The following is a 110,029-nucleotide window of genomic DNA, read 5'->3' on the forward strand; positions in this document are numbered from 1 at the left end:
GCTATCCTGCATTAAGTGGATACCTTAGGGAGCTATATCAAGTTAAAGGAGTGGCTGAAACAGTTGATTTTCATCATATTAAGCGTCACTACTATTTTAGTCACACAATGATCAACCCAACACAAGTTGTGCCAAGTGGTCCAAGTATTGATTACTTATCTGATCACGGTAGAAATGTTTAGCGCTTAAGCTATCAAGTTCACTAGCCAGCCGTATTTTCTTACGAAGCTGGTTTCGCTTTTACCCGCTTGTACTGCTGCACCTGCGATAAAGGCACTTGAAAGCCCAACTTTGGTTACGGCAAAACGCTTTAGTCTATATTGGAACGCTGCATGATGTTGGCGTTTCAATTCACTGCGCGTATCCATTTGCTTACTTAGAGCATCAACGTTTTCATTAGGTGCTTTAATTAAGTAGTTAACTAACATACTAATTTCCTTGTAAGTTAAATAGCTGCTTTAAACTTTTAAGTGTTTTACTAAAGCCAATTTTATTGCTTAAGTAAACTGTATTTTTCCAAAGCCATATTAAACAAGCAACTTGTAGTAAAGTAGCTGTTGCTATACTTAGCCATACCGACCCAAAAACATCGTATACACCGTATCCAACAGCACCTAGAAATCCTGCCCACAACAAAACCAAACCACTGGCAAAGCATCCTAAAAATATAGTGATCAATGCAAGCGATCTAAGCGATAACCGCCATTCAGCTTTAGCAAGCTGGTGGGTGATCTTTCCTTGAGTTTGGTAATCATCCTTGAGCTGCTTAGAATACTCTAAAAGCTTTGCAATATGATCTTGCCAATCGTCCTTTTGGCTATGTTGCTCAGTAGTTTGGTCTTGCGCATTACCATCCTTGGTTGCTGTTGTTTGTGGGTTATTCATCACTAATTACTTACGACGAAGTAGTGATGTGATTAACATACCCGCAGCAAAAGCAATACCCGCAGTTGCTAATGGATTTTCAGAAGCAAAAGCACGAGTTTTTGCAGTACATTCGCTTAGTTTTTCACGTGCAATAAGTTGTTTTTCGCTCAATGCATCTGCTGAGCTAGAAGCTCCTTTACGCACACTGCTTTCAGCTGTTGCAGCTTTGCTAGAAAGTGCATCTACAGCATCGTGCGCCGCTGATGTTGCTTTCTCTGTAAGAGGAGACTCAGTATTTGTTAGTTTAACGTCAGGCTTAACATCTGAAGTTGTATTTGGTTTCGTATTCGTTGCAGTAGCCATAATCAATCCTTAATAAGTTAAAAATTTAAATAGTGATTTAGATGATGCAATGATTAAACCAAACTTGTTATTTATTTTAACTGCCTGAATTTGAAGGTTTTTGTTTGTATTTTTTAATTTTTGATAATTAGTATTTTAAAATAAACAGTAACTATTACTACACGGCTAGGTAAATTTTACAAAGAGGATAAAAACGCCTTAAAAATTGTAAATATTCATTGGTTATTCAGTAAGCAATGCATGTAAACAGAAAGTTATAAAAGCAATGCTGATATTTTTCTTTACCTCAATCCCACTTTTTCCCACGTAATTCAAACGCTTCGCTTGAGCCCTTATTTTTTCTAGCTTTGAGACTCACTAAAGCTGGTCAGCTTACTTGACAAAATGGCTTGTCAAGCCCTAAACTGGAGCACTGTGGTAAAAAGTGGTTTTTAGTGGATCTCATTGGATAAAATAAACAAAAAATTGAATAAAACAATTTCAAAGTAGGTTTTTTATGTTTCGTGGCGCGAGTTCACTGAGTTTGGATGATAAGGGGCGTTTTGCGGTACCGACAAAGTACCGAGAATCTCTGTTGTCTGAAGATCAGGGGACAGTTATTTGTACCGTCGCATTAAATGAACCGTGTTTATGGTTATATCCATTGGCTGAGTGGCTCGAAATAGAAAGCCGTTTAGCGAAAATATCTAATATGAATCCACGAGCTCGACGAATGCAACGTATGTTGCTAGGTAACGCTACAGAGTATCAACTTGATAAAAATGGTCGAATTTTGCTTGCGCCGTCATTACGTGCCCATGCATCTCTTGGCAAAAAAATCATGCTGGTTGGTTTGATGAATAAGTTTGAAATTTGGGACGAGGCGCGTTGGCACGAGCAAATGCAGCAAGATACTGAGCTTGAAAGGCTTGGTGATTTTGAACCTAACCAAGATTTAGATAATTTTACACTCTAACGGCACAAAAAAAGGCACACAATAGCTAATGACAGCGCAATTTGAACACGTATCCGTATTAATGGATGAGACCATCGATGCCCTTGCAATTAAGCCAGACGGTATATACATGGATGGTACATTTGGACGTGGTGGCCACTCTGGGCAAATTTTAGCACGCCTTGGTGATGAAGGTCGCCTGCAAGCAATTGACCAAGATCCACAAGCAATACAATCAGCTGAAAAATTTGCTGATGACCCACGTTTTGCAATTGCACATACTCGCTTTTCAAACCTATACGAAGTAGCACAGCAAAACGATCTAATTGGTAAAGTCGATGGCATTTTATTAGACATTGGTGTTTCGTCACCACAATTAGATGACGCTGAGCGTGGCTTTAGTTTTATGAAAGACGGCCCACTCGATATGCGTATGGACCCTACAACAGGTCGCAGTGCAGCACAGTGGTTAGCAGAGGCTGAGTTGGATGATATTACCCACGTAATTAAAAAATTGGGCGAAGAAAAGTTTGGTAAACGCATTGCACACAAAGTACTTGAAGTTCGTGAGCACACGCCAATCACAACTACCAAGCAGCTTGCTGACCTTGTTGATGAAGCTGTACCGGTAAAAGATAAGTTTAAGCACCCTGCAACACGTACTTTTCAGGCGATTCGTATTTATATCAATAGCGAGCTTGAAGAGATTCAAACAGCGCTACAGTCTGCAGTTAAAGTGCTAAAGCCAGGCGGACGTTTAGTGGTGATTTCGTTTCATTCTTTAGAAGACCGTATTGTAAAACAGTTTATTAGAAAACAGAGTAAGGGAGAAGCATTACCCAGAGGTCTGCCTTTAACTGACGCACAAATAAATAAAAATCTGACGTTAAAAGCAGTGGGTAAAGCTATTAAGCCAAGTGCTGCAGAAGTAGAGCGTAATCCACGTTCTCGTAGTTCTGTACTTAGGATTGCACAGAGGTTGGGATGAGTAAAAAAGCGAGCTATCGGCAACCTAATTTATTCTTTGAAATATTAAAAGGCCTAGGAGCTAATAAGCTAACCTCGGCCTTGTTGGTTGTGATATTCGCTTCTAGTTTAGCTGTTGTGCAAACAACCCACTTAGCTCGTGGCCAACTTATACAGCAAGATCAATTATTACAAGAACGCGATGAGCTCGATTTAGAGTGGCGCTACTTACTTGTTGAAGAAGAATTTTATTCGCAACATGCACGCATTGAAGAAGTAGCTACATCACAATTGAAAATGAAAAGACCTACGAGTCAAGATGAGCAGGTAATAATAGTACAATGAGAAATAGAGGCAAAAAACCAGTCACTAATTTAATCACATGGCGCTTTATGCTGGTGTGTTCAGTTGTGTTTATGGTGTTTGTAACACTCGTATCTCGCGCTGCTTATTTACAAGTAATAGAACCTGATAAAGCACGTTCAGAAAGTGACAAACGTACCGTGCGCGTTGAAAAACTACATGTGCAACGCGGGATGATTTTTGACCGTAATGGTAAAGAGTTAGCGGTAAGTGTGCCTGTTGTAAGTGTATATGCTGATCCTAAAGCATTGCACAAGTCGCTTGTCTCTAAAGTAATTAAACAAGCACGTAAAAGCGGCGAAGATCATTTATCTTTAGCTGAAAATACCGCCGAGCTTGATAAGCGTACTGCACTTTATTATAAAAACGATTTACGCTGGCGTGAGCTTGCAGATGTATTGCGCATTGATCCTAAAAAGATTAATTCTCGACTTTTAAACGATCCTTCGCGTCGCTTTGTGTATTTAAAGCGCCAAGTTACTCCTGCTGTAGCAAATTATATTGGTGATTTACGCCTCCCTGGTATCCATTTACTAGATGAATCTAAACGCTATTACCCTGCCGGTGAGGTTACCGCGCATGTTATTGGTTTTACTAATATAGACGGTAAAGGCATTGAAGGCATTGAAAAGCTATACGAAAACGCTTTAACGGGCGAGGAAGGCCGCCGCACTATACGTAAAGACGCACAAGGGCGTGAAGTAGAAGTGCTTGACGAGCGTGAGCGCGTAGAGCCAGAAAGTATAGAACTAAGTATTGACCAGCGAATTCAAGCTATTGCCTACAAAGCTGTAAAATCAGCTGTACTGACTTACAAAGCCACATCGGGCTCAGCTATGGTAGTTGATGTTAAAACCGGTGAAGTCCTGGCAATGGTAAATAGTCCTTCATTTAATCCAAATAACTTAAGCGATGCTGCACCTCATAAGCGTCGTAATCGCGCAATTACAGATTTGTTTGAACCAGGCTCAACTGTTAAGCCTCTAGCCATTTTAGCTGGGCTAGACTACGGCGCCATTCAGGCAGATGACACGATTGATACCTACCCAGGTTGGATGCGTTTAGGTGGTAGTTTAGTTAGAGATACTCGTAATCACGGCGAACTAACACTGCGCGAAATACTAAAGTACTCCTCAAATATGGGGGTTGCGAAGGTTACTCAGTTAGTGCCTAAAGATTACCTTGTTGGCTTATATCAAAAAGTAGGCTTTGGCAGTGACACCGGTACTGGAATGGTAGGTGAAAGCAGCGGTTTGTTTTATCCAAATCGTCGTTGGTCTGACTTTGAAATTGCCACTTTATCATTTGGTTATGCAATTTCGGTAAGTACTGCGCAAATGGCGCGCTTTTATACCATGTTAGGCGCTGGTGGAGTTAATCGACCACTGACTATTTTAAAGCAAGATAATATACCTGAAGGCGAACGTATTTTTAAACAAAAAGACGTAGAAGCCGTAGTCCACATGATGGAAAGTGTATTTGAAAAAGACGGTACTGCTCGCAACATAAAAGTTGATGGGTATCGTGCTGCCGGTAAAACAGGTACATCTAAAAAAGCCGTAGCAGGTGGTTATGGTGATGAATATGTAGGTTACTTTGCAGGTGTAGCACCGGCAAGTAATCCTCGTTTAGCCGTGGTAGTTATGATTAATGAACCAGGTGGTGATGTGTACTATGGAGGTGCCACCGCTGGCCCTGCATTTGCAGAAATCATCTCTAACGCATTAAGAATATTAAACGTAGCGCCTGACAAGGAAGAGGTTGCGTACGTACAAGGTAAAGATAACGATGCGTGATTTAAAGGATATTTTAAAATACATCGAAATAGATGCGCCCTCGCAACTGGTAAAGCATTTACGCCTTGATAGCCGTGAAGTAACGCCAGGTGATGTATTTGTTGCTATTAAAGGCCATACACTTGATGGCGGACAATTTATTGCTAAAGCAATTGAAAATGGCGCAATAGCTATCATTGCTGACAGATTATGTGAATTTGAAAGCAGTTTTGAGCCACTGTATTTAGTCTCAGAGCTTGATAAAAAGCTTCCAGAATTAGCTAGTCGCTTTTATAGCCAACCAAGTCAGACTCTTGATTTAATTGGTGTAACAGGTACAAATGGTAAATCGACTACCACAGCAATGATTGCCCACTTAGCGCAATTTTGTAGTACTGATTCGGCTATTATAGGCACTTTAGGTTATGGCCATCCTGATAACTTAATTCCACTGATAAACACTACGCCTTCAACAGTTGATTTACAGCATATTTTGAGCGATTTAAATTCGCAGCATAAAAAGCTGGTAGCCATGGAAGTATCATCTCATGGGTTAGTGCAACAACGCGTTGCTAAATGTCAGTTTAAAGCGGCTGTGTTTACTAATCTTTCGCGCGATCACTTAGATTACCATGGTGATATGGCAAGTTACGGTGATGCGAAATTAATGCTTTTCCGTGATTTTGAGCCGCAAGTTGTAGTGCTCAATCAAGATGACTTTCAAGCTGAGCAATGGCTTGAAAAGTATGATTTTAATAACCTAATTTGTTATGGCCGCAAAAACTTAGCTCCTAAGAATGCCCGATACGTTTATTTTTCTGATGTTGAATATTCAAGTGAAGGTATTTCGGCGCAGTTGTCGACAAGTTGGGGTGATATTTCAATTAAATCACCTCTGTTTGGCGAATTCAACTTATATAACTTAACGGCAGCGCTCGCTACATTACTAGGGCTAGGTTATCCGCTTGAACAACTAGTTGCTGGTTGTGCGCAGTTACAACCAGTCGCTGGTCGAATGCAAGCTTTTAGTCAAGCTGGCATGCCAACGTGTGTTGTTGATTACGCCCATACACCCGATGCACTTGCACTTGCATTACAAGCATTGCAGTTGCATGTGCCAGGTGGTGTAAGTTGTGTATTTGGTTGCGGTGGCGACAGAGACAAAGGTAAGCGCGCATTAATGGCGCAAGCTGCAGAGCAAAACGCTAATAAAGTGATTATTACCAGCGATAACCCTCGAACAGAAAATCCTGATGACATTATTGCAGATGTAGCAGGCGGTCTAACCCATCCTCAAAATGCACATCTAGAGGCTGATAGAGCAACTGCAATTCGTTTTGCTATAGAAAGCGCTACAGCTGATGATGTTATTTTGATTGCAGGTAAAGGCCACGAAGATTATCAAATTATAGGCGATAAGCGCATCGACTTTTGCGATCGCCGTTATGTACAAGAACAACTAAAAAAAGCAGTAAGAGGGATAACACAATGATCCCAATGGATTTTGATTGGTTAGCTAATGTGCTAACAGCCGATTATCAAGGTGATAATCAACACGTGCTAAATATAAATACTGATACTCGCACAGTGTGCGATGGCGAAGTGTTTTTAGCACTTAAAGGGCCAAATTTTGATGGCCATAAATTTATAGCTGAGGCTAAACAAAAAGGCGCTATAGGCGTTATTGTTCAGCACAAAGTTGATGTAGATATTCCACAACTTATAGTAAGCGATACACGTATTGCACTAGGTACAATTGGCACCGCTGTTATGGCCCAAGTGGCGCCTAAAACAATTGCAATTACAGGTAGTGTAGGCAAAACCACCGTAAAAGAAATGTGTGCGGCAATTTTGTCGGTTCACGGTGATGTATTAGCTACTAAAGGTAATTTTAACAACGATATTGGCGTCCCTCTTACGTTATTGCGCTTAGAGCCTCAACATCGTTTTGCTGTTATTGAGCTAGGTGCAAATCACTTAGGTGAAATTGCTTACACAACGGCAATGACAAAACCAGATGTGGCCGTTGTATGTAATGTTGCAGCAGCTCACTTGGAAGGTTTTGGTAGCTTAATGGGCGTTGCAAAAGCTAAAGGTGAGATTTTTGATGGCCTAAAAGATGACGGCGTTGCCATTGTTAATTGCGATAGTGAATTTAGCCAGTATTGGTTAGATAAACTTGAAGGGCGTAATGTTAAGCGCTTTTCTACAACCGAAAAACTCGATATTTGGGCAGAGAACATCACGCTTGATGCCAATGCACGTGCAAGCTTTACGCTTTGCACTAAAAACAAGCAAGTGCCTGTTACTTTGGCACTACCTGGTAAGCATAATATTAGTAATGCACTTATCGCTGCGGCGCTGACCAGTGAATTTGATGTAACCCTTGAAGAAATAGCCAATGCACTTGCCACAATGGGTGATGTAAAAGGGCGCGTTAATTTAATTGAAGTGTCTGATTTACTTACCGTGGTTGATGACACCTATAATGCCAATGTTAAGTCGGTAAAGGCTGCGATTGACTTGTTAAGTGATATGCAAGGTCACCGCATTTTAGCACTCGGAGATATGGGTGAGCTTGGTGAAGATGCACGTAAGTACCATCAAGAAGTTGGCGAGTATGCACTTGAACAAGGGATTGATGAGTTATTTACATTAGGCGTGTTAAGTAAATACGCAAGTGATGTGTTTGAACTCCCTAATCGTCACTTTTCGAGCCGCGAACAGATGCAGCAAAAAATTCAAGAAAGCATTAATAAAGTGAATAAAAAAACAACAATAGTAGTGAAAGGATCGCGCAGTTCTCGCATGGAATTATTAGTAACCGATTTAGTTAATGGCCAGCAACAAGCCATCAATGGAGTATCATAATGTTAGTTTGGCTGGCAGAGTATTTAACACAGTATTTTAGTGGTTTTCATGTTTTTTCGTATTTAACGCTACGTGCCATTTTAGGTATTTTAACTGCGCTAATTATGTCTCTTTATTTAGGGCCTAAGTTAATTCGTGGTTTGCAACGTATGCAAATAGGTCAAACAGTTCGCGACGATGGTCCGCAATCGCATTTGTCTAAGTCGGGTACACCGACTATGGGTGGCTTACTTATTTTAGCGGCTATTTTTACCAGCACGCTACTTTGGGCCGATTTATCAAATAAATATGTGTGGGCAACACTGTTTGTAATTGGCTCATTAGGTATTGTTGGCTTTGTTGATGATTACCGTAAAGTTATTCGCAAAGACCCAAAAGGTTTAATTGCTAAGTGGAAGTACTTTTGGCAATCGGTCATTGCATTAGTTGTAGCTACTGCTTTGTACTTTACCAGTGCACAAGCATCTGAGACATCACTTGTTGTTCCATTTTTTAAAGACGTATTACCGCAATTAGGTTTGTTTTATATTGTGCTTACGTACTTTGCGATAGTAGGTACATCAAACGCAGTAAACCTGACCGATGGTTTAGATGGCTTGGCGATTGTGCCAATTATTTTGGTGGCTGCAGCATTGGCAATTATTGCTTACTTAACAGGTAATATTAACTTTTCGGCTTACTTACATATTCCACATTTACCGCTAGCGAGTGAGCTTGTAGTTGTGTGTACTGCCATTGTGGGCGCAGGGCTTGGCTTTTTATGGTTTAACACTTACCCAGCACAAGTATTTATGGGTGATGTTGGCTCATTAGCACTTGGTGGCGCATTAGGTATTATTGCTGTTTTAGTACGCCAAGAGTTACTACTTATTATTATGGGCGGTGTATTTGTAATGGAAGCACTATCGGTAATATTACAAGTGGGGTCGTATAAATTGCGCGGACAACGCATTTTTAGAATGGCGCCGATTCATCATCATTATGAATTAAAAGGTTGGCCAGAGCCTCGCGTTATTGTGCGCTTTTGGATTATTTCTGTTGTGCTAGTGCTTGCTGGCTTAGCTACTTTAAAGATTCGATAAATGCAGTATTTAAACGAGATAAAAAACAAACAAATAACAGTGCTCGGACTCGGTGTAACCGGTCTGGGCATTGTGCGTTTTCTATTATCTCATGGCCTCGCCCCCAAGGTCGTTGATAGCCGAGCAACCCCGCCGGGGATTGATTGGTTAAAAGAGCATGCGCCAAATCTAGATACCCACTTTGGTAATTTAGATGACGCTGAGCTTTGTTCAAGCAATATGATTATTATAAGCCCTGGGCTTAGCTTAAAAATACCAGCTGTTGCAAATGCAATTAACGCAGGTGTTGAAGTGATTGGCGACGTTGAGTTATTTGCACGTATTAATACAAAACCGGTTGTTGCTGTTACGGGCTCTAACGGTAAATCAACCGTGGTTACCCTCGCTTATGAAGTATTAAAAGAAGCCGGCTATAAAGTTGCTTTGGGTGGGAATATTGGCACAGCGGTGCTTGATTTACTCAACGATGATTTTGATGTGTATGTACTTGAGTTATCTAGTTTTCAGCTAGATACCACAACGAGTTTAAAACCTGTGAGTGCAACGGTATTAAATGTGTCAGAAGATCACCTTGACCGATACGACAGTTACCAAGCTTATATAGACTCAAAGCTAAGTATTTATGACGGTGCAGAGCTTATTGTTGTCAATGCCGACGATATTCAAACACATCCAGTTGAGCGTGGTACAACCCCCCTAATCAGCTTTGGTGCTCAACAAGGTGATTACCATTTAGCGCAGCATAATGGCGAAACTCATTTTATGCTTAAAGGCGATGCCTTTTTACCTGTTGATACGCTTGCGGTAGTGGGTAAGCACAATTATTTAAATACGCTTGCAGTAATGGCGCTTTTAAGTCCGTTTGAAGTAAGTAAAGATCAATATAAGAACGCGTTAGGTCAATTTAATGGGTTGGCTCATCGCTGCCAATTTGTAGCTGAGCTTAACGGTGTAAAGTATTTTAACGATTCAAAGGCAACGAATGTTGGAGCGACCATTGCTGCAATAGATAGCTTGGCTAGTGATGGTGAAAACCTGATTGTTATTGCAGGTGGCGATGCTAAAGGCGCTGATTTAAACGCACTTAAACCCTACATAGAACAGCATGTAAAAGCATTAATTTGTTTTGGTAAAGATGCAAGTGACTTAGCTTCGATTACCAATAAAAGCTATTTAACTAATAATATGGAAGAAGCCGTTGCTTTGGCCAACGTACTTAGTAGTACAGGCAATATTGTTTTGTTAGCACCTGCATGTGCCAGCATTGATATGTATAACAACTATATGCAGCGCGGTGATGACTTTATTCAATGTGTTATGGCAGGGCAACTATGATTGCTTTTGCCGATATAAGAGATGCATTAACACCAAAACCTTCAGGTCAGTTGTATGATGTACCGCTGCTGTACTGCGTAATTATGTTAATTGGTGTTGGTTTTATCATGGTAACCAGCGCTTCAATGCCGACCGCTGAGCGGTTATTTGATGACCCATACCATATTACTATTCGCCACAGCATGTTTTTGGCAATGTCTTTTGTGCTTTTTTGGATAAGTGTTTGTGTGCCAATGGATTGGTGGAAACGTTCCAACCCTTATTTATTAATACTAGGCATGGTGTTGTTAATAGCGGTATTGATTGTTGGGCGTGAAGTGAATGGTGCTAAACGATGGATACCTATTGGCCCTGTTGGTTTTCAGGTTGCTGAGGCCGCTAAATTATACTTTTTTAGTTATATTGCGGGTTATTTGGTAAGAAAACGCGAAGAAGTACAAGAAAATATTAAAGGCTTTGCAAAGCCAATAGCTGTATTTGCAGTGTATGCGCTGCTTATTTTGCTGCAACCTGATTTAGGCACAGTGGTTGTTATGTTTGTAACAACGGTTGGTTTACTGTTTTTAGCTGGCGCTAAATTATGGCAGTTCTTTGTACTTATTCTAACTGGCGTCGGTTTGGTTGTATTACTGATTATTGTTGAACCATATCGAATGGCGCGTGTTGTCGGCTTTTTAGACCCTTGGGATGATCCTTTTGGTAAAGGTTATCAGTTGGTTCAATCGCTAATGGCTTATAGTCAAGGTGGTTGGTTTGGCCAAGGCTTAGGTAATAGTGTACAAAAATTGCAATATTTACCTGAAGCGCATAACGATTTTATTTTTGCTGTAATAGGTGAAGAACTTGGTTTAATAGGCGTTGTAAGTATTTTAATGGTATTAGCTACTTTAGTATTTAGAGCGTTATTAATAGGCCAACAAGCGCTTAAGTGTGGCAAAGAATACGAAGGCTATTTTTCGTTTGCCATTGGTATTTGGTTTGCATTTCAAACCATGGTGAATGTAGGTGCGAGCGCAGGTATTTTGCCAACTAAGGGTTTAACCCTGCCATTTATTTCTTATGGTGGTTCAAGCTTGTTAATTATGACCATTGCCACGGGCATTTTATTGCGCGTTGATTTTGAAACCAAAATGGCAACCAAACAAGCCACCTCACGTGGAGGCAAGCGATGAGTAAAAAATTAGTAGTAGTGGCTGGTGGAACTGGCGGACACATTTTTCCTGGTATTGCAGTGGCTGATTATTTAAAACAGCAGGGCTGGCAAGTTAGCTGGATTGGTACACCAGATCGAATGGAAGCAAGCGTTGTACCTAAGCATAATATAGATATTGATTTTATTAATGTAAAAGGTGTTCGTGGTAACGGATTAAAACGTCTTATTAAAGCCCCATTCATGGTAGTTAATGCAGTATTGCAAGCGCGTAAGGTATTGAAAGAACAGCGCCCTGATGTAGTACTCGCAATGGGCGGTTATGTTACGGGACCCACGGGAATTGCCGCAAAGAGTTTAGGTATTCCGTTAATTATTCACGAGCAAAACGCTGTAGCGGGTATGAGCAATAAACTGCTAGCTAAGGTGGCTACACGTGTATTAGCAGCATTTCCAAGTGCTTTTGCACAGGGTCAAGCCGAGCTAGTAGGTAACCCAGTTCGCCAAAGCGTTATGAATATAGCCAAACGCGATGTATCAAGCCCTATTAATATTTTAGTAGTGGGCGGCTCGCTCGGTGCACAAGTGCTTAATCAAACATTACCAGAAGCATTTAAAGTACTAAATAATACAGCTCCTATAAGCGTATGGCATCAAACAGGTAAAGGTCATTTATCTACTGTAGAAACAGCTTATAAAATGCATGGCTTTGCGGATGGTAATACAAAAATAGCTGAATTTATTGATGATATGGACGCGGCGTATAGCTGGGCTGATATTGTTGTTTGCCGCGCTGGTGCATTAACTGTTAGCGAAATTGCAGCAGCAGGTAAAATGGCTGTTTTTGTTCCTTTTCCACATGCCGTGGACGACCATCAAACAGCAAACGCACAATATTTAGTGATGGCTAATGGCGCATTATTAATGCGACAAGGGCAGTTTAATAAACAATCAATTGTTGAACTATTAAGCCCATATTTAGCCCAACCTTCATTAATTACTGAAATGGCTACAAATGCAAAAAAACAAGCCATTTTAGATGCCACAGCAAGCGTAGCAACGCACTGTGAGCAAGTAACAAATAAGAGAAAATAAGTGAAAGAAACGTCAGTACAAGAAAAACACACGCGCCCAGCAATGCGCCGAATAGAAACCATTCACTTTATTGGTATTGGTGGAGCCGGTATGGGCGGTATTGCTGAAGTACTCGCTTTTGAAGGCTACCGTATTACAGGTTCTGACATTGCTCATAGCGCTATGACAGATCGCTTAATTAAAGCCGGTGCTGAGGTATTTATTGGCCATCATGAAAATAACGTGAAAGATGCCAATGTAGTGGTTGTTTCAAGCGCGATTGATGAAACAAATCCTGAAATTATTGCAGCTAAAGCCGCAAGAATCCCTGTTGTGCGCCGCGCAGAAATGCTCGCAGAGCTAATGCGTTTTCGCCACGGTATAGCGATTGCGGGAACGCATGGTAAAACAACGACAACAAGCCTAATTGCAAGTATTTATGGACAAGCAGGGCTCGATCCAACTTTTATTATTGGTGGCTTGTTAAATAGCGCAGGTAGTAACGCAAAAGTAGGTAAAAGTGATTTTTTAATAGCAGAAGCTGATGAAAGCGATGCGTCGTTTTTACACTTGCAGCCAATGGTCTCGGTCATCACAAATATTGAAGAAGATCACATGGATACTTATGGCGGCAGTCTTGAAAAAATGAAAGACACGTATGTCGATTTCATTCATAACTTGCCGTTTTATGGTTTAGCTGTTGTATGTATTGACTCTGAAGTTGCAGCTGAGCTTATCCCGCGCTTTGGTCGCCCAGTTATTACGTATGGCGAATCGAAGGATGCTGATTATCGCATGAGCGACTTTAGCCAATCAGCTAATACGTGCACATTTACAGTAACTAACAAGCAAGGTGAGTGTTTAACTGCCACGTTGAATATGCCAGGTAGACACAACGCACTTAATGCAACCGCTGCGATTGCTGTGGCAAAAGATCAAAACATTGCGAATCATGCAATTTTAGAAGCGCTGCAGAAGTTTGAAGGCATTGGCCGTCGTTTTCAGCACTATGGTGAATTTGAAAACGAGCGGGGCAATGTGATGTTAGTTGATGACTACGGGCATCACCCTTCAGAGGTTGCAGCAACAATTGCAGCAGTACGTGAAGGTTGGCCTGATAAGCGTTTAGTAATGGTATATCAACCTCATAGATTTTCTCGTACACGCGACTTATACGAAGATTTTGTAAAAGTTCTTGCTGATGTAGATCAGTTACTATTGCTTGATGTGTATAGCGCAGGTGAAGATCCTATTGTAGGGGCCGACAGCAAAAGCTTATGTCGTAGCCTTCGCCAACGTGGCAAAGAGCCGCTGCACGTAGCAACAAATGCTGAGCTTGCAGGTGTTTTGGCCGCAAATTTACAAAACAATGATTTAGTATTAACCCAAGGCGCTGGTAATATAGGTCAGTTAGTTAAAACATTAGCTGCAACGGGTATGTCGATAGAAAAACTTAAGCAAGGTGAAGTATGACTCAGGTAAACACACAATTTGGTAAAGTAGCGGTACTGCTAGGTGGTAACTCAGCAGAGCGTGAAGTGTCTTTACGATCGGGTCAGGCTGTTTTAAATGCGCTGCAAAATAGTGGTATTGATGCAATTGCATTTGACCCACAAAGTCGTTCTTTGTGGGAGTTAAAAGAATTAAATGTAGATCGCGTTTTTATCGCTTTGCATGGCCGTGGTGGCGAAGACGGCACAGTGCAGGGAGCACTTGAATTTATGAACTTGCCTTACACGGGCAGTAATGTACTAGGTTCAGCACTTGCTATGGATAAAGTACGTTGTAAGCACTTATTTAAATCAGCGGGTTTAAGCACTGCACCTTATACCGTAGTTGATGCTAAAAAAGGCTTTGATGCTGCAGCCATTATGGATGAATTTAAAAAGGTCATGGTTAAGCCATCGCATGAAGGTTCAAGCATAGGTATGGCGCAAGCAAGTACAACACAAGAGCTTGAAGATGCACTAGCTAATGCATTTAAGTTTGATAACCAAGTACTTGTAGAGCAGTGGATCACTGGTCGTGAATTTACAATCACGGTGCTTGGCGACGATGTACAACCAGTCATTGAGATGACGACACCTAATGGCTTTTACGATTACCAAGCTAAGTATCAATCAAATACAACCCAGTATCATTGCCCTGCAGATTTATCAGAGCAAGATACTAAGTACTTACAAGCCATATCGCTAGATGCGTTTGATTTAGTGGGTGCAAGTGGTTGGGGTCGTGTTGATGCTATGCAAGACGAGCAAGGGAATTTTTACCTGCTTGAAGTAAATACAGTACCAGGCATGACTGAAAAGTCACTAGTACCGATGGCTGCAAAAGCGAACGGGGCAACTTTTGAGCAATTAGTTGTTCGCATTTTAGAGCAAACGCTTTAATATGCATCCCCTTTTAGAAAAAGCTCAACAACTAAAACAGCAACTTAACTTTAATTGGTCGCTGATTTTTGGAGTGAGTTTTTTTCTGGTTGTGGTTATAGGCTTAGTACAAATAACCACAGGTGTATCTGATTGGTTAGTTGAAAATAAAGATGCTCAAATTAAGCACCTTACAGTGCAAGGGCATCCCAAATACACAGATGAAACGGCAATTATAAAAGCAATTAAAAAAGCCGATTTAAGTAGTTTTTTTGAACTTGATGTTAAGCACGTGCAGCAGCTAGTTCAAGACTTGCCTTGGGTTGCTACCGCTTCGGTACGTAAACAATGGCCTGATACTATACAGGTGTATGTAGTTGAACATGAAGTAGTTGCTCACTGGAATAGCGACTTGTTGCTCAACCAAAGTGGCCAAGCATTTCAAGCCAGCAGCGATAAGTTAGATGATAACTTACCGCAGTTATATGGCCCAGAAGGTAGCGAAGAAGAGGCGTGGGTTGCTTTTAAGCAATTTGATGAAATGCTCAGAGTTAATGGTTTAACATTAACAAGTTTGGCATTATCGGAGCGTTTTTCGTGGCAACTTTGGCTAGATAACGGGATTCGCTTAAATTTAGGGCGTAAAGATAAAGCCAAGCGTGTACAACGTTTTATAGACGTTTATCCACGAATGGAACAAGGTGCAGATGCACAAGTAGATACAATCGATTTACGGTATGATACCGGCCTTGCAGTAAGCTTTAAGCCAATGCAAGAAGAACAATTACAAAATAAGAGTAAGGCATGACTAAGTCAGCAGAAAGAAACCTAGTAATAGGATTAGACGTTGGCACCTCGAAAGTGGTTGCCACGGTAGGTGAAATCACCGCAGATAACAAGCTCAGCATTGTTGGTGTGGGCAGCCAAGTATCTCATGGTATGGATAAAGGCGGCGTTAACGATTTAAACTTAGTGTCTGAGTCTATTCGACGAGCAATAGACGAGGCCGAGTTAATGGCTGATTGTCGTATAAGCTCTGTGTATTTGGGTATTTCTGGCAAACATATACAGTGTCAAAACGAAAGTGGCGTGGTGGCAATCAATAACACCGAAGTCACTGACGAAGACATTGAAAACGTAATACATATTGCGCGTTCTGTGCCTATTTCAGCAGAGCGTAAAATGCTACATGCATTGCCGCAAGAATACAGCATTGATATGCAAGAGGGCATTAAAAACCCACTAGGCATGAGCGGCGTTCGTATGGAAGCGCGTGCACATATCATTACGTGCTCAAACGATATGGCAAAAAATATCGAAAAATGTGTAGAACGCTGTGGTCTTGAAGTCGATCAACTTATCTTTACTGCCCTTGCGTCTTGCTATTCTGTACTAACAGATGACGAAAAAGAGCTAGGTGTTGCAGTACTTGATATTGGTGGCGGTACTATGGATATCACCATTTATATTAATGGCGCACTTCGTCACTCTGCCGTTATACCTGTAGCGGGTAACCAAGTTACTGGTGATATTGCAAAAATATTTCGCACACCTATATCACATGCAGAGTCACTCAAAGTACAATACGCATGTGCTAGTAGCCAAATGGCAAGTAGCGAAGACACAATTGAAGTACCAAGTGTAGGCGGACGACCAGCAAGATTAATGTCGCGCCATACATTATCTGAGGTGGTAGAGCCTCGTTTTAGAGAATTATTTGAGCTTGCGATGGAAGAAATTCGTCGTTCAGGCTTAGAGGACCAAATTGCGGCAGGTCTCGTTATAACAGGCGGAACCGCTAAAATGACTGGCGCTATGGAAGTGGCAGAAGACATCTTCCAAATGCCAGTAAGAATAGGCAAACCAATCGGGATGGTTGGTTTGACAGACTATGTAGATGATCCTTCGTACGCAACCGCTGTTGGTTTGTTACAATACGGGCGTACCATGCAATCGATGAATGCACAAAAGTCGAAAGCAGAGGATAACAATAATTGGTGGAACCGCATTACTAAATGGTTCCAAGGCGAGTTTTAAGACTCAAGTCGGAGAGTAAACATGTTTGATATAATGGAACAACACAGCGAAGAAGCTGTAATAAAAGTAATCGGCGTGGGTGGTGGTGGCGGTAACGCTGTTGAGCACATGGTAAAACAACAAATAGAAGGCGTGCGTTTTATAGCCGCTAATACGGATGCGCAAGCATTACGTAACTCTGCTGCCGATATTACAGTTCAACTAGGCACGCAAATAACCTCTGGGTTAGGTGCGGGCGCAAACCCTGAAGTAGGCCGTAAGTCGGCTGAAGAAGATGCAGATACAATTCGTGCCAGCCTTGAAGGCGCCGATATGGTATTTATTGCAGCCGGTATGGGCGGTGGTACAGGTACTGGTGCAGCACCGGTAGTTGCTAAAATTGCTAAAGAACTCGGTATTTTAACCGTTGCAGTTGTAACACGTCCTTTTGATTTTGAAGGTAAAAAACGTGCAGCAGCCGCTGAACAAGGCATTAATGAATTGTCAGAAATTGTAGATTCACTTATTACAATTCCTAACAATAAATTGCTTAAAGTTTTAGGGAAAGGGACTACACTTCTAGATGCCTTCGCTAAAGCTAATGACGTATTATTTGGTGCGGTACAAGGTATAGCAGAGCTAATTACACGTTCTGGTTTAATTAACGTGGATTTCGCCGATGTTAGAACAGTAATGTCTGCAATGGGTACTGCAATGATGGGAACGGCGTCTGCGTCAGGTCCTGATCGTGCACAAGAAGCTGCAGAAGCAGCTATCTCAAGCCCACTACTAGAAGACGTTGATTTAACAGGTGCTAAAGGTATCTTAGTTAATATTACCGCTGGTATGGACATTGCGATTGAAGAATTTGAAATTGTTGGTAATCACGTTAAAGCACTTGCGTCAGAAAACGCAACGGTTGTTGTTGGTGCGGTAATCGACCCAGAAATGACTGATGAGCTACGTGTAACGGTTGTTGCAACTGGTTTAGGCGGCGATCGTCGTCCACAGTTTGGTATTGTTGATAACGGCTTTAAAAAAGCATCAGGTTCTGATGTTGCAAGCACATCAAACCAAACGAGCAGCATGTACGTACCAAGTTTTGCAAGCCAAGATACAAACGCTGAAGAAAATACGACTAAAGAGCAAGCGCAAAGCAAAGAAAAAGCGCCTTCAACGAGTTCAAGTTCTTCAGCGCAAAATAGTAAAAAAGCAGATAAATCAGAAGGTGGTGATTATTTTGATATTCCCGCTTTTTTACGTAAGCAGGCAGATTAACATTTAATAATACTTTTGTTTGAAATATGTACAAATATTGAAAGGCAAAAGGATTTATGTTAAAATCCGCCGTCTAACTGTAACTGATTTAAAAGTGAGCATACCTATGATTAAACAGCGTACGATTGCACAAGTAGTCAAAGCCATAGGAATTGGACTTCATAAAGGTGAGAAGGTCACAATAACTCTCCGACCTGCGAGCGCAAATACTGGGATTGTATTTCGTCGTGTCGACCTTGATCCGGTTGTTGATTTTGAAACAACACCTGAAGCCGTTGGTGATACGCAGTTGTGTACCTGTTTAATTAACAAAGATGGTGTTCGCTTATCAACTACTGAGCATCTTATTGCAGCTGTTGCTGCAATGGGCATTGATAATCTAATTGTAGAATTGGACAGCTCAGAAGTGCCGATTATGGATGGTAGTGCATTACCATTCATATATCTGTTACAAAAAGGCGGAATTGAAGAACAAAACGTTGCTAAACGCTTTATCCGTATTAAAGAAAAAGTACGCATTGAAGAAGATGGTAAGTGGGCTGAAGTTGAACCATATGATGGTTTTCATATCGACTTTGAGATTGCATTTAACCACCCAGCTATCAATGAAAGTCGCCAACGTATTGGGTTGGATATAACAACGCAAAGCTTTATTGAAGAAATTAGCCGTGCGCGTACTTTTGGATTTATGAAAGATATTGAATACATGCATGCAAACAACCTAGCGCTAGGTGGTAGCATGGATAGTGCTGTGGTACTTGATGAATTCAAAGTTTTAAACCCTAATGGCTTACGTTATAGCGATGAGTTTGTTAAGCACAAGATATTAGACTGTGTTGGTGACATGTTTATGACAGGTCATAACCTTTTGGGTAAAGTAACTGCATTTAAATCGGGTCATGATTTAAATAATAAATTACTACGTAAAATTATGGCTACAGAGTCAGCATGGGAGTGGGCAACATTTGAAACGCCTGTGACGATGCCTGCACCCGGTCTTGAGTTAGCTCCAGCCTAAAAGCAGTAAAAGAACAGCTCACAAACAGTTATAAAAAATGACGCTAATTAGCGTCATTTTTTTTTGCGTAAAATTTACTCTATTATAACTCTAAAAGAGCTTGTAACTGATTTAAATGAGTTACTGTATAGGTTGGTTTTATTCCATCGGCTAATTGCTCACCAGGGTGTTGTAACCAGCAAGTATCAATACCTGCATTGTTGCCGCCAAGTATGTCGCTTGCAGCAGTATCACCCACCATAAGTATCTCGCTTTTATCTGGGTTACCCATTAGCTCAAATGTGTGCTCAAAAATCGCTTTATTTGGTTTTGCTATACCCACAAGTTCAGATATTACTAACCATTCAAACATATCTTTTAAGCCAGTATGCTCAAGGCGTACGGTTTGTAAGCGGGCAAATCCGTTAGTAATAATACCTAATCGAGCATTTGGCTTAAGTTTATTTAAAAGCTCAATAGCACCAGGTAATGGCTCGCAAATTTGCGCCATAGCATCTAAAAAAGCATCGTTTAGCTCTTTTGCGGGCACATTAAGTTTTGAAGCCCATTCATTAAAGCGTGTTACTTGTAAGTAATCTGCGCTAATAGTGCCATTTTGATAATCAACCCACAGCTGCTTATTGGTTTTTTGATAATGAATATAGTCGTCTTGGCTAAAATCTACGTTGTAAGCTTTAAACATGCGAGTCATGCCCGCTAAAATATCAAACCTAAATAAGGTTTCGTCTGCATCAAACAATACATAGTTGTATTTCATTAAACTTCCTAAATTAATTTGTTTGGCTGTAGAGATCTACGTGTAGAAAGGGCGCCATAGCTAAAGTGAGTGCTTGTGTATAGGTGCTTTCGCGCGTGGCATGATTGTTTGTAAGTAACCCAATAGCGCCCCCTTTTTGTTTAACGTTGGTGGTATTAAATGCTTTGTCCATTACATCGCCAAGCTCTTCGCCATTAAGTAATGCGTTATAAAGCACTTGAGGCAAGGGGAGGTTGCTGCTGCGCCCTACAACCTGATTTAAGGCATTATCAATAACTACGTAAGCAAAGGTTGCTGCACCATAGCTAAATTGCTCTGCACCGCCTTCCATTGCCACGTAGTAGTGAGCTTGGTAATGCTCTTTGCAATAATTAACACGGTTTTGTGCGCCAACACGTGTTTCTTCTTCGCCAATAGGTTGATCTGGCACATTGGATGGAGCATCAACACCTTGGCAATCAATTTCATGTTCAGGGAAATACATTGCAAAAATATGTTTAGCAGCGTTAATTTTTACAGGGTTTTTAGAACCCACAATAATTTTTAATGAGTACAACACAATGTCCCTTATTGTTACTAAAATCAGCAGTGTACGTGAGAGAGCTCAATCTTAGAAGAAGAGTTAAATAGGTATATCCAAAGGTGCTAAGTTTTCCAGTGCACGCTTTTTCAAAATAATATCTTTAATAAGTGGAGTAAGAACCAGCTCCATAGCTAAGCCCATTTTGCCCCCTGGTACTACAAGCGTATTAATACGAGACATAAAACTGCCTTCGATCATCCGTAAATAATAAGGAAAATCAACATCATCAATACCCCTAAAGCGAATAACTACAAAGCTTTCATCAAGAGATGGAATATCTTTGGCGCTAAATGGGTTTGATGTATCAACGGTCGGCACGCGTTGAAAATTAATATGGGTACGAGAAAACTGCGGGGTAATATGATTTATATAGTCATCCATACTGCGCACAATAGAGCCCATAACCGCTTCGCGAGAATGGCCTCGTTCGGATGTATCGCGTATTAATTTTTGAATCCATTCAAGGTTAATAATTGGAACCATGCCTATTAATAAATCGACATGCTTTGCAACGTCTACATCTTGATCAACTACACCACCGTGTAACCCTTCATAAAACAAAATGTCAGTATTATGGTCAAGATCTTGCCAAGGTGTAAATGTACCTGGTAATTGATTGTACGGAACGGCTTCATCAAAGGTATGTAAGTAGCGGCGTAACTTTCCTTGACCTGTTTCGCTATAGTTTTCGAACAGCGTTTTTAAAGCGCCAAAGTCATTGGCCTCTCGGCCAAAGTAACTAATATGTTTACCTTCTTGTTGTGCTTCTCGAACTTTTTTATCCATTTCGGGGCGAGTGTAACGATGAAAGCTATCTCCTTCGACAAAAGCCGCTTGAATATTAAGGCTACGGAAAATATGTTTAATTGCATTCGTTGTGGTGGTTGTACCCGCACCAGATGAACCCGTAATCGCAATAATAGGATTTTTAGCTGACATGTTAATTCTCTTTTTTAGGACCAGGTTTTATAACCAGACTAAACTTAACATTATTTTAAGTCGTTTGGGTATCTTAAGAGTTGACTGACTTAGCTCAAGTGACGCCATCAGCAAATAACGTTATCATGAGGTGCTTAAAATTAAAACGAGAGAAAGCATGAAACTTATTAAACCATTACTTGGATTATTTTCTATAGCAGCGCTGAGCCCAATAGTGGTGCAGGCTAGCATGCCAAAAAGCCAAGTATTACTTGCTGATTTAAATACACCTTTCGGGGTACAAGTTAGTATTGTGAGCGATAAAAATAGTTATAACAACCAACCGCACTTAACAAGTACAGGTTTATACTTTACTCATGAAGTAATTAATAAAGGGCAAAGCCAAACTGATATTGCTTATTATGATTTCACGTCAAAAAAAGTTACCAATATAACTAACTCTCCCGTAAGCGAATACTCACCAACAGTTATGCCAAGTGGTGATGCGATATCAGCGATTGTTGTAGAAGCTGACGGTAAGCAAAAATTGTGGCAATACCCACTCAAAAATGAAGATGCGCCACGTCGTATTTTTGATTGGATTGAACCTGTTGGATACCATGCATGGGGTGTCCAAAATGATTTAGTGATGTTTATTTTAGGAAAGCCTCACACGCTTCAATATACTTCTGTTGCACAAGCGAAGGGGGAAATAGCTGCCAGTAATATTGGCCGAACGCTTATTTATAACAACTCAATGGCTGCATTTTTATTTAGTTACACTAAAAACGAGCAACACATTTTAGCGAGTTTTAATCCACAAGATAAACAAGTTGAAGACCTATTAAGGTTACCGGCTCAAGTTCAAGATTTTATTTTAAAAGATAATGCGACCATTGCTTATGCTATTAAAAACCGCGTTTATCAGCGTAAACTTGATGGAAGTGATGAAGTATCGCAATGGCTTAATTTAAGCACCTACTGCGAAACAAATATAACAAGAATGAGTTACAACAATGAAAAACTCGCTTTTGTATGTGATATAACGAAGTGAAGCAGACAAATAAATTCAGATTTTATTGTGTGTATGCGTTAATCTAATACGCAAATTAACTAATAGGGATTACACGTGGCTTATAGTGCAGACGAGCTGACAGAACAGCTCATTAAATTACAGTGCAGAAGTAATTTTAAGATTAAAAATATTGCAGAGTACATGTTAGTAAACTCTAAAGAAGCATTTTATACCCACAGCGAAAGCGGCAAGGGTAAAATAGTAATTCGCCCAGCATTTGAAGTGTTTAGCGATGATTTTAATGATATTGATGGCGTGACGCGTGCGCAAGGGTACTTCCATAGCAGTGAGATGACACGCTTTCCTACGCGCATTTTTAAAAGCGCTCAACCTATTCACTACGGTGTTGCGTTTAAAATAAATTCTGAGCAAGCTGCCAAAGATTTTATAGCCAAGCTAACTATGATTATTGGTAATTAATAAAGCAAAAATATAAACGTAAAAAGCCGCTGAATTTATTTTCAGCGGCTTTTGTATTTTTATAGCTCAATAAACCTAATAATTACTTACTTTTTAAAAAGCTATTAACCGATTCAAGTTCACGTGTTTTAAGCGCGATACAATCGTTTGTGCTTTCTTCAAGCTTACTTAATGTACGAGCGTAACCAGCTACATCAGCTACTTTTTCGTTAAAGAAGGTTTTTGTTGTCGCTAAACTTTCTGCATCACAGCTTGCAGTTGTAAAGTACGGCAAGTTAGGTATAAAGAACGGCGGTAAGCTTGCTGTTACTTTATCGTAGTTACTGTAAACCCAATCAATAAATAATGCTTGGCGCTCATCTGTGTAACTTTGACCTGACAAAATAGTACGCATGTCAGATGCCGTTACTTCATCCGTTAAGCTATAAGCTAATACCGCTTTTTGTAACTCAGGTTTACCAAAAAAGCCCATAGCTGCAAGCATGTTTGTGCGTACTTGCGGATCTTTAGTCGTTTTAAACGTTGTCATGAATTGATCAAGCAGCGCTTTGTCACCATGAAAAGCAGCAAGAGTTAAGTACGTACCCGCTAAGTATGGGTCTACCTTTTGTGGATCATTTAAATAAACCTGCGTTTGTTCTTTGGCTTTATTGATGACGTTTTGATCTTCACCATCAAAACCTAAGCGTGATACAACGGCTGCACGAAGTTGTGCAATAGCACCATCTTCACCCGCTTTTGCTTCTAAACCATATTTTTTAGCAGCAGGCGTTACTGCACCGCGAATAAATTCAGGCCATAGGTCTTTATTGCTATCGTCTTTAAAAGTGCGCTGTTGCGACACTAAGTAACCTAGTGCGGTATTTGCTACGCGAGGGTGGCTATCGCTTACGAACACTTCAAGTGTTTGCATTAACTTAGCAGCAGATATAACACCAGCATCAAGTAGCGCATCAGTAGCAGATAGTAACGCTAAGCGTTCACGGTCACTCAGTACGCTTGGCGCCTTTTTAACAAGTGCGCTAAATTGTGCATCATCCATTACCCAGCGGTAGTAGCCTAATGCACCTTGGTCGGGATAAATCCACTCTGGTTCAAAGTCTAAATCTAGTGTTTGGCTTTGTTTATTAAGTAATACGTTTGCTGTTTTCACTTTATCGCCAGCACCATATTTAATTGCCACCGGTACATTCCATAACTGTTCTGGCGCATCAACGCCTGCGTTTACAAAGCGGCTTTGTGAAATAGTTACTTTGCTACCTTGTTGAGTTACTTTAACTAGTGGGAAAGAAGATTGCTCAATAAACGATTTTAAAACACTCGCTACGTCTTTATTTGACGCTTTACCAAGTGCTTCCCATAAGTCGGCCGCTTCAGCATTTTTATATGAAAACTCTTTTAAGTAGCTTTGAATACCTTTTTGAAATGCATCTTCGCCAATCCAGTTTTCAACCATAGCAAGTACTGAGCTGCCTTTACTGTAAGCAAGACCTAAACCGTCCATAATGTCGGCTTCAGTTTTAATTGGCTTACGAATAGGCTTGGTGCTTAGGCGTGCATCAAGTGCCATTACGTTGTTTTGTGGCAGGTCTAAGTGCGATTCAAACTCAGGGTTAAGCTGCTTAGTAATTTTTGCAGCCATCCAGCTAGCAAATGCTTCGTTTAACCATAAGTCGTTCCACCATTTCATGGTTACTAAATTACCGTACCATTGGTGAGCAAGTTCATGAGCAATAATTGATACATTACGCTGTTTTTTACTGCGTGTTGCTGCAGCTAAATCAACTAATAAAATATCTTCTCGGTAGGTTACTAAGCCTGAGTTTTCCATTGCGCCAAATGGAAACTCTGGTACCGCTACTGAGTCTAATTTTTTGTAAACGTAAGGAATACCAAAATACGCTTCAAGTGCGCCCAGTACTTTTGGCATGTTTTCTTTTGCGTATTGGGCTAAGTGAATTTTACCTTGAGGGGTAATTACACGACCAGGAATTGGCATGCCTTTAATATCTAATTCTTCAAATGGGCCAACAGCCATCGCGACTAAGTATGAAGGAATTGGCGGCGTTTTATCAAAAAAGTGTGTGGTCATATCGCCATCAACCGTTGTTTTTAGTTCTGGCGTATTTGAATATACTTTTTGTGATGTAGGCGCGGTAATCGTTAACTGAAATGGAATTTTGTAACTTGGCTCATCAAAAACAGGAAATGCACGGCGTGCATCACTCATTTCAAATTGAGTAAATAAGTAAGGTGTGCCTTGGTCTAACGTTTTGTATAAACCAACACTTTGACGGTTATATGGCGCTGAAAAATCAACTTTAAGGGTGTATTTACCTGGTTGAATTTGCTCATCACAGCTAAATTTAACTTTACCTGTTTTAAGCATTTCGTTGTTTAAGTCACAGTTTTCGTCGCCAAGCAGTTGCGCCATTTTAACAGCGTAAGCTACGCCATTTAATTCAATGTATTTTGTTGGTTTTAGTACTTCTAGGGAAATCTCAGTCATCCCTGTGAATGTATCTTGGCTCGGATCGAGTGTTAACGATACCTGTTGTGAACTTGGTTTTGCGAGTTTTTCAATAACGAATTCGTTAGCGTTTGCAGCACCCATTGCTAAAGCAACGCTCACTGTTAAGAGGCTTTTAAGAAACATAGTGATCCCTAGATTGTTGTTGTTAGAAACTACCCTAAATAGGCTTTTTTATGCTCATATTATTAGGGGGTTAGATATCCTAACAGTTTTTTTTAATAGAGTAATTGATTATAACGATGACTTTAAGGGGAAATAGTAACAAAGTTTGTCAGTGGCTTTCGCGTGTTATAAAACGCTGCCAATGCAGGTGTGAGTTAATAATACGTATTTTTTGGATCACGTTATTTAATAAAAGCACGTCCTTAAATTCATTATGTGGGTATTCGTTAAATCCCATGAGATAATTAAAGGCGTCTTTAGAGTTGGCTTGCAGAGCATGTATACGCACTTGTTGCTCAAAGTTAAGACGAAGGCTGCTTATGGCTGTTTTCATACCGAGTTGATCAACGTTTGGTATATCACACTTTTGTAAATAGCCGGCTCGCTCACCTTCACCTGAAAACCAAATACGGACTTTTTCACTGTATCTGCCAGTTTTAGCGGGTAAGTCGAACATTAATCGTTGTTGATTTTGTGATTTTATGAATGCTAAATATTCATTAAACCCGGCATCTATAAGTGCCTGATGCACTGGAACTAAGCGAGGTTTTATCTTACCGTGAGTATGAAAATTAAAACATAAGACATCTTTTTCAAGGGACAGATCATCAAGCGTTAGATAGCCAATTTCATCGCTATATGCACCACTGTAGTATGCAATTAGAGGAAGCCAAAAATGCCAGTGTTTTGGTTGCTCACGTGCAACTTTAAAATCACCGTATATATATCCATTATAAAGAGTGTGCAGTTCCATGGCTGAAAAGGGCCGGCGACCAAGATGGGTTTTCAACGTAATACCTTGAAAATAATGATGTGTTTTATTTTATACCCAACTAGCAGTAGATGCTAGTCGGGTTTTATCCGCTCTTAAAATAAAGCGTATAAAGTATTATTCACTTAATGCGCGAGCTAAACCAGTAGGTTCAATCTCTGTACATACTTGGTCATCATTCCAGTTAATGCCAACAAGTGCGTTATCTTCATTTAAATCTTCAACCCATGCATCTAAAAATTCATCAAGATTTATTTCTACAGGGCTGTAGTCTTTCCACTCTTCTTTACATTGCGCTTTAGCTGCTTCTTCACTTTCCCAAAGCAGTAGTACGTCAGTTTCGTCAAATTGGTTAGAATCGCACACTACAAAGCCATTATCTTCTGCACCAAGTGCCCAAATTACTTCGCTAACACGTACTTTTTCTACAAAGTTAACTAGTTGTGATTCAATTTCGATATCGCTCATGTGTTTACCTTTTTAAATTAGTGACGAGGATTAGTATCTATTGCTGCTTGACGCTTGCCATATTGCTTATGAAAAGCAACAAGCTCTGAATACTGACTAAAGTCAGTTAATTCACGAAAGCAAATCCAATCAAGCAGGCAGTATAAACTGATGTTGAGGTATTCACAGCTTTTAAATTCTTCATCGCTTAAATGGGTATTTAAAAAGCTTAATGTTTGTTCAATTCGTTCGTTTTGCAAATTAAAAAAGAGTTTATCGCTTTTGGTGTCAAATCCAGAGCGTTCACATAGCAGCATTTCTACTAGCGAATCGTTACAGGCATTTATAGTCGTAAGTAAGTGCTCTTGCGGCCACGTTAGTTTTGGTTGACCTGTTTTTTCAAGTAAATAGCGCAATATAGAATTAGAGTCACTAAGTGTTAAGTCGCCATCTACCAGAATGGGAATCTTTCGAGCTGGATTTTTACTGGCCATAGTAGGGCGATCTTGCTCAGAAAATATATCAAGACTCACAAGCTCTAGTTTACAGTTGTTTTGTTGTGCCCAAATTCTAATTCGGCGCACGTAAGGTGAAGGTACAGAACCAATTAATTGCATAATTACTCCATAAAAAAGCCGCATAAGCGGCTTTTATAAAACGTTACTTACGATACAGTTAAATTTATTCTGAACGGCTAGTAACTTCAAGTAAATGATAACCAAATTGAGTTTGCACAGGGCCTTGTACTTGGTTAATTGGAGCTGAAAACACAACTTTATCAAACTCTGGAACCATCATACCAGGACCAAACTCACCAAGAGCACCGCCATCTTGACCTGATGGGCAGTTTGAATGCGCTTTGGCTAATTCAGCAAAGTCTTCGCCTTGCTCAATTTTTGTTTTTAAGTCTAAGCATTGTGCTTCACTGTCTACAAGTATATGTCGTGCGCTTGCTACTGTCATAAAATCTCCCGAGTATAGTGTGGTGTTTTTTTAACCGAATTAAAATATCATTCTAGTTAGTTTCAACTAATTGTACCAGTATAAACTTATTTATCAGAAAGCACAGTTTCAATTGCAGCAATCATTTGTTCTGAATCAGGTGCTGCTTTGCTGTTAAACCGTAAAACCGTCTCACGATCAGCAGACACTAAGTACTTATAAAAGTTCCAATTTGGAGAGCTAGTTTGCTCATTCAAATATTTAAAAATTGGATTCGCTTTACTACCACGCACTTCGCTTGTAGCAAACATAGGAAAGGTTACACCATAATTTACAAAGCATACTTTTGCAGTTTCTTTTTCACTATCCTCTTCTTGAAAAAAATCATCAGAAGGGAACCCTAATACGACTAAACCTTGTTCTTTGTATCGTTGATATAGCGCTTCAAGGCCTTTAAATTGGGGTGTAAAACCACAGTTGCTTGCCGTGTTTACTATTAATAAAGGCTTATTTTTAAATTGGCATAAATTAATAGATTCTTTTGAGCGAAGCTTTCGAACATCGACATTGGTAAAATCTTGACAGTCTTGGGTAGAGGTTTGGTTAATAGTTGATGATGTTTCAGCGTGGAGTGGGGCATTAATAAATAAAGCCATTAATCCTATTATAATTTTTTTTAGCATTACATTACCTAAACTTTTCAATTGTTTGATTGGATAATCATACGCTAATATGAAACAAATTGATCAACCTTTGAATGACCTATGACAACCCGTTTAGCAACTATTGATGATCTTAATGAAATTGTAGCCATTTATAACGAAACCATTGCAGGGCGAATGGTAACTGCAGATACCGAAGAAGTTACTGTTGACGAAAAGCGTGACTGGTTTAATAGCCATAACGATAAAAGGCCTATTTATGTTTACTGCGAAAATAACCAAGTACTTGCTTGGGTAAGTTATAAATCGTTTTATGGGCGTCCTGCTTACGATGGCACAGTAGAGATGAGCATTTACATTACCCGTAAAGCACAAGGTAAAGGGCTTGGTAAAAAGCTAATGATATTTGCTCAAACACAAGCTAAGCAATTAAATATTAAAGTATTGCTTGGTTTTATTTTTAGTCATAATTTACCCAGTGTTAAATTATTTAAGCATTTTGATTTTGAAATATGGGGCGAGTTACCAAGCGTTGCCATAATGGATAACAAGCCCTACAGCCTGACTATTTTTGGAAAGCATCTTAAATAAACTGTTTTTTGAAAGCTTGTAATATTTTTTTACAAAATAACGATAGGGCTTTATGCCAATTAAATAAAAATAGACTACGCTATTAGGATATTAAGTTTATTAATTTGAAGTGTGGCTTGATGATTCGAAAAATATTAATTATTGATAGTAGTAGTGTCATCGCGATGCGTGTGAAAGTGCTTTTAGAATTAATAGGGTGTGAGGTCGAATTAATTCATTTCAGCATGCTAGACATGTATACCAATATAGGCGATTACGACTTAGTTGTTGTTGCCCATGGTGTGCCTGTTGATTCTATAAAACCGCTTGTAAGCGAAGTAGCGCAAGAGCGCTTTATGCTGCTTGCGCCAAAAGCACAAAGCGGTGAACAACTAACTGCGTTTAGCGAGCTAAATCATATTGCGCCTGACGCAACCGTGGTCTACCCATTTTTTTCTAATAAAGAAATTACTTCTCTTTTAGAGAGCCTATTAGAATTAGGCTCTAACCATATTTTGCAATTACCTACTATTTTACTCGTCGACCATGTTCCTGAACGTCTCGAAAAAATGAAAAATAGCTTAATCGGTGCTCATATCGAGACTCATACTGCAACAACCTCCGCAGAAGCTTTAGAAATTAGTAAAGAAAAGCAAATAGATATACTGATAAGCGATTTTATTTTAGATGACGGAACAGGTTTAGGAATTTTTTCAAATTTAAAAGTAACCCAACCGCATTGTCGTTGTTTGTTATTTACCTCACGCCCTGATCAAGTTTCAATGATCGACGCAATTCGTCAAGGTGTAGAAGACGTACTTATTAAACCTTTAAACGATAGCTCACTATTACAATCAATACATAAATTATGGCAAACAGAGTTATTAAAACGTCATAACGCAGAGCTTGTAGAAAGGCTACAAGATACGGTTGATGCCCTAATTGAAAAAGACAGCCTACTTCAGGTTATTTATAAACATACGCCCGATGCAATTATGTTATTTGAAAAGTGCGGTAGAGTGATAGAAGCTAATGATGCTTGCTTGAGACTATTTAACTTACCGTTTAATGAACTCGAAGGTAAATCAGTATTTGATTTTTTAGATGATGATTCAATTTTAGGTATTAAAGATAAGATTTCGACATTAAATAGTAATCGACAATTTAGCTGCGATTTACGTTTATCTAAAACAGCAGGAGGTTATATACCCTTAGTTGGCTCTTTTAATGAGATAGATCACCATGGCGAAATAGCACTTGCGGTCATATTTAAAAATGTAACCCATCTTAAGCAAAAAGAGGATTTATTACTTGAAGCAAAAGATGTTCTTGAAGAGCAAGTAAGAGCACGTACTTCACAACTCGAGCATGCTAAAAATGTGGCTGAGGCTGCAAACTTAAGTAAATCAGAATTTTTAGCAAACATGTCGCATGAACTTCGAACACCTATGCACTCTATTTTAAGCTTTTCTCGTTTTGGTTTAAGTAAATTAGAAGCTGGAGATTTTGCAAAAGAAAAACTCATTAAGTATTTATCGCGAATAGAGAGTAGTGGTGAGCGTTTACTGTCGTTACTAAATAATTTACTCGACCTATCTAAGCTAGATGTAGGCAAGTTTCCATTTAACCCTCGTCCCTATAATTTAGCGAATATTATTAAAACAAGTATTGATGATGTGTCTGGTACGGCAATGGAAAAAGAAATTGAGATTATATTTACCGCACAGCCATTACCTGTAATTGCACAATGTGATGAAGAGCAAATAAACCAGTTACTTCGAAACGTACTAGGTAACGCACTTAAATTTAGCGAACCTAAAAGTAAAATACGGGTAAATTTAGAGTCAGATAATAAGCTTGCTACTATAGAGGTTACCGATAATGGGGTCGGTATACCAGAAGATGAGTTGGAGCATATTTTTACTAAGTTTGTGCAAAGCAGTAAAACAAATAGTGGTGCTGGTGGCACAGGGTTAGGCCTTGCATTGTGTAGAGAGTTTGTATCTTTACACCAAGGTGAAATCACTGCACGTAACAACGAAAATGGTGGTGCAACTATATCTATACAAGTGCCATTAGAAATAAACTTAGACGAGCATTTAGCTGAAGATCAGTTAATACAACACACTAATTAATTGTTTTTTGGCATACCAAATAACTTTTTAAAGAATTTGAATGGATGATAAATTATGGCCTTAACTAAAATACTTGCCGTTGATGACGAACCCTTTAACCTTGAAATTATTGAGGAAATTTTAGAGGAGCTTGATTTTGAATTACAAATAGCAACAAATGGTCCTGAGTGTTTAAACATGGTTGAAGGTTATATGCCTCAGGTTATATTACTCGACGTAAGTATGCCGCAAATGAACGGCTATGAAGTATGTAAAGCACTTAAAGCAAATCCAAATACCGCACACATTATTGTTATGTTTGTTTCTGCTCGCGGCACTGTTGAAGAACGCATGGAAGGCTATTCTGTTGGCGCAGAAGATTATATTGTAAAACCTTTTGGCCATGACGAACTTAAATCTAAGCTTAAAAATTTAAATCAAGTACTCGTTGAAAAGCAAAGTCTAGAAAAGCAAGTTGAAGATGCAACATCAACTGCATTTAATGCAATGGCCAATAGCAGTGAAATGGGGCAAATAGTTAACTACGTTGAAAACATAGGCTTTATTAACGATCCTCAAGAGCTAGGTAAAGCGCTTGTAGATTGTCTGCAGTCTTTTGATTTACAAAGCAATGTAGAATTTAGAGAAAATAATGAAATTAGCCACTTTGCACTAAACGGCGTGTGTTCACCTATTGTGGTGGAGCTATTTGAAATGCTGAAAAACAAAGGGCGCTTACATGAGTTTTCGCACCGAATTTTAGTTAACTATGAATTGATTAGCTTACTCATTTTAAATATGCCCGATCATGACCCTGATAAGCATGGTCGTATACGCGACCACGTATGTTTTATTGTCAGTGTTACCGAGCAGCAGCTACGCGCCATTATGACCAAGAAAATGCTTGAATCACAACGAGCGAAACTTAATGCCGTAGCAAGTACTGTTCATAGTAAGTTTCATAGCTTAATTAGCTTGTTGAATGAAAACCGTCAAAACAACGAAAAAGTGTTTAAACAGTTACAAGAAGAGCTCGAAGAACGTATCCCATCAATGGGACTGGATGAAGATCAGGAGGTGTTTATTTATAAAAAAGTAGATGAAACTATCCAAAACTCAGTAGCAAGAGAAGAGTCTGTTAAACAAGTCAAAGCAGCCTTTACAGAGATAGAACAAGATCTATCGTTACTTTTGAAAAACTAGTTACTTCGCAATATAAAGGTTTACTTAAGCGGTGCTATGCATCCCTTGGTAAGCCTTTTTCTACAATTCTAATTAACCTAGCTGTTTTACGAATTTGTAATCGTTGTTTATCGTTTTGCTGAGCAAGTGCCCATTCAATATGCTCTAAAACAAGTTCGCTGCATATTTGGCTTTTATCTTGTAGGGCATTAATAATAGCGGGGCTGAACTCTGCATTACCTAAACCAACTGCTAAATTACGTAACCAACGTTCGTGACCAATGCGACGAATAGGGCTGCCTTCGGTATTTTTTAAAAATGTAGGCTCATCCCAGGCAAACAGCTCAAGTAAATCTTTATCTTTTAATTGAGTGCGAGGATGAAAATCATTTTCGTCAGTTATTTGTCCATAACGATTCCAAGGACATACCAACTGACAATCATCACAACCATAAACACGATTACCTAATAAAGAACGGTACTGCTCTGGTATTGGCCCTTGGTGTTCTATGGTTAAATACGATATACATTTACGTGCATCAACAACGTAGGGCTCTACAATTGCACCTGTTGGGCAAAGAGTAATACAAGCAACGCATTTTCCGCAGCCTTCAAAGGTGTTTTCTGCATCAATTGGTAGAGGTAAATCAATAAATAGCTCGCCTAAAAAAAACCACGACCCAGCTTCTTGGTTAATTAATAACGAATGCTTACCACGCCACCCTAAGCCGGCTTTTTCGGCAAGTTGACGCTCAAGTACAGGGGCTGAATCTACAAAGGGTCTAAAGCCATACTCGCCAACTTCTTGCTCTATTTTTTGGCCGAGTTTTTTTAAACGATTACGCATTAATTTATGGTAATCACGACCTAATGCATAGCGGCTTATATATGCTTTTTCTTTATTTTTTAAGGTTTTTGCAAAGCCAGCATCGGGAGGGAGATAATTCATTTTTACGGATATAACACGCTGTGTACCAGGCACTAATTCAGCAGGGCGGGCGCGTTTCATACCGTGGGCAGCCATATAATCCATCGAGCCGTGGTAGCCTGCATCAAGCCAACGTTGCAATTGGGCTTCGTGCTTAGATAAGTCAATATCAGTAATGCCCACTTCGCTAAAGCCAAGCTCTTGCCCCCAGGTTTTTATTTGCAGGGCTAATTTTTCATAGTCTGGGGTAGGGTTGCTCACACGCTTTACACACTTAAATTAATAGCTGCGTAATTTACCATATTTCTCTGAGCCCGAAAACGCTTCTTAGTGCACAAAGCGCTTTAACTGTTGTTGGGTTTGTAAGCTTAGCTGTTGAGATTGCTCGCTATCGGCTAATGCCGTATCTATTTGTTGTTTAGCTTGCTCCCCTAAAGCTACGATTTGCTCTACCGATTGGTGAGTCGTACTTTGGGTGCCCTCAAGCAAATGTACAGCACTGGCTATTTGTTGCAGCTGCTGCTGGTTGTGCTCAAACTCACTAAGCATTTTAGTAAAGCCATCACAGGTTGCACTAATTGAGCTTTGTGCGTTATTAGAGTGAGTCATTAATTGCTCAGACTCTTTATTTGTCTCGTTTACCAAATCATTCATCTGATTTATAAAGTCGCTAATCTGCCTAGTTGCGCCACTTACCTTTATTGAAAGCGTGCGTACTTCGTCTGCAACTACGGCAAATCCTCTGCCTGCTTCACCCGCTCTAGCTGCTTCTATTGCGGCGTTGAGGGCTAACAAATTAGTTTGATCAGAAAACTCTTCAACCATTTTTAAAATACTACGAATGTTTTCACTGTTCTCTTTTAGTCCCGCAATTGTATTTGAAAAGCTACCTAGCATATTAGTAATAAGTTTTACCTGCTCTACTAAAGCAGCGAGTTCTGACGCAGATAGTTTTACAAAGTTAAGGTGTTCATTATTAACGTTATGTACGCTATCTGTATTATTTACTATGTCTTGTAAGCTTTGGGTTATTTGCATACTGGCATTAATAATACTGTGGCTTAACTGTATTTGTTGCTCACTTGATTGCTCAGTATTTTTCATTGATTCAGTGACTTGTGTATTGCTGTGTGCACTCGCTTGAGCACTGTTATATGTTGTGCTGAGTAACTCACTTAAATGGGCAGTAAATATATTGTATTGTGAACTTAAATCTTTAAATTCGTCATACGAAAAGTGGGGAAGTTTTGCTGCTAAATTTGCATCTTGTTGGTTTATTTCTATCAAAGTATCGCGCATAGCAGTAACAGGGCGAACAATTAAAAAACGCATATAAAAAAGAGTAAAAATAAAACCAGATATAATCACAAGCGTAAGCAGCCAAAATAGCCCTGTACTTTGCTGTTGTTCGCTTAAACTCTGATGCAGCCAAAATAACGTAATTGCTTGGAACAATAATACAAAACTTAAATTACCGACTATTTTACGGGTTAACGTAAAAAAGAATGTTTGCTCTATATAGTTATAAATTTTCATGAAACCACTCATTATGCTCAAGCCCTACGATTGTTATTTAAGTGAGGGGAATGTAAGTTAGCCTTTTTGTAACGACAACAAGTAAGCTTTGGTTCGCGCTGGGTAATTTGTAAAAATTCCGTCTATGCCATACTCAAGCATTAGCGCTATATCTTCTTCCCTATCGACTGTATAAGCATAAATCTTTAGGCCTCTTTTTTTTGCATCCTCTGCAAAGGCCTTATTTATAAAGGTTTTATCTGCATGTACGCTATAAGCGTTTAAATCACTAGCAAACTTTGCATAGTTAATTGGAATAGAAGAAGTAAGGGCGCCTATTTTAAGCCATGGTAGCTTGTTTTTAAGCCACTGTAGTTGATGATGATCAAACGATGATACTAAAATATTGGTTTTCGATATTTTTTTAGCTTCAATGTTTTGTTCTAATTGAGCCACAAACCTTTCTAGTGCAAACGTGTGTTTAAGCTCAATATTTAATAAAGATTTATTGTTATTCCAATCAAACAGCTGCTGAAGAGTAGGAATTTTTTCACCATTTCCAGCATCAAGCTTAGAGAGCTCATGAGCGGTAAAGTTACTCACCCTGCCTTTACCGCTGGTGGTTCTATCAAGCCATGAATCGTGTATTACCATGTAATCATCGAAGGAACTTTGAATATCTACTTCAATACCATCAACACCTACTTTTAACGCTTCTAAAATAGCGCTTTTGGTGTTTTCAGGAAAATCCCCACTGGCACCACGGTGTGCAAATACTTTCATTGTCGAGCCTTTTTAGTGATTGACCACGTTTCAAAACAAGCGGCACTCACTATGAGTGCTCCACCAACTAACGTCATAACAGTAGGACGTTCATGAATAATTACTATAGCCAGTATGGTGCCATAAAGTGGCTGCAAGCAAGAAATTAACCCCGCAGTTGCCGCTGATAAATGCTTTAAACTTGCTGCAAATAACGAGTGCGGTGTAGCTGTAAATATAACACCCGCTACAGCAATTAAAATCAGGTCATGATTACTAACCTCATACACTGGTACTTCTATAAATGCACACAACATAATGCTTGCCACTAAGGTTTGATAAAACATCGTTTGCGGCCCGCCATATTGGCTAAAGTAGCGCTTATGAGTAATGTTTCTTATTGAAAAAAACAATGCTGATATCACACCTGTTATTACACCTAGGGTTACATCATCGCCAAAGTTTGCACTTGGTACTAATAAGTAAATACCTAAAACAACCACCGCTGCACTTATTATATCTTTTGCTTTTGGCCTGCTTTTATTAAATAAGGGTTCTAAAAACACCGTCATTACGGGGTAGCTAAAAAATGCCAGCATTCCAATAGTTATACCGGCCATTTGCATACCAGCAAAATAGGTAACCCAGTGAATACCCACCGCAACACCTAAAAATAACGCAATAAGATAGTCTTTAGGTTTGTTGAGTTTAATTTGTTTTTTTTGAAAATAAAGCATGGCTAAAATAGCCATTCCTGCAATTGCAGTTCTGTAAACGGTAATATCTAAAGCATTTAAACCAATAAGTTTGGCAAATAGAGCGGTCCCGCCAAAAAGTAATACCGCTATGTGTAAATAAATTAAACTTTGTTGCTGAGGCTGCATTTAGTTTCCTTGTTGTACTTTTTGAATATATTAACATTGCTTAAAAATTCTTAAGATGAATTTTTTACCGCATGACAAAAGTCATTAAAGTTGATGACACTTCACACTCTTATTATTTTTGTACGTGGGCATAGTTACCTTACTCAACAGGAGGTAATTATGAATTCTTTAATTTTAATCAGCTTAACTATTAATGAAGTGCTAGAGGCGTTAAGTTTTACTATTACGTACGCAGATTGCTTTATGCTGGTATGCATTTTTATGTTATTTATATTTATTAATAAAAATAGTGCTATAAGTAAAAATAATATGCCAGAGGTATTAGTATGAGCTCGTTAAGCAGCTTTTCTCAACAAAGCGATAAAGGTTTTTGGAAATATGGACATTTAATTTTTACCGGCTTTTATTTACTCCCGCTAATAATTAATTTTTCGAGCTTTACAGTTAACCAAATTGTTATGTCTTTAGCCTTCTATATTGCTTTTATTCTTTTGTATGTAAAAGCAATAAACTGTAAAAGCGCAGGGGTGACTAAGTTATTTGTAGCCATGCTCTTAATTTGTTTTTGCGCTACTTTTTACACCACAGGTACGCCTACTTTATTTGGTTTCGTAGCCTATATAGCAGGCTACTCTTACAGCTACCGTCAAAGAATTTATGCTGCGATCGCAATTATATTCACGGTTTTATTAAGCACATATATTGGAGATATAGGTAAGGTTCAATACTTTTTAGGCGTTGCTTTGATTCTATGCGCCACATTATTTAGTTACGGTATTGCAGCAAAAAGAGAAAGCTTATACAAAAAGCGCGAACAAGAAAGCGCTAACCAACTAGAGCAATTAGCAGCTATTGCAGAGCGAGAACGAATAGCTCGCGACTTGCATGATATTTTAGGTCATTCACTTTCATCTATTGCTTTAAAAGCTGAGCTTGCTAATAAATTAAACCAAGGAGAGCGCTACGCTCAAGCAAATAGCGAAATTGCACAAGTGGCCGATTTGGCAAGGCAGTTACTTAGCGATGTAAGAAGCGCCGTAAGTGATTTAAAACAGCTTAATCTTGTCAGCCAAGTAGCACAGTTAAAGCAAAGGTTAATAGAGCAAGGATTTAACGTTTCATTTAATGTGGTTTTAAATGCTCTGCCCGCTAAAGTAGAGGGTATAGCAGGCCTTGTAATTAAAGAGGCAGTTACTAACTTATTACGCCATAGCAATACAAAAAATTGCGAAATAAATATAGAACAAACAGCGCAGCAGTTACTTATAACCGTAATTGACCATGGTCCGTGCAGTACATTGAATTCGGGCAATGGCCTAAATGGTATTAAAGAGCGAGCAGAGCAACTAAATGGCAGTGCAGTATTTGCCTGTGGCGATAATTTTACTTTAAAAGTAGTGCTTCCAATTACAGCTAAGGATTTATAATGATCAGAGTATATTTAGTGGAAGATCAGGCGCTTGTACGCGACGCAGTAGCAGCATTGTTAGGGCTTGATTTTAATATTGAGATTATTGGTCAAGCAAGTAACGGGCAAGATGCACTTAATGCAATTGAGGCGCTTGATAGTGATTTGCATCCCGATATAATTTTAACCGATATAGAAATGCCAACCATGAATGGTATAGAGCTTAGCGAAAAAATAGCCGCTAAATTTCCTGCTATAAAAATGGTTATTATGACTACATTTTCTCGTGCGGGTTATATTAGGCGAGCGCTTACGACTGGCGTAAAAGGTTTTATTTTAAAAGAAGCACCAAGTGAAGAGTTAATAAATGCGCTTAAAAAAGTAATGCAGGGACAAAAGGTAATTGACCCAGAGCTTGCTATTAATGCATTAGACGACGCAGATCCACTTACGGATAAAGAACGAAAAGCCCTTAAACTTGCAAGCGATGGCCTTAAAACAAGCGACATAGCCAAGCAGTTATTTATTAGCGAAGGGACTACGCGTAACTACCTATCGGATGCCATTTCAAAATTAAACGCTACTAACCGCATAGATGCTGCGCGTATAGCTAAACAAAAAGGGTGGCTTTAATTAGTGGGTTTATAAATTATAAGCAAAGTATTACTATGATATGTAAAAGTAACGAACAGCGCTTAAAATTGGCTTAAAAAGCGCTAAAAGAGGTTTTAATGGCAAATTTAATAGAACTAACAACTAAAAATAATATCGCTATACTCACCATGAATACTGCTGAAAACCGCCACAACCCAGCGTTTTTGGCTGAGTTTAATTTACACCTAGACCACATTGAAGCAGAACAAAATATTAAGTCAGTTATTTTAACGTCTTCAAGTGATAAAAACTGGTCATTGGGTATCGACCTTCAATGGATGTCTAATCCAAGTATTTTACCTGCAGCAATTTCAGACTTTATGATTCAAATAAGTGACTTATTTAAACGTATAGTTACTTTTCCTATGCCTATTATTGCTGCGTTAAACGGGCATACCTATGGTAATGGTTCTGTACTTGCGTGTGCGTGCGACTTTAGATTTATGAAATCAGACAAAGGCTTTTTTTGTTTTCCTGAAGTGGATGTAATGGTGCCGTTTGTTCCATCGATGTTTCCTATAATTAATAAAGCAATTTCGCAAACATTCTTTAATCGCCTAGCTATGTCAGGAGAGCGGGTTGGTGCACAGCTGTTGCTAGAGAACAAAGTAGTTGAAGCTGTGTTTGCAAATAACGACGAACTACAAGCGGGTGCACTTGAGTTTGCCCAGCAATTTAATAAAAATCGTTGGATTTACGCTCAAAATAAAACACAAATGAATAAGCAGATTTTACTTACGATGAAAGAAGAAGATCCAAGCTTTATTGATAATATAAGTAAACTGCTGTGGAAAAACCTACAAAAAAAATAGTATAGATTTTAGCATTGCTACGAGATGACTAAACACTTTGCAGTTAAGGAGTCGTTAAGCCCCATTGCGCTAGATTTTTAAACTATACAGCAAGGTAAAAGTGCTTTCTTAAAAGTTTAATAGCTTTTACCTGTCTCATTATAACTATATGGGTTAAAATACCTACATAACCAACTAACAAGATAGTGAATGTCAAACCAAGATCCAAATCTCAGTCGAGAACAAGAAAAGTACGAAAACCCAGTCCCTAGTCGTGAGTTTATACTTACTCACCTTCAAGAGCGTTCAAAGCCTGCTAACTACGCGCAATTATGTGAAGAACTAGCAGTAAACGATGACGAACGCCAAATAGCATTTAAACGCCGCCTTCGCGCTATGGAGCGTGACGGACAGCTGTATTTCAATAAATTTAAATGCTACGCCCTAATTGACGAAGCCGGTTTAACCAAAGGCAAAGTAATAGGCCACAGAGACGGTTTCGGCTTTTTAGAAGTTGAAGGCGAGAGTAAAGATTGGTTTATTGCTAAGCACCAAATGAATATGGTGTTACATGGCGACATTGTACTAGCTAAAGGCACTAAACGTGGTTCTGGCTCAAAATGCGATGCACGTATTATAAAAGTGCTTACTAACGAGCGCGCGCCAATTGTTGGCCGTTACTTTGTTGAGCACGGTGTTGCTGTTGTAGTCGCTGAAGACCCGCGCATAACGCAAGATATAATGATTTTACCAGGCAACGAAAACGGTGCCCGCCATAACCAAATGGTGCAGGTTAAAATTACGCAAAATCCAAGCCGTAACATGAACGCGGTAGGTAAAGTTATAGATGTACTTGGTGAGCATTTAGCCCCAGGTATGGAAATTGAAGTTGCACTGCGCAATCACGATATTCCACATGTATGGCCAGAAGAAGTTGAAGCACAAGTTGCTCACCTAGGTGAATTTGTTGAAGAAGCTGACAAACAAGGTCGCGTAGATTTACGTGATTTGCCACTTGTAACTATTGATGGCGAAGATGCACGCGACTTTGATGACGCCGTATACTGTGAACCTAAAAAATCAGGTGGCTGGCGCTTATGGGTTGCCATTGCCGATGTATCGCATTACGTAGGAATGAACACGCCGCTTAACAAAGAAGCAATTTTGCGTGGTAACTCAGTGTATTTCCCTGAGCAAGTAATTCCGATGCTACCAAAAGTGCTTTCTAACGGATTATGTTCGCTTAATCCAAAAGTAGATCGCTTATGTATGGTTGCCGAAATGACCGTGTCGAGTGCGGGTAAACTTTCGGGTTATAAGTTTTACGAAGCGATAATGAACTCGCATGCACGTTTAACTTACACCAAAGTAAATGCCATTTTACAAAACGACGAAAAACTACGCGAAGAATACTCAGCCGTTGTGCCACATTTAACTGATTTACAGCAAATGTACATGGCACTTAAAGCTGCACGCCAAGACCGTGGTGCCATAGAGTTTGAAACCCTAGAAACACGTTTTGTATTTAACGCTCAGCGTAAAATAGAATCAATAGTGCCTGTTATTCGTAACGACGCGCACAAACTCATTGAAGAATGTATGATTTTAGCCAACGTATCAGCGGCTAAAATTCTTGAAAAGCACGAAGCAAGCGCGCTTTATCGCGTGCATGACGAACCAGACCAAGAAAAACTAGGTAACTTTACTAAGTTTTTAGGCGAGTTAGGTATTGAAAGTACATTAAGCGACGAGCCAACACCAAAAGAAATAACGCAAGTATTAGCGCGACTAGGTGACCGCCCAGAAGCTGAACTTATTCAAACTATGTTACTGCGTTCAATGAAACAAGCTGTATATCAGCCAGATAACATTGGTCACTTTGGTTTAGCGTTATCGGCTTACGCGCATTTTACATCGCCAATACGTCGTTACCCAGATTTAGTAGTGCATCGTGCTATTAAAGCAGTAATAAAAGCACAAGGTCAGCAAACGTCTGGCGAATACGCTTATACCGACGATGAAGTTGATCAACTAGGTGAGCAGTGTTCTACAACAGAGCGCCGCGCCGATGATGCAACTCGCGAAGTAGCTGATTGGCTTAAATGTGAGTTTATGCAAGACCATGTAGGTGAAGAGTTTGATGGTGTTATTTCATCGGTCACTAACTTTGGTTTGTTTATTCGTTTAGATGATTTACAAATTGATGGGCTTATTCACGTTACTAATTTAGGCGACGAGTTTTTTGCGCATGATGCTGCAAAACACACCCTAATAGGTGAGCACTCTCACAAAGTTTATCGCCTTGGCGATAAGGTAACAGTTAAAGTTGCGTCGGTTAGTTTAGACGATCGCCGTATAAACTTAACGCTTAAAGGCGATGTTGCACAAGACAGATACTCACGTCGTCGTGCACCAAAAAAAGGTTCAGGTAAGTCTGAGCATGCGCCAGCAAGTGTGCGTTCGCAATTAAAAGCAGGCAAAGTACCAGGTAAAAAGTCGCACAGCGATGACAAACCAAAAGGTAAAAAAAAGCCAGCAAATAAAGATAAAGGCAAGCCTGCAAATAAGTCTGCAACAAAACCTGCAGATAAAAAAGCAGCAGACTCTGCCGTAAAGAAAAAACCAAAGAAGAAGGCCGTTAAAAAGCCTAAAAGAGCAGGCAAAAATGCCCGCAAACGTACTAGCCCAGGAGCAGACAATACGTGAGTAATGAATTAATTTTTGGCTTTCATTCTGTTGAAGCAATTTTAGAAAGCGAACCAGAGCGCTTTGTAGAAATTTACGCCCTTAAAGGTCGTGACGACAAACGCTCAACTCCGATTATTGATGAAGCACGTAAATTTGGTATTTCAGTACAGTTTATGCAGCGTAAAGCTCTTGATAGCAAATCAAAAGGTGAGCAGCATCAAGGTATTATTGCTAACGTAAAAGCAGCGCCAACGTTTAATGAAAAAGATCTTGATGCGATAATCGCTCGTGAAGACACACCGTTTTTACTTGTGCTTGATGGTATTACCGATCCGCATAACTTAGGCGCATGCCTACGTAGTGCAGACGCGGCAGGTGTTCACGCTGTGATTGTACCTAAAGATAAGTCGGCTAAGCTTAACGGTACCGCACGTAAAGTGGCATGTGGCGCAGCCGAAACAGTTCCGCTTATTCAAGTGACTAACCTTGCGCGTACGCTTCGCGAAATTAAAGATGCAGGCGTATGGGTTGTAGGTACCGCTGGCGAAACTGATAACCACGTATTTGATGCAAGCTTAACAGGGCCAATGGCTATTGTTATGGGCGCAGAGGGCGAGGGCATGCGACGCTTAACGCGTGAGCATTGCGATATGCTTGTTAAAATCCCAATGGCGGGTACTGTTTCAAGCTTAAACGTATCGGTAGCCACGGGTATTTGTTTGTTTGAAGTATTACGCCAACGTAACGCAAATAACTAATATATAAAACGATAAGTTTTATGTATTAAAAAGCCGAGATTGAAATTCAATCTCGGCTTTTTTGTGTCTGTAATTTACGCTTTAACTTTGTAAGCTTTGGTAAACGGTTTAAAAACAAGGCAATAATTTAGATGTGTAGTGATCTTACATAAAAAATTATCAACGCTGTTAGTGAAACATTCTCCTATACAAAGCGCAGGTAAACGGTTTAATAACAAGGCAATAATTTAGATGTGTAGTGCTTTAAGCTTAAAAGCTATAAGTGTAGCCCATCTGTACCGTACGTGGCTTACCTGGCTGAATGCCACCGTTTGAACGGTTAGCAACGTATGTTTTATCAAACAAGTTATCAACGTTTAGGTATACTTTTTGATTTTCATCGATTAAGTATTTAGCGGCTAAATCCCATACTACGCGGCTATCAATTGCGTTTAAGCCCGACTGCGTTAAGTTAGCATGCGCATCAGATACGTAACGTATTTGGCTGTTAACTACAAACGCAGAAAACTCAGCACCTAACGATAACGCTACTTGGTTTTCTGGTACGTAAGGCATTGCATCGCCTTTTTCTACCGCGCCCCAAATTTCTGAATCAAAATCGTTTTTAAACTCAGAGTCTGTGTAGGTGTACGTTAATTTAACTGGGAACATAGCTGTATCAGTTGCAAACGTACGTGCTGCACTAAATTCAAAGCCCGCTACTTCTACTTCACCGTAGTTGTATTGGTCGCCAATGTTGTCGTCGCTACAACCAACCGCTGCAGTACAGTTACCGTGCATGTTGTCGTAGTCTGAGTAAAAGGCAATTACTTCACCGCTAAAGCCATCCATATTAAAGCGAGAGCCAAACTCAATGTTTACACTTTCTTCTTCTTCTTGGTCAGCATTACCAGGTGCTGCTGGTGCATACCCTTTTTGAATGCCCGCAAGTAGCGTTACGCTTTCGTTAAGTGTGTAAGTAGCACCTAGTGACGGCACTAAAATTTCAGTGTCGTTCGACACATCTTTAGTTAAACCGTTGCTGCGTGTTGGATCTGATTTAGACCACTCTTCACGAGTAATAGTAATGTCTTCATAACGAAGACCTGCACTTACTACTAATGCGTCAATTGTCCACTCGTCTTGAATAAACAAGGTGCTTGCTTCTGCACTATCTACGCGGTTGCTATCAGAGCCCGGAACGCCTTGCTCTGTAAGCGTTAAGCTTAGGTCTTGATTAAGTGTGTATTTGTCTTCCCACTGAAAACGATCCATTTCGTCTTCGTGGTAACGTACGCCAACAGTCACATAGTGATCGCCTGCAGGAATATGTAATTCAGACTGAATACCTTTAGCTTGGTAGTCGCGGTTATTAGCTTTAACACCAATACCTTCAATGCCTTCGCTTGTTGGGTTTGCTTCAAAATCGCTGTACTGCTCAAGAGTACTTAAGCCTACGCTGCTGGCTTTATACCAGTTACGATGAAAATCGTTTAAGTAAGCCGTTGCTAAAAATTCATAGCCATCACCAAAACGGTACGCGTAGTTAAGTTGGTATGCGTTATGGCGAGTATTCATTTCATCGTTTTGCGATGCAGCATAACGACGGTAAGGACTTTCTTGATAGTCTTCGTCAGTTAAGCCCATGTATGTTTCGTCTGATGTTTCGTCAGAGTACTTAATTTTTAGCTCAAGATTATGCGCATCGTTTTGACCAAACGTATGGCCAAACTTTAATAGTAAATCTGTTTTTTCAAAGCCGGTGTTGTCATTGCCTACTGGCAGCTCTTTAAAGCCGTCTGCGCCGTAAGTAAATACTTCAATTAAACCCGCTGTGTTATTTTTTTCTTTACCAAAGTAAGCGTGGCCTTTGTAGTAACCGTCGCTACCAAGGGCTGCATCTACCAAACCTTTTGAGCTATTTGGCTCAGTTGGTAAGCTGCGCGAAAGTAAGTTTAAAACACCACCTGTAGTACGCGGGCCGTACTTAACTGAGGCTGCGCCTTTTAATACTTCAATAGATTCCATACGACCCATAGTAGGGAAGTAGTATGCAGAAGGTGCTGAATATGGTGCTGGTGCAACTAATACACCGTCTTCCATTACTGATATTTTATCGTTACGGCCAGTACCTGTACCGCGCATACCAATATTAGGACGAAGGCCATAACCGTCTTCTTCTTGCACGTAAACGCCCGGAACAGACGCTAAAACGCGAGAAATATCGGTAAACTGGAATTTTTGCAGATCTTCTTCAGAAATAAACGTAGCTGAACCAGGAATATCGTTAATTGCCTGCTGAGAGCCAATAACAGTAATTTGTTCAAAGCGTTGTTCTTTATTGCTGGTGTCTTTTGCTATTGCAGTAGCACTAAAAGACAAAGCAACCGCAGTTGCCAAAGTAGATACTAAAAACTTAGGGTTCATTGTGTTCCTAATCATGTCAATTATCTTAATTGGCGCAATTTGAACACGTTAACGAATGCGAATCAATGTTATTAACTATTTAATTATTCAGTTTAATAGAACTAAAAACACCTGCTTATGCAACTTAATTAACTAAATTGTTTCTTTTGTATTGTTTTGTAATTGTTTTACTAACTATAAAGGCTGAACGAATTATATGTGCTACGTAAGCGCTAGCCCAAGCGTAGAGCTATAAATTCAGCGAGTTTATCTACCGCATTTTCCGACTCACCCGAACTTTTAACCAAGCTAATACCAATATTACCAAGAGCTGGTAAATGCTTGGTTTGAACCTGATAGTTAAGCTCACTCGGTACTGTACTTTTGGCAAGTACCGTAATACCTAAGCCTTCTTTTAATGCAGCAATAAGGCCGGTTAAATCGGCGTTGCTATAAACTATTCGGTATTTAATGCCTGCACTTTTTAATGCATCAGTAGCACGGCGACGATAAATACATCCCTCTGGTGCGGTAACGAGGGTAACCACCTCATTATGCGCAAGTGACAGGTCGCCCACCCACACTAGTTCGTCTTGCATAAAAATAGGAAACTTATCAGAGTTGAGTCGCTCATTTAGCGCAAGTACTAAATCAAACTGATCTTGGCGAGAAGCCGAAAGCAAATGCTTACTTAAACGCGACTTAACCTCTAACGACACCTCAGGGTAGAGCGCCACAAAGTCGCCAATAATTGAGGGTAAAATACGCGCTGCAAATTCGCTCGGAATACCCAAGCGCACTTTACCTGCAATGTTTTCTGAGGTGAACTGCTGCAAAATAGCATCGTTGTGTTGCATCATTTGTTTTGCCATAGGCAATAATAGCTCGCCGTACTGGTTTAATACTTGGCGCTGCCCTTGTTTTTTAAATAGTTTATAGCCGAGCACGTCTTCTAAGCGCTTGATTTGCAAACTTACAGCAGGTTGCGACAGGCCAAGTAAATCGCCTGCTTTAGCAAAGCCACCTATTTCAACTACCATTACAAAAGTACGTAAACCGTCTGTTGATATGTTTTTCATATTTAAAATTACAATTTATATAGCCATATATATAAGTATTATTTATCAGTTGATAAATAATTACAATTTGTTGTTGATAGACGTGGGCAATATACTTTTGTAATCGAAAATACACAGGTGTTTGTTATGACTTTTAACCCAATAATGTTTGCCCGCCACAGCAACGCAAGTAGTGCGGTTACTAACGCTTTGCAAACTAACAACAATCACGTTGTAATGGATTTTAGCGGAACCGAAACCAGTGTATTTTTAAGCACTATTTTAGGCCTTGATTTAACTAAGCTTACCGCCAGCGGTTTAGGCTTAAAAGGCACGCTTGATGGCGACTATAATTCTGACTACAGTTTTGCTGTTTATTACTTTAGCGAAACCGCCTTTAGATTCGTACTACCACACAACGCAAGCCTTCAACTACAAGCGCTTATAAACGAGCAGCAATTACGTTTTGATATTGATTATGTAGTACGCACCGACCTAGCAAGCTTTATTTTAAGTGGCGACAACGCATTTGATACCCTAGTTAATGCTTTTAAATTAACACCAGGTTTGCGCCTTTCTGACGCGCAACTTTGCTACGGTGCACAAAGCGGTGATGTATTTATTACCGCCATTGATAAAAACGACGAACAACACTTTGTATTAGTAGCTAAACAACAAGAATTACAAAAATGGCAAAGCTACATGCAAGCGCAAGGCTTTGCACTTATGCATAGTGAAGCCGCATAACGAATAAAAACAACAGGCGAGCATAACAATGTTTATCTGTTTTTATATCTATTTAAGCCACGCCCTAAACAGGGTTAATTTAAACGTGAAGGAATGTTATGACTTCTAAAACTGTACTACATGCTAAGCACCTAGAAGCGGGCGCAAAAATGGTTGATTTTCATGGCTGGGAAATGCCAATCAACTACGGCTCACAAATAGAAGAACACAATAGCGTACGTACCGACGCAGGTATGTTTGACGTATCACACATGACTATTGTTGATATTGAAGGGCCTCAAGCAAAAGCATTTTTACGTAAGCTAGTAGCTAACGACGTTGCAAAATTAACCGTACCAGGCAAAGCGCTTTACACAGGCATGCTTAACGAGCAAGGCGGTGTAATAGACGACTTAATTATTTATTTCTTTAGTGAAACGTTTTACCGCCTAGTTGTTAACTCAGCAACGCGCGAAAAAGACCTAGCGCATTTGGCTAACGTATCGAGCGACTTTGACGTAACTGTTACAGAGCGCCCAGAGTTTGCAATGATTGCAGTGCAAGGCCCTAACGCTAAAGCAAAAACAGCTACTCTTTTAAATGCTGAGCAACAAGCCGCTGTTGAAGGTATGAAGCCATTTTTTGGTGTTCAAGTAGGTGATTTATTTATTGCCACAACGGGTTATACTGGCGAAGACGGTTACGAAATAGTAGTACCGAACGACCAAGCAGCCGATTTATGGCAACAACTGCTAGACGCAGGTGTTAAGCCTGCTGGTTTAGGTGCACGCGACACGCTACGTTTAGAAGCAGGTATGAACCTTTACGGCCTAGATATGGACGAAAGCGTATCACCACTTGCAGCTAACATGGCATGGACCATTGCATGGGAACCAGAAGATCGTGACTTTATTGGTCGTGACGTACTTGTTAAGCAACGCGCAGAAAAAAGCACTGACAAACTAGTTGGCTTAGTGTTTGAAGAAAAAGGCGTTTTGCGTAGCGGTTCTAAAGTAATTGTTGATGGTGGTGAAGGTATTATTACTTCTGGTACTTTTTCACCAACACTTGGTTTTAGTGTAGCCCTTGCACGTGTACCACGTTCAACAGGCGATACAGCTCAAGTAGAAATGCGTAAAAAATTAGTAAACGTTAAAGTAGTAAAGCCTAGCTTTGTACGTAACGGTAAATCAATAATTTAAATAATTTGGTTATATCAATCAGTGTAATTACAGTGATTGATATCCTCCCAATATAAACCAAAGGACAAATAAAATGAGCAACATTCCTAGCGAGTTAAAATACGCACCTTCACACGAGTGGGTTCGCAGTGAAGGCGACGGTACATTTACTGTTGGTATTTCTGAGCATGCACAAGAACTTCTTGGCGACATGGTATTTGTTGAATTACCAGAAGTTGGCGACGAAGTAGACGCTGGCGAAGACTGTGCAGTAGCAGAGTCAGTTAAAGCAGCATCAGACATTTACGCACCTATCAGTGGCGAAATTGTTGCTATTAACGAAGAACTTGAAGACTCACCAGAAACAGTAAACAACGACGCTTACGGCGACGGTTGGTTATTCCGTATTAAAGCATCTGACGAGTCTGAGCTAGACAACTTATTAGACGCTGAAGGTTACTCGCACACTATCGACGAAGAATAATTATTCTTTGTAGATAACTAAAAGCCCCGTGTGTTTTATTTAGATATCGGGGCTTTTATGATTTTACAGTTAACTTTTCCATACAAAGTAAGCTGTTAAATTATAAGAATTTTAAGTTATTGCTGTTTACCCATCAGCAGTAGCCACATTTTTTGGATCATAGGAATCTGGACACATGTCAAACGCCAAATCTCTTGAAGAACTAGAGCAAAAGCAAGATTTTATTCGCCGCCATATTGGGCCAAGCCCAGCACAAGTAAGCGATATGCTAAGTGCTTTAGAAGTATCGAGTGTGCAAGAGCTCATTGACCAAACTGTACCGGCTAGCATTCGTCTAGAGCAACCGTTAACAGTTGGACAAAGCCGTACTGAAGTTGAAACACTAAGCTACTTAAAATCAGTAGCAAGCAAAAATAAAGTTTTCAAATCGTACATTGGCCAAGGCTACCACCCAACTAACGTACCGCACGTAATTTTACGTAACGTACTAGAAAATCCAGGTTGGTATACAGCGTACACACCGTATCAACCAGAGATTGCACAAGGGCGTTTAGAATCATTATTAAACTTCCAAACTATGACCCTAGATTTAACCGGTCTTGATTTAGCAAGCGCATCACTACTTGACGAATCAACAGCCGCTGCAGAGGCTATGGGCCTTGCAAAACGCGTATCAAAAGCTAAAAAAGCCAATGCATTTTTTATTGCCGACGACGTACACACACAAACAATCGACGTAGTAACAACGCGTGCCGAGCAGTTTGGTTTTGAAATAATTGTAGGTAAAGCAGAAGATGCCGTAAACCACGACATATTTGGCGCATTGTTCCAATACCCAACTACATCAGGCGAAGTGGTAGACATAACTGACCTAATTGCTGGCGTACAAAGCAAAAAGGCCATTGCCTGTGTTGCTGCCGACATAATGAGTTTATTACTATTAAAAGCACCGGGTAAACTAGGCGCAGACGTAGTACTTGGTTCGGCTCAGCGTTTTGGCGTACCTATGGGTTACGGCGGTCCTCATGCTGCATTTTTTGCAACACGTGACGCATACAAACGTTCATTACCAGGTCGTATTATTGGTGTATCTAAAGACCGTTTAGGTAACGACGCACTACGTATGGCAATGCAAACGCGCGAACAACACATTCGCCGCGACAAAGCCAATTCAAACATTTGTACAGCACAAGTATTACTTGCCAACATGGCAGCGTTTTACGCGGTGTACCACGGCCCACAAGGCTTAAAAACTATCGCGCAGCGTATACATCGCTTTGCTGATATTTTAGCAAGTGGCCTTAAAGCTAAAGGCATCGCACTTAAGCACAGCACTTGGTTTGATACGCTAACAGTAGTAAGCGATAGCAAAGACGACGTAATAGCGCGTGCAATTGCAAAAGGCGTAAACTTTGCAACAAACCACGAAGGCGAGTATTCAATTTCGGTATCAGAGACTACAACACGTGCAGATATCGCTGAGTTATTCGATATTATTTTAGGCGAAGGCCATGGCCTAAGTGTTGACGCTATTGCAGCAGACGTTGAAGCAAATGGCAGCGAGTCTATCCCTGCAAGTTTAGTACGTGACGACGAAGTACTAACGCATCCAAACTTTAACAGCTACCACAGCGAAACAGACATGCTTCGCTACATTAAGCGACTAGAAAGCAAAGACTTATCGCTTAATCACTCAATGATCTCGTTAGGCTCATGTACCATGAAACTAAACGCGACTGCTGAGATGATCCCAATTACGTGGCCTGAGTTTGCAAACCTTCACCCATTCTGCCCGCTAGATCAAGCAGAGGGTTACCAAATAATGATTGGCGAGCTACACGACTGGCTAGTAAACATTACCGGTTACGATGCAGTATCACTTCAGCCAAACTCTGGCGCGCAAGGTGAATACGCAGGCTTAATCGCGATTCGTAAATACCACGAGTCACGCGGCGATGCACACCGTAATGTATGTTTAATCCCAAGCTCTGCGCACGGTACTAACCCTGCATCAGCGCAAATGGCGAGCATGAAAATTGTGGTAGTTAACTGCGACAAAAACGGTAACGTAGACATGGCAGACCTTAAAGCAAAAGCTGAGGAAGTGTCTGAAAACTTATCGTGTATTATGATCACATACCCGTCTACGCACGGCGTATACGAAGAAACAATTCGCGAAATTTGTGACATTATTCATGAGCACGGCGGCCAAGTTTACATGGACGGCGCAAACATGAACGCGCAAGTTGGCGTAACAAGCCCAGGCTTTATTGGCTCAGACGTGTCGCACTTAAACTTACATAAAACGTTTTGTATTCCACACGGTGGCGGTGGTCCAGGTGTTGGTCCAATTGGCGTTAAATCACACCTTGCGCCGTTTATGCCAAACCACAGCGTAATTAACGTACCAGGTACTAACATCGGTAACGGTGCGGTATCGGCAGCGCCTTACGGCTCAGCCGCTATTTTACCTATTTCATGGGCTTACATCACCATGATGGGGTCAGAGGGCTTAAAACAAGCTACTGAAATGGCAATTGTTAATGCTAACTACTTAACGCATGAGCTAAGCAAGCACTTCCCAATTTTATACCGTGGTCGTAACAACCGTGTTGCTCACGAGTGTATTGTTGACTTACGCCCGCTTAAAGAGCAATCAGGCATTACTGAAATGGACGTAGCTAAGCGCTTGCAAGATTACGGCTTCCATTCACCAACTATGTCGTTCCCAGTAGCTGGCACATTAATGATTGAGCCAACTGAGTCTGAATCAAAAGGTGAGATTGATCGCTTTATCGAAGCAATGGTGTCAATTAAAGGCGAAATTGAAAAAGTAATTTCTGGCGAATGGTCAATCGAAAATAACCCGCTAGTGTTTGCACCGCATACACAAGGCGACGTGTTAGGTAACGAATGGGACCGCGCATACGACCGTTTTTACGCTGCATTCCCAGTGCCTGCAGTAGCTAAAAACAAGTTCTGGCCAACCGTTACACGTATTGATGACGTATACGGCGACCGTAACTTGGTATGTTCATGCCCAGCGGTAGAGACTTATCGCGACTAAGAGCAGAGATGTTCATGATAAATAAGTTTGCGAATGCGTATAAATAAGTTTGCGAATGAACAAAGAAGGTGAGCTTTTATAGCTCACCTTTTTTTATTGTTGAATGTAGCTCTCGTATAAAGAATGAAACTATTTGAATTAAGTTTGTCATTGGTACCTGTATTTCTTTATCTAAATAAAAACATTTAAATTTATAATTATTATTTAAACCGATAATTATTTATCTAAATTCACAGTTACAGTCGCAATTACTTATAGCTAAAGCTTGAGATAATACAGTGCTCCTGCAAAGCTCTTTTTTAAAGTTAATTCGATACTATTTATGTGTGCTTACTTTATGGATTAATTAGCCCTAACAATCATTTGAAGCAAAAGTTAGCTAGTTTAATTGATACTTATAATGTAGACGTAACAGAAATGGGCTTTCCAGATAATTGGCAAGAGTTACCTATCTGGAATAGCATTAAATAAATTAAGAGCTAATTAAGCCCTCAGTTAACTGTAAAACCAAAGGCACTAAATTTTTATTACACATCAAATATCTAGCTTTTTAGTTTATTGCTCATCGAGTCAATTACTCTGTCTAGACCACGACGAATAGAGTTTAAGAATGTGTTTACCATGTGATTAACCGTGGGAGAGTGCGTGAGAAAATAAAAGGCAATGTTATTGCCCTTTTTTATGCGCTTAAATTGGTAGTTATAAACTATAAGGAAACCAAAGGGGGCACCCCCCTGTTGATTTTCTGACGAATCCAAGCATAAGATTATTTTCCTAGGATAAAAGATACTAGATGTGGCATAGGCTTTTTTTATGAGTTATTTACGTGTACTAGGTTATTAGGTACAGTAATGTTGTATAAAAAATTAGCTGTCTGACCTAATGTAAATACCTCTATTTAGGTCTCAGGAAAATAAAATTATAAGTAAATGGAGTTTAAGTTCATATGGAAGTTCATTTTTATCCAGGTCAGGACCTTTTGGTTATAAAGCAAAATGGTTTGAAATTCGCTCAATTTGAAGCGATGGGAGGCCCTCCACAAATTGGTAATGATCCCAATATGGCCGAAGAGCCGACTACGGCAGGTCATTATATAATAGACAAAACAGAAGCTTATAGAACACCTACTTGGCCTACATCAAAACTAACTTGGGGTACTAAGTTGAAAGATATGCCTGCAAAAGGAGATATTTGGTATGCCTTACCAAGTGGTAAGTGGGGAAGTCTAAATCAGTTATATAAACTACCTGTACGTAGTGCGATTATGGAAATGCATAAAGAATTGTATGGAGAAGAGGTGGTACCTGACAAGTGGGTGTTCAATGATTTCGGGCCTACTGCTATTCGTTGGTTTAAAGATATTAATGGGAATAAAATACTTGATGGAAAAGAGCGTCTATCAGGGCAAATGTTTCACACTACGCCAGAGAACGAAGCCGAAAAAACAACCGGTTCGACTGTTCGATTGGTACCTTCACATGGGTGTATTCATTTAAAACCTAACGATAGAGATCGCTTATTCACCATAGGTGCTTTTAAACGAGGCACTTCATTTACGGTATATAAATATCATGAACGTTATAAATCAAATTAATAAAAGTATCTGCATTTTATCAGTGACGATGAGTGCTTTTTTTTTATTTAGTAATAACCTGCTTGCTGCAAGTATGTACTTGCTACCTAACGGTAATGAAGTATCTATTGAACTTGATAGCGTATCTACTGTTTTTGACTCAAATAATGGCTGGTTACTCGGAGGTTATAAAATAATAAATGGTAGTAATGCATCATATGTGAGTTTTATTCCCTATAACAAGGAACCAATAAAATACTGGTCTTTAACAAGAGGTTATGCGTCACAATTTTTCAAAGCTAATAATAACTTTTATGTTATTAGTTCAGCAGGAGATGCTCTTCAAATTGAAGAGAATGGTCTAACCTCAACAGACTTTAAAGTTAAGCCTAAGTCTACAGTGGTAGCTGTAAAACCTTATTTAATTGCTTGCCATCCACGCGGGTGGGCAAAGCTTAGCTCTATGAATACAGGCAGTTGCTATAGGCTGGATGGTACATGGGATATTGAATTATCTTGGACTGAAATAAACATTCCACCAAAGCTGTGTAAGGGGAACTTAAAAGTATTAATAACAACCAATAAAAACCAAAATTGGGATGTTATAACCCTTGATACAGAAACAGGAAAAACACTAACAAGTAAAAAAATAGCAAAACCAAAACATGAAATGTCGTTGTGTGAGCTATAGAAGTTAATAGATTAAAATACTGTATCTATTTTAATAGACTAAATGATCTTGGATTTTGATGTATTGAACACTTTGCTTAATGCGGGTTATAAAAGGGCAATGTTATTGCCCTTTTTTACGCCCTTAAATTGGTAGTTATAAACTATAGTGCGACTAAGCTTTGCTCTAGCATTGCCTTTATTTGCTTTACTATTTTAGCTTCTGTTTCAGGTTCGAATTGTTGTATTCGTGGAGTATGAATATGCCCTGTAGGTATACTTGAATTAAGCGCATCGCGCAGGCGAATACTTCGGTACGATATTTCGTTAGATAGGTAACCACCGCCGCCGCCATTAACCGCAATACTATTTTTAAGCTCGCCGTACGAACCGGCTTTATAGGTTTTATCATGCGATGAACATTGGAATAGGGTGTGAAAATACCTTCTTGAGTGATGACGATTTTAGATGTTTTTTTACTGCATTGATCAAGCAAGCCTTTGCTTTAATATTGAAGTGCATTCGTATTGTTTAATGACGTGAACAGCTCTCATCTCCTTTGTACAAATTAATATAATTTTTATAGATTGTATTTCTAATTATCCTAGGGTGTTTTATTGATTCATTTTTTAATATATGTAAGCATTGAGATATGTAAAAAAACTACATGATGTAGTATGCTTTTTAGAGTAATTAATAACGCAAGGAGCGAATATGACTGATCAATTCTTAGTACCAAACGACTACGCGATTCATATTGTAGAAAAGCGAATGAGTATAGATGCTTTAATAATCGCACTTTATAACACCCCTTCTGAAAAGACATTTAAACACTTTAAATTTGTAAACTCACATATTGTTGATGGCTATGCAAAGCCAGGGCAGATCGTGTTGATATCGCCAATCAATACAATGGAGTGCACTGAGCTAGAACAGCAATTTCAGGCTTCAGCTCTTGAAGTAGATAAAAAGCTAAGAGAGCTCGATGAGCATGAAAAAGAAATACTTTCTAAGCGTTATGAGCTGCTTAGTAATGTCGCTAAGTATAATGGGTTGTATTTAGGTGTTGCTAACAACTCTTGGAATTCACACGTTGGGCAAGTTAAAGCGATTTTAAAGGAGTTAGAAAAGACATATGTTAATCAATACAATGCGCATGGCAATTTAAATAACCAACAGTTTTTCCATAGGCGCAAACTTCTTTTTACTCGTTTAGATACAGCCCTAAGCCGCTTTGCTCAGCCAGCCTTAGGCGGAAGTTTAGTGGCGGGTGATATAAGGCGAAATTTAGGATTAAGCTCTAAAAGCATGATACATCATTGGCAACAACAAGGTGGGATGGCTAAAAGTATTCCTGAATTTGCCCAAAACTATAAAACAGTAGCCAATATGGCCAAAAACCTGAAAAGAGTTGGGTATGTTGGGATTGCGCTGACAGGTGTCGAGGCAAGTGCAAATATTGTAAAAGCATGCACAGAAGGAAATGAGCAAGCTTGTACTAAGGCTAAGTATGTTGAGACAGGCAAAGCTGGAGGTGCAGTTTTAGGAGGTGCAGCGTTAGGCTATCTTGGGTCCTATACATTATGTAGTGTAGTTTTTGGTTTACCATCCGGAGGAACGAGCCTTTTGTGGTGTGGTATCGTAGCGGGTGGAACAGGTGGTGTACTTGGAGGTTTTGGTGGAGGCCATGCTGGAGGGGTTGCTGGCGAGTTAATATATGAGGTTGTTGAACAGTAATGGAGCCTATTAAATTGTGGTTCTTAACTCTATTTCTTACATCTGCGGGTCTTTTCTTTTTTTTAATATTACCAATATTAATAGCTATAAAAGATAAAAAAACACGTCTGATAGAGGATGCTCTAGATGATGGAAACCGTTTTTATTCATTAAATATCATAACTGCTGGTAGCGGAGCATTACACTATGGTTCTATATTTCTATTCGACTGGTATGCAAGACGTTATAAAGTAATAGAAAAAAGAAAAGAGGTCCCGAAAAATTTACAGGTGTGGTTTAAGCTTTATTATATTTTATTTATAATATTTAGCTCTATGTTTTTATTAGCATGCATTATTGCATATTTGGGTTTAGATTGACTGTTTTTCTTCTTTGTTGATTAAATAATGGATTTGATATTTTTCGGTGTTGGCCTAGGTGTCATTTTTATCATTATTTTACCTTTAACCTTTTATTTAAAAGAGAAAAAGCTCAGAACAGTTGAAGATATTTTAGAGTCAGGAAACCGCTATTATTCCCTAAATATTTTTATGGTGCTCCATGGTTTACTTCATTATGGCAGTGTATTTTTATTTGATTGGTATGCAAAATGTTATAATTTATTAAGTGATAGAAATAAGGTGCCAGCTCAAGCCTCGATACTATTTAAAGTGTATTTTGTAATTTTTATGCTTTGCGTACTTTTAATGTTTTTATCTACATTATTTTTTGAATAATGACTTTAGGTTATAGAAAAACCAGAGGGATCACCCATTAGAAAGTTCCAGTCAAGCAGGCAGCTGTGTTTTCTTGATATTTTTATTCAAAAACCAAGTGTTCTTATTATTTAACTCAATTTAAATATGACTATGCACCTAGTAATAACGTCGATTGATGTGAATATACACCATGGCTTGAATAAAGAACGCCATATGAGTTTAAGCGTTTTAATTGAGCATCATTGATGTTTAATTAAGGCTATTGGTTTGCGGCTCAGTCATCGTTTAGTGCCAATATCAGCCAAGCTACAAATATCTTGAAGTTAAACTTTTAAGCCCTATAATTACCCGTAACAACACCCCTCCCGCTACCCGTAAGCTCAGCGCCCTGCGAGGGGTTAATTATTTCTCTAGTATGGTAAAAGGATTTAGCTTCATGCAGATCCCCAAAGCCCTATAATATTTGTGCAGCAAGTCGACTTTCTATTGGAACCAAAGGCGCCAAATTTTGACTACATATTAAAGGTCTAGATTTATAGTTTGTTGCTCATTAGGTCAATTACTATCTCTAGGCGTTGCGAAAAGAGTATGAAAATGCGTTTTACCAAGTTATGAACCGTGAAATAAGGCGCGAGAACATATTTTTTATTTCATGTTCAGCTTTGCTGAACATCGCAATTAGACAGATATATGAGGGCTGGTAAAAGTCATAGTATTTTTTTCATTTAACTTCCCCTAAAATGCAGAAGTTTAAATAATTATATTAATAAAAATAGGTTTTAATAATGAAAAAAATACTGACTGTTTTAAGTTTATTCATATTTGCAGGGTGCTCTAGTTATCACAATATAAATGAAGACGGTGAAAGCTCATTAGGTGGGGGCTTCAAAGACCGTATTATTGCTGATGGTGTCTATAAAATTACTGCTCAAACAAATTTTTCACCATGGACTAACTTTGATGCAGCCAATGAAACGTTTAACCGTAGAGCTAAAGAGTTATGTGCTGGCAATTATGACGTAATCAAATCAGCAGAAGATGAGTTTGAGCATGTTGAAACTGCTGGAGCCGCAAAGTATATAATTTCGAGGGTAAAAGGTTATGTTCGTTGTGAGGCTTCAAAATTGTCAGACGAAGAAGCTCTAAAAGAAGTTGAATCAAGCTTCTATTAATAAAAACCTTATCCAAGGCTTTATTGAAACCAAAGGCACTAAATTTTGACTAGACATCAAATACCTAGCTTTTTAGTTTATTGCTCATCGAGTTAATTACTCTGTCGAGACCACGGTGAATAAAGTTTAAGAATGCATTTACCATGTGATTAACCGTGGGAGAGTGCATGAGAATAAAGGGCAATATTATTGCCCTTTATTACGCGCTTAAATTGGTTGTTATAAACTATAGCGCTACTAAGCTTTGCTCTAGCATTGCCTTTATTTGTTTTACTATTTTAGCTTCTGTTTCAGGTTCGAATTGTTGTATCCGTGGGGTATGAATATGTCCTGTAGGTATACTTGAATTAAGCGCATCTCGCAGGCGAATACTTCGGTACGATATTTCGTTAGACAGGTAACCACCGCCGCCGCCATTTACCGCAATACTATTTTTAAGTTCGCCATACGAACCCGCTTTATAGGTTTTTTCAAGCGTGGTGACTTCGTGATTGTCGATAACCTTATAAGGGCCTTTAGCTTGTTGCATGTAAGTTACAGGCAAGCTAAATTTTACAAACTCATTGCCTGGGAGTGGTCGGCCATTAAGCTTTGGTATTACTGGGCTTGTTTGCGTTCCACCATATACAATATTGGCATTATCTGGGGCGGTTACACTGCGACGTTTACCTGGGAAACGCTCTAAATCAAATTCTGTTCTGCCCATACTTACGGTTACTACCATGTCCACATTATTAAGTGCGTAGTAGGGGGCAAGTAGCGACTCTATTATACCTTGATCAAAGTCTTCGTAGCGTACAGGCACCATAACGGTGTTTATTTCTGCGCTTATGCCGTTATAATTAATAACTTGGCCGTCGAGTAATAACGCCGCAACACCTGAGGGGTTACTTTGGTTTATGTTTTTATCGAGTAAAAAAGGGTCAAAGCCTGTTAGTAATATTTTTTTAGTGCTGCCTGATGAAAAAGCAAGGTCGGTACGGCCTCTACTGCCTTCCTCAAGTAGGGTTAGTAAAGTATTTAGTTGAGCCTGCGTAATTGAGAATTTAGGTGAAGTTGTGCGTATTACTTTACTTGAAAGCAGGCGTGCCCAGTAGAGCTCTCGGTCGTCGTAGTTACTGGTTTTTATTATGCGTTGCTTGGCGTTTTCCCACAGTTCAAAGCTAAAGTTTTGTACTAATGCTTTTGCACTTTTAAAGTCGTTTAATTCTTTAAATTGTTGCTCAAAACTTGATACTTGTGAGGTAAATGCATTTAAAACATTTGGCATTGCCGATTGGGCTTTGTTGATACGCTGTTCTTCAACAGTTAAAGGATTACTTAAAGCAGCGAATGAAGAGGCAATTAAGCTGGTCGCTAATAATACTTTGATCATAATACTCCTAAGATAAAGCTATTGTTTTATATGTAATTTACTATCCTACTATTGCTAACTTAGGGCAACCAATTAACGTTGAATCGACTGAAATTTGCTTTTGTTGTTTGTTAAAAACCAAGGGGAGAGAAATTTTGCTTAATATATCAAGGGTCTAAATTATAGTTTATTGCTCATTGAGTTACTTACTATGTCTAGACCGCTATGAATAGAATAAAAAATACACTTTTTAAGTGATGACGTTTTTTAACTGTTTTTTACACTGTATTTGTCCACTTACATCGTTCTCTCTTCTTTAATGATTATTGAGTATGTTAGCCAACTATCGCTGGGTACCAACTTGCAAACACTACACCAAATAAGCCGACTAAAAATACAATGGATATCAACATCATTAAAGCAGCGGTGGCGATTATTATTACTCTATTAGACGTTTTACCTGCATACCTGACTAACTCAGCTATGAGCAGCGGCATAATATAAGAACATACGCTAATAGTTAACACGGTTGGACCTGTAAACGTTGCAGTATCAATTCCTAGTGAGCCGAACATTAAAAACCAGGCAAAAATCATCAGCCTAAAAAATAAAACGCCGTTTGCTGCAAGATATAAACGTATCGCCCAAATTTTATGTTTAGTGATATTACGCTTTCTGGCCGCTTGTACGGCTAATATACTCGCTAAAATAACCACGCAACCACTAAGCATAGTCAACGCATGCATTAAGGTGTTACCAACGGTTCCTCTGGCTATCATAAGGTACATACCTGCTAAAGAGATGGTACAGGCTAACATTACGAACACGCGACCATTGTAGCGGTGAAACTTAGTATACTTTGCTCTTATTGTAGGTATTAGCTGTAAGCTACCACCAATTATCATTATGATGGCGAGTAACACATGCAGAGCGTACATTGAATTACCGGTGGGATCGCTGGCAACATAGGCGGAGCTATTTATACGACTCCAGCCAGATATTCCCGTAGTGACCCCCGTAAGCCCGTATCCCAAGGAGAGGTAAATAACAAAGCAGGTTTGTGCCATTAAAAGGCACGTGAACCACATTTTTTTACTCATCTCAAGTAGCTCATTGGGCGTTTTTTTTATTGTTTGCATTAACATGTGCTTTTCCAGGAAATCTTTTCAATAGCCCAAATATAAAGACTTTCATGGTGATTTCTTCTCAAATTCGGAATTTGAGCAACGATATATTGATAATTTTTTGTAATTAGCTAGGGTGGTATAGACACATTCACTAACAAAGTTTTTTTGCCAACATACATGTTAATTTGTACCATGTAATTCAGGCCACGTTGTTGGTTAAAACGTCATTTTAAGAGCACGCTATTATGCAAAATTATTCCCCTTATTATCTTCTTCTTTTTGTTTGTATGGGGTTAATGTTTTTAAATGCGCTGAAAAAAGATAAGCAGCTGGTTAATTATTTATTTGTGATTTTTTGTGGTTCCCTTTGTATGGTGGCAGCACAAAAGCTCAGTGCGCAAAGTATTGGCGCGTATCAATATTTAATCGGGTTGTTCACTTGCGCAACATGTAATGTTTCATGGCTGATTGCAAGAACGTTATTTCGTGAGCATTCGCCAATTTCCCGCAGGCATGTGGCTTTTGCTGCAACCATTGCCGGCTTGATCATGTTTAATCAAACATGGCACTACTTAGTGAGCCTTGATCCTCAGCCTTTACCTACCAGTGATATAATGTGGCGCTTAAAGCAAGGGGTGAATGAGATCACCATATTGCTTTCATCAAGTATCCTTGCGCTTTCTTTTTGGGAGGCGTTTAGAGGTTATAGTAAAAAAACACAGTCACAAAAAATGCAATCAGTCATCTTTGGGAGCGCTTGGGTTTTAGCTGTGTTTAATGCAAGTATTTTTCCTAAGTTTATTTTTAGCGCGGCTGAAATTGAGCTGTATAACCCCATTATCATAACTTCATCTGCACTTTTAATAGTATTTGCAATGCAGGGAGTTATGCTGCTTCAAGCAATTACTACTAATAAGCAAAAGTTAAATCACAATAGTAAGAGCAAGACTGCTTTTGATACTGATGATGTAAAAGAGTCTTGTGGTAGTGTTCATCACCAAGAGCAAGTGCCCTCAGAATTAATAGGAGGTATTGCTGAACTGATGAGCGAGCAGCAGTTATTTTTACAAACTAGCCTTAAAATTTCGGATTTTGCACAAGCGCTCAAAGTGCCGGAATACAAAATTAGTAGAGCAATTCGCTATCACTATAAAGTAGCTAACTTTAATCTGTTTATTAACCAATACCGTGTAAATTATGCGAAGACATTATTAGCAAGTGAACAAGCCAAAGAGTGGAGTATTTTGAGCATTGCACTTGAAAGTGGTTTTTCTTCTCTTGCTACGTTTAATCGTGTGTTTAAAGATATTGTCGGCGGTATTCCTAACGAATATCGAAAACAAAACGATGACTACTATAATAAAGGTATACGGGAGCTTGTTGATTAGCCAGCTACGTTAAATTATCTGTAAATAAACCAAAAGGGTCTAATTTTAACTTCATATCAATGGTCTAGATTTATAGTTTATTGCTCATTGAGTTAATTATTATGTCTAGACCGCTGCGAATAGAGTATGAGAATACGTTTAACCGTGTAATGAAACTTTGAGAAGGCCGTGAAAATACCTTTTTAGTGATGAGGGTCGGAAGTGTTTTTGATACTGCATTGAGCAAGCAAGCCTTCGTTTTAATATTGAAGTGCATTCTTATTGTTTTATGGCCAATTACCATCATCTGCTAATAAAAATCCCCGAGTCGAAATTGGTTTTTATGGGTTCTATTTTAAGTGCTCATAAAAGTAAAAAGCCGTTGCAGTAATGCAACGCTTTTCATTATGGTTTTATGTGCTTAGGCAATACGAGCGTAAGGCTTTATAGTCCTTTAAGACCCTCTATTAATCATCTGGCCCTTTTAAGGTAAACACTAAATGTTTACGCATATCCTTTAAAATCACGCCTTTTTTAAGCATTGCGCCGCTTAAGCGTTTTTGCCATTTTAATAAATCTGGCTCTGCGGCTGCTAAGGCTTGCTCGTTTTCAAACTGAAAACACAGCAGTAGTGAACTTGGAAATAAGTGATATTCCACATCAAACCAGCATTGCAGCATGCCTGGGAGCTCAGCGCGGCCTTGCTCTTCTAATTTTTCAGCAGTATTGAGTACAAGCGCTTGCTGTTTTATTTGCACTGCAGAGAGTTTTTTCATTATTAAAATCCAAGTTAGCGGCTAAAAAATGCAGCCGGAATGTGGGCATTATACGCAAGCTTGTAGGCAGGCAACAACTTTGAAAGGGAGTTAATGTCCAATAGAGTGTATCTGCTTAAAATAAAGGGTCATGTTGCAAGGCACCTCCAGTTTTTCAACCTATGTAGATCGGATAAGTGGCGCAGCCGCGCCATCCGACTTTTTAAGTTTCATCACTGAACTCCGATTTGGGTATTAATATATTTTTTAGCTCAATAGTTAAGTAACCTTAACCTAAGCTTTTGCCAAGTTGCTTGCGACAACTGGGGAGTGGTTGTCGCAAGGCGCCTTTAGCGCCTCACCACACTACGCTTAATACTTATAAGAGGTATTAATTGGGTAGGTTTATTTGGAGCGGCGCTTGTCTAGTACGTAGCGTACGGCCATTCTTGCAACACCCGCACCAATACCTGAGACTACTGCCCATGTAACGGCCTCTTTAAGATCTGTTTCTTCGCTTGGTCTATCTTTTGGAGCTGGTTCGTTGGTAACCTTTTCCCACGATTTTTGTAAGGTTTTCCTTGTTAACATACCTGCAGATGCAGCGGCGAGACCTATACCTATTGTCGTAATTAGTTGTTTATTACTCATAATGTTCTCCTTTTTATAAATAACGGCAGCGTTATTTATGTATAACTCTTTAAGTAAGAATATTAATAACAGCAATTTACGTACCGATAGGCTGAGGCGTTTTTAAATCAGGGCGTTCTTGTTTTATGCAAATTAGTCGTTTAAAACCATACTCACATCACACTTTCACCACATTTACACACAAGCTAAATAACCACTGTAGAGCGTGCGCAACTCTGCTCAAAATCTTCTTTTTAGATATTAACTCTGCAATTTAACTTACCTTCTAGGCGGCTTATCGCACTCATTGCTGTACAGATAGTAAACACTTCCACCCTATGCTTTAATATTAAAAAACAAGGGAGGGCGTTATGAGTAAAAATCGATTTTTATTTAATAAATACGTTTTGGTAATGACAGTGTCGGGCACTTTGGCAGTGCCGCTACCAGTGCTGAGCAACGATAAGGGGCCGCTAGTTGAGCAGCTTTGTGCTAGTTGCCATAGTTTAACTAATCTTGAGCGCAGTGCGGGTTATAGCCAGCAGGACTGGCAAACATTAATAAGCTATATGGTTGATGCGGGCGCAGATACTGCGCTTAATAAAGATATAAGTGCTTATTTAGCTGAGCATTATCCTGTTAATACCAAGCGCGAGTCTAAGGTTGTTACCGGCGATTTAAAGCTTAGCTTTAAGTACTGGCAAGTGCCAACGCTTGGGCAGCGCGCTCGCGATCCGGTGCAAGGTAAAAACGGACTTATTTGGTGGGTTGGCCAGTGGGGTAATATTTTAGGCAGGTTAGACCCTCAAACCGGCGATATGAAAGAGTACACACTGCCAAGTGGTACCTATGCGCACAGTGTGTCGCTTGATAAAAATCAAACCCCTTGGTTTTTAGGCAATAAAAATGGCACGGTTGGATATTTAGACTTAAAAACCGAAAAATTTAAAGTGTATAAAATGCCAAATAAAAATGCCCGCGACCCGCATACTGGTGTATTTGATGAAGCCGGAATATTTTGGTTTACCCTCCAGCATAGCAATATGATTGGCAAGCTAGACCCTACAACTGGCGATATTCAATTAGCTACTTTACCCACTAAAGGCTCGCGGCCATATGGTATTAAGCTTGATTCAAAAGGTACGCCGTGGGTGTCGTGTAATGGTAGTAACTGTTTGGTTAAAGTTGATAAAAATACCATGGAGCTTAGTGAGATAAAACTCCCAGGCGCTAAAACGCATACTAGGCGATTAGCCATTACGCCTGACGATATGGTTTTTTATGTTAACTCTGGTATGGGTAAACTTGGCCGCTATAACCCCAAAAACGGTAAAATAACGCAGTGGGATAATCCCAGTGGTGAAAACAGTCACCCGTATGCAATTGAATATGCCGATAACGCCATTTGGTTTAACGAGTCAGCCAAGCGTCCTGAAACCTTAGTAAGGTTCGACCTTAATACCGAAACTATGCAGAGCTGGCAAATTCCGAGTAAAGAAGGAGTTTACTCTGGCTTAATTAGGCATATGCGCATGGGGAATAATGGGCTGATCATTCATCAAACAGCGACCAACCAATTAGCTGAAATTACGTGGAGTAAGTAATAATTTATTTTCTGTTAAAGCTGTGTACTGCTTATTAGTAAGTTTTCTTATATTAGGTAGGAGTTTTTTACAAAGCTTAGCAACTTTTACCTTTTAAATAAGTAAATTGATACAATTATTTATTTAAGGTATTGATTTTTATTAGTTAAATTTGTGGTTTGGGTTTTGCTTGGTAGTAAGTGTATTTTCTTAAATAAAATAAAGGAGTTATTATGAGTACCGTTATTACTGGGTTATTTGAAAGTGCATCACAAGCAACACTCGCAATTTATAGATTAGAAGCTTTAGGTATTAATGAAGCTGACATAAGCATTGTAGCCAACGACTCATACGCAAAGGAAGATTTTGCTGTAGACGAAGGTACAAAAGCCGCTGAAGGTGGCCTTGTAGGCGCGGCTTCAGGTGGTATTCTTGCTGCAATTATTGGCGGTTTTACTGCAGTAGGTACTGTAGCAACAGGTGGTACGGGCTTATTAGTTGCCGGACCATTAGTCGCAGCATTTGCTGCTGGTGGCGCAGGCGCCGCAGTAGGTGGTACTTTAGGTGCTGCAATTGGTGCATTTATTCCTGAGCACGAAATTAAATATTATGAAGATGCCATTGAAAAGGGCTCTATATTAATTGGTGTTAAGTACGATAGTGACAACAAAAACGCTATTGAAGAAATACTTAACAATGCAGGCGCAAGTAACGTTTCTAAGGCTTAACGTTAACTAATTAGTTTCAAAATTAATTAAAAAGGTGAAACTTCGTTTCACCTTTTTTTTCGTTTTTAACGGCGGAGCAATCATAAATATTAACGTAATTTTTTGTCATTAAATAAACTCCATATATAAGTAAATTGGTTTTAAACATGCTTTGATTATAGAAAAGACTTATTTAGATAGGCGCTTTTTATTACATGTCGTAAGGCCCCCCTAACAACACCAACTCTCGAGACTACCGCCTATATAATAACGGCCTTTTTAATAGCTGCCTTTTAACTTGGCTTGTCTTTTTGGACTGGATCGTTGGTAGTCTTCTTTTATCAGTTTTGTAAAGTTGCCATTCTGTTTGTAAATATGCCTTGGTTTTTGTTTAACTTTTGGGTGAAAGTCAGTTTTTTTAATTAATTAGCTATTTATTTAAAATTAATAAAAATTATAAATTTACTTTTTAATCAATAGATTAAAAATAAATAATATATAAATTCATGTTTCCGCGTAGGGCTGGTATATACATTGAAGCTACTTATTTAATAGTCGCTTAATTTAGCGTTATTGCTTTATTAATTTGATACTAAACGAGGAGATGATGATGAATTGTTTGCAGTTTGATTCAAACGCTAAAAGATCTTTAACCCGCGTTTTAAAACCAGCTTTTGCGATACTACTTACCGGTGTGTTACTACAAAATAGCGCACTGGCTAATGTAAAAGTTCAAATGCACCAAGTAACTAAGTCAGGCCAAGGGCAATCACTAGGTACTATTACGCTAACAGAAAATGATAACGGCGTTGTTTTTACACCAAGTTTAAAAGGTTTAACACCGGGGCAGCATGGTTTTCATGTTCACCAATTTGCTAGTTGTGAACCCAAGAAAAAAGGCGAGAAAGTTGTGCCGGGGGGCGCCGCTGGTGGGCATTTCGATCCAAAAGCTAGCGAGCATCATGATGCTCCTTGGGGGGATGGCCATTTAGGCGATTTACCGGCGTTGTATGTAAATGAAAGTGGCCAAGCTAAATCGCCTGTTTTAGCACCAAGGCTCACGCTTGAAAAACTTAAACAACACGCAGTAATGATTCACGAAGGAAGTGATAACTATGCAGATAAGCCAAAGCCATTAGGTGGCGGTGGCAAACGTGTTGCTTGTGGCGTAATTGAGTAAATATAAGGAGAAAGTTATGCCATATAAAAACCGTGACGAACTACCTGAGTCGGTAAAAAGTAACTTACCTAAACATGCTCAAGACATATATCAAGAGGCGTTTAATAGTGCGTGGGATACCTATAAGGACCCTAGCGATAGAAAAAACGATGATGACCGCGAAACAACAGCGCACAAAGTAGCTTGGTCGGCGGTTAAAAATAGTTATAGCAAAAATGATAATGGAAATTGGGTAAAGTCGAGTAACTAAACTAACAACAAAGCTTAAGCATTTAAAAGCCGCCATAGCTGATATAGCGGCTTTTTATATAGACGTTTTATAGTTGCGATGTTTATACAATACTTTGCAGTCTGTTTGAGTAAAAACTGGTAAGCAAAACCATAAGTACTGGTTTAAACACGAATGTGAGTTTGGTTTAAATTTGCGTTATTATTTATTTGTATTAGCCAATCAGAGAACACTTTGAATTATTTAGCTCATCTTTATTTAGCGCAGCCCACAGCCGATTCTCACTTTGGGAACCTGTTGGGTGACTTTGGTGGAAAAAGACATGTAAAGCACTTACCAAACACAGTTAAAAATGGCCTCGATAACCATTATTTAGTTGATAAATTTACCGACTCTCACCGCGCAGTTAAACACGCTAAACAATACTTTTCACCCGAGCGTACACGCTTTGCGGGTGTGGCTATTGATGTGGTGTTTGATCACTTTTTAATTGTGCATTGGCAACGATTTAGCAAGCAACCTTTAAGTGATTTTAAGTACACCAGCTATCAGCTTTTAAATAACCGTATACCTGTTATGCCACCGCGAATGCAGCATGTTGTAACAAGTATGACTAAAAACGATTGGTTTAAAGAGTACGAAACCGTTGAGGGGGTAGGGCTTGCGCTCGATAACATAGCCAAACGCATTCGTTTTACGAACACTTTTGCGGGCGCGGCTGATGACATAGCACAGAATTACGATGAATTAGAAGCCGTGTTTTTAGCGTTCTTCCCGGAGCTAATTAAGCATGTAAGTGAGTTTGACCTTGAAAGCACCCCAAAAAATGGCATAAAGCGCATTATTTAAAGTTTTCATCAATTGTTAATCTTTTGTGATAAGTTAAGGTGAAAAAAACGCTACTCTAATACAAATTAATTTTTGAGTGTTTTTAATGAATCGCAATTACTTGGTTATTGTGGGCTTTGCCGTTTTAGCGGCATTTCAATCTGGTGCTGTATTGGCTTTTGACTTTGACTTAAAGTCTGTACGAACAACTATTTCAAACCCAAGCACTAGCCACGCATTAATATACGATGACTTGGCTGGAAGTAATCAAAAAACACTGTTTTCGTTAGAGCCCATAAACAACCAACGTGTGGGTGTGTTTTTTGATATTAACGACATTGAAATTGGCTACTCTGCCGATATTTTTGAAGATGATGTTGAAACAAAAACACAAGATATACTGCTTTCATATAGAAAGTTTAAAAATTCTAAAATCACTTTTAACTATCAAACGCTTGAAGGACTGCAAAGCACGGCTAGCAATTTAAGCGGCAATCAAACGGATCAAATTTTCTCGCAAAATACACGTTCAACCAAGTTTGAGCTATCTGGCCAACACAATTTTTATACCTTCAATAATAAAGCGTCTTTGTTTGAGCATTTTTTTCTTAATAGGCCAAAGCTAAGTAACAAATTTGATATGTCGTTAAGTATTGTTGGCGCGTGGTCTTTCAAGCATGTATCCCTTGAGAATAAAGATAATATTGTATTTCAGGCTGATTTTTTAAATTCACCTGTGCCACAGGTCACTAAGTTAATTTCTAATTCTTATGGGGCGAGTATTGGCTCGCTTTTATCATTTTCGTTACCGCATAATGTTCACGTATTTGCTGAATACAAAGTAGGTAAAGGGCATATTCAAAACACAAACCCTAGGGTGGGGTTAAAAGATTCGGGCGCCGAAAAAGTTGAAGCATACGGCGGTGGAATTTCTTGGACTTCCGACAATAAAAAACTTATGGTCGTACTACGCGCGTGGGAGCAAACAGGCCGGCATATAGATACTTCTTTTGGTGATTTGTCAGTAATTAATTTTTTTTAGTATTGATCACCGAAATAGTAAATTTACCAGGAATACTATGAGTAAGAATAACGCAGTACCTCAGGCTTATGTGAAGCAAGAGGAAGGTTACCGAATTAAAGCCTTAAGATTGTACCCTTGGGTATGTGGGCGTTGTGCCCGTGAGTTTGAGTACTCTAATTTACGTGAGTTAACGGTGCATCATATAGATCATAATCACAGTAATAATCCAGAGGATGGCAGTAACTGGGAGTTATTGTGTATTTATTGCCACGACAATGAGCACAATAAATACCACGAACATATTATGTATGGCGGGTCGACTACAGAGCGAAAAGTTGAGGCTGCAACGCATTCTCCATTTGCCGATTTAAAAGCGATGCTTAATAAATCAAAGTAGCTTTAGAGAGAGCTATTTAGCAAGAGCGAAGCATTTTGTGCCTCGCTCAAACTTGTCGCTAAATTTTAATCGCCTCAGTGGGCGTTGTTGATAATCCACTAAAATACTTCATTACTAATTGGCCTTGGCTGTCTTTTTCTATTACTAAGTAATTGTTTGAATTAGGATAGTAAAAGCTATTTTTAGACATGGTAATTAGTTTTGTTTTATCGCCACCGGTGCGCTTAGAATACAAAACGTCATTTTCAAAAATTAGGCTGCGTAAGGTGTTTTTATCAATACGGTAATCACCCAATACGGGCGCTAACTGCTGCGCTGTTACATCTGCTTTTTTAAACTCGGGGAGCGCAATACCCAGTGCTTTGGCTGTGAGTTTTTCGTTGATAAAAATAGGGTTTATGTGGTTTGAATTAGCCAGTACTGCAACATATAGCTTTTGCTCTGGAATATAGCGTGCATGTGCTAAAAAGCCATTTATTCCGCCAGTGTGTTTAATTACGGTGTATTCATTCAAAGGCTTAATAATTAATCCGTAACCATAGGATGAAAAGCTGCCGTCATTGAGTTTAAAAGGGCTAACCATCTTCTCATAACTTGCTTTACTAATAAGCTTGCCAGACGATAATGCGCTAAACCAAATGTTTAAGTCGGTTGGGGTAGATATAAGCGCACCTGCGGCATAAGGCCAGTCCATATTAATATAACTTGTGTTTATAAAGCCTTGCTCTGTTTGCTCATACCCAGCTGCGCGGTGAGCAACAATTTCTTGCCCTTCATAGCTGCTTTGAGTCATCCCTAGTTTTTTAAATATATTTTGTTCAATAAAGTCTTTGTAAGATTGCCCACTCGCCACTTCAATTATTTTACCTAGCAGTGAATAGCCCGTGTTCGAATAAGCCATCGCTTCGCCGGGTTCAAACACCATTGGGTGTTTGGCAAATCTCTTGAGTGTATCGTCAACGCTGATGGGTACTTGTATTTCTTTATCGAATAAGTCGTCGTCATCTGTGTAGTTGGCTATGCCTGAGGTGTGGGTTAATAAGTTTTCGATTGTGACGAGGTTGCCCTCGGTGGGGAAGCTTGCAACATACTTATGAATATCATCGGTAACCGCTAGCTTACCTTGCTCTTGCAACATCATAATTGCAGCTGCAGTAAATTGTTTTGAAATAGAACCTAAACGTAAAACGCTTTGCTCATTAAGTGCAATGTTATGCTCAAGGTTGGCAAGCCCGCGCGTTCCTTTGAAAAGTACTTTGCCATTTTTGCTTATAATTACCGATACCCCGGGCTCGTTTTCAACTAGGCTCTCGTTAAGAATTTCCTGATATTGCGAGGCTGTCGGATTTGCTATTACAAGGCTGGGTGTTAATAGCAAGAGGGCTAACAAACAGCTAGCGTAAAATGGCTTAATCATATTCATCCTTTTAGTTTTTATACCAAACCTGTAAATAGGTTTAGCAATCCTTGTACTTATTAGTGAATTAATATTGCACAGCTAAAAAGTAAACACAATTATCAGATTTTATAGGGACTCAGTAATAGGTATAATCGCCGCGTTTATTGGTTTTATTATTTTCTTACAAGGAAGTTATTTATATGCCTGATATAACGGCTCTATTTTATATTGCGATTATGGCTTTTTATTTATTACACAAAAACGAAGAGGGCAAAATATTAGTGCCCATAATAGGTTTTGCTGCAATTCCTCTTTTTAGCAACGATTACTGGCTATGGTTTAAGGTAAGCGTAGGGTTAGGAATTTATGTATTGATGGTGGAAAAAGCTAAAGCAGGGTATACCGGTGGCGGGGCTGTTTCAGCATTTGCTATGTTTTTTATGGTGGCTTTTTTAGTTAGTATTATTATAAAAACTATTTTTTCTGTTGCTATTAAATTTAGTTTTTAAACCTCATGTTTATTTAGTCAAAACTAAATTATCTCTACTTTCTCGCGCATACTTGTGGTTTATTATTTTTAATAAACCACAAGTAGCCCTTTAATTTAAATTAATGAGTTAAAAACATTCCAACATTAGTGCCAAAAACTAGTGGCACTGTATCTTTACCTATTTTGCCAAATTTTATTGAGTTACCCATTACTTCTCCCGCTAATGGGTAGCCTTGCCATATAATGTCACCTGTCTTTGTACTAACTTCAGAGATAAGACTTGATTGTGAATAATAATTATTGTCACTTGAGTTTGTGGTAATTAATACATTATCAGAATAAGGTAATTGTATTAGGCCTGTTACTTCACCATTAATTCGAGCTTTTAGTAATAGTTCTAAGTCTAATGAAAAAGTAACTAAATTACCCTGATATGAGTATTCAGGAGAAAAACATAAAACACTATCCGTTTGAGGTTGTGCATAAAGACTCTTACATTCCTCTGAGTTTACTGAACTGGAGCGCATGCTCAGTTTATTATTCTCAAAGGTAAGAGTTGTTAGGCTATCTCGAGTACTTAGTATTACTAATTTTTCCCCTAAAGTACTTGTTGTGGCAGTAATTGAGGTGATGGCACTGCTAGCTGTCCATGTAGCTAGAATATTATTGTTACTAATGTCGTGTACGGTAAGTGTTTCATATGTGGCTATTAATGCATCGTCATAGCCATCGTTATTAATATCAGTAACCTCTAAAGTATTATAATTAGAAGAGTCATCTTCTGTCGTTACTTGCCATTTAGAAATATCAGACTCTAATTCAATTACGTTTAGGGAAGGAGAGTAATTGCGAGTTCCAAATATAAATAATTCATCATAATTGTCTGAATCTATATCACCTATTGCTGCTAGGGCTGCTTCGAGAATATTTGATGAGCTATTATAATTAGGTGTAACTTCACCATCTTCATTCATAGTTAAGTATCGAGGGCGAATATAGCCACTATTTGTACTAGGAATTATATAAACTGCCGCCTCTTTTTCAGGGCTTATATTTGCCCACCCAGCTGCAATATAGGAATCGTATTGTGAAGGTGATTCTCTATTTGCGTTATGCCATAAAATTTCGGGATTTGGAGTAATACCAGCGACTACTAGTATATCTTTACCTGAACTGCTTAAGCCTGTCCCCCAAACAATTTCTTCTTTACCATCATTATTAATATCGCCAACAACCATCGCAGCGCTGCCATGATCTATAAGTGGCAGTGTCCACAGCTCTGCATGGGTATTAACAGTAATATCGTAGGCGTGAACTTGACCCCATTGGCAGTCGCCAATTATTATCTCATCGGCTGGGTCGTTATCTATATTTGCTGTGGCTACAGAACAATTATCCTGATTATTAATAGTTAGGATTTGAGAGCGATCATTAGCATTCCATACTGTTATCGAATTCCATCCTTCAGTGCTAATGATCTCATCTATACCATCGCTATTTACGTCACCTGTTGCCATAATTGGGCCAAAGCCGTCAGCGTTAAACCATTGACTGCTAGCACTTTGGATATCAAAAACTTCACCGTTTGAGAGTATTAATTCTAATGATGTGTCGCTATCGATATTGGCAACAGCTATTTCAATAGGAGAATCTCCCTCTAGAGAAAAGCTAAAAAGCTCTGTTTGAAAATTATTGTCGTAAACAACAGCTTCTTTAGCGCTATAGCTTTCACCAAAAATTACGATTAATTCAGGTTCGCTATCACTATCAATATTTTTTACCATAAAATTGTGGATAGTTTTACTTGTCGAAAATACACTGCGAGGGGGCTGTGTAAAACCACTTACTTGATAGATATTATTATTTGTTCCTACAAAGGTATTGTTTACGCCATTATCTTCTTTAAATACAGATAGGCGCATTTCATTCTGATTACCGCCAAAAGAGTATGGGTAGCTGTAAATTGATTCGAATCCATCGCTTTTTTGAGATATAACAGACAGTCCACCTAATTTATCAAGCACCAACATTTCGTTATTTTCATCGCCAATGAAGTTACCAATTTGCATACCGTTAGATATATGGGTGAGCTCAATATCCTTTCGCATTGTAGGTGCTTTAAAGTTTGGTATTGTTACATTTATTTCACTAACTAATGGCTCAAGGGTTCTATCAGATGTAAAAGCAAATTTAACCGTATTTTGTTGCGTTATCATAGGTAATAGTGGGGTCCATTTTACTTCCCCTTTGCTTGATACCGTCATTCCAGTGGGTCCGTATAATAACTCGACTGGGGTGTCTGACTCAGCATCTTTATTTACATTGAATGTAACTTCTTCACCTGCTTTTGCTTCAGTAGGTGCGCTTGATAAAGACAACGTTATTGCTCTATCAAGTGTAAAAATAGCACTGCCGCCAGTGCCTGATTCATACCATTGCATTTGTTGTTCATTAGGAAAACTAGCAAATAGCTCAAGGTTAGCCCCAACAATATAATCAAAAGAACTTTCACAGTCATACCCTTGATTTTGTTGCTCAAAGCTTAGGGTTAATGAGTGACGTTCACCGCTATCAACAGATGCATCAAATGAGTAGCTACCGGTTACATTCGACTGATTAGAATTGATTTCGAAACTACCATCTGTATTAAACTGAAATGTTTCTAAGCATTTATTTGGGTACTCGTAAAACCAAGTGGCACTAATTGATTTTGATGTTTCATTAACAGCAGTTACAGCGGAGTTTGGGGCGTCTTCACCCCCGCCACCGCAACCGGAAATGAAGCTCGTTGATAAAAATATTACAGAGAGTAGCTTTCGCATTACATCTTCCTTAATCTGAGCTTTGATAAGCCATATAAATAAACTGAAATATAAGATTAGCCATGACGCTGAGCATAACTAATGTATAAAAGTGAACGAATTGTGAATAAAAATAATCAGTAAATCTAGTTAAATCATAATTATTTGTAAACATAAGTAAATTGAACGACTGCTAAAGTGGTTGGTTTGAGATAATTAATAGTCGTACGGCTGTTGCGCATAGCCGGTACTAATTGAGCGTCCAAAAAAAAGGCCGGTTACTACTTGGTAGTACGGCCTTTTAAAACTCTAGAATAGATTAGTAATTATAAAGTTTATTTTTTCTTTTCGCTTGGTGCTGGTTGGCCATAATTAGGTGAACGAGGTCCATATAATAAGCCGTTGTAAACATCTGAAGAAAGTAAGCGTGTTGAAGTCATTGCTGCGATTTCAAAGCCTTTATCGGTTACCGTTTCAGCAATTTGATTGATTGCTGCAATAACAAGCATACCTACAAGGCCACCACCGCCATTACTTTGTTGTTCAGCTGAAGAGGCTCTTGCTTTACCTTGCCATAATTGCTCGCCAGTGCGTAAATCAACTAGTGAGGCTGACACAGTTACAGCTGTTTCGCTAGAAATTACAACATAGCTAGTGCCGTATTCTTCAATAGTGATGTAAAGCGCAGAGTCTGCACCAAAAATTTCATGTAATTTATTCGCCGGTACTTGGTGTACGTCGCTTGCAACAGTGAGGCCATTACCTTTAAAGGTTTGATCAACTAAAGCAACAGGAAAAACATAAAAACCCGACTCAGCTATAGGCGCGACCATTTGAGTCATCACACTGTATGGTGCAATTACTTCAGGTGTATTATTTAGCGGAGGTAAAATAATAACTGAGTGAGGGTCTGCTTGTTTAAATGCTGTGTAGTCATGTGCTGGTGGAGGTGAAACACAACCAGCGAGTAATGCGACTAATGCGATCGCTGTGTATGATTTTAAATTAAGCATATTAAGCGCCTTTCGCAGATTTTAGAAGGAAGTCGATGTAATGAACTGATTCTGGGAAAAGTGATTTCTCAGTTTCGAAGTGAGTAGTGCCTAATGAAGGATTACCCGTTTCAAAGTACAGCATACCTAGGTGAGCATGTAGGCCAGGTGCAACATTCTTACTTTTGTTTGCGGCATCGGCAATAATTTGCTCAAGCATACTAATTTGCTCTTCGGCTGTTACGTCATCTGCTTTTAAATAGGCGTATACGGCAGTGCTATAGTCGCCGTAATAGTAAATAGGTTCTTTCGTTGAGTTACAACCCGTTAGGGCTATACAAACAAATGCTAAGGTAATTAGCTTTTTCATTATTTATTGCCCCATTGGCCAGCCTCAAGACCAGTAACTAACTTGTTAACGACTTCGCGAATAGCTAGGTCAAGTACTTTGCCATTTAATGTGGCATCGTATGAAGCTGTGCTACCAAAACCAATAACTTCACGTTCTGATAGACTGTATTCACCAGCACCTTGCACTGAATAAATAACTTCTGATGTAGTAACATCAACAACATTAAGCGTTACTTTAGCATAAGCAATTTGCGATTTACCTTTACCCAATAAACCAAAAAGCTGGCGATCGCCAATGGCTTTACGGCCAAACTCTGTTACATCACCAGTTACAACAAATTTAGCACCGCTAAGAACTTGTTTTGTACCTGTTAACTTTGCCTCTTCCGCAAGGGCTGCCATATTGTCGCGATCAAGCACACTAAAGCGATTTGTTTGTTGTAAGTGGCTCATTAGTGTTGTTTTTGCTTGGCTACCTAAACGGTCTTGGCCTGATGCAAATATACCATTTTGAAAGCTCGAACGGTTTACAAACTGACCTACGACTAGTTTGCTTTTTGCACCTGAGTAGGTTGTGTTATAGCTAGCAACAGTTGGTGTTTCTATTACTTTTGATGATGTTGTAGCACACCCAGCTAAAGACGAAGCTGTAATTGCAGCGATTACAATTGTTTTAATGTGGCTTTGGTTAATTCGCATAAATTTTTGTCCATATAGATAATTGCAGAAGTTTTTATTGATAGGCGCTTGATTTTTATACTTATAAGTCAATTACTTATTTCAAGAGTCCATTCAACTTACTTTATAAACAAAAGTTGATGTAAATACAATGTTATTTATGTTTTATACAGATACACACAATGAAAAAGAATAAATTCTTTGTAATAACAATGCTAATTCATTAGTTTTTAAATTATTGAAAGCCTTTTTCTATAGTTGATATACAAGGAGATTTATTGCGCGCTGAGTTGTTAATTAGTAATTTTATTCAATTAACTGTAATTTTTAAAACCAATCGGCTGCAACTTGTAGTGGGGAAGGATCGCCTTTTTTAGATACCTAAAACACTAAGGCTTGCTTTGTTGGCGATATTTTTTTAGCGCGAGGCAGGGTTAAGTCAGCTAATGATAATTGCTGCTTGGTCTGCATGTCATTTTGCTCGTAGCCAATAACAACAAAGTCGTGTTTTAACTTATGGCCTGCGTTTTCGCCGCTGTGTATTTGTGTTTCTATGCCAAAGCCTAACAGAGCTACATGGGCTATTAAGTTTTGGTCAGTATTATCTTCGATATTAACAGTATCGTATTCGAGATTAATTTTACTGTTGTTTATAGTCGCTTTTAAATTACCTAAATAACGGGCTTTAGCTACAGGAATAGCTTGTTTATAAAACCAACCTTGCCACCCGTTGCCGTTAACCATAAATCCTGGAGTAGCTACAATCCTACTTTTACCGAGTGCCTTATACGTGCGTTGTCTTTTACTAAACACAGCAGAGGCAAACGGGTCTTTCCAACCCAAATAATCCCAATAAGTAACATGAAAATTAATAGGGATAAAATCAGTCCATAGTTTTTCATCATCTGTAAGCGTTGAAATCCAGCGCTCTGCTGGTGGGCAGCTACTGCAACCTTGCGACGTGTAAAGCTCTAAAAAGGTAGTCGGATTAGCTGTACTGGAAATAGTTACTTGCTCAGCAGCTTGGCTTTGAAAGCAAAAAATTATTAACCCAACAAGTGAAATTAAAAATGGATGGGATAGTGCTTTAAAAGGCATGTTACTTCTCGCAAAGGCTGATATTGCATTCAGCCTAAATGATATTTACGAATGTAGTATCACGAAATACTCACAATTAAATCACGTTTTAACTGTGTATTTTATTTAGCTGCTCAATTATTGAAATACTTTACATGACTAAATTTTATTTTTAGGAAATATTATACTTAATTTGATGGTTTGTTAGTTAAAAGCGTCAACCTTTAGTGTGTAAGTGTTTTTTTTATATAGAGGTTATCAAATTTTGAGTTTTTATTTATTTATTGGCAATAAAGGTGCGATATTTATCAAGGTTATATTTACCTAATAAATATTATGCTAATTAGTTTTTTAGCCTTTTTTATCTAGAAATAAGGGGGGAGTGAGTTGTTTTAGGAAGTATCGCTTCGTTTTATTATTTTAATTAAGTTAATTATTTGTGTTTTATTTTTTTTATTGTTCTGATAAGTGGTACGGTATTGTGTTGCTTAAGTTGCTATCCTGTTGTTTTATTTGGTTTTTAATTGTTGCCTTTAAGTGTCATTTAGTTAAAATAAGGTTTCAGTATAACTTTTTATTGGGTCAAAACACCCGATTTTAGTTTTAAACGGATGTTTGATTTACTAAAAATCAGTAAATTTCAAAAGGATTTATTAAATGAAAAAGACAAAGTGCTTTGCATTGTGTTTAATCGCAACCTCTATTTTAACTGCGTGTGGCAGTGATAAAGACCCATCTAGTACTAGTGAAACACCTAAAGTAGTAGCCAATACAGCACCTTCAGTAAATGCAGGAGCTGACCTTATCGTAGATGAAAATCAATCTATTTCATTTACAGGAACAGCTGAAGACTCAACCGGTACAATAGCAAGCTATGCATGGCAGCAAACCTCTGGGATTGATTTAGAGCTTAGCGGCTTAGATACAAGCACCCTTTCTTTTACAGCGCCAGAAGTAGATGAAGAGCAAGTTGTTGTATTTGAATTAGTTGCTACTGATGATGGTGGTTTGACTGCATCTGACTCTATTTCAATTACTATTAAAAATGTACTAGTAGAACCAACATTGAGCTTAAACGAAAGAGTCACTGTTGAAGAAAATACAGAAGTAGAAATTACAAGCATAGCAGAAGATTCTAATGGCTCAATAGTGTCGTATGCTTGGCAACAAACTGACGGCATTATCATTGAAATTGATAACTTAACTAATGATTCTTTAAAATTTATTGCTCCAGAAGTTGATTTTGATACAACGTTAACTTTTGGCTTAACAGTGACAGATAATGATGGTCAAACAGCTACAAGTAGTGTTTTTGTTGATGTGACTAATGTTGCCGCAAGTGTTATGTCTATACCTGGTGGTAGTGAAAATATTGTTATAGATGGGCAAACCGTTGAGGCAGCGCTGAATGAAGTATTAGTACATTTAAACGATGATGTTACAGAAGCTGAATTAGAAGCTGTTTTTGATGAGATTAGTAATAATGATGCTGGAATCGCAAGTTTTGATGATGCATTAAAAGTATTACAGATAAGAGTTAGAGAAGGCGCTTCTGAAAATAGCTTGATAACAAAAATTGGGGAAATGGGCGGCGTTAGGCATGCAGGTTTAAATACTGTTATAGAGTCAAAAAACTTAAGTCTGATTAGTAATTATAATCATGTAATCAAAAATAAAAACACTGTAATACAATATATTGCAGAGGAAAGCACTGATGAGCCTCTTTTTTCTGGAGATTATTGGGTTAAAGCTGTAGCCGCAGATAAAGCATGGGATGCATTACAAGAACGTACTTTAGCGCCAGTGACATTAGGTGTTGTTGATACCGGTATAGGTGCAGGACAAATTAGCATTGAAAGCTCTCGCTTAACTCGTCTACGCGCACAAGAGAATGGCCAATTTGGTGTTGTTGAAGGTGATGATACAGAAACTGATAGTTCTCATGGGTTGTGGGTATCTAGCTTTATTGCTGGATATAACACGAGTGAAGGCAGTGCAGTGTATGGTGTTGATCACAGTGCCAACTTAATACATACCGATATTTATGTTAAGCGTTGTAAGGATGGATCAACTACTGAAGAGTGTTCATCTGAATCTCCTATTAAAACTTATATAACAGATTTAATAGCAGGAACTAAGGCGACTATAGATAACGGTGCGAGCATTGTAAATATATCTTGGGGTGATACAAGCACTTGTGCTGACGACTCACAAGTTAGATTAAAAAGTAATAGAATTTGGCGTCTACAACAAACTAACTTAGTGGAATACGCAAAAGAAAAAGATGTATTACTAGTTTATTCGGCTGGTAATAACTGTGAAAAAAATGATGATCAACTTTTAGTTGATATCAATGATATCGCCCAAGATGCTTGGCAAACAAATACATTGATTGTAGCGGCAACAGATGCAGATGATAAAGAAACTGATTTTACACGTATGGGTAACGTCGTAAATATTGCGGCTCCTGGTGATCAAATGGGGTGGGGGAATACTGATGGTAGCTTAGGCGTAGGTACATCATTTTCAGCTGCTTTAGTAACAGGCTCTGCAGGGATTGTGAAAGGAATTAATAGTTCATTAAAAGCAGCGGAGATTAAAGATATTTTAGTTGCTACATCTTCTAATTTAACGCTTTCTGAAGAGTCAAAAGCTCTAGGCACAACCGGTCCTACGCAGTTACTAAATATTCACTCTGCAATACAAACAGCCGATTTAACTGTTGATTCTGTTTTAGATGTTAAGGCACCAATTGCTTTATCTAAAGGGGATAAAACTACTTCGCAGTTAAGCTTTACCTTACCTGAAACTACTGTGACAGCAATTGATGTCATGTTTTTAATTGATGTAAGCGGTAGTTATACTGATGATATAGCCAGCTTAAAAGAGCAAGCTGACAATATATTAGAAAACTTATCTGGTCGTGGAATTAATGTTGCTTTTGGGGTTTCTGCTTTTTCAGACTTTCCTATTGATGGTTACGGCCATGAATACGATGGTGATGAAGCGTTCTATTTATTACAGTCGGTGACTACAGATATAGATGCCGCAAAAACAGGAATCAATAATTTAACCATTTATTCAGGTAATGATTATCAAGAATCACAGTTAGAAGGTTTGTACCAAGCTGTAACTGGAGCTGGTAGAGATATAGACAACGATGGAAATTATACTAGTTTAGGTGATATTGAACCTATGAATATTGGTTGGCGTGAAGGTGCTTTAAAAGTTATTTTATTAGCGACAGACGCGCCATTTCATGATTCAGATATAGATGAGAATTACCCGGGTGCGGGCAAAACTGAGGTCATCAATGTATTACAAGAAAAAGGTGTGACGGTATTTGGATTGCAAAGCGGCTCAATTGGCTTAGCTACAGATGATTTAGATTCAATTGTGTTAGCTACCAAAGGACAAACATTTTTATTGTCGTATGATAGTAACGAAATTGCAGCGGCTATTTCTTCAGCTCTTGATGAGGCTTTAAAAGAAATCGATCTCTCAATTGAAGTGATTTCAGGAGAGCAGTGGGTTGAAACTATTACCCCTGTATTAATTGAGAACGTTAAACCAAATGAAGAAGTGACCTTTGAAATTAATTTGAAAGGGATTAAAAATGCCTCTCTTGAGGAATTAAATTACGAAGTGATACTTTGGATAAGAGGTGATGGTAGCGCAGTTGTAAGAAGGGTTGTAATTCCTATTACAGTTCCAACTTTAGCCGACTAATTTAGACAAAATTAAATGATTAATAAAGCCGATATTGAGCGTTGCTCAATATCGGCTTTTTATTTAATGGGCCAAATATGAGTAGTGCTAATACTTGCCATACTTTTAGTTTGTTGCTTCTGCAATTGATTTTTAAGCATATTACTTCATACAAAAGTTTATTTTTCTTTAGCATAAGTAATTTTTAAGATTGTAGTATCACGAAATACTCACAATTAAATCACGTTTTAACTGTGTATTTTACTTAGTTAAAACTTAATTTGAACACCCGCTCAAGTTGTGCTTTAATCGTTGCTCAATTATTGAGGAACTTTACATGATTAAATTTTATTTTCACCATACTCCTAACCCAATGAAGGTTGCACTCTTTTTAGAAGAAACAGGCTTACCGTTTGAACTTGTTCCTCTTGATACTTTAAAAGGTGAGCAACATACACCTGAATTTAAAGCAATTAATCCAAACGCTAAAGCGCCAGCAATTGTTGATGGTGAAACACGTGTGTTCGATTCGAATGCTATTTTAATGTACCTTTCTGAAAAGTATGGGAAGCTTGAAGGCAAGGGCGAGGACCGCGCTGAAATGCTGTCGTGGTTAATGTTTATCGCATCTGGTTTAGGTCCGTATTCAGGGCAAAGTGTACACTTTAGACACATGGCGCCAGAAGGGCTTGATTACGCGGTTAATCGCTATTTACGTGAAGCGCAGCGCCATTACGAAGTACTTGATACTCACCTTGAAGGTCGTGACTTTATAGTGGGTGATACATATACCATTGCTGATGTATCTGCATGGGGCTGGATTGATAAAGCACCGGTTGTACTAGGTGAAGAGGGCTTAGCGCCATATCCTAATCTTAAGCGCTGGTTTGAAAGTATTAATAACCGCCCAGCGGTTGCACGCGCACGCGCAATTGGCACTGACATCGAATTTAAAAAAGAGTTTGATGAAGACGCTAAAAAAGCGTTTTTTCCTTCAAACTATCCAAAAGTATAAAAAGTAATTAATACTAAACAGCAGATCAGTTAGCTGATCTGCTTATTGTATTTTATTGCTGTGTGAGCGGTTCTTTATTTTCGTCTGACTCAAACAAGCTAACCTCTTGCGTGTGCTGGCTTACGCTATTTCTTTTTAGGGCGATGTATAAATCTGAGTGAATATATATACCTTCTTTTCCTGACTTCATTCCTGCAATATCAAACCACGAAAGTAACTGACGTTTTCTACCTGCAAGCTCAAGCCTTATATCACGCTTTTTAAATATAACGTCGAGATCTGCAAGCATGGCCATTACACTTAAATCTAAATGAGTAAAGCAGGGCACAGCGTCAATTATTACACATTGTGTATCGTCTTTTTGCCTTGCGTATTGCTCAAGTAATCTGCGTTTAAAGTAGCTGGCATTAAAGTAAGTTAAAGGTGAATTAAAGCGATAGATGAACACACCTTGCACTGCTTTTGCTTTATCTGTGGCGTCTAAACTTCTTACTACACCGTTAACATCTACGCCTAATATGTTGTCTGTTGGGCGCATAACAGTGCGAATAAATTGAAATAACCCTAGTAATACAGCAAGTGTGATCCCTGGTATAACGCCAATAAATAACACCGCAAGTAAGGTGGCTGAGGCGAGATAAAATGCCTGTTTGTCTTTTCGTTTTAATTGCCAAACAGCTTTTAAATCGAGTAAGTGTACAGAGGCAATAATAAGTACAATACCTAGCGCTGCGCTTGGAATAAATTCAAGTGGGGCTGTTAAAAATACAGCTATGAGCGCAATAATAGCTGCTGCAATTATTGATACTAACTGTGTTTTACCACCTGTTGCATCGTTAACCGCGGTGCGTGAGTCGGCGCCACTGACGGCAAAACCTTGCGAAAGAGCTGACGCTATATTGGCAATACCCAACGCTCTAAATTCTTTATCGGCGTCTATGTCGTAGCCATTTTTAGCAGCAAAGCTGCGGGCAGTTAGCATCATACTAACAAAGCTCACGATGGCTAAGTTAAGTGCGGGTACCACCAGCTCACGAATAATCCCTAAATCAAAAACAGGGGTATTAAAAACGGGAAGTCCGCCAGTTACGGTGCCAATGGTTTTTATATCAAATTGTTTTAAATCAAAAATCCATACCAAAAGCGCACCAAAGGTAATAGCAAACATAGATGCAGGCCACCTGGGCTTTATCCGTTTCATGGCAAAATAGATCGCCAGTGTAAACAAAGCCATTAATAAGGTGGGAACATGTGTTTGCGCTAGGTATGTGGGCACACCACCGAGGCGTTCAAGTAAGTAGCGCTCATCAAAAGTAAAACCAAATACTTTAGAAAATTGACCCACAATAATAGTGATGGCTACGCCGTTTAGTAAGCCCATTAAAATAGGTTTAGATAAAAAGTCAGCTAATACACCTAACTTAAATTTACTGGCTATAAAGCACCAAAAGCCGGTCATGGCGGTCATGGTGACAACAAGTTGCCAATGCTTAAAGCTGTCACCTGCAGCAAGAGGTGTTACTACAGCGGCAATAACGGCGCAGGTTGCGGCATCTGGGCCGACTATTAATTGTTTTGAAGTGCCGAAAAGTGCATATAGCATCATTGGCAGTATGCAAGAGTATAACCCTACGGCGGCGTTAACACCGGTTAGTTGTGCGTAAGCAATGGCAACAGGTAAAGCCACTGCAGCTACTGATAGCGCCGCCCTTACATCATCAGCAAACCATTGGCGTTCATAGTGCAGCAATGTATTTAAACCGGGCATAAAATTATATAAACGCGACAGCACCTTAGTTTTCCTGCTAATAGTTACAACGTTTTGATAGTAAATTTAATATTCAAATAAGTATAGCTAGGACGACGGTTATTTTAATAAATTGCAGGTGATTATTTATCAAGATATTAAATTTATAATTTGGCAAAAAAGTGAAAATTGAATTTTCCTGAGGTATCTTTTAATCAGCTTATGTGCGTAGTATTAATGTACTGATATTGAGCACCTCAAGAAATCACTAAATCTAAAATCTAGTTTTAAATTTTTTAAGATTATTTAGCACCACATGCCGGATATAACTCAAGCACCTCTGTTACTACTTGTCCAAATAAGGCTTGTTCTTGCTGTGTTAAATCTATAGCAGGAATAAATGGCATTGTGTCTGTTAATTCCGAGGTAATGATTTGATAAAAGGTCATCGCTGTAAGGACATTCCCAGCATAGGATGCATGATTACCGTCGGCACTATGAAGGTTTATACTAGGCATTATTTCTAATACTCGATTCCACACGAAGCCAACTGGCGCTATGCAGCTAGGTTGTTTTTGACTGATTGCTAAATGGAGGTCGTAAACCTGCTTTGCTTCTGCTGGATCCCCTTTTTGAGGATGCTCTGGAAATAAAATAGGTGTAATTTTATGCTCTTTTGCGTTCGAGATTAATCGCTCAGTTGCGCTTGTAGGGTAGTCAGTCGAACCTGATTGTGAGTACTTTTGGCCTTGAAAAATTGCATGACTCCAGTTATCACTTTTTAATTTATCGACATTCGCATTTACTGCGACTATTTCATCTAAAAATCGACCACTGACAGTCGTTATTTTGACTGAAGTGCTAGGTAACTGGCTTGTAATAATTATTTCTAATAAGCCCCCTAACTGTGAACTATGGCTATTACCATAGATAATTATTTTGTAGTCACTTAAGGGACTGTTATTAATAACCGCTTTTGATTGTGGTATTTCAATGCTTTCAGCCTCTTTTGTTTTACTTCCCCCAGAGCCGCATGCTGTTAATAATAGTAATGATAATGTGATTGATATTGTTGTTATGTATTTTAGAAACATTGTTAATCCTTTTTTCGTACCAATTATAAGTACAGCTTTAGAATACTAGACATTTTATAACCAAGCTGCAAGGTTGCTGGTTTTTAGTGCAATGTATGGTGCTTAGTTTGTGCGCTAAAAGTGAAGTGCAGAAGGTTGATATTGTTTACGCGGTATCTAAATTTTAGTTTGGGGTATTATTCAATGATAATTTTATTGCTTTAAATAAATATTTAGTTATAAAAATTGTGCGATGTTTTAACACAAGTGCCACTTTTTTATAGACGTAAAAAAGCCTGCATAAAAGCAGGCTTTAGTTTCTAGGGAAAATTAAAATTTAGCGCGAATACCAAAGCTGTAACGGCGATCCGCTTCAGTGTACTTCCAAGCACCACCTAGTTCAGATAGGTAAATAGAAGGCTCACCCGTTAAGTTGGTCGCATTACCTACTAAGGTCACGTTTTCGTTAATATCCCAGCTTGCAGAGAAGTCTAACTGGCCTCTGTCGTCACGGTAGTTATTACCGTAAACAGTACCTTCTGCTGAAATACTGCCGTCTGAGTTAATATTTTCTACACGTTTCTCGTTTTCAGTATCTAAGAAACTGTCACGGTAGTTATAAGCTAGACGAGTAGAGAAACCTTCGTATTCCCAAAATACTTGTAAGTTATACGTATTTTTAGAAATATCTAATAACGGGTTACCGTTTGGTTGCTCGCTGTCTGCGTATGTGTAGTTTGCGTTAATGCCTAAGCCAGAAAATGCACCAGGTAGGTCTGTAAAGAACTGTTGATAACCAACTTCAAAGCCTTGTACTGAGCCGTTTTCACCGTTTACATTTTTAACAGTATCGATACCCGTTAGTCCTGCGTCACGTAAGCCTGCTACATGGTTAAAGCCATCAGCATCTACTGGGAAGTCAGTTGCATCCGAGTAAACTAGGTTATCTTGTGAAACACCTGCAACGTCAAGCTGACATACTTGGTTCCATTGAGTTACGTTTTGACCTGTTGAAGTGCTTGATGCAGCTACACAGCTACTTTCGTTACTTAAGAAAGATTCAACATCTTTATAAAATACTGCGAAAGAAATTACGTTACCTTGGTCAAAGTAATGCTCTACAGATAAGTCGTATTGCGTTGCACGATATGGTTCTAAATCAATAGAGCCTTGCGTTGCACCTGTAATGTCGTTATTAACATCAAATGCAGGGCTTAGTTCGCTAAAGTCAGCGCGGCGCATAACTTTTGCAGCAGCAAAGCGGAATAATGTTTCGTCTGAGTAGTTATACGTTACGTTTAAGCTTGGTAAAAAGTCGCTGTAGTCATTGTCGCCAGTTACTTTTTCGCCATTAAGAAATACGCTTGATTCTAAATCTGTAGTTACATAACGACCACCCACAATTGCAGTGATGTTATCAAAGTCTAAGTAGGCTGATATATACACGGCAGCAGTATCTTCAACTACGTTGCGGTATGCGCTTTCTTGGAACTCTTGGTTATCTGAAAGACTACCTGTTGACGCTAGGTTAGTACCTGCAAGTAACTGCTGAAGCTGAGCGTAAGTATTTGCAGGGTTAGATAAACCGTTGTAGCTTAAAAAGGTTAGTAGGTCGTTTTGTCCCGAATGACCTAATTGGTCAAATGAGTTGTCGTGGCTAACTGTTGTAAAGCTATTTGAAAAAGCAGCGTTGTAGTCATCAACCCATAAAGTGGCTAACGAACCGTCTGAGTCGTTAAATGCATTTTTATAAATGTCTTTAATTTCTACTTTGTATTGCTCATATTCGTAATCGCGGTTAGTAACACGTACACCCGCTTTTACTTTAGATACCCAGCTTAAGCTGCTGAGTGGCTCAAACATTTCAACATCAAAACGAATAGCTGTTTCGTCATTGTCTGTTCTTCTATCTTCACTTTTAAACGTACGAAGTGCTAAGTTTTGTGGGTCAGTAAATGCATTAGGATCTGAATGAATGATGCTTGGTAATTTATTACCGTCTTGAGAAAATGCACCATCATATAAATGATTTGTTAGCTGAGTTCCACCACTTGCTTCAAATGTTGATTTTTCGATTGGGCGAAGTGTAAATTCAGAATCAGGTCTTACGCTTTCTGATGATGCTACCGCAATTTCACCAGAGATTTTGATACTGTCAGTAAGGTTCCACTCTGCACCAAGTGCATTTGAAAACGAGTCAGTTTCACGAAAGTCACTGTATGTTTTAGGAATACCAAACTCGTTTGTTAACGTGTAATTATTTACGCCGTTAGCATCTTGAGTTGTATTTGCATCTGTTGATAGTGAACCTGCGACACCTAAAATAGAGTTACCAGCTTGTTCACCTGAGCGCTTTGTGCCGCTTAAATCAAGATACACCATGCCATTACCAGATTGTGGTGCCCATTGAAGAGATAAATTTACAGCAGTTCGTTTACGCTGCTCTACGTATTGTTCAACACTGTGCTCGTCTCTTACGATAGCGTTGCCACTAGGTGTATTACCTTCTTGGCCATTAATTTCGATATCTTGAGGTTTAACACGGCTAGATGTTTCATCTTGGCGAATTTCGCGATCTTGGAATGAAAACATAGCAATGGCACCAAAGGTACCCATTTCATCAAAGTCCCAGTTGTTACCAATTGAACCACTAAAAATAGGAGCTACATTTTCTGTTTTATCAGCGTATTCGCCATCTAATGAAACTGCGCCAGTTAGTTTATCTAACTCTAATGGGCGAACTGTCTTTAAACTAACTGTTCCGCCTAATGCACCCTCAATCATATCGGCAGTAGGAGACTTAACTACTTCTACTGTTTTTAAGAAGCTTGATGGGTAATCTTGCAAGCTAATGCCGTCACGAGAGTCACCAATAGTAGAGCGACCATTTAATTCAACACGGTTTTGAGGTAAGCCACGAATCGAAACACTGTCACCCACACCAAAATCGGTATTAATAGATACGCCAGTAATACGTTGCAACGCTTCTGCAATATTATTATCTGGTAACTTACCAATGTCTTCAGCAACAATCGCATCTACAATACGTCCGTCAGTACGCTTAAGCATAGCGGCGGCTTTCATACTGCCTAGCATGCCTTTTACTTCAATAACTTCAATGTCTGCAGCTGCCGTTTCTGAAGCTGCGGGAGCCTCTTGCGCTGCAATATTTGAAGAAGCCATTAATAAAAGGGCTGCGGCACTGATTGTTGTAGAGCTACTTCTTTTATGCTTATTAATTAATGTTGAAGTAATTTGATTGAGTTTCATGTATCTCTCCCGTTTGGGTACGACTTGCGTCATTGTGTGTGTGTGTTGTTACCTGGCTTGGTTAACCAATTTAACTGTTTCTTTCCTGTAGTGTGTCATACAGGTGGTATGGTTGAAATTAATCCAATTCAACTTTATTTACAACCTTTGTTTACCAAAATTTCACAATGTGTATTACAAAAACCTCTTTTATTTTTCTTATATTTAATAAATTTAATGGCTTATAGGGTGTTTTTATTTTTTGTATTTTGAATGAATTTTATTGAAGTATCTTTACCAAAGGCATTTTTATATATTATTTGTACTATTTAATACATTTGTTAGTACTATTTTGAAATTTTATGTCGTACTTTTATACGTGTTTAGTTTACTTTTTAAGTGATATTGAATTGGAAGAGCGACCATTAAAAGTTCTAAATGATTTATAAATTTGCGAAATAGTGGAGAGGTTAAAATAATTAAAAATCATTTTGGTAATACCAATTTTCTATTGTTTTTATATTGATTTTGTACTAGCTGGGGTGGGGGCGGTAAGCTAGGTAGCGATAAATAGATTTTTACGCAAAAAAAAGCCCAGCATAACAATGCTGGGCTTTCTTACTTTAGATGTATTAGCTTTGTAATTCGCCTGTAGATGATTCTAAATGTGCTCGTATGAACCACTGAAATTGCTCTAAATCGGCTAGTTGGCTGGTGATCATATCTTCAGAGACCGGATCTAGCTCAGAAAGAGTCTCAATTGCTTTGCGGTGATCGGCATTAACGCCATTATATACTTTATCAAGCGCAGCCAAATGTTCGGTTACTAGGCCTTTGCCTACTGAGTATTCGTCCCAAGTACGGCGATCTACAATTGATTTTGGTGTGCCAACAGGTACTGCACCAAGAGTCGCAATTCGCTCTGCAATTGTATCTGTCATTTCGCGCACAATGTCTACTTGTGGGTCTATCATTTCATGTACGCCAATAAAATTAGGTCCCACTACGTTCCAGTGAATATGCTTTAAAGTTAGTTGTAAGTCTATCAATGCAACCATGCGGTTATCGAGGGTAGCTATTGTTTTTTGGGCTGATTCGTCACTCATACCTGGCGCGGTAAATTTAGTTGTTTTGTTTGATTCGTTATTGTTACTCATAATTTCTCCTACATTAAGTAATGTGTTGCTCATATAATATGTTGCGTTATGAGCATGACTTAAACTTAATGAAGCAACTGTTATGCCGTAAGTTGCTTTATTTGAAAAGTGATTCAAAAACAATTGGTTATATTTTAAATTAAGGTTTCTAAGGCTGCAGAGGAGATTGGGTTTTTGAAAAGCCTGCATATATTTGTAAAATATGCAGACTTCGATTTAGTTACTCTTAGGTGTATTTAAACGTTGGCTATGTATTCGTGCGCTTTTAAAACATCGAGCGGCACTATTTCTAATGATTTTTTATTTGTAGCCTCAAGCACCACTGGTGGCGCAACGTTTGCTGAAATAGCATGAAGCCATCTTACTGCACACAAGCACCATTTATCACCGGCTTTTAAACCTTCGAAATCGTAAAGAGGGTTCGGGCTTATTAAATCGTTACCTTGTGATTTTGAAAATTGTAAAAATTCATCAGTCATAATTGCACACACACTGTGATTGCCAAGATCTGATTCTGGTACATAACAAAACCCTTCACGTGTGTAGCCACCATTACCGCAACATAGTTTTAAGCGTGTGCCGAGTACATTAAATTGATTCGCCATGAAATACCTTAATTTGTGGTGTTTAATAAATTTACTCTAACAGGAGTAACTCGCTTGAGATAGCTATAAAACTTAAAAGAGGGAAGGGCTACACAAACTTAAGCCCGCAGCAAATTGCGGGCTTAGTATTGTTTATTATTTAATACGCAGCGCCATACAATCGCTATGACCGTTTATGATCATGCTTTTATCAACACGCACGCCACCACCAGAGTATTTACCGGCGGCTGTAAAACTACATATTTGTACAAAGTAGTCGTCTACTTTAGGCAGTGCAAATAGTTGTTGGTATATTTGGTCTTGCTCTGCAAAGTGCCCCATTGTTTTTTCTATAACTTGCTGCTGCTCATCAATAAGTTGAATATTAGCGCCACAGCGTCCTACTATTGGTTTAACTACATAACCGGATTGTAATAACTCGTCGTTAAGCTCAAACGCGGTATTAAGTAAATATTTATGATTAGGGAATAAGCTCCACAGTATTGGCAAAATAGCCTTGTTACTTGGAATTAATGTCCACAGCGGTTCAAACACCATGACATTTTTACGCAGTAATACATCGACTAAGCGTGGCGTTTCACCAGCTTTGAATTGTGGTTCAAAGTTATCACCTAATGATTGGTCGGCTTCGCATTCTTCACGAATTTGATCAAGTGCGGTTTCCCACGACCAGGTTTTCCATACGTAACTCAGTTGTGCGCCATCAGTATCTACTATGTTGCCTGACTCATTCCAGCGAAGTGTGCTTAAGCCAATTACTAGCTTACATTCAAAGCCTGCGGCTTCAATAGCTTCTTTCATAAATAATGCGTGGTAATGTTCTTCTGGTTCATCATCTTGCAGAATATGAACAAGACCTTTTACCTCACTTTTACGCCATGCTTTTACGAGATCTTTAAATAAATTTTGGCCTGCATCTACACCTGTTTTAACGCCAAAGTGTTTTGCCCATTTACCCTGAACTTTGCCGCTTTCCATGTAACACGATGCCGAATCGCAATTGTATTCGTAAACTTTTAAACCTGCTGCTGTTAAGGCAAAGTCAAACCGGCTGGTAATTAATTGGTTTAAGCGGTTATCCCACGATTGGCGAATTTTATTAAGCACAACATCGGGTAAATTAAACTTTTCTAATAACTCAGGGTGCTGCAATACATAGTCGGTTGCATGCATAAATAAGCCATGCAGCTCATTTGTTGCATGCTCAATGCTTTGCTGCGCCGTTTGAGATATTGCAAAGTAATTATGCTGATCCTCATCTACGGATGTAAGTTTATGGCCTTGCATCATTTCTACGTAGGCAGCTTCATCGTCATTCGCAATATTTAACCATGACTTGTTTGCTTGGCCTGTATCTGCTGCTTTATGGGCTTCTATAGTAAATAAGTCAGTGTTTAGCTCAAACGTTGGCTCAGCATATTCTGTTTCATCAGTTTGTGTCATCCAACCTAAAATAGTGGCGTCGTTGTAAGAGCACTCAATCCAATAGTCGCCATCTTTAGTTACTTTTGCTTTTAGTTCACGGCACCAGTTTTGATTTGTTGGCCATATTTGATGCCCTACATTTTGCTCAGCAAGACGTATTTTATCTTCATGCACTTCAACAATGACAGCAACATGACCTGTTTCTTCAAACTCGCCGCCTTCTTCCCATATAAGTAAACTACCTACTTGAGGATGATGTTTAGCACCATTTTTAAACGCGTTTAGTGGCAATCTGTTTTGGCTATTTACATCGCGCACTGAACGCAGCTCAAAAATATCGTAAGCCATGGCTATGTCATCAAAAATATAACTATGGTTGAGGTACATCCATCTACGGGCAAACTCAACGCATTGCCATTTATAGCCCATGTAAATACCGTCTAGGTAACTACGATAGGCGCTACGATTAGGATAAATGCTTTCGTCAGCCGTATCATAATCAGATGAGTAAACAGCAACATTACCAGGTGCATAACCTAATAAAGTACCAAAATCACTAGCAGGGGCAGAAGATTTCATAAACAAAGATGTTCAAAATAAGGTGTGATAATTTGCTGACTATATGAGCCAAACTGCGTTATAGCAAGATATTACTGGGTATAATCTTTAATTAAATATTGGCGCTAAATAGGGCTTAAAATTATATTTTATCAATCCATCGTTTTAAAAGCAGTAGTTAAGAAATCCCTCCTTCAAAGCGCTTATACATGTAAAACTGAACCTATATTCGTACTTTGGTTAATTTTTTGTTGAACTGTTGCGCTTGGTATAGCAAAACTAGCTAAAACTAGCTAAAAGTTTTAAAACAGGAAAAACAATGGAAGACATAATAAACAACATTGATATTAATCAATATTTACCCGCTGCAATTACGTGGGCAACCAACATATTACTAGCAATTGCAATTTTACTTGCGGGCTTATGGTTAGCGGGCAAAGTACGCAATTTAATTATTGGCTTGTGTCATAAATACACTCATCTTGACGATACGTTTTTTCGCTTTTTAGGCAGCATGGCTCGCTACATCATATTAGCGTTCGTTATTATTGCTGTGTTAAATCGCTTTGGTGTACAAACAGCCTCTATTATTGCTTTACTCGGTGCTGCGGGACTTGCTATAGGCTTGGCGTTACAAGGTGCAATGTCGAACCTTGCCGCAGGCGTTATGTTGCTAATATTTAGACCTTATAAAGTGAATGACTTTATTGAGGCTGCAGGGCGTTTTGGTAAAGTAACAGAAGTAGATATGTTTACTACTATTTTACAAACGTTCGATAATCAACAGGTTATTATACCAAATAGTCAAATTTGGGGCGCGCAAATTATAAACCATTCACATCATCCAATTCGTGGTGTAGATATGCATTTTGGTGTTGCTTACGGTGAAGATACAACGGCTGTACGTAAAGTTATAGATGGGGTACTTGCAGCGCACCCACACATACTAAAAGATCCAGCGCCTTTTGTTGAAGTAGAAACTCTTAACAACAGCTCAGTAGACTTTTTAGTAAGGCCATTTTGTAAAGGCGAGCATTACTTTGAAATTTTATACACAGTGCCGGAGCTTATTAAAAAAGCCCTTGATGAAAACAATATAGAAATTCCATTCCCGCATCGTAAAGTTATTTTAGTTAACGAGAATAAAGATTAACTAAATTTAAAAATGCATAAACCTAAGAGCACTTTTAAGTGCTCTTTTTTGTGTGAAAAAGTTACATACCTGTGTAACTTTTTCTTTTATAAATCATCTCAAATACTACATTGTTATCTGTACAGTCCTTTTTTACTAGGTTGGATGGCTGGTCTTTATTTTGCATTTGCATAGTCGCTTTTAGCTTTAAAGCTCATAAAAACTATCGACCCATTAAATCAAACTGTATGAAGGACTAAACATGGCTGAATCATTTAAATACTCAGGTAATAAAGGGCATGGCGGCGAATTGCATCAAAAAGCGTCGGATGAACACCCTACCATGACCACCGCGCAGGGCTGCCCTGTAAGTGACGATCAAAACTCATTACGTGCGGGCAAACGTGGCCCCGGATTATTAGAAGATCACATAATGCGCGAGAAGATCTTTCACTTTGATCATGAACGCATTCCTGAGCGTGTAGTGCACGCTAGAGGCTATGGTGCACACGGATATTTTGAAACTTACGACACGCTTGAAGATTTAACCTGTGCAGATATTTTTCAGCGAAAAGGTGAAAAAACGCCTGTGTTTACTCGCTTCTCTACGGTTGCAGGTAATAAAGGATCTCCAGATTTAGCACGTGATGTACGCGGTTTTGCGGTAAAATTTTATACCCAAGAAGGAAACTGGGATTTAGTGGGTAACAATATACCGGTATTCTTTATTCAGGATGCAATGAAGTTTCCTGATTTAATTCATAGCGCTAAAGCCGAGCCTGATCGTGGTTTTCCGCAGGCGCAAACAGCACATGATAACTTTTGGGACTTTGTGAGTTTGTCACCTGAGTCAATGCACATGGTTATGTGGGCAATGTCTGATAGAGCTATTCCACGCTCTTTACGCTTTATGGAAGGTTTTGGTGTTCATACCTTTAAATTTATTAATGCCAAAGGCGATGAAAAATTTGTTAAATTTCATTGGAAACCAAAAGGCGGAATGCAATCTGTAGTATGGAACGAAGCACTTAAGCTAAACGGCGCGGACCCTGATTTTCATCGCAGAGACATGTGGGAATCTATTAGCAACGGCGACTTCCCTGAGTGGGAACTAGGTGTACAGGTGTTTGATCAGCAATTTGCTGATGAATTTGAATTTGATGTTTTTGATGCCACCAAGCTTATACCTGAAGAGCAAGTACCAGTGCAAATTGTTGGTCGTATGGTGCTTGACCGTGTTGTAGACAACTTTTTTGCAGAGACAGAGCAAGTAGCATTTTGTACTCAAAACATTGTACCGGGGCTCGACTTTACACCTGACCCGCTACTGCAAGGTCGTAACTTTTCATACTTAGATACTCAAACCAAGCGTTTAGGTGGTCCTAACTTTACGCATATTCCGGTCAATGCGCCTAAATGTCCAATGCGTCATTTTCAGCAAGATGGCCACATGGCAATGCACAATCCAAAAGGGCGTGTTAATTATGAGCCAAACTCATGGAGCGCAGGCGAAAACAACCCGCGCGAATGCCCAGTACATGGCTTTAAAAGCTCAAAGGAACCTGAAGTAAGTGGCGGTGATAAACTGCGTTATCGCTCAGAAACATTCAGCGATCATTACAGTCAAGCTCGTCAATTTTATTTAAGTCAAACAGAGGTAGAGCAGGCGCATATTCAATCTGCGTACGTGTTTGAGCTGTCTAAAGTTGAGCATTTGCCAATACGAGAACGTTTGGTATCGCACTTGTTAAATATTGACGAAACCCTCGCAAATAAAGTTGCCGAAGGACTTGGCTTGCAAGAAATGCCAGATCCGGCAGAAGCTGCAATGCCAACACGTAAAGACTTACCTGTATCTGATGCGTTAAGTATTTTGAAAAATGCGCCCAACACCTTCAAAGGCCGTAAATTAGGTATTTTAGTAAGTGATGGCTTTAATGCAGAAATTTTCAATTCGGTTACCAATGCACTTAAAAGTGAAGGTGCAAACTTTGAAATTATTGCCCCGCAAGTTGGCGGTGCTAAATGCAGTAAAGGTAAACACTTTAAAGCTGATCAGGTTATTAATGGTGGTCCATCGGTTTTATACGATGCGGTACTTGTACTCACCACCGAAGATGGAGCTAAAAAACTAGCTGCCGTAGCAGAAGCTAAAGACTTTGTAAGTGATGCGTACGCACATATGAAATTTATAGGCTTTACAAATGAGGCTAAGCCTTTATTTAAAGCGGCAGGCCTTGATGGAAAAGTAGATGATGGTTGGATAGATTTAGAGGCACATTCAGCCGATAAATTTATAAATACATTGCGTAATTTAAGATATTGGGAGCGTTAGTAAGCTCAATAATTAAAAAACCACAGCATGTAATTGTTGTGGTTTTTTTTAGCTCACCTAGTTAAGGTATTAGTTCAAGCCAACAATAAATATTGGATATATTATGAAGCTTAATGGCGCTTGTCACTGTGGCAAAGTGGTATTTACGGTCAACTCAAAACACCCTTATCCTTACAATTTATGTTACTGCTCTATATGCCGTAAAACCGCAGGGAGCGGCGGGTTAGTTATTAATTTAAACGCGCAATACAGCACGCTTGAGGTTACAGGGCGTGAACACATAACTATTTATCATGCAAAAATAGGCGATAAAATCAGCCCTGCAGAGCGTCATTTTTGTAAGCATTGTAGTGCTAACTTGTGGTTATACGATGCACGTTGGCCTGAGCAAGTTCATCCCTTTGCTGGTGCAATAGATAGTGAGTTACCCATACCGCCAGAGCGCACTCATTTAATGCTTGGTAGTAAAGCAAATTGGGTAAATGCGCCCATTAATGAAGGTGACAAGCAGTTTGAAGAATACCCTGATAAAAGTATTGCTGCTTGGCATAAGCGTTTAAACCTCGAAAATTAACGCAATTTTTTGTATGAGCTAAGCTTAAATTTAGGGGCAATTAAACGCATATTTAGTTAATTAAATATTAAAAATCACCGTGTAAGTAAAGGAGAATATTATGGCAGTCTCAGCAATACCAAAAGGGTTTCATTCAGTTACACCTTATTTAATTATGAATGACGCACAAAAAGCGATAGATTTTTATTGTGATGCATTTAGTGCTGAACATGTAATGCAGATGCCTTTACCTGATGGTGGAATAGCCCATGCAGAAATAATAATTGGTGATTCGCATATTATGCTTTCAGATAATGGTTCTGAAGAGCATTTAAAAAACCCAAAAGAACTCGGTGGTACAGCGCTAAGCCTTATGCTTTATGTTGAAGATGTTGATACCGTGTTTAAAAAAGCAATTGAGCTTGGTGCAACAGAAATAAGACCCGTACATGATCAGTTTTATGGTGATAGGACCGGCACACTACAAGACCCATTTGGTCATATATGGATCATTGGTACACATAAAGAAGATGTTAGTGACGAAGAGTTAAATAATCGAATTGGGAATATAACAAATCAAGAGCAAGACGCATAACTCGCATGCTATGTACCTTTCTAATTACCTTGATGGCTTCATTGGAAGGCTTGTGGCTTTTGCTTAAACTTAACTAGGTTTTACCTTGTTATCGACACGGTTTTCTTACCTAAAAGTAGCTCACTTCGTAAAGCGAAGTGGTATAGATTACTAGTTAAATTTTAGGCATAAAAAAACCTCAGCCAATAATTAGCTGAGGTTCAAAAAGTGGTACCAGCGGCCGGACTCGAACCGGCACTCCTTTCGGAAGGGGATTTTGAATCCCCCATGTCTACCAATTTCATCACGCTGGCATAATTTTTCTTTAATCTTTTAAGCATAAAAAGATAAAGAAAAACCACTTAAAATAAAAAGGATACTTATATACCTCTTATTCTGTATCCGCATTATACAAACAAAAGAGGGGGCGGCAAGCCTTTTCTTTTATTTGCATAAACAACTGGTTGATAATTGATCGTTTATAGCAAGGAGACTCCATCGGTGAATTTTTTAAGTCTTTTTGGGCTGATATATAAAGCGAATATTTTGGGTTATGAGTGCTATTAAACTGTTATGCGATTGAATAAATAAGCAATTGAACTATTGATAATAGTGAATCGTATTATAATAATTATTCCTGCTTTATGCCGATTTTGCGCTTGATTCAGGTATTATTTGTACAACAAGGTTTTTAAGACATTAATTATGACCCAATTAAGTGCCAAACAGAACATTCAATCGATTGTTAAAGCTATTAAGGCAGAAGAAGCATTACTTCGTCAAAAATACCCATTACTTGAACATCAAAATACCTTAGGGTTAATTATTTTATTGCTGTCGCTTAGCGCATTAATTGGTGTTGGTGTTTTATATTATTTAGCCTTAATACCTGCTTGGGCATGTATAGTACTTGCCGCTATTGCTGCGTCTATTTCCCATGAGTTAGAGCACGACCTTATACATAAACAATACTTTAGCAATCAGCCTTTCATGCATAATTTTATGATGTTAGTAGTATGGTTAATGCGGCCAAATACTATTAGCCCATGGTACCGACGTAAAATGCATTTACACCATCACAAAACCTCAGGCACACAACAAGACCTAGAAGAACGCTTGGTGGGAAACGGTATTAAAAATCCATTTTTACGTGCGCTAGTTATTGTAGATGGGTTATTAGGGCTAATTATTTCTACTAAACGTTTTAGAAAAGAAATTAATGGCTTTAGTTTTTCGAGTGTTTTTAATGCGGGATTTCCGATAGCGACTGCGTATTTTGCTGTTTTATATAGCGTTATTTTATTTCATATTGTTGATTTATTTATACCACTTTCGCTAAATTCACCTAGTTGGTTGTTAAGTACAATGGATGTGTTTGAATTTTTAATGGTTGTGCTCATTGTGCCTAATATTATTCGTTCAAGTTCGCTTAATTTTGTTACCTCAAGCATGCATTACTATGGTGGCGTTAATAACATACTTGAACAAACTCATGTACTAACGAGTCGTTTATTTATGCCGTTTCACTTATTTTGTTTTAACTTTGGTAAAACGCATACCATTCATCATTTTGTGCCAAATCAGCCGTTTTATTTACGCCAAATGCTAAGTAAAAAAATACTTAAAGTAATGGCGCAGCACAACGTGCGCTTTAATGATTTTGACAGCATTAAAAATGCGAATGCTTATAAATAATTACCTCCAACATTAGGAGGTTCTACATTGCTATTCTTATTTTATAGTTTGAATAGCGATTATGTACCAAGCCCATTACCCGTGAATTTACTCTATCCATCGCAACGTTTATTAAGCCCAACTGTCCGCGCTTTGGTGGACTATTTAGTGCCATTTTTAAATCAACAAAAGCAAAAGTGGTAGGCTTAATTAGCGCTAAAACTTTAAACTAAAAATAGATAAAACCAGTGAAAAGTGAAGTGGCCCTTCATAGTTGAGCATCTAGCTTAAATGGGATTGATTATTGTAGAGCCTTCAGTAATAGTGGTTATAGAGCAAACTAATTATGTTCTCAATAATACATAAGGGCTCGTGCTCATCAATATTATAAAACCAATAAATATAATAAGGACAAACAGGATGAAAAAATCACTAATTTCAATAGCGTTGGGCTTTGCTGCCCTTAGTGCGTTTAATGCCAATGCAAATATTGATCAGCAAGTTAAAAAGATAGAGCAACAGGTTATTGATTGGCGACGTGATTTTCATCAAAACCCTGAGCTTGGAAATCGCGAAACCCGCACAGCAGGTATTGTCGCTAAGCACTTAAAGTCGCTGGGTATGGAAGTACAAACAGGGATTGCTTATACAGGTGTTGTGGGGCTATTAAAAGGTGCAAAGCCTGGCCCGACAGTAATGCTACGCGCAGATATGGACGCGCTGCCAGTTACTGAAAAAACAGATGTTGATTTTAAATCAACTAAAACCACTAATTACCGTGGTGTAGATGTAGGCATAATGCATGCTTGTGGGCACGACACGCACGTGGCTATGCTAATGGGCGCTGCACAAGTGCTTGCAAACATGAAAGATGAGCTACACGGTAATATTATGTTTGTATTTCAGCCTGCAGAAGAAGGCGCACCTGAGGGGGAAGAGGGGGGCGCTGAGTTAATGCTTAAAGAAGGCATATATAAACAATACAAACCAGAGGCTGCTTTTGGGTTACACATAACATCTAGTTTGCACAGCGGTAAAATTGGCTATAGAAGTGGCCCTGCAATGGCCAGTGCAGACCGGTTTGAAATAACAGTACATGGCAAGCAGGCACACGGCTCTGCACCGTGGACTGGGGTTGACCCCATTGCCGCAGCTGCGCAAATAGTAACAGGCGTAAATCATATTGTTAGTCGCCAAATCAACATTACCAAAGAGCCTGCTATTGTCTCGTTTGGTAAGATAGCGGGTGGGGTACGTAATAATATTATTCCTGAAGAAGTCGAAATGGTAGGTACAATTCGTAACTTTGATATGGATAACCGAGCACAAATATTTGAAAAAATAAAAACCACAGCCACGCACATTGCTAAATCGTCAGGTGCTACTGCAGAGGTACACATTCACGAAGGTTATCCGGTAACGATTAATAACCCAAAGTTAACTGCGCAAATGTTACCTAGCCTTAAAAAAGCAGCAGGTAATGAAAACGTAGTTGAAATGGGAAAAATAACCGGCGCAGAAGACTTTTCGTTTTACGCATTAGAAGTGCCGAGTGTATTTGTATTTTTAGGCGGCACACCAAGTGAGCAAGATTTAAATACAGTGGCTAGTAATCACTCACCTTATTTTTATGCCGACGAATCATCGTTTAAAGTAGGCACTAAGGCGCTCAGCCTGTTAGCTGTTGATTATTTAAACGCACATAAAAGATAGCTTAAACACACCACGTTACGCTATTAGCTTAACGTGGTATTGCTGTTTTATTTAAAACATCGCATCATGTTTGTAGCACTTGCTCAATTTTGAAAAAATCACTCTCAAAAATTAAAAACCTAACCGAATATACAAATGAACCGGCGAGCAATTTTTTATATTATTAAAAATAATGAATCGATACTGCCGGTCTTATATCTCGATTCAATCTTCATAAGCATTAAGGATTTAAATAATGGAAATTACTGGAAGCTGTTACTGTGGTGAAATTAAATACCAGGCAAAGTCTCAAAATAACAATGCACTTGTTTGCCATTGTAGCGATTGCCAACGTATGTCGAGCGGCCCATTTAGAGCCGTTATAATTGCAGAGCCAAATTCGGTAGTATTTACCCAAGGTGAGCCAAAAGAGTTTGTTAAAACAGCGCAAAGTGGTAACAAGCGTGCGCAAGGTTTTTGTGGCACATGTGGTACAACACTTTATGCAACTAACGAAGCTAAAGCTGACCGTGTATATGGCTTGCGTATTGGCGCGGTTGATCAGCGTGATCAGTTTACGCCAACAGCACAAATTTGGGCTAAATCAACATTGAGCTGGTTGAGCGGCTTACACGAAGTACCTGCGTTTGATACAACCCCACAAAACTAGTTATTTGGGGTTATCAGTATTACTTTTTTAGTAAGCGGTTTGAAATTTATTTAACCAAATGACTGTCTACTTATAAGTCAGTCATTTGGAGAATAATATGTGTAGTTCACCTAAAAGCAGCCGAGCAGTGAAAAAAACAGCCATTAGTTTTAATGATGAGCTTACTCAAGAGCAGCGCTTGCGTTTTACTGCAAAAGCTAATTTAGCACAAGAGCGCCGTGAACAGCGCGAAGTAACGAATAAACGCTATGAGCAAAAGCACGCGAGTAGTAAACCTTCGTCTGGTTTATTTTCGTGGTTACAGCAGCTAGTTAGCTGATTTAGCTAAAGTGGTGTTTTTACCACTGCCCAAACCACATAAAGCACACAGTACTCCGGCAATAGCGCACAACCACAATGGCGCACTCCAACTGCCTGTTGTAGTGTGTAATGCACCAGCTAGCATAGGACCAATAGCCGCGAGCAAATAACCTACGCTTTGCGACATACCTGAAAGCGACGCTGCTTGTTGCGAATCGTCAGTTCGTAAACTAATAAACGACAGCCCCAATATAAAACATGCCCCAGAGCAAAAGCCCAGCATTAGGGTCCAAACAAAAGCAAAGCTAGGCATGTAAAGCAGCCCCAATGCACTGAGTGCACTCAACATGGCTAAAATAAAGCTAAGCGCGCTTTGATCTTTTAATTTGGCAAGTAACGGAATTAATATTAAACCCGGTAATGCAGTCGCTATTTGAAAAGCACCATGATAAGCACCTGCTTGGGTAGCTGAGTGACCAGTTTCGGTTAATATGCTTGGTAACCACGTAATAATTATATAATTTAAAAACGAGTTTAAGCCCAGCAGTAGGGTAATTTGCCATGCTAGTAAATAACGCCATACACTTTTTGACGTGTCGGTGTGTTGAGCAATACTCGCGGGTTTTGTGTGCTTACTTAATTGCGACATCCATACAATAATACTCGCCAAAGTAATAAGAGCTGATGAGCCCAGCGCAAGTTGCCATCCTAATCCGTTTAACTGACTAAGCGGAAATACCAAAGTAGAAAACCCACCCGATACCACGCCCATAGTAAGCACGTAGGCTGAGGTCATTAACGCAACCTTTGCAGGGAAGTCGCGCTTAATTAAACTTGGTAATAATACGTTTGCGATGGCAATGCCCACACCAATAATAGCGGTGCCTACAAAAAGCATGGCTGAGGTATTTATTACCCGCGCTGCAACCCCTGCAAGTATAAATAACAAAGCCACAAACAAGGTGCGCTCTAACCCTTGCTTTTTAGCAAGAGTTGCCGCCATTGGCGATGCAACCGCGAAGGCAATGAGTGGCAGTGTTGTTAAAAAACCAGCTTGCGATGCGCTAAGCCCAAAGTGATTAATAATTTGTTCAAGCACAGGTGCAATACCTGTAAATGTGGCGCGTAAATTTGCGGCAATAAGTAATATGCCAAGCACAAGTAATATGCCAGCAAAGCGTGATTTAGGTGTGTTATTTAACAAAAGGGAAGACCATTAAAGCTAATACTTAATGGGCGCTAGTATAAAGGCTTAGCAAAAACTATAATTTAGAGATAATGACATTAAATAACTAAAAACAGACAAAACTATGTTTGATGCATTTGGTTGGGACGACATTAAAAATTTTGAAACTATGGCGCAGCCCATAATAGCCAAAATAGAGCATGCCCATGCAAGTCACGAAATACCACTACATACCCATCCAAAAGGGCAATTAATTTTAGCGCTGCATGGGTATGTAACGTGTGAAGTATCGGCCAAAATGTGGATGGTGCCCACGCACAGTGCAATTTGGATCCCAGCAAAAAAGGTGCATAGCAATAGGGCGTCTGATAACGCGCAGCTTTGTCATTTATTTATTGATAGTAGTAAAAACGGTATGCCGCTAAATACCTGTACGTTAGCTATTACGCCGTTGGTTAAAGAGCTAATGTGTGAGTTGGCTGGGCATAATCAGCACTATACTTTAAATAGTAAAACAGCGCGTTTAGCGCAGGTGTTATTTGATCAACTTATTGAAATGCCCGTACAACCACTGGATTTTGTATTATCTAAAAACGAGGTAATTCAAACCATGAGCGATCAGCTTATAAACACGCCAAACAACCGAAAAACACTACCACAATGGGCTAAGCAGTTTGCATTAACTGAGCGCACATTAGCGCGGTTAATTAAAAAAGAAACCGGTATGACATTTGGAAAATGGCGTACGCAATTGCATATAATTACAGCCTTAAAAGCGCTTTCTGATAAGCAAAGTGTGCAGCAGGTGTCGGAGTTATTAGGGTATGAGTCGGTGAGTGCATTTATTACTATGTTTAAAAAGGTAATGAAAAAGTCGCCCATGAAATACATGAGCGATTTAAATCAGCTTAGCCCTTAAATAAGCATTACCACGTATAAGTTGCCGAAAGCATCGCGTTACGAGGCCTACCCGGGAAGTATCTGTCGCCGGTAAAACTGGTGTAATCGGCGCGCTCTGCATAGGCCTCATCAGTTAAGTTAATAATACGAGCAAGTAGCTCAAGATTACTAGTAACTTGCCACTGTGCGCGTAGGCTTAAAACATCATGCCCTTGGTATTTATTTAAGTTTTCTGGGTCGGTGTAGTAGTTACCAACGCGGTGCCACTGCAAAGCAAATTGCGCGTTGTTTAATGCCTGCCATGTTAAATCGAGATTAGCCATATTACGCGGCGCGGTATCTATGTCGTTGCCGTTTATATTTAAACCGTTAAGTATTTGGTTGTTAGTGTAAGTATGCTTTGCGTGAGTGCCAGCAAAGTTAAGCGCAAGCGACTTAGTGAGCTGGTAGTCAAGCTCAAGCTCAATACCACGATGGCGAGAGCTGCCATTATTTACCGTAAAAAAGTCACTATCGCGGTAAATCGTATTGTGTTTACTCATAGCGTAAAGTGACACGCCATAACGTAGTTTTTCGTAAATTCCTTTAATACCCAGCTCTGCGTTATTTGCTATTTCGGCGCTTAAATTTGCAGTAGTTTGCTCGCGTTGTAATTGGTATAGTTCAGCCGCTTGTGGCGCTCTGTAACCGCGAGAAAAGTTTGCATAAAGCGTGTTATTTGTATTGTACTGATAACTAACCCCAAGCTTTGGCGATAGATTACTAAAACTATTTTTCCCACTCTCAGGGCGGCTGTATCGGCAGCCACCAAAGCCGCATTCTGTGCCATCGTCTTTTGTTCTACCTGCTAGCATATTATTGGTGTAGTCGTACTGCATATGCTCGTAGCGCACACCTGCGGTAAGTAACCATTTATTTAATTGCCAATCAACCGATGCAAAAGGGGCATAAAGCGTGGCGTTTACATCGTAATCGTAATGCTTACCTTGGGGTACTGTAGCAACTAAAAATGCAGAACCTTGAGTGGGCTCGTTTTGGCTTTGAGTAAAGTCGGCTTGCGTGTATTCGCCATCAAGCCCTAGGTTTACTTTTACATTACGTTGTAAATTATATTGATAAAGCGATTGTACGCCAAAACCTGTTTGGCTGTTTTTTTCAAGCGGTGTGCCGGGTAAAAAGTGCTTAAAAAAGTCCATGCTTTGGTCGCGAAAATATAACGTAGTCGAGAGCACATCATTGTTATTTAATTGCCATGTTGCATTGCTCCATGCTCTAAATGCGCGTGCTTTTCTAAATGCGTCAGGGTCAAAGTTTTTTTGCGCGAGGTCTTCGTTTTTATAGCTTTCAAAGCCTGTAATAAATCCCGCAGTTTGCTGATCAAGATTTGTATAAGTAAGGCCTGAGGTAAGTAATAAATTATTCTTTGAATAGCGATGGCGAATATTTACTTTTTGTTGCTCTACGCTTTCGTCGTCGCGGTAACCGCTATCGTCGGTAACACTTGCGTTAATGCCGATACCGCTGTTGCCGTAATCTTGCCCTGCGCGTAATTTGTAGCGAGTATAACCGTACGAGCCATAATCTAAACCAACTAAGCCACCGCCTTGTGTGGTGTCGGGCGTTATTACATTAATAACACCATGCACAGCGTTTGAGCCATAAAGTGCAGAGCCAGGGCCTTTTAGCACTTCAATGCGCTGCGCCATTTCGCTGTGCGCCTCAAATAGCTCGTTTATATTACAAAACCCAGCGGCTCTAAGTGGTATGCCATCCTCCAAAGTCAATATGCCACCACAAGCGCCAGCGCCCGAAAGTACCGGAGAGCGAAGTGCGGGTAAATACTCTTGGCCATTTCCGCGTTGAATATTAGCCCCTGCTACACGTTGCAGGGCTTCTTCAATATGGGTAGGCGCTATGCTATTTAGCTGCGCTTCACTAAGTGTACTTATTGATAAAGGGAGTGGAGTAGATAGCGCTTCAATACGTGATGCCGTAGTTGTTATGGTTTCTATTGCATCGTCGTTTTGATTATTGGCAAACGCAGTGTGGCTAAAGGGTAATATCAGCGGCAAAAAATAAGGTTTCATACATTCCTTGAAAGTAATCTATATTGCATTGCCTCTATAATATGCGGTTTTAATGTGCTTTTAAACTCGTTGCGTTAAAGCGTACGTAACCTATAAACCCGATACGTAATTGATAAAACAAAACAAGCCACAGCAGGAAACACCAAAGCCAGCACTAAGTAATGCTCAAATAAAACAAAACCGGCTACACCGCCTAATAAAAAGCCTGCAATAATAAGTAAAAACATAACGCCTTTACGCGTATCAAATTGCTCACCTTTAAGTGCTTTACCTATCATTAAACCAAGGTCAGTAAAAATACCCGTTAAATGTGTGGTACGAACGACCGCGCCACTGTAATTAGTGACTAACGCATTTTGTAACCCACAAGCAGCAGAGGCAAGCGTAATTGCATAAACATAAGATTGATTAAGTAGGTAGGCACTTGCTAATAGTAAAGCGCCTTCAATAAATAAGAGCGTGTCGTAATGGCGGCCAAGTTTTAATGAACGCCCTGCAAGTAAAAAACCAGAAAGCGCCGAGCCCAACATAAAGCTAATGAGTATGCTAAACAACAGCAAAGCGGCTGAGGTATTGCTCATTAGCTTAATACCCAACAAAGTAACAGAGCCTGATAAGTGCGAAATGGCTTGATGCTCAAAACCTAATAAGCCTACAGCGTTAACTATGCCCGCTATAAATGCGAGCGTAAACGCGCCATATTCAACCCACTTTGGTAGTTTTGTAAACATTGGTTATCTCTTAACGTGTACAGTGTTAATTATTGAGTTTGTGCTTTAAAGCGCTTTATTTGCTCATCAACTAATTTTGTATCTATTACGCCACGCTTAAAAGCAATGTAAGTAGGAAACGTAAACTCATTGAACTGCCTAGCGTATACGTTTTGATATTCCTTTGAGTACCACAAACCTGCTTGATAGTTAGTTATTGCGTATTCAACGCGATTTTTTTCTAGCAGCTCAAAAGTGTCTTTAGTTGAAAGTGAGCGAAGCAGATTATTCTCATCAAGTTTATACTTTTTAGCAATAACCTCAGGCACAGCAACACCGCGTAGCATCGCTATTGGGGTATTTGATAAATCGTCAGTGAGCAATTTATCTTTGTTTAAAGCAAATAAACCATACTTAGTAGTATGCAAGGGCACGCTTGTAAAATCTAAATACTTTGCTCGTTCCTCTGTATTGGCCAAAGAGAAATAGCAGTCGTAGTAGCCCAGCGCCATTTCTTTTTTAACGCGCGCCCATGGCAGATGAATTACGTCAATTTTAAGATTCAAATTACGCTCAATAAAGGTTAAGTATTCAATATCTAAACCTGTGAACGTATCGCTTTTCTCATCAAATATAGTAAAAGGCGGGTAGTGAGTTGTTACGCAGCGCAAAGTCTTACTTGGCGCTGCAAGTAATAATGAAGGTAAAGTTAAAGCTAAAAACAGAAATATTGCGCGCATAAATAAAAATTCGATATCTTTTAAAATACATAAATTGAACGCCAATTATACAGTTACTGAGCTTAATTGCATTGATCTAAGTATTTTTACCTAGCGTATAAGTTAAATTTTGTGAGATATACCATGTTTAACGCAGAGCAGCAGTCACGCATTATCGAAATGGCGTGGGAAGATAGAACCCCCTACGAGGCAATAGAGCAGCTATACGGATTAAAGTATCCGCAGCTGGTGGTTTTTATGCGCGACAATATTTCAAAAGGCAGTTTTAAAGTTTGGCGTAAGCGCCATGCAGGGCGTAAAACAAAACATTTAAAATTACGCGATCCCGCTATTATGCGAAGCCATTGTAAAACTCAATATAAACAACGTTAAATAAGTGTAAGCTGTTTCATATGATGTTCAGCCGTGTTTGTTAACCTTTAGCTATTAATTACGCTAGAGATTATTTATGAGAGCACTAACATACACAGCACTAATAGCATTGGCTTTATGTTCAATCAGTGCAAACGCAAAACCGCATAAAGATAAGCATGGTCATAAACACGGCGATAATAAGCATCATTCACATAAACACAACGACAATGACTACCTTTCTAAAAAAGAGGCAAAGCAGTTAATTCGCGCAGGTTGGACGCCACCAGGGCTAAGTAAAAGCTATCACCGAGGCGACTTTTTAGATCGTGATTTATATAAACGAGGTAGAGTGATTGAACGCTCTAGAGATAGTGGTACAGTGAGTATTGAAATAGACCGTACAGTTATTCACATGGTGCACGACACCCGAGAAATACTTTCAATCTTAAGTCGCTAAACTAACTTTATAAGGATATTAAAATGCTTATTGCGCTGGCTATAATTATTGGCTTTTTTTTACTGGTTACCTTGTTGCCAATGTCGTACAGCCAGCATTACTTAGTGCGTAGCTGCGACTTTGTGCGCTTACAGGTATTTTATATTGCCAGTTTTGTAGCCGTTACATCGTTGTTTTTATTATGGCAAAGTAGCGCAATAGGTTATGTATTTATAGCCTTAACCTCATTACTTATAATGATTTTACAAGGTAAATGGATTTACCCGTATACGTGGCTAGCTAAAAAAGAAGTGCAAAGCGCACCGAAGCATATAGACCACAGCGTACGAATTATGTCGGCAAATGTACTTATGTCGAACCATAAAAGTGAGCAGCTAATTAGCCTTGTAGATGAGCACCAACCCGACCTACTCATTACGCTTGAAAGCGATAGCTGGTGGGAAAATAAATTATCAGTCATTAAAAAAAATTACCCGTATTACATAGAATGCCCTAAAGACAATCGTTACGGCATGCACTTATACAGCAAGTTTAAAATACTCGATGCACAAATATGTGAGCTAATAGAAGAAGATATTCCTTCAATTCATATTCTGTTTGAAAACGATGAAGGCCTGCAAATGCAAGGGCACTTTATTCACCCAGCACCGCCAAGCCCGACCGAAGAAGACTCATCACGCCCGCGCGACTCAGAGCTAATAATGGTGGCTAAAGCACTTAAAAACCCTACACGGCCTACTATAGTTGCCGGAGATTTAAACGACGTAGCATGGTCGCGTAGCACCCGTTTGTTTATGCAAATAAGTGGCTTTTTAGACCCTCGAAAAGGCCGTGGTTTTTATAACACCTTTCATGCAAGCTACTTTTTTATGCGTTGGCCGCTCGATCACTTATTTCACAGCCAAGGCTTTAAAGTAAAGCGTATTAAGCGCTTAGCTAAGTATGGCTCTGATCACTTTGCACTCCTTACTGAGCTTTCTTACGAAAACGCTAATCAGCAATCATTGGAAGATAAATCCGATGAGCTTAAGCAAGAAGAAATTCAAGAGCTTGCTATGAATAAGGCAGATAAGCGAAAAGTGCCGAGGTTTGAGGAAAAGTTATAGCTATTAGGCAGTGTAGGTCGGATAAGCGAAGCGCCATCCGACACAGTAAAATACCTTGCCAGTTATAATCATTATTTATGTTGTCGAGTGGCAGGAGAGTGCCAATTGCAAACAGTGGTAACGCCTTAATAACTGGCGTGTAGGTTGGTGTGTTTTTGCGGCTTTTTCTTTTGCAAAAACGATGACAACCGTAATACGTCCAGTTGATTAACTTGTTAGATTATTAAATATACTGGGCATGCTTAAGCCATTTTAGAAAGTTATCATGTGATGTATATTTTTTTTCTGAAAAAATCAAAATGAGCTTCTTCGCCATAGTTTCAATTTGAATAACATCTTTATTTTCAACTCTAGCTCCAGTATGAACTATCTTGCTTCGTAAGCCATAGAGTTTCTTAACATCTTTTTCAATTTGAATTCTATTCTCAACATCATTACCTAATAAAAAAGCGGATCGCTCAGATATTTTTTGAGTAATCCCCCCTTGATTTGAAAATGGACCTGCAGGCTCATCCCCTACTAGCAATGATTCTATTGAAATAGCAATAAATAAAAACTGCTCTTCATAAACATTAGAATTGATGGCTTTACCAAACCAATTTATTGATTGGAAAATTCTTTTCTCTATTTCATTTTTTTGTAGAACGCAACTTAAGAGACTTGCATTCTCGCTAGATAAAATAATTTTTTTAATATTTTCATCTACCAAATGATATGTTGCTTTAGCAGAATTAGGCTCAATCAAATCCATACATCCACTTAGCCATTGGCTAGTGTCGTGCCCAGATGTCAACAAACTAAAATCTAGAGAATAATCAGAATCTTTATAAGCATCTGTATTTTTATAGAATTCATAATAAATTTGAGGATTATTAGACTCAGAGTCATATATTGCAATTTTTCTTTTGCGAAAAAACTCTGTTTCTTTGAGTCGGCTATGCCAATTATCAACAGAAGGATCAGTCCTAAACTGAGTTGAACCTATGTAAAAGCTTAACAAATTCACTACGTATAAAGTAAGTGACTTGGCCATTTTCAATGATTTTACATGATCAGTTTCTTCGTTTATTTCGAAATAACACATGCAACTTTCTAAAGCATTAATACCGTGCTGGTAACTATGTAAAGCCTTTCTATCATCAATAATTGTTGGCAAAACACCAGCATCATTTTTATAAAGCTTACCAAATCCAAAGTCTATACAATCAACTCTAATATCAACGCCTTCAATAGGAATGCAAGTAGACCTAAGTTTAGTATTTCGATTAACATTATTTACAAATTCAGCGCACTCTTTAATTATGGATTCTTTTTTGTTTTTAGCTAAAAGTATGCCGAGCAAAGCACTAGAAAAGTAACTTTCTATAAGCGATGAGCTATTCTTTGGAAAGAATCGAATGACTGTTTTTACATTTTCTTTATATTTCAGATCATTCCATTTTTTAATTGTATATTCTTTACCGTATAACTTAACCTGCTTAATCCCTGTTTTATCAACCCCTTCAACTAACTCAAAAAAATCTATTATTTTATGAAATATATTTTCTAATCTTTTATTCATGATTAAAACACCATTGTAGAAGTAGGCCGAAATCTAACTTTCCAATAACGGGCGCATACATGTGGGGCATAATGGCGAAGCCGCCCCGCGTGTATGCGTCCCAGCGAACGCAGTGAGTGTGTTGATTGGCTTGTTATGCCCGTATTGATGAGTCTGGATGTGCTTTAATGTAATCGTCTATTAACGCCATGATATTGTCCTCGTATTTATAAAATTCTTTATCCAATGCATCCAGCAATTTTTCATATGCGGTAGATTTTTCGAAGACTTTTAGTTGTTTCCATCTGGCTTCTCTATCCGCTGACGGTGTTGAGTTTGGAAACCAAGAAGTGGCTTTATTGAAAAGTTGAACAGACTTTATCGCTCCTATTTCCTCAAGTGTTTTTATAGTTTCCAGCGTGAAATCGCCTGACGAGTTCCAGAAAAACTGGTCGAAACCTCCGTTATTAATTTGTCCTTCACAAGTCTCCGCAAGGTAAATTACTTTAGAAGCATGTGAGAGTCTTTCGATGTGTAAAGTTAGTTCGTCTCCTTCGTCCCAGAGAATTTCTTGAATGCAATCCAAGACGGCATCCGTTGTATTCTTATCCTTGAAAAAATCCTTGAACTTCAAACTTCGCTCCATAGGGCATAACACTTTAGTATTTATGCGACACGCAGTTTGTGTTGCATAATCGCTTGTTGGTCTGAGGCGCTACCTGCTCGGTGTGTCAGAGTTGGTGTTGTTTATGCTATGGGAATTTGCTTTTTAGAGGC

At 39.0% G+C, this 110,029-nt stretch carries 101 protein-coding genes, 1 tRNA gene and 1 pseudogene (1 of these 103 only partly in view); 61 read left to right on the forward strand and 42 right to left on the reverse strand.

From position 1 onward, the window contains the following. A protein-coding gene (locus H5159_RS01605; protein ID WP_182779596.1) for a glutathione S-transferase family protein crosses the window boundary here: on the forward strand, positions 1-182 show its final stretch. Its footprint begins 793 nt before the window's first position; only the last 182 of its 975 coding nucleotides appear in the window; its start codon lies off the left edge, out of view; it ends in the stop codon at positions 180-182. 3 nt (positions 183-185) lie between these two features. Here H5159_RS01605 and H5159_RS01610 read toward each other — a convergent pair whose 3' ends face one another. The 3 genes from H5159_RS01610 to H5159_RS01620 are packed head-to-tail and all read right to left on the reverse strand — an operon-like array spanning position 186 to position 1,230. Then, on the reverse strand, positions 186-428 hold the full coding sequence (locus H5159_RS01610; RefSeq protein WP_024596383.1) for a hypothetical protein: 243 nt from the start codon (positions 426-428) through the stop codon (positions 186-188). Between the two features lies 1 nt (position 429). After that, positions 430-885: a hypothetical protein gene (locus tag H5159_RS01615; protein WP_182779597.1), complete on the reverse strand. Its 456-nt coding sequence runs from the start codon at positions 883-885 to the stop codon at positions 430-432. A 6-nt stretch (positions 886-891) separates the two neighbouring features. Further along, positions 892-1,230: a hypothetical protein gene (locus H5159_RS01620; protein WP_002957982.1), complete on the reverse strand. Its 339-nt coding sequence runs from the start codon at positions 1,228-1,230 to the stop codon at positions 892-894. A 496-nt stretch (positions 1,231-1,726) separates the two neighbouring features. On the opposite strand from H5159_RS01620, the gene mraZ reads away from it, so the two are divergent. The 16 genes from mraZ to lpxC all read left to right on the forward strand — a co-directional run bounded on the left by mraZ (position 1,727) and on the right by lpxC (position 19,461). After that, positions 1,727-2,185 carry a division/cell wall cluster transcriptional repressor MraZ gene (gene mraZ / locus H5159_RS01625; protein ID WP_007582904.1) on the forward strand — a complete coding sequence of 153 codons (459 nt, stop codon included), beginning with the start codon at positions 1,727-1,729 and terminating at the stop codon, positions 2,183-2,185. Positions 2,186-2,213: 28 nt separating this feature from the next. After that, the gene (rsmH, locus tag H5159_RS01630) at positions 2,214-3,152 is read left to right on the forward strand and encodes a 16S rRNA (cytosine(1402)-N(4))-methyltransferase RsmH (protein WP_024606338.1); all 939 of its coding nucleotides are present in this window, start codon (positions 2,214-2,216) and stop codon (positions 3,150-3,152) included. Further along, positions 3,149-3,475 (forward strand): cell division protein FtsL, encoded by a 327-nt coding sequence (ftsL, locus tag H5159_RS01635; protein WP_002957986.1) that lies wholly within the window; start codon positions 3,149-3,151, stop codon positions 3,473-3,475. The genes rsmH and ftsL overlap by 4 nt, the downstream gene beginning before the upstream one ends. After that, positions 3,472-5,289: a penicillin-binding transpeptidase domain-containing protein gene (locus H5159_RS01640; protein ID WP_182779598.1), complete on the forward strand. Its 1,818-nt coding sequence runs from the start codon at positions 3,472-3,474 to the stop codon at positions 5,287-5,289. Before ftsL ends, H5159_RS01640 begins: the two co-directional genes overlap by 4 nt. Further along, on the forward strand, positions 5,282-6,760 hold the full coding sequence (gene murE / locus H5159_RS01645) for a UDP-N-acetylmuramoyl-L-alanyl-D-glutamate--2,6-diaminopimelate ligase (RefSeq protein WP_182779599.1): 1,479 nt from the start codon (positions 5,282-5,284) through the stop codon (positions 6,758-6,760). Before H5159_RS01640 ends, murE begins: the two co-directional genes overlap by 8 nt. Next, positions 6,757-8,139 carry a UDP-N-acetylmuramoyl-tripeptide--D-alanyl-D-alanine ligase gene (gene murF / locus H5159_RS01650; protein WP_182779600.1) on the forward strand — a complete coding sequence of 461 codons (1,383 nt, stop codon included), beginning with the start codon at positions 6,757-6,759 and terminating at the stop codon, positions 8,137-8,139. Before murE ends, murF begins: the two co-directional genes overlap by 4 nt. Continuing rightward, positions 8,139-9,221, forward strand: a complete 1,083-nt coding sequence (gene mraY / locus H5159_RS01655; protein ID WP_002957990.1) for a phospho-N-acetylmuramoyl-pentapeptide-transferase — start codon at positions 8,139-8,141, stop codon at positions 9,219-9,221. Before murF ends, mraY begins: the two co-directional genes overlap by 1 nt. Next, a complete protein-coding gene (gene murD, locus H5159_RS01660; protein WP_182779601.1) occupies positions 9,222-10,556 on the forward strand; it encodes a UDP-N-acetylmuramoyl-L-alanine--D-glutamate ligase in 1,335 nt (444 codons plus the stop codon). Next, positions 10,553-11,728: a cell division protein FtsW gene (ftsW, locus tag H5159_RS01665; protein WP_024606332.1), complete on the forward strand. Its 1,176-nt coding sequence runs from the start codon at positions 10,553-10,555 to the stop codon at positions 11,726-11,728. The genes murD and ftsW overlap by 4 nt, the downstream gene beginning before the upstream one ends. Further along, a complete protein-coding gene (murG, locus tag H5159_RS01670; protein ID WP_182736233.1) occupies positions 11,725-12,801 on the forward strand; it encodes an undecaprenyldiphospho-muramoylpentapeptide beta-N-acetylglucosaminyltransferase in 1,077 nt (358 codons plus the stop codon). The genes ftsW and murG overlap by 4 nt, the downstream gene beginning before the upstream one ends. After that, positions 12,802-14,253, forward strand: coding sequence for a UDP-N-acetylmuramate--L-alanine ligase (gene murC, locus H5159_RS01675; protein ID WP_039485322.1), 1,452 nt, complete (start codon positions 12,802-12,804; stop codon positions 14,251-14,253). It begins immediately after the preceding gene. After that, the gene (locus tag H5159_RS01680) at positions 14,250-15,170 is read left to right on the forward strand and encodes a D-alanine--D-alanine ligase (RefSeq protein ID WP_149602139.1); all 921 of its coding nucleotides are present in this window, start codon (positions 14,250-14,252) and stop codon (positions 15,168-15,170) included. The genes murC and H5159_RS01680 overlap by 4 nt, the downstream gene beginning before the upstream one ends. A gap of 1 nt (position 15,171) precedes the next feature. After that, positions 15,172-15,957: a cell division protein FtsQ/DivIB gene (locus H5159_RS01685; protein WP_182779602.1), complete on the forward strand. Its 786-nt coding sequence runs from the start codon at positions 15,172-15,174 to the stop codon at positions 15,955-15,957. Beyond that, positions 15,954-17,186, forward strand: coding sequence for a cell division protein FtsA (ftsA, locus tag H5159_RS01690; RefSeq protein ID WP_007582937.1), 1,233 nt, complete (start codon positions 15,954-15,956; stop codon positions 17,184-17,186). The genes H5159_RS01685 and ftsA overlap by 4 nt, the downstream gene beginning before the upstream one ends. Before the next feature lie 21 nt (positions 17,187-17,207). Next, a complete protein-coding gene (ftsZ, locus tag H5159_RS01695; RefSeq protein ID WP_154903867.1) occupies positions 17,208-18,443 on the forward strand; it encodes a cell division protein FtsZ in 1,236 nt (411 codons plus the stop codon). Positions 18,444-18,549: 106 nt separating this feature from the next. Beyond that, complete coding sequence (gene lpxC, locus H5159_RS01700) at positions 18,550-19,461, forward strand: UDP-3-O-acyl-N-acetylglucosamine deacetylase (protein WP_002957999.1); 912 nt, start codon at positions 18,550-18,552, stop codon at positions 19,459-19,461. Between the two features lie 82 nt (positions 19,462-19,543). Here the strand turns inward: lpxC and yjjG are convergent, their stop codons facing one another. The 3 genes from yjjG to H5159_RS01715 all read right to left on the reverse strand — a co-directional run bounded on the left by yjjG (position 19,544) and on the right by H5159_RS01715 (position 21,740). Beyond that, positions 19,544-20,218, reverse strand: a complete 675-nt coding sequence (gene yjjG / locus H5159_RS01705; RefSeq protein ID WP_182711439.1) for a pyrimidine 5'-nucleotidase — start codon at positions 20,216-20,218, stop codon at positions 19,544-19,546. A 13-nt stretch (positions 20,219-20,231) separates the two neighbouring features. Then, positions 20,232-20,777 carry an inosine/xanthosine triphosphatase gene (gene yjjX, locus H5159_RS01710; RefSeq protein WP_100218333.1) on the reverse strand — a complete coding sequence of 182 codons (546 nt, stop codon included), beginning with the start codon at positions 20,775-20,777 and terminating at the stop codon, positions 20,232-20,234. Between the two features lie 63 nt (positions 20,778-20,840). After that, positions 20,841-21,740 (reverse strand): phosphoribulokinase, encoded by a 900-nt coding sequence (locus tag H5159_RS01715; protein WP_002958002.1) that lies wholly within the window; start codon positions 21,738-21,740, stop codon positions 20,841-20,843. 157 nt (positions 21,741-21,897) lie between these two features. On the opposite strand from H5159_RS01715, the gene H5159_RS01720 reads away from it, so the two are divergent. Continuing rightward, positions 21,898-22,773: a hypothetical protein gene (locus H5159_RS01720; RefSeq protein WP_058154159.1), complete on the forward strand. Its 876-nt coding sequence runs from the start codon at positions 21,898-21,900 to the stop codon at positions 22,771-22,773. A gap of 75 nt (positions 22,774-22,848) precedes the next feature. Next, positions 22,849-23,214, forward strand: coding sequence for a hypothetical protein (locus H5159_RS01725; protein ID WP_007376965.1), 366 nt, complete (start codon positions 22,849-22,851; stop codon positions 23,212-23,214). Between the two features lie 82 nt (positions 23,215-23,296). On the opposite strand, the gene H5159_RS01730 is transcribed toward H5159_RS01725, so the two are convergent. From H5159_RS01730 to H5159_RS01755, 6 genes are all read right to left on the reverse strand, one after another. Beyond that, the gene (locus H5159_RS01730) at positions 23,297-25,870 is read right to left on the reverse strand and encodes a M1 family metallopeptidase (RefSeq protein ID WP_058154160.1); all 2,574 of its coding nucleotides are present in this window, start codon (positions 25,868-25,870) and stop codon (positions 23,297-23,299) included. Positions 25,871-26,018: 148 nt separating this feature from the next. Continuing rightward, positions 26,019-26,699, reverse strand: coding sequence for a hypothetical protein (locus H5159_RS01735; protein WP_138488564.1), 681 nt, complete (start codon positions 26,697-26,699; stop codon positions 26,019-26,021). A 99-nt stretch (positions 26,700-26,798) separates the two neighbouring features. Beyond that, a complete protein-coding gene (locus H5159_RS01740; RefSeq protein WP_002958007.1) occupies positions 26,799-27,149 on the reverse strand; it encodes a DUF2750 domain-containing protein in 351 nt (116 codons plus the stop codon). 17 nt (positions 27,150-27,166) lie between these two features. Further along, positions 27,167-27,745 carry a glutathione S-transferase family protein gene (locus H5159_RS01745; RefSeq protein ID WP_024605976.1) on the reverse strand — a complete coding sequence of 193 codons (579 nt, stop codon included), beginning with the start codon at positions 27,743-27,745 and terminating at the stop codon, positions 27,167-27,169. Positions 27,746-27,809: 64 nt separating this feature from the next. Beyond that, entirely contained in the window at positions 27,810-28,091 is a 282-nt protein-coding gene (locus H5159_RS01750) for a peptidylprolyl isomerase (protein ID WP_002958009.1), read from the reverse strand. 86 nt (positions 28,092-28,177) lie between these two features. Beyond that, positions 28,178-28,753: a glutathione peroxidase gene (locus H5159_RS01755; RefSeq protein ID WP_182694709.1), complete on the reverse strand. Its 576-nt coding sequence runs from the start codon at positions 28,751-28,753 to the stop codon at positions 28,178-28,180. 81 nt (positions 28,754-28,834) lie between these two features. Here H5159_RS01755 and H5159_RS01760 point away from each other — a divergent pair, with 81 nt between their 5' ends. The 3 genes from H5159_RS01760 (at position 28,835) to H5159_RS01770 (ending at position 32,619) form a co-directional block, all read left to right on the forward strand. After that, complete coding sequence (locus tag H5159_RS01760; protein ID WP_039485299.1) at positions 28,835-29,323, forward strand: GNAT family N-acetyltransferase; 489 nt, start codon at positions 28,835-28,837, stop codon at positions 29,321-29,323. Between the two features lie 119 nt (positions 29,324-29,442). After that, positions 29,443-31,437, forward strand: coding sequence for an ATP-binding protein (locus H5159_RS01765; protein ID WP_182711443.1), 1,995 nt, complete (start codon positions 29,443-29,445; stop codon positions 31,435-31,437). 54 nt (positions 31,438-31,491) lie between these two features. Next, positions 31,492-32,619 (forward strand): PleD family two-component system response regulator, encoded by a 1,128-nt coding sequence (locus H5159_RS01770; protein ID WP_182779603.1) that lies wholly within the window; start codon positions 31,492-31,494, stop codon positions 32,617-32,619. 34 nt (positions 32,620-32,653) lie between these two features. Here H5159_RS01770 and queG read toward each other — a convergent pair whose 3' ends face one another. The 4 genes from queG to H5159_RS01790 form a co-directional block, all read right to left on the reverse strand. Continuing rightward, the gene (queG, locus tag H5159_RS01775; RefSeq protein WP_058154164.1) at positions 32,654-33,787 is read right to left on the reverse strand and encodes a tRNA epoxyqueuosine(34) reductase QueG; all 1,134 of its coding nucleotides are present in this window, start codon (positions 33,785-33,787) and stop codon (positions 32,654-32,656) included. A gap of 66 nt (positions 33,788-33,853) precedes the next feature. Beyond that, complete coding sequence (locus H5159_RS01780) at positions 33,854-35,074, reverse strand: methyl-accepting chemotaxis protein (protein ID WP_182715725.1); 1,221 nt, start codon at positions 35,072-35,074, stop codon at positions 33,854-33,856. 45 nt (positions 35,075-35,119) lie between these two features. Next, the gene (locus tag H5159_RS01785) at positions 35,120-35,824 is read right to left on the reverse strand and encodes a glycerophosphodiester phosphodiesterase family protein (RefSeq protein WP_024599309.1); all 705 of its coding nucleotides are present in this window, start codon (positions 35,822-35,824) and stop codon (positions 35,120-35,122) included. Then, positions 35,821-36,687 carry a DMT family transporter gene (locus tag H5159_RS01790; RefSeq protein WP_182779604.1) on the reverse strand — a complete coding sequence of 289 codons (867 nt, stop codon included), beginning with the start codon at positions 36,685-36,687 and terminating at the stop codon, positions 35,821-35,823. The genes H5159_RS01785 and H5159_RS01790 overlap by 4 nt, the downstream gene beginning before the upstream one ends. 159 nt (positions 36,688-36,846) lie before the next feature. Here H5159_RS01790 and H5159_RS01795 point away from each other — a divergent pair, with 159 nt between their 5' ends. From H5159_RS01795 to rlmB, 6 genes are all read left to right on the forward strand, one after another. Further along, the gene (locus H5159_RS01795) at positions 36,847-37,017 is read left to right on the forward strand and encodes a hypothetical protein (protein ID WP_164487629.1); all 171 of its coding nucleotides are present in this window, start codon (positions 36,847-36,849) and stop codon (positions 37,015-37,017) included. Beyond that, positions 37,014-38,114 carry a sensor histidine kinase gene (locus tag H5159_RS01800; protein ID WP_182732799.1) on the forward strand — a complete coding sequence of 367 codons (1,101 nt, stop codon included), beginning with the start codon at positions 37,014-37,016 and terminating at the stop codon, positions 38,112-38,114. Before H5159_RS01795 ends, H5159_RS01800 begins: the two co-directional genes overlap by 4 nt. After that, positions 38,114-38,728 (forward strand): DNA-binding response regulator, encoded by a 615-nt coding sequence (locus H5159_RS01805; RefSeq protein WP_024594630.1) that lies wholly within the window; start codon positions 38,114-38,116, stop codon positions 38,726-38,728. Before H5159_RS01800 ends, H5159_RS01805 begins: the two co-directional genes overlap by 1 nt. A 98-nt stretch (positions 38,729-38,826) precedes the next feature. Next, on the forward strand, positions 38,827-39,561 hold the full coding sequence (locus H5159_RS01810) for an enoyl-CoA hydratase/isomerase family protein (RefSeq protein ID WP_182752434.1): 735 nt from the start codon (positions 38,827-38,829) through the stop codon (positions 39,559-39,561). Between the two features lie 189 nt (positions 39,562-39,750). Then, positions 39,751-42,246, forward strand: a complete 2,496-nt coding sequence (gene rnr / locus H5159_RS01815) for a ribonuclease R (protein WP_058154169.1) — start codon at positions 39,751-39,753, stop codon at positions 42,244-42,246. Then, positions 42,243-42,986, forward strand: coding sequence for a 23S rRNA (guanosine(2251)-2'-O)-methyltransferase RlmB (gene rlmB / locus H5159_RS01820; RefSeq protein ID WP_002958023.1), 744 nt, complete (start codon positions 42,243-42,245; stop codon positions 42,984-42,986). The genes rnr and rlmB overlap by 4 nt, the downstream gene beginning before the upstream one ends. Before the next feature lie 249 nt (positions 42,987-43,235). Here rlmB and H5159_RS01825 read toward each other — a convergent pair whose 3' ends face one another. Together H5159_RS01825 and H5159_RS01830 are read right to left on the reverse strand one after the other, a co-directional pair. After that, positions 43,236-45,392: a TonB-dependent receptor domain-containing protein gene (locus H5159_RS01825; protein WP_182693970.1), complete on the reverse strand. Its 2,157-nt coding sequence runs from the start codon at positions 45,390-45,392 to the stop codon at positions 43,236-43,238. A gap of 212 nt (positions 45,393-45,604) precedes the next feature. Continuing rightward, positions 45,605-46,450, reverse strand: coding sequence for a LysR family transcriptional regulator (locus tag H5159_RS01830; RefSeq protein ID WP_002958025.1), 846 nt, complete (start codon positions 46,448-46,450; stop codon positions 45,605-45,607). 126 nt (positions 46,451-46,576) lie between these two features. On the opposite strand from H5159_RS01830, the gene H5159_RS01835 reads away from it, so the two are divergent. The 6 genes from H5159_RS01835 (at position 46,577) to H5159_RS01860 (ending at position 54,151) form a co-directional block, all read left to right on the forward strand. Next, a complete protein-coding gene (locus tag H5159_RS01835) occupies positions 46,577-47,176 on the forward strand; it encodes a hypothetical protein (protein ID WP_002958026.1) in 600 nt (199 codons plus the stop codon). A gap of 98 nt (positions 47,177-47,274) precedes the next feature. Beyond that, on the forward strand, positions 47,275-48,357 hold the full coding sequence (gene gcvT / locus H5159_RS01840) for a glycine cleavage system aminomethyltransferase GcvT (protein ID WP_024590230.1): 1,083 nt from the start codon (positions 47,275-47,277) through the stop codon (positions 48,355-48,357). 73 nt (positions 48,358-48,430) lie between these two features. Next, positions 48,431-48,820 (forward strand): glycine cleavage system protein GcvH, encoded by a 390-nt coding sequence (gcvH, locus tag H5159_RS01845; protein ID WP_024590231.1) that lies wholly within the window; start codon positions 48,431-48,433, stop codon positions 48,818-48,820. A 175-nt stretch (positions 48,821-48,995) separates the two neighbouring features. Beyond that, complete coding sequence (gcvP, locus tag H5159_RS01850; protein ID WP_182752438.1) at positions 48,996-51,887, forward strand: aminomethyl-transferring glycine dehydrogenase; 2,892 nt, start codon at positions 48,996-48,998, stop codon at positions 51,885-51,887. A 946-nt stretch (positions 51,888-52,833) separates the two neighbouring features. Then, positions 52,834-53,481, forward strand: coding sequence for a L,D-transpeptidase family protein (locus tag H5159_RS01855; protein WP_149606974.1), 648 nt, complete (start codon positions 52,834-52,836; stop codon positions 53,479-53,481). Further along, the gene (locus H5159_RS01860) at positions 53,459-54,151 is read left to right on the forward strand and encodes a hypothetical protein (protein WP_149606975.1); all 693 of its coding nucleotides are present in this window, start codon (positions 53,459-53,461) and stop codon (positions 54,149-54,151) included. The genes H5159_RS01855 and H5159_RS01860 overlap by 23 nt, the downstream gene beginning before the upstream one ends. A 142-nt stretch (positions 54,152-54,293) precedes the next feature. On the opposite strand, the pseudogene H5159_RS20955 reads toward H5159_RS01860, so the two are convergent. Then, positions 54,294-54,539, reverse strand: a pseudogene (locus tag H5159_RS20955) (hypothetical protein); the annotation flags it as partial. Between the two features lie 304 nt (positions 54,540-54,843). Here H5159_RS20955 and H5159_RS01865 point away from each other — a divergent pair. The 4 genes from H5159_RS01865 (at position 54,844) to H5159_RS01880 (ending at position 57,736) form a co-directional block, all read left to right on the forward strand. Then, on the forward strand, positions 54,844-55,866 hold the full coding sequence (locus H5159_RS01865) for a hypothetical protein (protein ID WP_182732796.1): 1,023 nt from the start codon (positions 54,844-54,846) through the stop codon (positions 55,864-55,866). Then, positions 55,866-56,225, forward strand: coding sequence for a hypothetical protein (locus H5159_RS01870; protein WP_182723929.1), 360 nt, complete (start codon positions 55,866-55,868; stop codon positions 56,223-56,225). Before H5159_RS01865 ends, H5159_RS01870 begins: the two co-directional genes overlap by 1 nt. A 27-nt stretch (positions 56,226-56,252) precedes the next feature. Then, positions 56,253-56,582, forward strand: a complete 330-nt coding sequence (locus H5159_RS01875) for a hypothetical protein (RefSeq protein WP_182732795.1) — start codon at positions 56,253-56,255, stop codon at positions 56,580-56,582. Positions 56,583-57,349: 767 nt separating this feature from the next. Beyond that, entirely contained in the window at positions 57,350-57,736 is a 387-nt protein-coding gene (locus H5159_RS01880) for a hypothetical protein (protein ID WP_182732794.1), read from the forward strand. Between the two features lie 226 nt (positions 57,737-57,962). Here the strand turns inward: H5159_RS01880 and H5159_RS01885 are convergent, their stop codons facing one another. Together H5159_RS01885 and H5159_RS01890 are read right to left on the reverse strand one after the other, a co-directional pair. Then, on the reverse strand, positions 57,963-59,111 hold the full coding sequence (locus H5159_RS01885; protein ID WP_182732793.1) for a hypothetical protein: 1,149 nt from the start codon (positions 59,109-59,111) through the stop codon (positions 57,963-57,965). A gap of 314 nt (positions 59,112-59,425) precedes the next feature. Beyond that, positions 59,426-60,229: a DUF2306 domain-containing protein gene (locus H5159_RS01890; RefSeq protein WP_259398353.1), complete on the reverse strand. Its 804-nt coding sequence runs from the start codon at positions 60,227-60,229 to the stop codon at positions 59,426-59,428. A 359-nt stretch (positions 60,230-60,588) separates the two neighbouring features. Here H5159_RS01890 and H5159_RS01895 point away from each other — a divergent pair, with 359 nt between their 5' ends. Continuing rightward, positions 60,589-61,605 carry an AraC family transcriptional regulator gene (locus tag H5159_RS01895; protein WP_259398352.1) on the forward strand — a complete coding sequence of 339 codons (1,017 nt, stop codon included), beginning with the start codon at positions 60,589-60,591 and terminating at the stop codon, positions 61,603-61,605. Positions 61,606-62,051: 446 nt separating this feature from the next. Here H5159_RS01895 and H5159_RS01900 read toward each other — a convergent pair whose 3' ends face one another. Both H5159_RS01900 and H5159_RS01905 read right to left on the reverse strand, forming a co-directional pair. Further along, positions 62,052-62,360 (reverse strand): hypothetical protein, encoded by a 309-nt coding sequence (locus H5159_RS01900; protein ID WP_024596321.1) that lies wholly within the window; start codon positions 62,358-62,360, stop codon positions 62,052-62,054. A gap of 384 nt (positions 62,361-62,744) precedes the next feature. Further along, on the reverse strand, positions 62,745-62,990 hold the full coding sequence (locus tag H5159_RS01905) for a DUF4235 domain-containing protein (RefSeq protein WP_002958040.1): 246 nt from the start codon (positions 62,988-62,990) through the stop codon (positions 62,745-62,747). Positions 62,991-63,340: 350 nt separating this feature from the next. Between H5159_RS01905 and H5159_RS01910 the strand changes: the two genes are divergently transcribed. From H5159_RS01910 to H5159_RS01940, 7 genes are all read left to right on the forward strand, one after another. Continuing rightward, positions 63,341-64,573, forward strand: coding sequence for a cytochrome C (locus tag H5159_RS01910; protein ID WP_182779605.1), 1,233 nt, complete (start codon positions 63,341-63,343; stop codon positions 64,571-64,573). 212 nt (positions 64,574-64,785) lie between these two features. Further along, positions 64,786-65,280, forward strand: coding sequence for a general stress protein (locus H5159_RS01915; RefSeq protein ID WP_182747600.1), 495 nt, complete (start codon positions 64,786-64,788; stop codon positions 65,278-65,280). Between the two features lie 589 nt (positions 65,281-65,869). Continuing rightward, entirely contained in the window at positions 65,870-66,439 is a 570-nt protein-coding gene (sodC, locus tag H5159_RS01920; protein ID WP_182779606.1) for a superoxide dismutase family protein, read from the forward strand. A 16-nt stretch (positions 66,440-66,455) separates the two neighbouring features. Further along, positions 66,456-66,689: a ChaB family protein gene (locus H5159_RS01925; RefSeq protein ID WP_024590240.1), complete on the forward strand. Its 234-nt coding sequence runs from the start codon at positions 66,456-66,458 to the stop codon at positions 66,687-66,689. A 213-nt stretch (positions 66,690-66,902) separates the two neighbouring features. Further along, a complete protein-coding gene (locus H5159_RS01930) occupies positions 66,903-67,517 on the forward strand; it encodes an ACP phosphodiesterase (RefSeq protein ID WP_182779607.1) in 615 nt (204 codons plus the stop codon). A gap of 85 nt (positions 67,518-67,602) precedes the next feature. Further along, the gene (locus tag H5159_RS01935; protein WP_182779608.1) at positions 67,603-68,538 is read left to right on the forward strand and encodes a hypothetical protein; all 936 of its coding nucleotides are present in this window, start codon (positions 67,603-67,605) and stop codon (positions 68,536-68,538) included. A 37-nt stretch (positions 68,539-68,575) separates the two neighbouring features. Further along, a complete protein-coding gene (locus tag H5159_RS01940; RefSeq protein ID WP_024604747.1) occupies positions 68,576-68,917 on the forward strand; it encodes a YajD family HNH nuclease in 342 nt (113 codons plus the stop codon). 58 nt (positions 68,918-68,975) lie between these two features. On the opposite strand, the gene H5159_RS01945 is transcribed toward H5159_RS01940, so the two are convergent. Continuing rightward, on the reverse strand, positions 68,976-70,334 hold the full coding sequence (locus tag H5159_RS01945; RefSeq protein ID WP_182715735.1) for a serine hydrolase: 1,359 nt from the start codon (positions 70,332-70,334) through the stop codon (positions 68,976-68,978). 146 nt (positions 70,335-70,480) lie between these two features. On the opposite strand from H5159_RS01945, the gene H5159_RS01950 reads away from it, so the two are divergent. Continuing rightward, positions 70,481-70,825 (forward strand): hypothetical protein, encoded by a 345-nt coding sequence (locus tag H5159_RS01950; RefSeq protein ID WP_259398785.1) that lies wholly within the window; start codon positions 70,481-70,483, stop codon positions 70,823-70,825. Positions 70,826-70,925: 100 nt separating this feature from the next. Here the strand turns inward: H5159_RS01950 and H5159_RS01955 are convergent, their stop codons facing one another. From H5159_RS01955 to H5159_RS01975, 5 genes are all read right to left on the reverse strand, one after another. Continuing rightward, positions 70,926-73,628, reverse strand: coding sequence for a VCBS repeat-containing protein (locus H5159_RS01955; RefSeq protein WP_182779609.1), 2,703 nt, complete (start codon positions 73,626-73,628; stop codon positions 70,926-70,928). Between the two features lie 314 nt (positions 73,629-73,942). Continuing rightward, positions 73,943-74,620, reverse strand: coding sequence for a DUF799 domain-containing protein (locus H5159_RS01960; protein ID WP_165743139.1), 678 nt, complete (start codon positions 74,618-74,620; stop codon positions 73,943-73,945). 1 nt (position 74,621) lies between these two features. Continuing rightward, entirely contained in the window at positions 74,622-74,969 is a 348-nt protein-coding gene (locus H5159_RS01965; RefSeq protein ID WP_008165258.1) for a DUF4810 domain-containing protein, read from the reverse strand. After that, positions 74,969-75,649, reverse strand: coding sequence for a CsgG/HfaB family protein (locus H5159_RS01970; protein WP_076923668.1), 681 nt, complete (start codon positions 75,647-75,649; stop codon positions 74,969-74,971). The genes H5159_RS01965 and H5159_RS01970 overlap by 1 nt, the downstream gene beginning before the upstream one ends. 360 nt (positions 75,650-76,009) lie before the next feature. Then, positions 76,010-76,726, reverse strand: coding sequence for a DUF1223 domain-containing protein (locus tag H5159_RS01975; protein ID WP_182715737.1), 717 nt, complete (start codon positions 76,724-76,726; stop codon positions 76,010-76,012). A gap of 636 nt (positions 76,727-77,362) precedes the next feature. On the opposite strand from H5159_RS01975, the gene H5159_RS01980 reads away from it, so the two are divergent. Together H5159_RS01980 and H5159_RS01985 are read left to right on the forward strand one after the other, a co-directional pair. Further along, entirely contained in the window at positions 77,363-80,434 is a 3,072-nt protein-coding gene (locus H5159_RS01980) for a PKD domain-containing protein (RefSeq protein WP_182779610.1), read from the forward strand. Between the two features lie 316 nt (positions 80,435-80,750). Then, positions 80,751-81,428, forward strand: coding sequence for a glutathione S-transferase family protein (locus tag H5159_RS01985; RefSeq protein ID WP_182723937.1), 678 nt, complete (start codon positions 80,751-80,753; stop codon positions 81,426-81,428). Positions 81,429-81,480: 52 nt separating this feature from the next. Here the strand turns inward: H5159_RS01985 and H5159_RS01990 are convergent, their stop codons facing one another. From H5159_RS01990 to gss, 6 genes are all read right to left on the reverse strand, one after another. Further along, complete coding sequence (locus H5159_RS01990) at positions 81,481-83,220, reverse strand: SulP family inorganic anion transporter (RefSeq protein ID WP_182779611.1); 1,740 nt, start codon at positions 83,218-83,220, stop codon at positions 81,481-81,483. Between the two features lie 257 nt (positions 83,221-83,477). After that, positions 83,478-84,269 (reverse strand): hypothetical protein, encoded by a 792-nt coding sequence (locus tag H5159_RS01995; protein ID WP_058154191.1) that lies wholly within the window; start codon positions 84,267-84,269, stop codon positions 83,478-83,480. 309 nt (positions 84,270-84,578) lie between these two features. Further along, positions 84,579-87,518 (reverse strand): TonB-dependent receptor, encoded by a 2,940-nt coding sequence (locus tag H5159_RS02000; RefSeq protein ID WP_182694014.1) that lies wholly within the window; start codon positions 87,516-87,518, stop codon positions 84,579-84,581. A 611-nt stretch (positions 87,519-88,129) separates the two neighbouring features. Next, entirely contained in the window at positions 88,130-88,654 is a 525-nt protein-coding gene (dps, locus tag H5159_RS02005) for a DNA starvation/stationary phase protection protein Dps (protein ID WP_024595435.1), read from the reverse strand. Positions 88,655-88,890: 236 nt separating this feature from the next. Continuing rightward, positions 88,891-89,259 (reverse strand): DUF2237 family protein, encoded by a 369-nt coding sequence (locus H5159_RS02010; RefSeq protein WP_024605487.1) that lies wholly within the window; start codon positions 89,257-89,259, stop codon positions 88,891-88,893. A gap of 135 nt (positions 89,260-89,394) precedes the next feature. After that, complete coding sequence (gss, locus tag H5159_RS02015) at positions 89,395-91,263, reverse strand: bifunctional glutathionylspermidine amidase/synthase (protein ID WP_182779612.1); 1,869 nt, start codon at positions 91,261-91,263, stop codon at positions 89,395-89,397. A gap of 298 nt (positions 91,264-91,561) precedes the next feature. Here gss and H5159_RS02020 point away from each other — a divergent pair, with 298 nt between their 5' ends. The 4 genes from H5159_RS02020 (at position 91,562) to H5159_RS02035 (ending at position 95,857) form a co-directional block, all read left to right on the forward strand. Further along, positions 91,562-92,395 carry a mechanosensitive ion channel family protein gene (locus H5159_RS02020; protein WP_182779613.1) on the forward strand — a complete coding sequence of 278 codons (834 nt, stop codon included), beginning with the start codon at positions 91,562-91,564 and terminating at the stop codon, positions 92,393-92,395. A gap of 241 nt (positions 92,396-92,636) precedes the next feature. Next, positions 92,637-94,709, forward strand: coding sequence for a catalase (locus H5159_RS02025; protein ID WP_182779614.1), 2,073 nt, complete (start codon positions 92,637-92,639; stop codon positions 94,707-94,709). 103 nt (positions 94,710-94,812) lie between these two features. Further along, the gene (locus H5159_RS02030) at positions 94,813-95,283 is read left to right on the forward strand and encodes a GFA family protein (protein WP_182779615.1); all 471 of its coding nucleotides are present in this window, start codon (positions 94,813-94,815) and stop codon (positions 95,281-95,283) included. A 100-nt stretch (positions 95,284-95,383) separates the two neighbouring features. Beyond that, positions 95,384-95,857 carry a VOC family protein gene (locus tag H5159_RS02035; protein WP_182673298.1) on the forward strand — a complete coding sequence of 158 codons (474 nt, stop codon included), beginning with the start codon at positions 95,384-95,386 and terminating at the stop codon, positions 95,855-95,857. 208 nt (positions 95,858-96,065) lie between these two features. Here H5159_RS02035 and H5159_RS02040 read toward each other — a convergent pair. Then, a tRNA-Leu gene (locus tag H5159_RS02040) sits at positions 96,066-96,150 on the reverse strand. A 391-nt stretch (positions 96,151-96,541) separates the two neighbouring features. On the opposite strand from H5159_RS02040, the gene H5159_RS02045 reads away from it, so the two are divergent. The 4 genes from H5159_RS02045 to H5159_RS02060 all read left to right on the forward strand — a co-directional run bounded on the left by H5159_RS02045 (position 96,542) and on the right by H5159_RS02060 (position 100,191). Further along, on the forward strand, positions 96,542-97,531 hold the full coding sequence (locus H5159_RS02045) for a fatty acid desaturase (RefSeq protein ID WP_182779616.1): 990 nt from the start codon (positions 96,542-96,544) through the stop codon (positions 97,529-97,531). A gap of 399 nt (positions 97,532-97,930) precedes the next feature. Beyond that, the gene (locus tag H5159_RS02050; RefSeq protein ID WP_182779617.1) at positions 97,931-99,223 is read left to right on the forward strand and encodes an amidohydrolase; all 1,293 of its coding nucleotides are present in this window, start codon (positions 97,931-97,933) and stop codon (positions 99,221-99,223) included. Between the two features lie 235 nt (positions 99,224-99,458). Continuing rightward, on the forward strand, positions 99,459-99,872 hold the full coding sequence (locus H5159_RS02055; protein ID WP_007377055.1) for a GFA family protein: 414 nt from the start codon (positions 99,459-99,461) through the stop codon (positions 99,870-99,872). Positions 99,873-99,969: 97 nt separating this feature from the next. Beyond that, positions 99,970-100,191 (forward strand): hypothetical protein, encoded by a 222-nt coding sequence (locus tag H5159_RS02060; RefSeq protein WP_154903460.1) that lies wholly within the window; start codon positions 99,970-99,972, stop codon positions 100,189-100,191. Here H5159_RS02060 and H5159_RS02065 read toward each other — a convergent pair. After that, complete coding sequence (locus H5159_RS02065; protein WP_154903461.1) at positions 100,180-101,376, reverse strand: MFS transporter; 1,197 nt, start codon at positions 101,374-101,376, stop codon at positions 100,180-100,182. The genes H5159_RS02060 and H5159_RS02065 overlap by 12 nt on opposite strands. 106 nt (positions 101,377-101,482) lie before the next feature. On the opposite strand from H5159_RS02065, the gene H5159_RS02070 reads away from it, so the two are divergent. After that, the gene (locus H5159_RS02070) at positions 101,483-102,277 is read left to right on the forward strand and encodes a helix-turn-helix domain-containing protein (protein ID WP_182779618.1); all 795 of its coding nucleotides are present in this window, start codon (positions 101,483-101,485) and stop codon (positions 102,275-102,277) included. A gap of 7 nt (positions 102,278-102,284) precedes the next feature. On the opposite strand, the gene H5159_RS02075 is transcribed toward H5159_RS02070, so the two are convergent. From H5159_RS02075 to H5159_RS02085, 3 genes are all read right to left on the reverse strand, one after another. Beyond that, positions 102,285-104,345, reverse strand: a complete 2,061-nt coding sequence (locus H5159_RS02075; RefSeq protein ID WP_182779619.1) for a TonB-dependent receptor — start codon at positions 104,343-104,345, stop codon at positions 102,285-102,287. A 74-nt stretch (positions 104,346-104,419) separates the two neighbouring features. After that, complete coding sequence (locus H5159_RS02080; protein ID WP_024598865.1) at positions 104,420-105,076, reverse strand: YoaK family protein; 657 nt, start codon at positions 105,074-105,076, stop codon at positions 104,420-104,422. Positions 105,077-105,105: 29 nt separating this feature from the next. Beyond that, the gene (locus H5159_RS02085; RefSeq protein WP_182715748.1) at positions 105,106-105,795 is read right to left on the reverse strand and encodes an ABC transporter substrate-binding protein; all 690 of its coding nucleotides are present in this window, start codon (positions 105,793-105,795) and stop codon (positions 105,106-105,108) included. Positions 105,796-105,918: 123 nt separating this feature from the next. Here H5159_RS02085 and H5159_RS02090 point away from each other — a divergent pair, with 123 nt between their 5' ends. The 3 genes from H5159_RS02090 to H5159_RS02100 all read left to right on the forward strand — a co-directional run bounded on the left by H5159_RS02090 (position 105,919) and on the right by H5159_RS02100 (position 107,712). After that, a complete protein-coding gene (locus H5159_RS02090; RefSeq protein ID WP_182738160.1) occupies positions 105,919-106,167 on the forward strand; it encodes a TIGR03643 family protein in 249 nt (82 codons plus the stop codon). 76 nt (positions 106,168-106,243) lie between these two features. Beyond that, positions 106,244-106,606, forward strand: a complete 363-nt coding sequence (locus H5159_RS02095; RefSeq protein ID WP_182715749.1) for a hypothetical protein — start codon at positions 106,244-106,246, stop codon at positions 106,604-106,606. Positions 106,607-106,629: 23 nt separating this feature from the next. Then, positions 106,630-107,712: an endonuclease/exonuclease/phosphatase family protein gene (locus H5159_RS02100; RefSeq protein ID WP_182779620.1), complete on the forward strand. Its 1,083-nt coding sequence runs from the start codon at positions 106,630-106,632 to the stop codon at positions 107,710-107,712. A 223-nt stretch (positions 107,713-107,935) separates the two neighbouring features. Here H5159_RS02100 and H5159_RS02105 read toward each other — a convergent pair whose 3' ends face one another. Then, positions 107,936-109,273 (reverse strand): HEPN domain-containing protein, encoded by a 1,338-nt coding sequence (locus H5159_RS02105; RefSeq protein ID WP_182779621.1) that lies wholly within the window; start codon positions 109,271-109,273, stop codon positions 107,936-107,938. Positions 109,274-109,406: 133 nt separating this feature from the next. Continuing rightward, on the reverse strand, positions 109,407-109,886 hold the full coding sequence (locus tag H5159_RS02110; RefSeq protein WP_182779622.1) for a DMP19 family protein: 480 nt from the start codon (positions 109,884-109,886) through the stop codon (positions 109,407-109,409). Positions 109,887-110,029 lie beyond the last annotated feature (143 nt).

The organism is Pseudoalteromonas sp. SG43-1 (assembly GCF_014164415.1).
Taxonomy (GTDB): domain Bacteria; phylum Pseudomonadota; class Gammaproteobacteria; order Enterobacterales; family Alteromonadaceae; genus Pseudoalteromonas; species Pseudoalteromonas distincta.

Excerpts from the sequence above, each read along its gene's own strand:
- H5159_RS02070 (WP_182779618.1), top strand. The coding sequence starts at position 101,483 with ATGTTTGATGCATTTGGTTGGGACGACATTAAAAATTTTGAAACTATG.
- gcvT (WP_024590230.1), top strand. The coding sequence starts at position 47,275 with ATGACTTCTAAAACTGTACTACATGCTAAGCACCTAGAAGCGGGCGCA.
- mraZ (WP_007582904.1), top strand. The coding sequence starts at position 1,727 with ATGTTTCGTGGCGCGAGTTCACTGAGTTTGGATGATAAGGGGCGTTTT.
- rsmH (WP_024606338.1), top strand. The coding sequence starts at position 2,214 with ATGACAGCGCAATTTGAACACGTATCCGTATTAATGGATGAGACCATC.
- H5159_RS01835 (WP_002958026.1), top strand. The coding sequence starts at position 46,577 with ATGACTTTTAACCCAATAATGTTTGCCCGCCACAGCAACGCAAGTAGT.
- ftsW (WP_024606332.1), top strand. The coding sequence starts at position 10,553 with ATGATTGCTTTTGCCGATATAAGAGATGCATTAACACCAAAACCTTCA.
- H5159_RS02045 (WP_182779616.1), top strand. The coding sequence starts at position 96,542 with ATGACCCAATTAAGTGCCAAACAGAACATTCAATCGATTGTTAAAGCT.
- H5159_RS01875 (WP_182732795.1), top strand. The coding sequence starts at position 56,253 with ATGGATTTGATATTTTTCGGTGTTGGCCTAGGTGTCATTTTTATCATT.
- H5159_RS02080 (WP_024598865.1), bottom strand. The coding sequence starts at position 105,076 with ATGTTTACAAAACTACCAAAGTGGGTTGAATATGGCGCGTTTACGCTC.
- ftsZ (WP_154903867.1), top strand. The coding sequence starts at position 17,208 with ATGTTTGATATAATGGAACAACACAGCGAAGAAGCTGTAATAAAAGTA.
- H5159_RS01970 (WP_076923668.1), bottom strand. The coding sequence starts at position 75,649 with ATGCGAATTAACCAAAGCCACATTAAAACAATTGTAATCGCTGCAATT.
- H5159_RS01905 (WP_002958040.1), bottom strand. The coding sequence starts at position 62,990 with ATGAGTAATAAACAACTAATTACGACAATAGGTATAGGTCTCGCCGCT.
- H5159_RS01995 (WP_058154191.1), bottom strand. The coding sequence starts at position 84,269 with ATGTTTCTAAAATACATAACAACAATATCAATCACATTATCATTACTA.
- H5159_RS01730 (WP_058154160.1), bottom strand. The coding sequence starts at position 25,870 with ATGTTTCTTAAAAGCCTCTTAACAGTGAGCGTTGCTTTAGCAATGGGT.
- murE (WP_182779599.1), top strand. The coding sequence starts at position 5,282 with ATGCGTGATTTAAAGGATATTTTAAAATACATCGAAATAGATGCGCCC.
- H5159_RS01740 (WP_002958007.1), bottom strand. The coding sequence starts at position 27,149 with ATGAGCGATATCGAAATTGAATCACAACTAGTTAACTTTGTAGAAAAA.
- mraY (WP_002957990.1), top strand. The coding sequence starts at position 8,139 with ATGTTAGTTTGGCTGGCAGAGTATTTAACACAGTATTTTAGTGGTTTT.
- H5159_RS01885 (WP_182732793.1), bottom strand. The coding sequence starts at position 59,111 with ATGATCAAAGTATTATTAGCGACCAGCTTAATTGCCTCTTCATTCGCT.
- H5159_RS01615 (WP_182779597.1), bottom strand. The coding sequence starts at position 885 with ATGAATAACCCACAAACAACAGCAACCAAGGATGGTAATGCGCAAGAC.
- H5159_RS01855 (WP_149606974.1), top strand. The coding sequence starts at position 52,834 with ATGGAAGTTCATTTTTATCCAGGTCAGGACCTTTTGGTTATAAAGCAA.
- H5159_RS02100 (WP_182779620.1), top strand. The coding sequence starts at position 106,630 with ATGCTTATTGCGCTGGCTATAATTATTGGCTTTTTTTTACTGGTTACC.
- H5159_RS01680 (WP_149602139.1), top strand. The coding sequence starts at position 14,250 with ATGACTCAGGTAAACACACAATTTGGTAAAGTAGCGGTACTGCTAGGT.
- H5159_RS02030 (WP_182779615.1), top strand. The coding sequence starts at position 94,813 with ATGAAGCTTAATGGCGCTTGTCACTGTGGCAAAGTGGTATTTACGGTC.
- murF (WP_182779600.1), top strand. The coding sequence starts at position 6,757 with ATGATCCCAATGGATTTTGATTGGTTAGCTAATGTGCTAACAGCCGAT.
- H5159_RS01900 (WP_024596321.1), bottom strand. The coding sequence starts at position 62,360 with ATGAAAAAACTCTCTGCAGTGCAAATAAAACAGCAAGCGCTTGTACTC.
- H5159_RS01865 (WP_182732796.1), top strand. The coding sequence starts at position 54,844 with ATGACTGATCAATTCTTAGTACCAAACGACTACGCGATTCATATTGTA.
- H5159_RS01860 (WP_149606975.1), top strand. The coding sequence starts at position 53,459 with ATGAACGTTATAAATCAAATTAATAAAAGTATCTGCATTTTATCAGTG.
- H5159_RS01830 (WP_002958025.1), bottom strand. The coding sequence starts at position 46,450 with ATGAAAAACATATCAACAGACGGTTTACGTACTTTTGTAATGGTAGTT.
- H5159_RS01770 (WP_182779603.1), top strand. The coding sequence starts at position 31,492 with ATGGCCTTAACTAAAATACTTGCCGTTGATGACGAACCCTTTAACCTT.
- H5159_RS01745 (WP_024605976.1), bottom strand. The coding sequence starts at position 27,745 with ATGCAATTAATTGGTTCTGTACCTTCACCTTACGTGCGCCGAATTAGA.
- H5159_RS01805 (WP_024594630.1), top strand. The coding sequence starts at position 38,114 with ATGATCAGAGTATATTTAGTGGAAGATCAGGCGCTTGTACGCGACGCA.
- H5159_RS02035 (WP_182673298.1), top strand. The coding sequence starts at position 95,384 with ATGGCAGTCTCAGCAATACCAAAAGGGTTTCATTCAGTTACACCTTAT.
- H5159_RS01910 (WP_182779605.1), top strand. The coding sequence starts at position 63,341 with ATGAGTAAAAATCGATTTTTATTTAATAAATACGTTTTGGTAATGACA.
- H5159_RS02085 (WP_182715748.1), bottom strand. The coding sequence starts at position 105,795 with ATGCGCGCAATATTTCTGTTTTTAGCTTTAACTTTACCTTCATTATTA.
- H5159_RS02090 (WP_182738160.1), top strand. The coding sequence starts at position 105,919 with ATGTTTAACGCAGAGCAGCAGTCACGCATTATCGAAATGGCGTGGGAA.
- H5159_RS01880 (WP_182732794.1), top strand. The coding sequence starts at position 57,350 with ATGAAAAAAATACTGACTGTTTTAAGTTTATTCATATTTGCAGGGTGC.
- H5159_RS01975 (WP_182715737.1), bottom strand. The coding sequence starts at position 76,726 with ATGCCTTTTAAAGCACTATCCCATCCATTTTTAATTTCACTTGTTGGG.
- H5159_RS02060 (WP_154903460.1), top strand. The coding sequence starts at position 99,970 with ATGTGTAGTTCACCTAAAAGCAGCCGAGCAGTGAAAAAAACAGCCATT.
- H5159_RS01870 (WP_182723929.1), top strand. The coding sequence starts at position 55,866 with ATGGAGCCTATTAAATTGTGGTTCTTAACTCTATTTCTTACATCTGCG.
- H5159_RS01985 (WP_182723937.1), top strand. The coding sequence starts at position 80,751 with ATGATTAAATTTTATTTTCACCATACTCCTAACCCAATGAAGGTTGCA.
- H5159_RS01750 (WP_002958009.1), bottom strand. The coding sequence starts at position 28,091 with ATGACAGTAGCAAGCGCACGACATATACTTGTAGACAGTGAAGCACAA.
- rnr (WP_058154169.1), top strand. The coding sequence starts at position 39,751 with ATGTCAAACCAAGATCCAAATCTCAGTCGAGAACAAGAAAAGTACGAA.
- H5159_RS01925 (WP_024590240.1), top strand. The coding sequence starts at position 66,456 with ATGCCATATAAAAACCGTGACGAACTACCTGAGTCGGTAAAAAGTAAC.
- H5159_RS01610 (WP_024596383.1), bottom strand. The coding sequence starts at position 428 with ATGTTAGTTAACTACTTAATTAAAGCACCTAATGAAAACGTTGATGCT.
- ftsA (WP_007582937.1), top strand. The coding sequence starts at position 15,954 with ATGACTAAGTCAGCAGAAAGAAACCTAGTAATAGGATTAGACGTTGGC.
- H5159_RS01890 (WP_259398353.1), bottom strand. The coding sequence starts at position 60,229 with ATGCAAACAATAAAAAAAACGCCCAATGAGCTACTTGAGATGAGTAAA.
- H5159_RS01965 (WP_008165258.1), bottom strand. The coding sequence starts at position 74,969 with ATGAAAAAGCTAATTACCTTAGCATTTGTTTGTATAGCCCTAACGGGT.
- murD (WP_182779601.1), top strand. The coding sequence starts at position 9,222 with ATGCAGTATTTAAACGAGATAAAAAACAAACAAATAACAGTGCTCGGA.
- H5159_RS01640 (WP_182779598.1), top strand. The coding sequence starts at position 3,472 with ATGAGAAATAGAGGCAAAAAACCAGTCACTAATTTAATCACATGGCGC.
- H5159_RS01795 (WP_164487629.1), top strand. The coding sequence starts at position 36,847 with ATGAATTCTTTAATTTTAATCAGCTTAACTATTAATGAAGTGCTAGAG.
- yjjG (WP_182711439.1), bottom strand. The coding sequence starts at position 20,218 with ATGAAATACAACTATGTATTGTTTGATGCAGACGAAACCTTATTTAGG.
- H5159_RS02020 (WP_182779613.1), top strand. The coding sequence starts at position 91,562 with ATGGAAGACATAATAAACAACATTGATATTAATCAATATTTACCCGCT.
- sodC (WP_182779606.1), top strand. The coding sequence starts at position 65,870 with ATGAATTGTTTGCAGTTTGATTCAAACGCTAAAAGATCTTTAACCCGC.
- lpxC (WP_002957999.1), top strand. The coding sequence starts at position 18,550 with ATGATTAAACAGCGTACGATTGCACAAGTAGTCAAAGCCATAGGAATT.
- H5159_RS02050 (WP_182779617.1), top strand. The coding sequence starts at position 97,931 with ATGAAAAAATCACTAATTTCAATAGCGTTGGGCTTTGCTGCCCTTAGT.
- gcvP (WP_182752438.1), top strand. The coding sequence starts at position 48,996 with ATGTCAAACGCCAAATCTCTTGAAGAACTAGAGCAAAAGCAAGATTTT.
- dps (WP_024595435.1), bottom strand. The coding sequence starts at position 88,654 with ATGAGTAACAATAACGAATCAAACAAAACAACTAAATTTACCGCGCCA.
- H5159_RS01980 (WP_182779610.1), top strand. The coding sequence starts at position 77,363 with ATGAAAAAGACAAAGTGCTTTGCATTGTGTTTAATCGCAACCTCTATT.
- H5159_RS02055 (WP_007377055.1), top strand. The coding sequence starts at position 99,459 with ATGGAAATTACTGGAAGCTGTTACTGTGGTGAAATTAAATACCAGGCA.
- H5159_RS01685 (WP_182779602.1), top strand. The coding sequence starts at position 15,172 with ATGCATCCCCTTTTAGAAAAAGCTCAACAACTAAAACAGCAACTTAAC.
- H5159_RS02075 (WP_182779619.1), bottom strand. The coding sequence starts at position 104,345 with ATGAAACCTTATTTTTTGCCGCTGATATTACCCTTTAGCCACACTGCG.
- H5159_RS01825 (WP_182693970.1), bottom strand. The coding sequence starts at position 45,392 with ATGAACCCTAAGTTTTTAGTATCTACTTTGGCAACTGCGGTTGCTTTG.
- H5159_RS02095 (WP_182715749.1), top strand. The coding sequence starts at position 106,244 with ATGAGAGCACTAACATACACAGCACTAATAGCATTGGCTTTATGTTCA.
- H5159_RS01800 (WP_182732799.1), top strand. The coding sequence starts at position 37,014 with ATGAGCTCGTTAAGCAGCTTTTCTCAACAAAGCGATAAAGGTTTTTGG.
- H5159_RS01755 (WP_182694709.1), bottom strand. The coding sequence starts at position 28,753 with ATGCTAAAAAAAATTATAATAGGATTAATGGCTTTATTTATTAATGCC.
- H5159_RS02000 (WP_182694014.1), bottom strand. The coding sequence starts at position 87,518 with ATGAAACTCAATCAAATTACTTCAACATTAATTAATAAGCATAAAAGA.
- H5159_RS02105 (WP_182779621.1), bottom strand. The coding sequence starts at position 109,273 with ATGAATAAAAGATTAGAAAATATATTTCATAAAATAATAGATTTTTTT.
- H5159_RS01620 (WP_002957982.1), bottom strand. The coding sequence starts at position 1,230 with ATGGCTACTGCAACGAATACGAAACCAAATACAACTTCAGATGTTAAG.
- H5159_RS01720 (WP_058154159.1), top strand. The coding sequence starts at position 21,898 with ATGAAACTTATTAAACCATTACTTGGATTATTTTCTATAGCAGCGCTG.
- H5159_RS01715 (WP_002958002.1), bottom strand. The coding sequence starts at position 21,740 with ATGTCAGCTAAAAATCCTATTATTGCGATTACGGGTTCATCTGGTGCG.
- H5159_RS01810 (WP_182752434.1), top strand. The coding sequence starts at position 38,827 with ATGGCAAATTTAATAGAACTAACAACTAAAAATAATATCGCTATACTC.
- ftsL (WP_002957986.1), top strand. The coding sequence starts at position 3,149 with ATGAGTAAAAAAGCGAGCTATCGGCAACCTAATTTATTCTTTGAAATA.
- H5159_RS01945 (WP_182715735.1), bottom strand. The coding sequence starts at position 70,334 with ATGATTAAGCCATTTTACGCTAGCTGTTTGTTAGCCCTCTTGCTATTA.
- H5159_RS02010 (WP_024605487.1), bottom strand. The coding sequence starts at position 89,259 with ATGGCGAATCAATTTAATGTACTCGGCACACGCTTAAAACTATGTTGC.
- H5159_RS02025 (WP_182779614.1), top strand. The coding sequence starts at position 92,637 with ATGGCTGAATCATTTAAATACTCAGGTAATAAAGGGCATGGCGGCGAA.
- H5159_RS01765 (WP_182711443.1), top strand. The coding sequence starts at position 29,443 with ATGATTCGAAAAATATTAATTATTGATAGTAGTAGTGTCATCGCGATG.
- H5159_RS01895 (WP_259398352.1), top strand. The coding sequence starts at position 60,589 with ATGGTGGCAGCACAAAAGCTCAGTGCGCAAAGTATTGGCGCGTATCAA.
- gss (WP_182779612.1), bottom strand. The coding sequence starts at position 91,263 with ATGAAATCTTCTGCCCCTGCTAGTGATTTTGGTACTTTATTAGGTTAT.
- murG (WP_182736233.1), top strand. The coding sequence starts at position 11,725 with ATGAGTAAAAAATTAGTAGTAGTGGCTGGTGGAACTGGCGGACACATT.
- H5159_RS01785 (WP_024599309.1), bottom strand. The coding sequence starts at position 35,824 with ATGAAAGTATTTGCACACCGTGGTGCCAGTGGGGATTTTCCTGAAAAC.
- H5159_RS01790 (WP_182779604.1), bottom strand. The coding sequence starts at position 36,687 with ATGCAGCCTCAGCAACAAAGTTTAATTTATTTACACATAGCGGTATTA.
- H5159_RS01955 (WP_182779609.1), bottom strand. The coding sequence starts at position 73,628 with ATGCGAAAGCTACTCTCTGTAATATTTTTATCAACGAGCTTCATTTCC.
- H5159_RS01960 (WP_165743139.1), bottom strand. The coding sequence starts at position 74,620 with ATGCTTAATTTAAAATCATACACAGCGATCGCATTAGTCGCATTACTC.
- H5159_RS01935 (WP_182779608.1), top strand. The coding sequence starts at position 67,603 with ATGAATCGCAATTACTTGGTTATTGTGGGCTTTGCCGTTTTAGCGGCA.
- H5159_RS01940 (WP_024604747.1), top strand. The coding sequence starts at position 68,576 with ATGAGTAAGAATAACGCAGTACCTCAGGCTTATGTGAAGCAAGAGGAA.
- H5159_RS01780 (WP_182715725.1), bottom strand. The coding sequence starts at position 35,074 with ATGAGTGGTTTCATGAAAATTTATAACTATATAGAGCAAACATTCTTT.
- gcvH (WP_024590231.1), top strand. The coding sequence starts at position 48,431 with ATGAGCAACATTCCTAGCGAGTTAAAATACGCACCTTCACACGAGTGG.
- H5159_RS01915 (WP_182747600.1), top strand. The coding sequence starts at position 64,786 with ATGAGTACCGTTATTACTGGGTTATTTGAAAGTGCATCACAAGCAACA.
- H5159_RS01760 (WP_039485299.1), top strand. The coding sequence starts at position 28,835 with ATGACAACCCGTTTAGCAACTATTGATGATCTTAATGAAATTGTAGCC.